115 protein-coding genes, 1 tRNA gene and 1 riboswitch (2 of these 117 cut by a window edge) are annotated in these 113,822 nt (G+C 68.6%); of the genes, 54 read left to right on the top strand and 62 right to left on the bottom strand.

Annotated elements, in window-relative coordinates; all coding sequences use genetic code 11:
* A protein-coding gene (locus L324_RS33870) for a DUF445 domain-containing protein (RefSeq protein ID WP_037318271.1) crosses the window boundary here: on the bottom strand, window positions 1-528 show its beginning. Its footprint begins 702 nt before the window's first position; the window shows 528 of its 1,230 coding nt (coding positions 1-528); its start codon is at window positions 526-528; the stop codon falls past the left edge of the window.
* 122 nt (window positions 529-650) lie between these two features.
* Here L324_RS33870 and L324_RS33865 point away from each other — a divergent pair, with 122 nt between their 5' ends.
* On the top strand, window positions 651-1,652 hold the full coding sequence (locus L324_RS33865; protein WP_037318923.1) for a coiled-coil domain-containing protein: 1,002 nt from the start codon (window positions 651-653) through the stop codon (window positions 1,650-1,652).
* A 4-nt stretch (window positions 1,653-1,656) separates the two neighbouring features.
* Here L324_RS33865 and L324_RS33860 read toward each other — a convergent pair whose 3' ends face one another.
* The 4 genes from L324_RS33860 to L324_RS33845 form a co-directional block, all read right to left on the bottom strand.
* Complete coding sequence (locus L324_RS33860) at window positions 1,657-3,096, bottom strand: FGGY-family carbohydrate kinase (RefSeq protein ID WP_037318270.1); 1,440 nt, start codon at window positions 3,094-3,096, stop codon at window positions 1,657-1,659.
* Entirely contained in the window at window positions 3,093-4,427 is a 1,335-nt protein-coding gene (locus L324_RS33855) for an MFS transporter (RefSeq protein WP_037318921.1), read from the bottom strand. The genes L324_RS33860 and L324_RS33855 overlap by 4 nt, the downstream gene beginning before the upstream one ends.
* Before the next feature lie 212 nt (window positions 4,428-4,639).
* Entirely contained in the window at window positions 4,640-5,434 is a 795-nt protein-coding gene (locus L324_RS33850; RefSeq protein WP_037318269.1) for a DeoR/GlpR family DNA-binding transcription regulator, read from the bottom strand.
* Complete coding sequence (locus L324_RS33845; protein WP_037318268.1) at window positions 5,431-6,057, bottom strand: histidine phosphatase family protein; 627 nt, start codon at window positions 6,055-6,057, stop codon at window positions 5,431-5,433. The genes L324_RS33850 and L324_RS33845 overlap by 4 nt, the downstream gene beginning before the upstream one ends.
* Window positions 6,058-6,134: 77 nt before the next feature.
* On the opposite strand from L324_RS33845, the gene L324_RS33840 reads away from it, so the two are divergent.
* The 6 genes from L324_RS33840 to L324_RS33815 all read left to right on the top strand — a co-directional run bounded on the left by L324_RS33840 (window position 6,135) and on the right by L324_RS33815 (window position 12,191).
* Window positions 6,135-6,821, top strand: coding sequence for an HAD family hydrolase (locus tag L324_RS33840; RefSeq protein WP_037318267.1), 687 nt, complete (start codon window positions 6,135-6,137; stop codon window positions 6,819-6,821).
* Window positions 6,818-8,503, top strand: a complete 1,686-nt coding sequence (locus L324_RS33835; RefSeq protein ID WP_037318265.1) for a dihydroxyacetone kinase family protein — start codon at window positions 6,818-6,820, stop codon at window positions 8,501-8,503. Before L324_RS33840 ends, L324_RS33835 begins: the two co-directional genes overlap by 4 nt.
* A complete protein-coding gene (locus L324_RS33830) occupies window positions 8,504-8,959 on the top strand; it encodes a ribose-5-phosphate isomerase (RefSeq protein ID WP_037318262.1) in 456 nt (151 codons plus the stop codon).
* Window positions 8,960-9,058: 99 nt separating this feature from the next.
* A complete protein-coding gene (locus L324_RS33825; protein WP_037318260.1) occupies window positions 9,059-10,093 on the top strand; it encodes a 2-hydroxyacid dehydrogenase in 1,035 nt (344 codons plus the stop codon).
* On the top strand, window positions 10,090-11,538 hold the full coding sequence (locus L324_RS33820) for an FGGY-family carbohydrate kinase (protein ID WP_037318257.1): 1,449 nt from the start codon (window positions 10,090-10,092) through the stop codon (window positions 11,536-11,538). The genes L324_RS33825 and L324_RS33820 overlap by 4 nt, the downstream gene beginning before the upstream one ends.
* 2 nt (window positions 11,539-11,540) lie before the next feature.
* On the top strand, window positions 11,541-12,191 hold the full coding sequence (locus L324_RS33815; protein WP_037318919.1) for a class II aldolase/adducin family protein: 651 nt from the start codon (window positions 11,541-11,543) through the stop codon (window positions 12,189-12,191).
* Here L324_RS33815 and L324_RS33810 read toward each other — a convergent pair.
* The 5 genes from L324_RS33810 to L324_RS33790 all read right to left on the bottom strand — a co-directional run bounded on the left by L324_RS33810 (window position 12,188) and on the right by L324_RS33790 (window position 15,984).
* Window positions 12,188-12,880, bottom strand: a complete 693-nt coding sequence (locus tag L324_RS33810; protein ID WP_037318255.1) for an HD domain-containing protein — start codon at window positions 12,878-12,880, stop codon at window positions 12,188-12,190. The two genes, L324_RS33815 and L324_RS33810, sit on opposite strands and share 4 nt — an antisense overlap.
* A 66-nt stretch (window positions 12,881-12,946) precedes the next feature.
* Window positions 12,947-13,585 (bottom strand): hypothetical protein, encoded by a 639-nt coding sequence (locus tag L324_RS33805; protein ID WP_037318253.1) that lies wholly within the window; start codon window positions 13,583-13,585, stop codon window positions 12,947-12,949.
* Window positions 13,586-13,625: 40 nt separating this feature from the next.
* Entirely contained in the window at window positions 13,626-14,672 is a 1,047-nt protein-coding gene (locus L324_RS33800; RefSeq protein WP_081736550.1) for a hypothetical protein, read from the bottom strand.
* Between the two features lie 149 nt (window positions 14,673-14,821).
* Window positions 14,822-15,427: a transglutaminase-like domain-containing protein gene (locus tag L324_RS33795; RefSeq protein ID WP_037318251.1), complete on the bottom strand. Its 606-nt coding sequence runs from the start codon at window positions 15,425-15,427 to the stop codon at window positions 14,822-14,824.
* Window positions 15,424-15,984: a TetR/AcrR family transcriptional regulator gene (locus L324_RS33790; RefSeq protein ID WP_037318249.1), complete on the bottom strand. Its 561-nt coding sequence runs from the start codon at window positions 15,982-15,984 to the stop codon at window positions 15,424-15,426. Before L324_RS33790 ends, L324_RS33795 begins: the two co-directional genes overlap by 4 nt.
* Before the next feature lie 87 nt (window positions 15,985-16,071).
* Here L324_RS33790 and L324_RS33785 point away from each other — a divergent pair, with 87 nt between their 5' ends.
* Window positions 16,072-16,830, top strand: coding sequence for an alpha/beta fold hydrolase (locus tag L324_RS33785; protein ID WP_051174243.1), 759 nt, complete (start codon window positions 16,072-16,074; stop codon window positions 16,828-16,830).
* Between the two features lie 380 nt (window positions 16,831-17,210).
* Here the strand turns inward: L324_RS33785 and L324_RS33775 are convergent, their stop codons facing one another.
* The 10 genes from L324_RS33775 to L324_RS33730 all read right to left on the bottom strand — a co-directional run bounded on the left by L324_RS33775 (window position 17,211) and on the right by L324_RS33730 (window position 25,007).
* Complete coding sequence (locus L324_RS33775) at window positions 17,211-17,567, bottom strand: hypothetical protein (RefSeq protein WP_037318245.1); 357 nt, start codon at window positions 17,565-17,567, stop codon at window positions 17,211-17,213.
* A gap of 13 nt (window positions 17,568-17,580) precedes the next feature.
* Complete coding sequence (locus tag L324_RS33770; RefSeq protein ID WP_037318243.1) at window positions 17,581-19,014, bottom strand: MBOAT family O-acyltransferase; 1,434 nt, start codon at window positions 19,012-19,014, stop codon at window positions 17,581-17,583.
* 86 nt (window positions 19,015-19,100) lie between these two features.
* The gene (gene rlmB, locus L324_RS33765; RefSeq protein WP_037318240.1) at window positions 19,101-20,057 is read right to left on the bottom strand and encodes a 23S rRNA (guanosine(2251)-2'-O)-methyltransferase RlmB; all 957 of its coding nucleotides are present in this window, start codon (window positions 20,055-20,057) and stop codon (window positions 19,101-19,103) included.
* Between the two features lie 35 nt (window positions 20,058-20,092).
* On the bottom strand, window positions 20,093-21,484 hold the full coding sequence (gene cysS, locus L324_RS33760) for a cysteine--tRNA ligase (RefSeq protein ID WP_037318237.1): 1,392 nt from the start codon (window positions 21,482-21,484) through the stop codon (window positions 20,093-20,095).
* 46 nt (window positions 21,485-21,530) lie between these two features.
* Entirely contained in the window at window positions 21,531-22,217 is a 687-nt protein-coding gene (locus L324_RS33755; RefSeq protein ID WP_037318911.1) for an HAD family hydrolase, read from the bottom strand.
* A gap of 115 nt (window positions 22,218-22,332) precedes the next feature.
* Window positions 22,333-22,728 carry a PPOX class F420-dependent oxidoreductase gene (locus L324_RS33750; RefSeq protein WP_037318235.1) on the bottom strand — a complete coding sequence of 132 codons (396 nt, stop codon included), beginning with the start codon at window positions 22,726-22,728 and terminating at the stop codon, window positions 22,333-22,335.
* Window positions 22,729-22,741: 13 nt separating this feature from the next.
* Complete coding sequence (locus L324_RS33745) at window positions 22,742-23,137, bottom strand: PPOX class F420-dependent oxidoreductase (RefSeq protein ID WP_037318233.1); 396 nt, start codon at window positions 23,135-23,137, stop codon at window positions 22,742-22,744.
* Between the two features lie 28 nt (window positions 23,138-23,165).
* Entirely contained in the window at window positions 23,166-23,636 is a 471-nt protein-coding gene (gene ispF / locus L324_RS33740) for a 2-C-methyl-D-erythritol 2,4-cyclodiphosphate synthase (RefSeq protein ID WP_037318231.1), read from the bottom strand.
* A gap of 169 nt (window positions 23,637-23,805) precedes the next feature.
* Window positions 23,806-24,456, bottom strand: coding sequence for an IspD/TarI family cytidylyltransferase (locus tag L324_RS33735; RefSeq protein ID WP_235783722.1), 651 nt, complete (start codon window positions 24,454-24,456; stop codon window positions 23,806-23,808).
* Window positions 24,457-24,515: 59 nt separating this feature from the next.
* Window positions 24,516-25,007, bottom strand: a complete 492-nt coding sequence (locus L324_RS33730) for a CarD family transcriptional regulator (RefSeq protein ID WP_005165253.1) — start codon at window positions 25,005-25,007, stop codon at window positions 24,516-24,518.
* A 297-nt stretch (window positions 25,008-25,304) separates the two neighbouring features.
* Here L324_RS33730 and L324_RS33725 point away from each other — a divergent pair, with 297 nt between their 5' ends.
* Window positions 25,305-26,066 carry a copper chaperone PCu(A)C gene (locus L324_RS33725; protein WP_037318907.1) on the top strand — a complete coding sequence of 254 codons (762 nt, stop codon included), beginning with the start codon at window positions 25,305-25,307 and terminating at the stop codon, window positions 26,064-26,066.
* A 138-nt stretch (window positions 26,067-26,204) separates the two neighbouring features.
* A complete protein-coding gene (gene radA / locus L324_RS33720; protein WP_037318229.1) occupies window positions 26,205-27,563 on the top strand; it encodes a DNA repair protein RadA in 1,359 nt (452 codons plus the stop codon).
* Here radA and L324_RS33715 read toward each other — a convergent pair.
* Complete coding sequence (locus tag L324_RS33715) at window positions 27,560-28,717, bottom strand: CU044_5270 family protein (RefSeq protein ID WP_081736549.1); 1,158 nt, start codon at window positions 28,715-28,717, stop codon at window positions 27,560-27,562. The two genes, radA and L324_RS33715, sit on opposite strands and share 4 nt — an antisense overlap.
* Window positions 28,704-29,345 (bottom strand): RNA polymerase sigma factor, encoded by a 642-nt coding sequence (locus L324_RS33710; RefSeq protein ID WP_037318227.1) that lies wholly within the window; start codon window positions 29,343-29,345, stop codon window positions 28,704-28,706. The genes L324_RS33715 and L324_RS33710 overlap by 14 nt, the downstream gene beginning before the upstream one ends.
* Window positions 29,346-29,509: 164 nt before the next feature.
* On the opposite strand from L324_RS33710, the gene L324_RS33705 reads away from it, so the two are divergent.
* The 4 genes from L324_RS33705 (at window position 29,510) to L324_RS33690 (ending at window position 33,070) form a co-directional block, all read left to right on the top strand.
* A complete protein-coding gene (locus L324_RS33705; RefSeq protein ID WP_037318225.1) occupies window positions 29,510-30,175 on the top strand; it encodes a C39 family peptidase in 666 nt (221 codons plus the stop codon).
* A 117-nt stretch (window positions 30,176-30,292) separates the two neighbouring features.
* Window positions 30,293-31,249 (top strand): glycoside hydrolase family 6 protein, encoded by a 957-nt coding sequence (locus L324_RS33700; RefSeq protein WP_037318223.1) that lies wholly within the window; start codon window positions 30,293-30,295, stop codon window positions 31,247-31,249.
* 495 nt (window positions 31,250-31,744) lie between these two features.
* Window positions 31,745-32,797 (top strand): sialidase family protein, encoded by a 1,053-nt coding sequence (locus L324_RS33695; protein ID WP_037318221.1) that lies wholly within the window; start codon window positions 31,745-31,747, stop codon window positions 32,795-32,797.
* Window positions 32,798-33,070 (top strand): MoaD/ThiS family protein, encoded by a 273-nt coding sequence (locus tag L324_RS33690; protein WP_152547074.1) that lies wholly within the window; start codon window positions 32,798-32,800, stop codon window positions 33,068-33,070.
* Between the two features lie 64 nt (window positions 33,071-33,134).
* Here the strand turns inward: L324_RS33690 and otsB are convergent, their stop codons facing one another.
* From otsB to L324_RS33675, 3 genes are all read right to left on the bottom strand, one after another.
* Window positions 33,135-35,663, bottom strand: a complete 2,529-nt coding sequence (gene otsB, locus L324_RS33685) for a trehalose-phosphatase (RefSeq protein ID WP_037318219.1) — start codon at window positions 35,661-35,663, stop codon at window positions 33,135-33,137.
* A 38-nt stretch (window positions 35,664-35,701) separates the two neighbouring features.
* On the bottom strand, window positions 35,702-37,153 hold the full coding sequence (locus tag L324_RS33680) for an alpha,alpha-trehalose-phosphate synthase (UDP-forming) (RefSeq protein WP_037318217.1): 1,452 nt from the start codon (window positions 37,151-37,153) through the stop codon (window positions 35,702-35,704).
* A gap of 81 nt (window positions 37,154-37,234) precedes the next feature.
* A complete protein-coding gene (locus L324_RS33675) occupies window positions 37,235-38,800 on the bottom strand; it encodes a threonine/serine exporter family protein (RefSeq protein ID WP_037318215.1) in 1,566 nt (521 codons plus the stop codon).
* 116 nt (window positions 38,801-38,916) lie between these two features.
* Here L324_RS33675 and L324_RS33670 point away from each other — a divergent pair, with 116 nt between their 5' ends.
* On the top strand, window positions 38,917-40,539 hold the full coding sequence (locus L324_RS33670) for an alkaline phosphatase D family protein (protein ID WP_438938472.1): 1,623 nt from the start codon (window positions 38,917-38,919) through the stop codon (window positions 40,537-40,539).
* Between the two features lie 44 nt (window positions 40,540-40,583).
* Window positions 40,584-40,656: transfer RNA gene (locus L324_RS33665), tRNA-Thr, on the top strand.
* A 121-nt stretch (window positions 40,657-40,777) separates the two neighbouring features.
* Here the strand turns inward: L324_RS33665 and L324_RS33660 are convergent.
* Both L324_RS33660 and L324_RS33655 read right to left on the bottom strand, forming a co-directional pair.
* Entirely contained in the window at window positions 40,778-42,028 is a 1,251-nt protein-coding gene (locus L324_RS33660; protein ID WP_037318213.1) for a hypothetical protein, read from the bottom strand.
* Entirely contained in the window at window positions 42,025-42,609 is a 585-nt protein-coding gene (locus tag L324_RS33655) for an RNA polymerase sigma factor (RefSeq protein WP_037318211.1), read from the bottom strand. The genes L324_RS33660 and L324_RS33655 overlap by 4 nt, the downstream gene beginning before the upstream one ends.
* Before the next feature lie 70 nt (window positions 42,610-42,679).
* Here L324_RS33655 and L324_RS33650 point away from each other — a divergent pair, with 70 nt between their 5' ends.
* Both L324_RS33650 and L324_RS33645 read left to right on the top strand, forming a co-directional pair.
* Window positions 42,680-44,131: a hypothetical protein gene (locus L324_RS33650; protein ID WP_051174241.1), complete on the top strand. Its 1,452-nt coding sequence runs from the start codon at window positions 42,680-42,682 to the stop codon at window positions 44,129-44,131.
* A gap of 183 nt (window positions 44,132-44,314) precedes the next feature.
* Entirely contained in the window at window positions 44,315-44,656 is a 342-nt protein-coding gene (locus L324_RS33645) for a hypothetical protein (protein WP_037318209.1), read from the top strand.
* Here the strand turns inward: L324_RS33645 and L324_RS41870 are convergent.
* The 8 genes from L324_RS41870 to L324_RS33615 form a co-directional block, all read right to left on the bottom strand.
* Window positions 44,634-44,759: a DUF2795 domain-containing protein gene (locus L324_RS41870; protein WP_081736548.1), complete on the bottom strand. Its 126-nt coding sequence runs from the start codon at window positions 44,757-44,759 to the stop codon at window positions 44,634-44,636. The genes L324_RS33645 and L324_RS41870 overlap by 23 nt on opposite strands.
* Window positions 44,756-45,268: a signal peptidase I gene (lepB, locus tag L324_RS33640; RefSeq protein WP_051174239.1), complete on the bottom strand. Its 513-nt coding sequence runs from the start codon at window positions 45,266-45,268 to the stop codon at window positions 44,756-44,758. The genes L324_RS41870 and lepB overlap by 4 nt, the downstream gene beginning before the upstream one ends.
* Window positions 45,265-47,097: an ABC transporter ATP-binding protein gene (locus L324_RS33635; RefSeq protein WP_037318207.1), complete on the bottom strand. Its 1,833-nt coding sequence runs from the start codon at window positions 47,095-47,097 to the stop codon at window positions 45,265-45,267. The genes lepB and L324_RS33635 overlap by 4 nt, the downstream gene beginning before the upstream one ends.
* Window positions 47,094-47,633, bottom strand: a complete 540-nt coding sequence (locus tag L324_RS33630) for a thioredoxin domain-containing protein (protein ID WP_037318205.1) — start codon at window positions 47,631-47,633, stop codon at window positions 47,094-47,096. The genes L324_RS33635 and L324_RS33630 overlap by 4 nt, the downstream gene beginning before the upstream one ends.
* Window positions 47,630-48,187 (bottom strand): MauE/DoxX family redox-associated membrane protein, encoded by a 558-nt coding sequence (locus L324_RS33625; RefSeq protein WP_051174264.1) that lies wholly within the window; start codon window positions 48,185-48,187, stop codon window positions 47,630-47,632. The genes L324_RS33630 and L324_RS33625 overlap by 4 nt, the downstream gene beginning before the upstream one ends.
* A 56-nt stretch (window positions 48,188-48,243) precedes the next feature.
* Window positions 48,244-48,438, bottom strand: coding sequence for a hypothetical protein (locus tag L324_RS33620; protein WP_037318203.1), 195 nt, complete (start codon window positions 48,436-48,438; stop codon window positions 48,244-48,246).
* 13 nt (window positions 48,439-48,451) lie between these two features.
* Window positions 48,452-48,628, bottom strand: coding sequence for a hypothetical protein (locus tag L324_RS42920; protein WP_161780902.1), 177 nt, complete (start codon window positions 48,626-48,628; stop codon window positions 48,452-48,454).
* 234 nt (window positions 48,629-48,862) lie between these two features.
* Window positions 48,863-49,231 carry a hypothetical protein gene (locus L324_RS33615; protein WP_037318201.1) on the bottom strand — a complete coding sequence of 123 codons (369 nt, stop codon included), beginning with the start codon at window positions 49,229-49,231 and terminating at the stop codon, window positions 48,863-48,865.
* Between the two features lie 145 nt (window positions 49,232-49,376).
* Between L324_RS33615 and L324_RS33610 the strand changes: the two genes are divergently transcribed.
* The 3 genes from L324_RS33610 to L324_RS33600 all read left to right on the top strand — a co-directional run bounded on the left by L324_RS33610 (window position 49,377) and on the right by L324_RS33600 (window position 53,286).
* Window positions 49,377-50,168, top strand: a complete 792-nt coding sequence (locus L324_RS33610) for an ArsR/SmtB family transcription factor (protein WP_037318199.1) — start codon at window positions 49,377-49,379, stop codon at window positions 50,166-50,168.
* A gap of 41 nt (window positions 50,169-50,209) precedes the next feature.
* Window positions 50,210-50,980, top strand: a complete 771-nt coding sequence (locus L324_RS33605; RefSeq protein WP_051174237.1) for a DUF3800 domain-containing protein — start codon at window positions 50,210-50,212, stop codon at window positions 50,978-50,980.
* Window positions 50,981-51,084: 104 nt separating this feature from the next.
* Window positions 51,085-53,286: a terpene synthase family protein gene (locus tag L324_RS33600; RefSeq protein WP_051174235.1), complete on the top strand. Its 2,202-nt coding sequence runs from the start codon at window positions 51,085-51,087 to the stop codon at window positions 53,284-53,286.
* Here L324_RS33600 and L324_RS33595 read toward each other — a convergent pair.
* The gene (locus L324_RS33595; protein ID WP_037318197.1) at window positions 53,273-54,460 is read right to left on the bottom strand and encodes a beta-1,3-glucanase family protein; all 1,188 of its coding nucleotides are present in this window, start codon (window positions 54,458-54,460) and stop codon (window positions 53,273-53,275) included. The genes L324_RS33600 and L324_RS33595 overlap by 14 nt on opposite strands.
* Before the next feature lie 330 nt (window positions 54,461-54,790).
* On the opposite strand from L324_RS33595, the gene L324_RS33590 reads away from it, so the two are divergent.
* Both L324_RS33590 and L324_RS33585 read left to right on the top strand, forming a co-directional pair.
* The gene (locus L324_RS33590; protein ID WP_235783720.1) at window positions 54,791-55,393 is read left to right on the top strand and encodes a sigma-70 family RNA polymerase sigma factor; all 603 of its coding nucleotides are present in this window, start codon (window positions 54,791-54,793) and stop codon (window positions 55,391-55,393) included.
* Between the two features lie 270 nt (window positions 55,394-55,663).
* A complete protein-coding gene (locus L324_RS33585) occupies window positions 55,664-56,578 on the top strand; it encodes a LysR family transcriptional regulator (RefSeq protein WP_037318193.1) in 915 nt (304 codons plus the stop codon).
* On the opposite strand, the gene L324_RS33580 is transcribed toward L324_RS33585, so the two are convergent.
* Window positions 56,560-57,555 (bottom strand): small ribosomal subunit Rsm22 family protein, encoded by a 996-nt coding sequence (locus L324_RS33580; RefSeq protein WP_037318191.1) that lies wholly within the window; start codon window positions 57,553-57,555, stop codon window positions 56,560-56,562. The two genes, L324_RS33585 and L324_RS33580, sit on opposite strands and share 19 nt — an antisense overlap.
* Before the next feature lie 206 nt (window positions 57,556-57,761).
* On the opposite strand from L324_RS33580, the gene L324_RS33575 reads away from it, so the two are divergent.
* Window positions 57,762-58,178, top strand: coding sequence for a YciI family protein (locus L324_RS33575; RefSeq protein ID WP_037318189.1), 417 nt, complete (start codon window positions 57,762-57,764; stop codon window positions 58,176-58,178).
* Between the two features lie 30 nt (window positions 58,179-58,208).
* A complete protein-coding gene (locus tag L324_RS33570) occupies window positions 58,209-59,492 on the top strand; it encodes an RNA polymerase sigma factor (RefSeq protein ID WP_037318187.1) in 1,284 nt (427 codons plus the stop codon).
* A 55-nt stretch (window positions 59,493-59,547) separates the two neighbouring features.
* On the opposite strand, the gene L324_RS33565 is transcribed toward L324_RS33570, so the two are convergent.
* The 6 genes from L324_RS33565 to L324_RS33540 all read right to left on the bottom strand — a co-directional run bounded on the left by L324_RS33565 (window position 59,548) and on the right by L324_RS33540 (window position 64,984).
* The gene (locus tag L324_RS33565) at window positions 59,548-59,943 is read right to left on the bottom strand and encodes a sigma factor-like helix-turn-helix DNA-binding protein (RefSeq protein WP_037318184.1); all 396 of its coding nucleotides are present in this window, start codon (window positions 59,941-59,943) and stop codon (window positions 59,548-59,550) included.
* Window positions 59,944-60,079: 136 nt separating this feature from the next.
* Complete coding sequence (locus L324_RS33560; protein WP_037318182.1) at window positions 60,080-60,952, bottom strand: nuclease; 873 nt, start codon at window positions 60,950-60,952, stop codon at window positions 60,080-60,082.
* Window positions 60,953-61,085: 133 nt separating this feature from the next.
* On the bottom strand, window positions 61,086-62,774 hold the full coding sequence (locus tag L324_RS33555) for an L-lactate permease (RefSeq protein ID WP_037318180.1): 1,689 nt from the start codon (window positions 62,772-62,774) through the stop codon (window positions 61,086-61,088).
* A 1-nt stretch (window position 62,775) separates the two neighbouring features.
* Window positions 62,776-63,558, bottom strand: coding sequence for an IclR family transcriptional regulator (locus L324_RS33550; RefSeq protein ID WP_037318178.1), 783 nt, complete (start codon window positions 63,556-63,558; stop codon window positions 62,776-62,778).
* A gap of 411 nt (window positions 63,559-63,969) precedes the next feature.
* Complete coding sequence (locus L324_RS33545; RefSeq protein ID WP_037318176.1) at window positions 63,970-64,377, bottom strand: CoA-binding protein; 408 nt, start codon at window positions 64,375-64,377, stop codon at window positions 63,970-63,972.
* Window positions 64,378-64,411: 34 nt separating this feature from the next.
* Window positions 64,412-64,984, bottom strand: coding sequence for a hypothetical protein (locus L324_RS33540; protein WP_037318174.1), 573 nt, complete (start codon window positions 64,982-64,984; stop codon window positions 64,412-64,414).
* 130 nt (window positions 64,985-65,114) lie between these two features.
* Between L324_RS33540 and L324_RS33535 the strand changes: the two genes are divergently transcribed.
* Window positions 65,115-65,912, top strand: coding sequence for a 2-keto-4-pentenoate hydratase (locus L324_RS33535; protein WP_037318172.1), 798 nt, complete (start codon window positions 65,115-65,117; stop codon window positions 65,910-65,912).
* On the top strand, window positions 65,909-66,670 hold the full coding sequence (locus tag L324_RS33530; protein ID WP_037318169.1) for a 2-keto-4-pentenoate hydratase: 762 nt from the start codon (window positions 65,909-65,911) through the stop codon (window positions 66,668-66,670). Before L324_RS33535 ends, L324_RS33530 begins: the two co-directional genes overlap by 4 nt.
* On the opposite strand, the gene L324_RS33525 is transcribed toward L324_RS33530, so the two are convergent.
* Window positions 66,651-67,535 carry an alpha/beta fold hydrolase gene (locus tag L324_RS33525; protein WP_037318167.1) on the bottom strand — a complete coding sequence of 295 codons (885 nt, stop codon included), beginning with the start codon at window positions 67,533-67,535 and terminating at the stop codon, window positions 66,651-66,653. The genes L324_RS33530 and L324_RS33525 overlap by 20 nt on opposite strands.
* A 135-nt stretch (window positions 67,536-67,670) precedes the next feature.
* Here L324_RS33525 and L324_RS33520 point away from each other — a divergent pair, with 135 nt between their 5' ends.
* From L324_RS33520 to L324_RS33505, 4 genes are read left to right on the top strand one after another with little or no spacing between them, the layout of a single operon-like run.
* Window positions 67,671-68,108 carry a hypothetical protein gene (locus L324_RS33520; RefSeq protein WP_152547073.1) on the top strand — a complete coding sequence of 146 codons (438 nt, stop codon included), beginning with the start codon at window positions 67,671-67,673 and terminating at the stop codon, window positions 68,106-68,108.
* A 32-nt stretch (window positions 68,109-68,140) separates the two neighbouring features.
* Complete coding sequence (gene boxC, locus L324_RS33515) at window positions 68,141-69,733, top strand: 2,3-epoxybenzoyl-CoA dihydrolase (protein ID WP_037318165.1); 1,593 nt, start codon at window positions 68,141-68,143, stop codon at window positions 69,731-69,733.
* Entirely contained in the window at window positions 69,734-71,155 is a 1,422-nt protein-coding gene (gene boxB / locus L324_RS33510; protein ID WP_037318163.1) for a benzoyl-CoA 2,3-epoxidase subunit BoxB, read from the top strand.
* A gap of 19 nt (window positions 71,156-71,174) precedes the next feature.
* Window positions 71,175-72,773 (top strand): benzoate-CoA ligase family protein, encoded by a 1,599-nt coding sequence (locus L324_RS33505; RefSeq protein WP_037318161.1) that lies wholly within the window; start codon window positions 71,175-71,177, stop codon window positions 72,771-72,773.
* 53 nt (window positions 72,774-72,826) lie between these two features.
* Here the strand turns inward: L324_RS33505 and L324_RS33500 are convergent, their stop codons facing one another.
* Both L324_RS33500 and L324_RS33495 read right to left on the bottom strand, forming a co-directional pair.
* Window positions 72,827-73,261: a VOC family protein gene (locus L324_RS33500; protein ID WP_235783719.1), complete on the bottom strand. Its 435-nt coding sequence runs from the start codon at window positions 73,259-73,261 to the stop codon at window positions 72,827-72,829.
* Window positions 73,262-73,302: 41 nt separating this feature from the next.
* Window positions 73,303-73,752, bottom strand: a complete 450-nt coding sequence (locus L324_RS33495) for a MarR family winged helix-turn-helix transcriptional regulator (RefSeq protein ID WP_037318157.1) — start codon at window positions 73,750-73,752, stop codon at window positions 73,303-73,305.
* Between the two features lie 99 nt (window positions 73,753-73,851).
* On the opposite strand from L324_RS33495, the gene L324_RS33490 reads away from it, so the two are divergent.
* From L324_RS33490 to L324_RS33475, 4 genes are read left to right on the top strand one after another with little or no spacing between them, the layout of a single operon-like run.
* Window positions 73,852-74,817 carry a ring-cleaving dioxygenase gene (locus L324_RS33490; RefSeq protein ID WP_037318155.1) on the top strand — a complete coding sequence of 322 codons (966 nt, stop codon included), beginning with the start codon at window positions 73,852-73,854 and terminating at the stop codon, window positions 74,815-74,817.
* Entirely contained in the window at window positions 74,814-75,419 is a 606-nt protein-coding gene (locus tag L324_RS33485) for an alpha/beta hydrolase (protein WP_037318153.1), read from the top strand. Before L324_RS33490 ends, L324_RS33485 begins: the two co-directional genes overlap by 4 nt.
* 36 nt (window positions 75,420-75,455) lie before the next feature.
* The gene (locus tag L324_RS33480) at window positions 75,456-76,604 is read left to right on the top strand and encodes a dipeptidase (RefSeq protein WP_037318151.1); all 1,149 of its coding nucleotides are present in this window, start codon (window positions 75,456-75,458) and stop codon (window positions 76,602-76,604) included.
* A 38-nt stretch (window positions 76,605-76,642) separates the two neighbouring features.
* A complete protein-coding gene (locus L324_RS33475) occupies window positions 76,643-77,008 on the top strand; it encodes a LapA family protein (protein ID WP_037318149.1) in 366 nt (121 codons plus the stop codon).
* Window positions 77,009-77,102: 94 nt separating this feature from the next.
* On the opposite strand, the gene L324_RS33470 is transcribed toward L324_RS33475, so the two are convergent.
* Window positions 77,103-77,945, bottom strand: a complete 843-nt coding sequence (locus L324_RS33470; RefSeq protein WP_152547086.1) for a maleylpyruvate isomerase family mycothiol-dependent enzyme — start codon at window positions 77,943-77,945, stop codon at window positions 77,103-77,105.
* Window positions 77,946-78,025: 80 nt separating this feature from the next.
* Here L324_RS33470 and L324_RS33465 point away from each other — a divergent pair, with 80 nt between their 5' ends.
* The 8 genes from L324_RS33465 to L324_RS33430 all read left to right on the top strand — a co-directional run bounded on the left by L324_RS33465 (window position 78,026) and on the right by L324_RS33430 (window position 89,748).
* Complete coding sequence (locus L324_RS33465; protein ID WP_037318147.1) at window positions 78,026-78,808, top strand: Abi-alpha family protein; 783 nt, start codon at window positions 78,026-78,028, stop codon at window positions 78,806-78,808.
* Between the two features lie 7 nt (window positions 78,809-78,815).
* Entirely contained in the window at window positions 78,816-80,060 is a 1,245-nt protein-coding gene (locus L324_RS33460) for a hypothetical protein (protein ID WP_037318145.1), read from the top strand.
* A gap of 190 nt (window positions 80,061-80,250) precedes the next feature.
* Window positions 80,251-83,223, top strand: a complete 2,973-nt coding sequence (locus tag L324_RS33455) for a patatin-like protein (RefSeq protein ID WP_037318143.1) — start codon at window positions 80,251-80,253, stop codon at window positions 83,221-83,223.
* A gap of 223 nt (window positions 83,224-83,446) precedes the next feature.
* Window positions 83,447-83,938 carry a diaminobutyrate acetyltransferase gene (ectA, locus tag L324_RS33450; RefSeq protein WP_037318141.1) on the top strand — a complete coding sequence of 164 codons (492 nt, stop codon included), beginning with the start codon at window positions 83,447-83,449 and terminating at the stop codon, window positions 83,936-83,938.
* A 38-nt stretch (window positions 83,939-83,976) separates the two neighbouring features.
* On the top strand, window positions 83,977-85,227 hold the full coding sequence (gene ectB / locus L324_RS33445) for a diaminobutyrate--2-oxoglutarate transaminase (RefSeq protein WP_037318139.1): 1,251 nt from the start codon (window positions 83,977-83,979) through the stop codon (window positions 85,225-85,227).
* A 34-nt stretch (window positions 85,228-85,261) separates the two neighbouring features.
* Entirely contained in the window at window positions 85,262-85,651 is a 390-nt protein-coding gene (locus L324_RS33440; RefSeq protein WP_007033454.1) for an ectoine synthase, read from the top strand.
* A 23-nt stretch (window positions 85,652-85,674) separates the two neighbouring features.
* Window positions 85,675-86,574 carry an ectoine hydroxylase gene (gene thpD, locus L324_RS33435; RefSeq protein WP_037318138.1) on the top strand — a complete coding sequence of 300 codons (900 nt, stop codon included), beginning with the start codon at window positions 85,675-85,677 and terminating at the stop codon, window positions 86,572-86,574.
* Window positions 86,575-86,952: 378 nt separating this feature from the next.
* Window positions 86,953-89,748, top strand: a complete 2,796-nt coding sequence (locus L324_RS33430) for an AfsR/SARP family transcriptional regulator (protein WP_037318136.1) — start codon at window positions 86,953-86,955, stop codon at window positions 89,746-89,748.
* A gap of 306 nt (window positions 89,749-90,054) precedes the next feature.
* On the opposite strand, the gene L324_RS33425 is transcribed toward L324_RS33430, so the two are convergent.
* From L324_RS33425 to L324_RS33400, 6 genes are all read right to left on the bottom strand, one after another.
* On the bottom strand, window positions 90,055-90,705 hold the full coding sequence (locus tag L324_RS33425) for a hypothetical protein (protein WP_037318134.1): 651 nt from the start codon (window positions 90,703-90,705) through the stop codon (window positions 90,055-90,057).
* Between the two features lie 161 nt (window positions 90,706-90,866).
* Window positions 90,867-91,751: a hypothetical protein gene (locus tag L324_RS33420; protein WP_037318132.1), complete on the bottom strand. Its 885-nt coding sequence runs from the start codon at window positions 91,749-91,751 to the stop codon at window positions 90,867-90,869.
* Complete coding sequence (locus L324_RS33415; protein ID WP_037318130.1) at window positions 91,748-92,224, bottom strand: DUF6932 family protein; 477 nt, start codon at window positions 92,222-92,224, stop codon at window positions 91,748-91,750. Before L324_RS33415 ends, L324_RS33420 begins: the two co-directional genes overlap by 4 nt.
* 92 nt (window positions 92,225-92,316) lie before the next feature.
* Window positions 92,317-92,766 carry a hypothetical protein gene (locus L324_RS33410; RefSeq protein WP_037318128.1) on the bottom strand — a complete coding sequence of 150 codons (450 nt, stop codon included), beginning with the start codon at window positions 92,764-92,766 and terminating at the stop codon, window positions 92,317-92,319.
* A gap of 7 nt (window positions 92,767-92,773) precedes the next feature.
* Window positions 92,774-93,496: an OmpA family protein gene (locus tag L324_RS33405; RefSeq protein ID WP_235783718.1), complete on the bottom strand. Its 723-nt coding sequence runs from the start codon at window positions 93,494-93,496 to the stop codon at window positions 92,774-92,776.
* 153 nt (window positions 93,497-93,649) lie between these two features.
* Window positions 93,650-94,498 carry an SGNH/GDSL hydrolase family protein gene (locus L324_RS33400; protein ID WP_037318124.1) on the bottom strand — a complete coding sequence of 283 codons (849 nt, stop codon included), beginning with the start codon at window positions 94,496-94,498 and terminating at the stop codon, window positions 93,650-93,652.
* 273 nt (window positions 94,499-94,771) lie between these two features.
* Between L324_RS33400 and L324_RS33395 the strand changes: the two genes are divergently transcribed.
* Entirely contained in the window at window positions 94,772-95,491 is a 720-nt protein-coding gene (locus L324_RS33395) for a DUF3159 domain-containing protein (protein ID WP_081736547.1), read from the top strand.
* 107 nt (window positions 95,492-95,598) lie between these two features.
* On the opposite strand, the gene L324_RS33390 is transcribed toward L324_RS33395, so the two are convergent.
* A complete protein-coding gene (locus L324_RS33390; protein WP_037318122.1) occupies window positions 95,599-96,555 on the bottom strand; it encodes an N-acetylglucosamine kinase in 957 nt (318 codons plus the stop codon).
* Window positions 96,552-97,595, bottom strand: a complete 1,044-nt coding sequence (locus tag L324_RS33385) for an SIS domain-containing protein (RefSeq protein ID WP_037318120.1) — start codon at window positions 97,593-97,595, stop codon at window positions 96,552-96,554. Before L324_RS33385 ends, L324_RS33390 begins: the two co-directional genes overlap by 4 nt.
* Window positions 97,596-97,735: 140 nt before the next feature.
* Here L324_RS33385 and L324_RS33380 point away from each other — a divergent pair, with 140 nt between their 5' ends.
* Together L324_RS33380 and L324_RS33375 are read left to right on the top strand one after the other, a co-directional pair.
* Window positions 97,736-98,491 carry a GntR family transcriptional regulator gene (locus tag L324_RS33380; protein WP_037318118.1) on the top strand — a complete coding sequence of 252 codons (756 nt, stop codon included), beginning with the start codon at window positions 97,736-97,738 and terminating at the stop codon, window positions 98,489-98,491.
* Between the two features lie 276 nt (window positions 98,492-98,767).
* On the top strand, window positions 98,768-100,279 hold the full coding sequence (locus L324_RS33375) for an MFS transporter (RefSeq protein ID WP_037318116.1): 1,512 nt from the start codon (window positions 98,768-98,770) through the stop codon (window positions 100,277-100,279).
* Between the two features lie 46 nt (window positions 100,280-100,325).
* Here L324_RS33375 and L324_RS33370 read toward each other — a convergent pair whose 3' ends face one another.
* A complete protein-coding gene (locus L324_RS33370; RefSeq protein ID WP_037318114.1) occupies window positions 100,326-101,264 on the bottom strand; it encodes a threonine ammonia-lyase in 939 nt (312 codons plus the stop codon).
* A 149-nt stretch (window positions 101,265-101,413) separates the two neighbouring features.
* Here L324_RS33370 and L324_RS33365 point away from each other — a divergent pair, with 149 nt between their 5' ends.
* Window positions 101,414-102,136 (top strand): hypothetical protein, encoded by a 723-nt coding sequence (locus tag L324_RS33365; RefSeq protein ID WP_037318872.1) that lies wholly within the window; start codon window positions 101,414-101,416, stop codon window positions 102,134-102,136.
* Window positions 102,137-102,217: 81 nt separating this feature from the next.
* Here L324_RS33365 and thiE read toward each other — a convergent pair whose 3' ends face one another.
* Complete coding sequence (gene thiE, locus L324_RS33360; RefSeq protein WP_037318113.1) at window positions 102,218-102,877, bottom strand: thiamine phosphate synthase; 660 nt, start codon at window positions 102,875-102,877, stop codon at window positions 102,218-102,220.
* Between the two features lie 30 nt (window positions 102,878-102,907).
* Window positions 102,908-103,015, top strand: a riboswitch (TPP riboswitch).
* Here thiE and thiO point away from each other — a divergent pair.
* The 4 genes from thiO to L324_RS33340 all read left to right on the top strand — a co-directional run bounded on the left by thiO (window position 103,010) and on the right by L324_RS33340 (window position 105,587).
* A complete protein-coding gene (thiO, locus tag L324_RS33355; protein WP_037318112.1) occupies window positions 103,010-104,083 on the top strand; it encodes a glycine oxidase ThiO in 1,074 nt (357 codons plus the stop codon). Its footprint overlaps the riboswitch before it by 6 nt.
* The gene (gene thiS / locus L324_RS33350; RefSeq protein WP_007033436.1) at window positions 104,083-104,283 is read left to right on the top strand and encodes a sulfur carrier protein ThiS; all 201 of its coding nucleotides are present in this window, start codon (window positions 104,083-104,085) and stop codon (window positions 104,281-104,283) included. The genes thiO and thiS overlap by 1 nt, the downstream gene beginning before the upstream one ends.
* 1 nt (window position 104,284) lies before the next feature.
* A complete protein-coding gene (locus L324_RS33345; protein ID WP_037318111.1) occupies window positions 104,285-105,043 on the top strand; it encodes a thiazole synthase in 759 nt (252 codons plus the stop codon).
* 109 nt (window positions 105,044-105,152) lie between these two features.
* Window positions 105,153-105,587 carry a MarR family winged helix-turn-helix transcriptional regulator gene (locus L324_RS33340; protein ID WP_037318110.1) on the top strand — a complete coding sequence of 145 codons (435 nt, stop codon included), beginning with the start codon at window positions 105,153-105,155 and terminating at the stop codon, window positions 105,585-105,587.
* On the opposite strand, the gene L324_RS33335 is transcribed toward L324_RS33340, so the two are convergent.
* The 4 genes from L324_RS33335 to thiC all read right to left on the bottom strand — a co-directional run bounded on the left by L324_RS33335 (window position 105,584) and on the right by thiC (window position 110,055).
* Window positions 105,584-106,384 (bottom strand): ion transporter, encoded by an 801-nt coding sequence (locus L324_RS33335; RefSeq protein ID WP_037318109.1) that lies wholly within the window; start codon window positions 106,382-106,384, stop codon window positions 105,584-105,586. The two genes, L324_RS33340 and L324_RS33335, sit on opposite strands and share 4 nt — an antisense overlap.
* 26 nt (window positions 106,385-106,410) lie before the next feature.
* Window positions 106,411-107,250 carry a bifunctional hydroxymethylpyrimidine kinase/phosphomethylpyrimidine kinase gene (gene thiD, locus L324_RS33330; RefSeq protein WP_037318108.1) on the bottom strand — a complete coding sequence of 280 codons (840 nt, stop codon included), beginning with the start codon at window positions 107,248-107,250 and terminating at the stop codon, window positions 106,411-106,413.
* A gap of 343 nt (window positions 107,251-107,593) precedes the next feature.
* Entirely contained in the window at window positions 107,594-108,415 is an 822-nt protein-coding gene (gene thiD, locus L324_RS33325; protein ID WP_037318107.1) for a bifunctional hydroxymethylpyrimidine kinase/phosphomethylpyrimidine kinase, read from the bottom strand.
* A complete protein-coding gene (gene thiC / locus L324_RS33320) occupies window positions 108,412-110,055 on the bottom strand; it encodes a phosphomethylpyrimidine synthase ThiC (protein WP_051174231.1) in 1,644 nt (547 codons plus the stop codon). The genes thiD (L324_RS33325) and thiC overlap by 4 nt, the downstream gene beginning before the upstream one ends.
* A gap of 371 nt (window positions 110,056-110,426) precedes the next feature.
* Here thiC and L324_RS33315 point away from each other — a divergent pair, with 371 nt between their 5' ends.
* Window positions 110,427-112,601: a glycoside hydrolase family 15 protein gene (locus tag L324_RS33315; RefSeq protein ID WP_037318106.1), complete on the top strand. Its 2,175-nt coding sequence runs from the start codon at window positions 110,427-110,429 to the stop codon at window positions 112,599-112,601.
* Window positions 112,602-112,766: 165 nt separating this feature from the next.
* Here L324_RS33315 and L324_RS33310 read toward each other — a convergent pair whose 3' ends face one another.
* The gene (locus L324_RS33310) at window positions 112,767-113,339 is read right to left on the bottom strand and encodes a peptide deformylase (RefSeq protein WP_037318105.1); all 573 of its coding nucleotides are present in this window, start codon (window positions 113,337-113,339) and stop codon (window positions 112,767-112,769) included.
* 158 nt (window positions 113,340-113,497) lie between these two features.
* Between L324_RS33310 and L324_RS33305 the strand changes: the two genes are divergently transcribed.
* Both L324_RS33305 and L324_RS33300 read left to right on the top strand, forming a co-directional pair.
* Entirely contained in the window at window positions 113,498-113,809 is a 312-nt protein-coding gene (locus L324_RS33305; protein ID WP_005160574.1) for a DUF3263 domain-containing protein, read from the top strand.
* Window positions 113,806-113,822 carry the start of a LytR C-terminal domain-containing protein gene (locus L324_RS33300; protein ID WP_152547072.1) on the top strand. It continues 631 nt past the right edge of the window, so the window shows 17 of its 648 coding nt (coding positions 1-17); the start codon lies at window positions 113,806-113,808; its stop codon lies off the right edge, out of view. Before L324_RS33305 ends, L324_RS33300 begins: the two co-directional genes overlap by 4 nt.

Here is a 113,822-nt window from a genome sequence, read left to right as displayed (position 1 = left end):
GCAGGTCAGCGATTTGTCCCGGACCATCGCGTTGATCAGCATCTCGTTGACGTCGAGGACCTCGTCGATGTTCGTCGACACCTCGCGCATCAGCCGTGCGACGACCCTCGGCGCCTGTGCCCTGACCTGGTCGACCAGCATCCGCTGCGCCCGCGTCGGCAGGAGTTCCCACAGCCGGGGCTGGTACTGCTCCATGACCTCTCGGGTGACGTCCTCGACGGCCTTGAGCAGCGGCTCTTCGAGTTCTTTGACCACTTCGTCGGGATCGAGCCGGGAGAAGATCTCCTGCGGGTCGACGAGGTTCTTGGTCAGCAGGTCGACCGCGGTGGTCGCCATCCGGCGTGAGTTGGCCGGGATGACCCCCTGCCAGCCGAGGAAGGGTTTGATCCCGACGAACTCCAGCGGCCGGAACATCATCTCGATGGCCACGCGTTTCGTGATGTAGCCGATGAGGGCGGCGATGAACGGCATCGTGGCGTAGACGTGCCAGTGCGCCTGGATGTCGTCGAGGATCGCCGAAATGTCCACCCGGGCCTCCCTGCTTACGACCTGTCAACAATGCAGGATGCCATGTGATCGACCGGTCGCGTGCCGAGTGCAGCCGTTTGGCGGTACTACTCGACTGGCCCCTGCTCATTAAGGTGGCCGCCATGGTCGCTCCTGAGAAGTCGGCGCCTCAGGCGCCCTCAGCGAAATCGCCCCAATTCGCGGGCTCCGTCCGCGGTTACGACAAGCGTCAGGTCGACGAGCGGCTCGCCGAACTGTCGTCCGAACTCAAGCAGCTCTCGCGCAATCGCGACGAGGCCGTGGCGACCGCCGCTGAACTCACCAAGGCGCTCGGCCACGCTCAAAAGGAACTGGACGAGACCAAGGCCGCACTCGTCCGGATGAGCTCGAGCCCTTCCGGCGCCGGTGCGATGGCCGAACGCGTCCGCATGATGATGCAGCTGGCCGAGGAGGAGATCGCCGACCTCAAGGCCGCCGCGGAAGCCGACGCCACGTCGACGCGTGCCGAGGCGGACAGGTACGCCCACGAGACGCAGCGCGCCAGCGACAAAGCGGCGAAGGACGCGCAGGCCGAGCGGGAGAAACTGCTCGCGGACGCCAAGGCCGAGATCGAGCGGCTGAACGCCGAGGCGGCGCAGAAGCGCAAGGAACTGGACATGGAAAGCGTCCGGACCCGAGCCGCCGCCGACAAGAAGGCCGAAGAGGCTTCGGCGGCTCGCCGCGCGGAGGCGGAGAAGGCGTCCGCCGACAAGATCGCGGAAGCCGACCGGGTGTCGGCGGAGAAGCGCGCCGAAGCCGAGCGGATCTCTGCGGAGAAGATCGCCAAGTCGGAGAAGTCCTCGGCCGAGGACATCGCGGCGAAGCAGGAGCAGGTCGCGGAGGCCCTCACCGACGCGAAGACTCAGCAGGCCGAGGCCCAGCAGGCCCGGAAGCTCGCGCTGGAACTCCGGTCTAAGGTCGCCGAACGGCTTTCCGCCACGGATGTCGCCGTCCAAGAAGCCATCCGGCTGCTGGCACCCGCTCCCGACGCGGAGACTGCCAAAGCTGAGACATCCAAAACGGAGGCATCCAAAACGGAGACCCCCAAAGCCGAGGCCGCGCAGAAGCCCGCTCCGACCAAGTCCAACGGCCCACGTCCTTCCTGAGTTCTCAATGGCGGACGACGGCGAACAGCTCGTCGTCGATCCAGCCCCGGGTGTGCAGCTCGGTGCAGAACTGTTGGTATGACTCGGCAAGCGCGCCGCTCTCGCGTTCGTCGGGCTCGACGAGTGTTCCCTCGCCGAGCCCTTCGGACGCCTCGGTGAGCCCGCCCGGCAGCACCCCGGCCGCGGCGAGCAACGCGGCGCCGTACCCCGTTTCGGCCTGTGGGGAGACCCGCAGGCCGAGACCGGTGACGGTCGCCCTGATCCGGGTCCACAAAGGACTTTTGCTGCCGCCGCCCGCCGCCAGCAGCGGCTCGGTGATCGTCACTCCGAGCCGCCGCAGGTGGTCCAGCGCCAGCCGCTCGAGGAAGGCCACCCCCTCCAGCTTGGCCCGGTGCAGCTCCACCTCGTCCGCTTCGCCGGACACGAAGCCTTCGGCGTCACCGCTGGTGAACGGGAACCGTTCGCCCTTGCGCCGCAACGGGTACGCGACCACCTTCGCCGGCCCGAACGCGGCCGCCGCGGCGTCGAGTTCGGAGAGCCTGTCCTGCCCGGCCACGGCCTCGCCGCCGGTGTTCGACGCGCCACCGGGCAGCCACCAGCCGTCGGGATGACGGTGGCTGTACATCGCGCCTGTCGGATCCGGCACCAGTTCTTCGGTGACTCCCTTGAGCACGTACGTCGTGCCGAGGATCCCGACGAACCTTCCGGGGGTGACCGCCCCGGCCGCGAGCTGGCCGGCGCATCCGTCGGTCATCCCGGCCACGACCTGGCAGCCCGCCGGGAGCCCGGCGACGGGACGGGCCATCGTGCCGAGCACGGTGGCCGGAGCGACGACCGGCGGGAGCAGGTTCTCCGGCACCCGCAATGCCTCGAAGACCTCGTGCGGCCACTCGCGGGCGAGTGGGTCGTAGCCGCTTTTCAAGGCATGGGACCAGTCGCTCGCCACCGGTCCGCCGGTGAGTTTCGCGGCGATCAGATCGGGTGTGTGCCGGATCGCGGCGACGCCGGGGACGAAAGCGGACAGCCAGGCGATCCGGCCGAGCGCGGCCGTGGCCGACACCCCGAAGCCGAGCCGCCGCCAGCGATCCGCGCCGAGTTCGGTGGCCTCGCGGTTGAGGGCCGCGCCGCGCCTGTCGTCGTACATCAGCGCGGGCGTGACCGGCGCACCCGAGGCGTCGACCCCGACGATCGTCCCCGACGTCGCGGCGACGGCCACCGCGGCGACCTCGCCGCCCCTGCCCGGTAGCTCGCCGGTGACCTTCGCCAGCACCGTCTCCACCGCCGGCCACCAGGACCGGGCGTCTTGCTCGCTGTGCCCGCGGGCGTCGCGGACCGGGGCGGGCAGGGGCTCGGCCGCCGAGGCGAGGACGCTGCCGCCGCGCACCGCGAGGGCACGGACCCCCGCGGTGGCGACGTCGATGCCGATCGTGACGGGTTCGTTCACGTGCTGGCGACCTTCTCTCCGACTTCCTGCAGGCTCTTGTCCTCTTCGATCGCCTTCGCAGTCTCTTCGGGCAGCTTCAGATACCGCACCATGACCGCCGCGACCAGGTACAGCGCGGCGAAGACGATCACCACCCCGGCCGCGCCCAGCGGCCCGAGGAACACGCTGACGATCGCCGGCCCGACGAACGCCGCCGCGCCCGCGCCCAGGTTCAGCAGCGCCATCGCCCCGCCCTTGTTCTCCGGGGCGAGGGAGGGGAGCAGTGCCGAGATCGGCACGAACCCGGCGAGCGTGGCGCCGTACAGCGCGCCGACGAGCAGTGCGAGCCAGTAGTACTCGGCGCCCATCGCGACCGGGACGAAGTACAGCAGCAGGATCGAGATCGCGCAGCCGATCGCGCCGAACCAGAAGATCGTGGTCCGCCAGCCGATCCGGTCGCTCAGCACGCCGAAGATCAGGTTGAAGAAGATGTTCGTGCCGTAGATGACCGAGACCAGGAGGAGCCAGCGGCTCTCCCCGAACCCGATGCCCTCGATGAAGATCGTCGGGAAGAACACCAGCATGCCGAACTCGGGCGCGGTGTTGATGACGCGGACGAGCATCCCGACGCCGACGCGGGGCTTCTTCCACGCGATCGACACGCTGGAAACCAGGCTCTGCACCGGTTTCACGTCCGGTGGCGCGAGCCGGGTGTACCCCGTCCGCTGCCGGACGCCGAAGATCGCCAGCAGACCGCCGAGGGCGAGCAGCGCCACCGACACCCACAGCGTGCCGTACTGGCCCAGTACCGGGTTGGTGAAGCTCGCGACCAGCGCGCCCAGTGTCGGCAGCCCGCCGGTGAAGGCGAAATAGAACCAGCCCACGGCCGCGCCTAGCCGCGCGACCGGTGCCACCGCGGTGATCCAGACCAGGAAACCGAAGGCGAACATCGGATAGCCGAACCCGCGGAGACCGTAGAACACCAGCATCAGCGGGTAGTTCTCACCGGATACCGCGACCGCGAGGAACAGCACGTCGAACACCAGCCAGATGGCCAGGCCGATCATCATCACGCGACGCGGTCCCCAGAGATCCGAGAGCGCACCGGACAGCCACGACGCCAGCATCACGGCTACGCCGTACACGGTGATCACGTACGAGGCCTTGATCTCGGTGCCCGCGCCGTTGTCCGCCATGAACGGCGCGATGAAGCCCGACTCGACCCCGTCGCCGATCATGAACAGAAGCAGCCCGGCATAGCCGAGGAACAAGGGGGCGGGCAGCCCCCAGCGGTTCAGTACGCGGGCGAACCCGCTCCCGGATCGCGATAACGGCGATGTTACCTGGTTCATGCACGCCTCCATGACGTCGTGTTCAGCGTATCATGGATCGTGTTAACTTAACTTTCAAGATGTTACATCGGTGGATTTCCGTGTTAGCCTCGCGCGCCGGGGCGGGGAGCTGAAGGGCGCTTTCCCCGCATGCGATGTGGGGAAGGCGTCCTTCGCTGCGTGAGATGTGGGGAAAGCGCCCATCGGCCCGGCTATTGCGGCGGGGGCGGGGCTCAGACTTCCGCGACGTCCACTTCCACCTGGCTCCGCATCTCCTCGGCCAGGTGCTCTTCGACGCCGTCGTCGACGATCAGCACGTCGAAGTCGCTCAACGGCGCCAGCCGGTGCAGTGCCGCGCGTTCGGTCTTGCTGTGGTCCATCAGCAGCACCTTCGTCCGGGCGCTCGCGAGCATCGCGCGCTTGAGCATCACGATCTCCGGCTCCTGGTGGAAGGTCATCCGCGTGTTCATCGCCGACGTCGAAACGAAGGTCGCGTCGACGTTGATCCGTTCGATCGCCTCCAGGCTCTGCATGCCGAGGAACGAGTCGTGGGTCGCCGAGTAGTCCCCGCCGATGCAGATGAGCCGCAGGTCTGGCACGCCCTTCAGGAGTTCGATGGCGCCGAGGTAGTTCGTCGCGACGGTCAGCGGGGTGACGCGGTGCAGCATCTTCGCCAGCGCGAGCGCGCTCGTGGAGTCGTCGAGCAGGATCGACATCCCCGGTTCGACGCGGGCGAGCGCGTGCGCGGCGATCGCCGCCTTCTCCTCCGAATGCACGTTCATCCGGTAGTCGGCGTTGCTTTCGAAGACCGTCGACGGCATGGCCGACACGCCGCCCCGGTACTTCCGCAGCAGGCCGCGCCGGACCAGTTCGTCGACATCACGGTGCACGGTCATGGTGCTGACGCCGGTGAGTTCCACCAGGTCGGAGATGGTGGCGGAGCCGGTCTTGAAGACGTGTTCGGTGATCTGCTGCTGGCGCGTGTTACGGGAGTGTGCGCTCGCACCGGCCGTCTTCTCATCGCTCATGGCGTCCAGTATCGCGTGCGCGCCGGCTGGTTGAGGCGCAGCAGGCCGGTGCGCGTGCCGTCGATCGCGATCTCGGTGACGGCCGCGTTGTCCAGTCGCGGGAACACCGTGCGATAGGTCTCGAGCGGGATGCCGAGCAGCTCGCACAGGGTCAGCCTGATCAGGGTGTTGTGCGCGACGACCAGCACCGTCTCGCCCGGCACCTCGGCGGCGATCCCGCGCAGTGCCTTCGCGCCGCGGGCGGCCGCGTCCCCCGGCGGCTCCGAGCCCGGGAAGGCGCCGGTCACGGGATCGGCGAGAAACCTCGCGACCGCATCGGGATCCGTCGCCGCCAGCTCGTCCCTGGTGCGTCCTTCCATCAGTCCGAAGTGGACTTCGCGCAGCTCGTCGATCACGCGCAAGGGCAGGCCCAATGCCTCGGCCGACGGTTCCGCGGTGCGGCGTGCGCGGCTCTGCGGCGAGCAGAACACCGAGGACGGCCCCGCCGCCACGGCGAATCCGGCGAGCTCTTCCGCCTGCCTGAGCCCCTCCTCGGTCAGCGCGACGTCACTGCTGCCCGCGTACCGGTTCTCGGCATGCCATTCGGTCTGGCCGTGCCGGACCAATAACAACCGTGCGACCACGTGTTCCCTCCTCAGGGCTTGTCAATATCACATCGTCGATGTTAACTTAACAGCATCGATGTGAAAGGAGATGCCGGATGGCACTCGCCGCGGTGGTGTTCGACCTGGACGGTGTCCTCGTCGACAGTGAACACCTCTGGGAAGAGAACTGGGTGGCGTACGCCGCCCGGCACCGGACCGAATGGACCGCCGAGGACACCGCGTCCGTGCAAGGGATGAGCGCGCCCGAATGGGCGGCCTATCTGGCGAAGCGATCCGGGACACCGGAAAGCGCGGCCGAGGTCGAGCGTGCCGTGGTGGACGGCATGATCGCCGCGATCGAGGCGGGGGAGGCCCCACTGCTGCCGGGGGCCGGTGAGATGGTCCGCGAGGTGAGCGCGAAGGTGTCGGTCGCGCTGGCGTCGTCGGCCGCCCGCCGGGTGATCGACGCGGTGCTCGACAAGCACGGGCTCACGGGCGAGTTCGCCGCGACCGTGTCCAGTGCCGAGGTCGCCAGGGGCAAACCCAGTCCGGACGTCTACCTCGAAGCCGCCGCCAGGCTCGGCCGGTCCGGGGAGGAATGCCTCGGTGTCGAAGACTCCAGCAACGGCATCCGCGCCGCCGCCGCGGCCGGGCTCACCGTGATCGCGCTGCCGAATCCGGTGTACCCGCCTAAGCCGGACGCGCTCGAACTGGCCGCCGAAGTCGCGGAGGACAACGACGACGTGCGGCGCAAGCTGCTCGCGTACCTGTCCGGTGAATTCGCGGAGGCGAGCGGGCGATGACGGTCCTGGGTGCCGCGGAGACGTTCAAACGCGATTGGCTTGACGGGTTCGTCACCGCTTACGGGCGTTCGGTGCGCAAGGTCCCCGGCGCCTATGGCGTACTGCGCCGAGAGGAATCCGCACGCAAGGTCGCGGTGGTGATCGGCGGCGGCTGCGGGCACTATCCCGCGTTCGCCGGACTCGTCGGGCCCGGGCTCGCCGACGGCGCGGTGGTGGGCGACGTCTTCACCAGCCCGAGCGCCGAGCAGGTCTACCGCACGGCTCGTGCCGCGGAGAGCGGAGCGGGTGTGCTCTTCGGTTACGGCAACTACCAGGGCGACGTGCTGCACTTCGGCCTCGCCGCGCGGCGGCTGGCGGCGGAGGGGGTGGAGAGCCGCACGATCCTGGTCACCGACGATATCGCCAGTGGCCCCGCCGACGCGCCGGAACGCCGTCGTGGTGTCGCGGGTGACTTCCTGGTCTTCAAGATCGCGGGTGCCGCCGCCGAACGCGGCGACGACCTGGCCACCGTGCACGCGGTGGCGGAGAAGGCGAACGCGCGCACCCGGACGTTCGGGGCGGCGTTCGGCGGGTGCACGCTGCCAGGGGCGTCCGGGCCGCTGTTCACCGTCGGCGAGAGCGAGATGGAACTGGGGCTCGGCATCCACGGTGAGCCCGGTGTGCGCACGGTCGGCAGGCTGAGCGCGCGGGACCTGGCCGACGAACTGGTCGATGGTCTCCTGCCGGAGCTGCCCGAGGGTGACGGGCGGGTGGTGGTCCTGCTGAACGGGCTGGGCCGCACCAAGTACGAAGAGATGTTCGCGACCTACACCCGGGTGCACGAGAGGCTCGCCGCCGCGGGACTCGACCCGGTGCACACCGAGGTCGGCGAATTCGTCACGTCGCTCGACATGGCCGGTGTCTCGCTGTCGATCCTGGTGCTCGACGACGAACTCGCCGAGCTTTACGCGGCTCCATGCGACACCCCGGGCTACCGGAGCACCGGTGCCGTGCTGGCACAGGTGCCTTTGGAGTCCACAGTGGACTCGCTGCTGACCGAGACCGCGCCGGGCCGGGGCATCGTGGATCGCGCGTTGACGGCGGCCCTCCACGACATCGAGGCCAACGAAGCCGAATTGGGCAGGCTGGACGCGGTCGCGGCGGACGGCGACCACGGTCTGGGCATGACCAGGGGCATGCGGGCCGCGGTGGCTGCCGCGCGGCGCGACGAAGACTCCTTGTCCACCGCGCTCCTGGCCGCCGGGACGGCGTTCGCCGACGCGGCGGGCGGAGCCTCCGGTGCGCTGTACGGAGTCCTGCTCGCCGAGACAGGCGCGGGACTGCGTGGCCTGGCGGGCGAAGAGGTCACCGCGGAGGCGCTCGCGAACGCCGTGGACGGCGCCGTGGCGGCGTTCGTCGAACTGGGCAAGGCCGAACCCGGTGAGAAGACCATGCTCGACGCCATCGAGCCGTTCCGGCTGGCGTTGCGCGAACAGGCGGAGGCGGGCGCCGACGTGCCGCAGGCCTGGCAAAAGGCGGCCCAGGTCGCGGTGAGCGCGGCCGAGGCCACGGCGGACCTGCTGCCTGCCAAGGGACGGGCGGCGCGGTTGGCGCGGCGGAGCAAGGGACACCCGGATCCGGGGGCGACCTCGTTCGCGCTGCTCGTCACCGCCGTCGGCCAAGCTCTGGGAAAGGACGACTGAATGCGGATCGTGGTGGCGGCGGACAACGCCGGGGTGGTCCTCAAGGATCAGCTGCGTGACCTGCTCCTCGCCGATGACCGGGTGGACGAGGTCACCGACCTCGGCGTGGCCGACGGCTCGGACGACAAGGCGTACCCGTTGCTCGGGCTCGCGGCGGCGGAGGCCATCGCGCGGGGTGAGGCGGATCGCGGGGTACTGGTCTGCGGGACCGGGATCGGCATGGCCATCTCGGCGAACAAGGTGCCGGGGGTCCGGGCCACGGTCGCGCACGACTCGTACTCGGCGGAGCGTTCGGTCAAATCGAACGACTGCCAGGTGATCACCTTCGGCGCGCGGGCGATCGGGCCGGAACTGGCGAAGAAGATCGTCGCCGAATGGGTCGGCTACCGCTTCGACCCGGCGTCGGCCAGCGCGAGCAAGGTCGCGCACATCACCGAATACGAGAAAGCGCACTGATCCCATCGGCGAAAGCCGGGCAGGCGGTCGATTGCGGTAGCGGGTTGACCAACAGACACTGAGAAGCGCCCGACACGGGCACGGAGAGAGGACGCAGAGTTGCGGATACTCGCTGCGGGAGACCATTTCGTCGGTACCGGCCTGCTGGCCGAGGCCGTCCGTGCCGAGATCGGCGCCGGGCACGAGTTCTCGGAGCTGACCCTGCCGTGGCCGGTGGAGCCGTTCGGCCCGGTCGCGAACGTGCACGAGGCCAGCGGCACCGAAGAGCAGGTGATCGAGGCGCTCGCCGGAGCCGAGGTCGCGGTGACCCAGATGGCGCCGTTCACCAAGCAGGTATTCGCGGCCGCGCCGGGACTCAAGCTCGTCTCCGTATGCCGGGGCGGCCCGGTCAACGTCGATCTCGCCGCGGCCACCGAGGCCGGGGTCGCGGTGACGTACGCGCCCGGCCGCAACGCCGGTGCCGCCGCCGAATTCGCGGTGGGGATGATCCTGGCCGCGATGCGCCGGATCGCGACGTCCTCGGCCGAACTGCTGGGCGGGACCTGGCGCGGCGACTACTACGCCTACGACCGGACCGGCCTCGAACTCGACGGGACCACCGTCGGCCTGGTCGGCTACGGCGCGATCGGCGCGCGGGTGGCCAAGGTGCTCCTCGCGTTCGGGGCGAAGGTGCTGGTCGCGGATCCTTTCGCCGATCCGGCCAAGATCGCTGCCGACGGTGCCGAACTGGTCGAACTGGAAGACCTGCTGCGCCGCAGTTTCGTGGTGAGCCTGCACGCCCGGCTCACCGAGGAGACCCGGCATCTGATCGACGCCGCCAAACTCGCGCTGCTGCCGGACGGGGCGGTGCTGGTCAACACCGCGCGCGGCGGACTCCTGGACTACTCGCCGCTCCCGGACGCCCTGCGCTCGGGACGGCTCGGCGCACTGGCGCTGGACGTGTACGACGTCGAGCCGCCACCCGCGGACTGGGCGTTGCGGGACGCGCCGAACGTGATCGCGACCCCGCACCTCGCCGGAGCCAGCAGGCAGACGGCGGAGCGGGCGGCGGATATCGTCGCCGCCGAGGTCGGCCGGTACGTCCGCGGGGAGGCACTCGCGAACCTGGCGAATCCCGAGGTCCGGCGGCCATGATCATCGGCGTCGACATCGGCACGTCACTGACCAAGGCGGTCGTCTTCGACAAGGCCGGGATGTCGGTGGCGAGCGCGTGCACCACCTCCGAGGTGCACCATCTGCCGGGTGGGCTGGTCGAGCAGGACCTCGACCAGGTTCTCGGCACCGTGGCCACGGTGGTGCGCGAGGTCGCCGCCGGGCTCGACGGCCCGGTCACCGCGCTGGCCCTCACCGGCCAGGGCGACGGGCTCTGGCTGCGCGACGAGTCCGGTGCGGCCGTCCGGCCCGCGATCTCCTGGCTCGACGGACGGGCCAACTCCTTGCTGGCCGAATGGCAGGCGGACGGGGTGACCCGGGAGGTGTTCCGCCGCACCGCGTCGGGCATGTTCCCGGGTAGCGCCGCGGCGATCATGTCCTTTTTGGACACTCGTGAACCGGAGTCGCTCGACCGGGCGGCGGTGGCGGGCTACTGCGTGGACGCGGTGGTCCAGCGGCTGACCGGTGAGATCACCGTCGACGCGTCGGACGCTTCGCTGCCTTTCCTCGACCCGGCCACCCGGCGCTACGACGAAGGCGCCATCGCGGCGGTCGGCCTGTCCCACCGCCGGAGCCTGTTCGTGGAACCGGCGGCGCCGAAAACCGTCTTCCGCTTGGACGAGCGCGGGGCCGCGCTGCTCGGGCTCCCGGCCGGGCTGCCGGTCACGGCGGGCCCGTTCGATCTGCCCGCGAGCGCGATCGGCGCCGGGGTACGGCGGCCGGGCGACGGCATCCTCACCGCCGGAACCACCCTCGCCTGCCAGGTACTGACCGATTCGCCGGCCTTCGATCCCGAGGGTGAACCCGCGGGGATGTTCCTCTGCACCCCGGAGGAAGGAGAGTTCCTGCGGGCGATGCCGGCGATGGTCGGCACCGCGGGAATCGACTGGGTGTGCCGGCTGTTCGGGATCGCGGTCGAGGAGATCGGGACGCTGCTCGACGCGAGCAGGCCCGGTGCGGGCGGTGTCCGCGCGTTGCCCTTCCTTTCCGCGTCCGGGGAACGGGCGCCGTTCGTCGACGCGTCGGCGAGGGCGCAGTTCTCCGGGTTGAGCCTGGAGAGCGAACGCGGTGACATCGTCCGTGCGCTGTGCGAGTCGATCGCTTACGCGGCAAGGCATTGCTTCGAGGCGGCCGGCCTCACCGGCACGCTGTACGCCTGCGGTGGCGGGGTCCGTTCGCTCGAATGGACCCGCATCTTCGCCGACGTCCTCGGGCGGCCCATCGTGATCCCCGGCGATCCCGGGGTCGGGGCCAGGGGCGCGGTGATCGTCGCCGCGGACGCCCTCGGCGAACCGGTCGACAGGGAGCTGTGGGCGGAAAGCGCCCGCGTCGTCGAGGTCAGTCCCGAGAACGTAGGTTTCTACGAGCAGGGCTACGCCGATTACCAGGCCTCACTGGCCGCGGCCCGTGGACTGTGGAGGTTGTGACGGTGCTCCTGGCCGAAGAACGTGCGGCGGTCTGCGAATTCGCCCGCCGGATGACCGCGGACGGACTCGTGGTCGGCACGTCCGGCAACGTCTCCGTGCGGCGGGGCGAACTGGTCGCGGTGACCCCGACCGGCGTCGACTACGCCGGGCTGCGGCCCGAAGACGTGCCGGTGGTCGGCCTCGACGGCGAGATCGTCGACGGCGCACTCAAACCGACCAGCGAACTCCCGATGCACCTCACCGTGTACCGGCAGGCCGCGGATCCGGACGGCAAGCCGGTTTCGGCCGTGGTGCACACGCATTCCGTGCACGCCACGGCCGTCTCCACCCTCGTCGCCGAGGTGCCGCCGATCCACTACATGCTGGCCGCGATCGGTCCGACGGCCCGCGTCGCGTCCTACGCCACCTACGGCACCGAAGAACTGGCCAAGGCCATGCTGGAGGCATTGGAAGGCCGCCGAGGCTGCCTGCTGGCCAACCACGGCACGATCACCTTCGGCGACGGCCTCGGTTCCGCGTACAGCCGGGCGCAGCAGCTCGAATGGGTCTGCCAGGTCTGGCTGACGGCGCGGGCGGCGGGAACACCGAATCTGCTCCCGCCCGCCGAAATCGAGCACGTCGTGGCCAAACTCCGCGGCTACGGCCAGCGCTAGGAAGCGGCGGGCTCGACTTCGAGGGCCAGGTCGTCGACGGCGTGCACCGCGTCGAGGAGTTCGACGACCGTCGGATCGTCGACGGCTTCCTTGATGCATTGCCACAACTGAAGATTCGCCAGCGCCCACCGGGAGTAGGTCGCCGCGGCCTTCGGGTTGTAGAAGTAGTAACCGCTGTCGTGGACGTCGCGTTGTTCGCCGACGATCTTGTGCGCCAGTTCGCGCAGGCTCAGCCCGTTCTCCCGCAGATAGCGGTGGGCGAGCACGACGGGCGTCACCGGCAGCGCCTTGAACAGCGTGTCGGCGTCGCTCAGTGCCTGAGCCTCCAGTGAGATGTCCCGGCCACGGGTGGCCATCTCGGCTTCGTCGATGATGTCGTCGATCCACCGCGCCACGGTGTCCTCGACTCCGCACTCCCGGAGGATGCCCATCCGGAGATCTCGTCCGGCGGCCGCGGGGGAGTTCCTGAGCACGATGTAGTTCACGTCGTGGACCAGCGCCGCCACCTCGACGACGGTGCGATCCGCACCGTTGTGCTCGGCGAACCCGGCGGCCTTCGCCCGGACGAAACTCACATGATGCCAGCCGTGGAACTGCAGTTTGTCCGCATAACGCCAGCACAGTTGCCGGACGCGATGCTCGACGTTGTCAATGGTCTGGGAAGGAATCGTGCTTTTTCGCGCGCGCATACACCTCTCCGATCCCGCTTACCGACGGGTGGAGTAATGGTATGCGCCTTCGACGGCGGTGTGTAGTTAGATGCGGGCGGCCAGGTCCCCCAATCGGACCTCAACCGGAACGTGACGATGCCCGATTCCGGTCTTCGGGTCATAGGAGAGGCTGAACTCGCTTACTGGGCGTGATTTCACCAAGAACGTCATAGTCCCTTCGGTGGCTTCAGGAATCCGATGGAACTCGTCCGCGTACATGACGCCTACCGACCCCGCCTGGCACAGAGTGCTACGTCGTAACCGAACCGATGTGATCAATCCGGAAATCGGATCCCGCAGGGTCGAGTAACGCTCGTGGACGTAGTTGCCACGGAGGAGCGTGGTGCAGAAGTGATATCTGTGGTTGTGCACGGAATCGGCGTAGCCCTCGCGCCAGTCCTCCGGTGCCTTGTACTCGTGGAGCCAGATCGAAAAGGGATCCGTCGGGGAGTCGAGCAGGCACCAGGCGAAATGGGTGGTCGTTTCACGCGATCGTCCGAGTACCGCGTCGGCCTCGTCGGGGCTGAGCGATTCCAGATGCCGCCGGAGATCGGTGCGCAGATCCGGTCTCGACGTCCAGTCCCGGAAGATCTCGTCGACGACTTGCCAATGCTGCGCCAGCGGCAGGTCCGTGGTGCGGAGCAGCCCGGCCAGCTGGGTGAGGGGGGACAAGCGAGTGAGCAACTTCAGCTCCTCAATTCTAGTACTCTTCGGCGCCGCGAAGTCAGGGCTTCAGCTCGGCGAGTGTGGTGAACTCCTTCCGGAAGGCGTGGAATTTCCCTTCCAGTTCGAGGAAGTTCTCTTCGGTCAGGGGAGAGCCGGTGATTTTTTCGTACAGAGCGAGGAAATCCGCCCTAGTCGTCGTGGTGGAGATGCGGAAGTGCCGTCCGGACCGGGACTGCGACACGCGCAGGAATTCGGAGCGTTCCTTGTTGTACAGGAAGGAGCCTTCGCTGAACCGCAACGTGCGCGGATACAGCGTGGTGGCGCCGCGGATGTCGCTGTACAAGGTCACCCACACGCTCTCGTCGAACACTTCGAGCCGGTCCAGCGGCGGGTCGGCGACGACGGTGATGTCCACCAGTGAGCACCGGCTGCGGGCCAGGAACAGCCCGACCAGTCCGATACTGATCTCGTCGTCGAGCCGTTTTTGGATGGTCTCGTAGTCCAAACCCGCTTCTTCGCTGCGCAGGAGATAGCGCGCCCTGCCACTGATGGCGCCCTCGTCGCGCGGGTCGGCGATGACCACGCGAAGCTCCCTTTCGGTGCGGGACAACAGCAACCGGGCCGCGGCGTGCCTGCCGGAGAACCCGCGGAAGAAGTAGTGCCGGGTCGCGTCGAGGTCCTCGGTCATGACCCGGTTGAACAACGGATCGGGGTCGGTGGTCGCCTCGAAGACGTGGGTGGGGAAGAATTCCTTGTTGAGCGAACGGTATTCGGCGCTGAGTGCTTCCAGGGCGCGGCGGCTTTCCTCGATCAGCGGGGTCACCATCGCGCGTTGTGACGCGGTGGCGGTGATCAGGGTCTGGCCGAAGCCGACCACCGCGGAGATCAGGGTGCCGGTGCCCAGTGAAGTGAGCAGCGTTCTACCGGCGCCGGGATCCATCATGCTGGAGATCCACAGGCTGAGGCCCGCGACGACGACCAGTACGGTGAGCAGAAGACTTGTCCTGGTCCAGAAGATCTCTTGCAGTGGGGTACGGCGGAGCCGGTCGGCTTCCGCGGGCACGGGGGTCACCTCCTTGATCCGCACTCGAACGGACGAACGCATTGCGTATCTGTTTGAGTGCGGGGAGTTACTCTACGCGCATCGTGACAATGTCGAAATAAGAAATTCGGGGGAAAGGTCCCAACAACGAGTGTGACGCTCGGCGATGCCGCTTTCGCATCGGAGGTTTCGCCGGATCGCGGAAAAACCACTCACGGAGCGTGCGGAAGGATTCCTTCGTACCACGCCGGACCGGGCTTCGCCGCCGACAGTGTTTCGACTACCGCCGAAGACGGAGCGGTGTACACCGTGGGGAAGTCGATCTCGCCCTTGGCGGGGTCCAGATCCCACGCGAGCCGCTCGTCTTCCACGGAACTCTGTCGTATGAAAGGAAATTGGGCGTTCGCGCCGTTCTTGTTGCCCCTCGGGTCGAGCCGTATCCAGCGGTCCAGACCAGCGAGGTACACGGCGTTGAGCCCGTGCAGAACGCCGATCCGCTGATAACAGAACCCGGCGGGGATGCCTTGGCTGCGCAGCAAAGCGGCCAGCAGATGGGCCTTCGCGTAGCAGAGACCGACCCGCTCGCGCAGAACCTCGGACGCCATAAGAGTGACGCGGGAATCGGCGGCGTCCACCGTATGGGCGATGTCGTCGCGCACGAAGTGAAACATCGAACGAATCACGTCGACTTCGGTGCCGCCGGTCGGTGACAGTCCGTCAGCCGTTTCGCGGATCAGCGGATGATCGTGATCGACGACCGTGTCGGCGACGAGATAATCCTCGAGCCGTTCGGATTCGATCTTCAGCGCGCTTTTCACGAGGCTCCGTTCAGTACGGTGTCGACGGCTTCTTCGAGGAATTTCGGATCGGCTTCGCCGCCGCGCAGCAGCAGCCGGAACCAGATCGCCCCGGCGAGCAGATCCATCACGACGACCGGATCGGCACCCGCCCGCAGTTCGCCCCTGGCGGCGGCGCGTTCGAAGATCGGCTGTTCGCGCGCCATGCGGTCGGCGAAGAAACTCCGTGACACCTCACCGAGTTCCGATCGGCGCGGGCCCGCGGTGAGCGTCGCGGTGACGACGGGCGCGGTGTGCTCCGAAGTCAGCAATCGGTGGATCTGCGTCGCCACCGCGAGGAGATCACCCCGGAGGCCGCCGGTGTCCGGGACCTCGAGGGCGAAGAGCCCCGAATCGCGTAGTGCCGCGGCCAGGAGCGCGTCCTTCGACGGCCACCACCGGTAGAGCGTCGTCTTGTTGACGCCGGACCGCGCGGCCACGGCTTCGATCGCCAGCTTGTCGTACCCGTGCTCGGCCAGCAGTTCGAGAGTGGCGGCGAAGATCGCCTCGGCCTTGCGGGGACCGTCCAGAGTGCGCACTCGCGAAGAATACAACGCACCGTTGCGTTGCGAAGACGACACGCGTACTTTGCAACGCAACGGTGCGTTGCATTCAGGAGGTAGTCCATGGTCCCCGTCGTTTTCGTCCACGGAATCCGGCTCAGCGGAGCCGCCTGGACCGAGCAGCTGGAACGCGCGAACCCACCCGCCACGGCGGTCGATCTACCCGGACACGGCGCCCGCCGAGGAGAACGGTTCACCCTCGCCGGCGCCGTGGACGCCGTCGTCGAAGCCATCGACGAGCCCGCTCTGGTCGTCGGGCACTCCCTTGGCGGCTACGTCGCGATCGCCGCGGCGGCACGGCATCCGGATCGCGTGGCGGGCCTCCTCGTCGCGGGTTCGACCTGCGTGCCGGGCAAAACCCTGGAGACGCCGTTCCGCCTCACGCATCGGCTGCTCATGCGGCTGCCGGACCAGGGCGAACGGCTGAGCCGACGGCAGTTCGAAAGCCTGCTCCCGCCGAAGCTCGCCCAAGCCGTGCTCAAGGGCGGCATCGCGACCGAGGTGATCCCGGACGTCGCCAAAGCCTTCGCGGACTTCGACGTTCTCGCGGAACTCGCGGCCTATCCGGGGCCCACGTGGCTCATCAACGGCTCACGCGACCACTTCAGGCGCCACGAGCGCCGGTTCCTCGACGTCTGCGCCGACGGGCGGCTCATCACCGTGCCGAAGGCGGGGCATTACCTGCCGATGGTGCGCGGTCAGGAGTTCTCGCGTCTGGTGCTCGACGCGGCACGCAGCCTGTCGATCTCCACGGTCAGCTCGGAACGCAGCGAGTCGTGCTCAGGGCCCAGCGAGGCCGTCGCCCAGTTCCCCACCGGATAGAGCCAGACCGGCCGCCCGACCACGTCCGCCGGTTCCCAGTCATAGCGCGGCCAGACATGGGCGTGCAGAAAGGGATCCGTATTGCCAAGGATCTCCAGGTTCACGCGACGGAAGCCGGAATCGCGCCGGGCGCACACCTTTTCGACTGCTTCACCGAGCGAATCCATGTCCGCCAAGAACTCCAGCCGTCGCGTCCGCGGCAGATCGGTCAACCGGCCGACGCCGGGAGTGTCGGTCAGCAGGACGCAGTAACCCGGCAGGAACTGCGTATCGCCGATCACCGCGAAGCCCGCGTCCAGCCGGCGCAGCACGGTCGGATTTTCGCCCCGGAGCGCCGAACCGATCCGGTCCCGCTTCCAGCCGTCGGTCATGAGGCCAACCTAGCCGACCGGCAGGAGCGTGCCCTCGGCGTCGCTGAATCGTGTGGCCAGCCGCACCGGCGTCGGATGCGGGGCCAGGACGATCGACGCGAACGGGGTCGACGTCAGCCCGGACGCGTAGTTGGTCTGCAGGTGCACGCTGACATGCACGTTCCGGTCGGCGGGGATCTCGAAGGTGACCGAACCCCACGACACCACGTACTGCCGCCCGTCGATGCTCGTGAAGGGCACGTAATGCCGCACCGCGTTCATGCTGACGGGAGGTACGTCGATGGTCAGCAGGCGGCGCGGGCCGTCGTGGTTGTCGACGTAGGGGATCACGCCCGGCAGCTTGGCCAGATCGGTCGCTTCGGTCATTCTCCGGGCTCCTTCAGAATTGGTAGTAGAGGAACGGGCTGAACGTGCCCGTCGCGATCAGGATGGCCGCGTACACCAGGCCCACGGTCATCACGCCGATCCGCAGCGCCGTGGCGGGGCGGCTCCGCGAGGACTCCAGCAGCGGCCCGGTCACCGGATGCGCGGGCAGGAACACGATCGCCAGCGCGCACAGCAGGATGATCAGCCGCTGGTTCGTCACCGCGCCTTCGACGACGTCGGTGAGCCCGGTGAAGTCCGGCAGCACCATGTGCCCGATCATGTTGAGCGCGTGCGGCAGGTCCTTGGCGCGGAAGAACACCCAGCCGAAGACCACGAGCACGAGTGTCAGCGCCCGGCGGCCGATCCGGGCGGCCTGGGTCTTCGGGGTGACGTCGTAGCCGAAAGCGCGTTCCACGATCAGCAGCGCGCCGTGGTAGATGCCCCAGATCAGGAACGTCCACTGTGCACCGTGCCAGAACCCGGTCAGCACGAACACGATGCACAGGTTCCGGTAGGTGTGCCCGGCACCGGTGCGGTTGCCGCCCAGCGGGATGTAGACGTAGTCGCGGAACCAGCGGGACAGCGACATGTGCCAGCGCCGCCAGAACTCGGTGATGGTCACCGACGAGTACGGCCGCGCGAAGTTCTCCGGGAGGCGGAAGCCGAGCATCCTGCCGAGCCCGATCGCCATGTCGGAGTACCCGGAGAAGTCGAAGAACAGCTGAAGGGTGTAGCCGATCGCGCCCAGCCAGGCGATCGCGAAGGTCATCTGATCCGACGGGGTGTTGAAGCAGGCGTCCACCATCGGACTGAGCGAGTCGGCGATGATCGTCTTCTTGCACAGCCCGAGCGCGAAGCGGGGGAACCCGGCCGCGATGTCGTCGAGGCGGTGCGACCGCTGTTGCGGCAGCTGGTCGGCGATCTCCCGGTACCGCACGATCGGCCCGGCCACCAGCTGCGGGAACATCGCGATGTAGGCGGCGAACGAAACCGGATTGCGCAGGGCGCGGCGTTCACCGCGGTAGATGTCGACCACGTACGAGATGTGGTGGAAGGTGTAGAACGAGATGCCGATCGGGATGACCAGGTCGGCCACCGGGAAGCCGCCGCCGAACCAGTGCGTCACGGCCGCGATCTGCTGGGTCGCGAACCCCGCGTACTTCCAGATCAGCAGCATGCCGACGTTGAGGCCGATGACGCCGAGCAGCAGCCGCTTGCGCCGCGTGTTCTGCAGATCCCAGGCGTTGGGCTCCAGCGCGGGCCCGGCCAGGAAGTTGACCACCATGCAGCCGATCAGCACCAGCGTGTACGGCCCGGCGCCGGTGGCGTAGAAGATCAAGCTGCCGACGGCGACGATGCCGTTGCGCCAGCTGCGCGGGCACACCAGCACGGCGAGGAGTACCGCCGGCATGAAGTACCACAGGAACAGCGGCGAAATGAACGACATCGGTGCGGGGTCCCCCAGGGCGGTTACGCGTTATCCGCTGGTGACCTTAGCCTGAGCGCCCCGCACCTTGTCGACGAACTGCGGGGTCAGACACGTCCCGCGATGCGGCGGCGGCGCGCCACCTCGGCCAGGAGCACGCCGGCCGCGACCGACGCGTTGAGCGACTCGACACCGGCCGCCATCGGGATCGAAACGGTCGCGTCGCAGGTCTCGCGCACCAGCCGGGAAAGGCCGCGGCCCTCCGAGCCGAGCACGATGACCAGCGGGTCCGCCGCGAGGTTCAGTTCGTCGATGTCGACCGAGCCGTCCGCGTCGAGACCGACGACCATCAGGCCGTCGTCCTTCCACGCCTTCAGCTGGCGGGTGAGGTTGGTCGCGACGGCGATCGGCAGCTTGGCGGCGGTGCCGGCACTGGTCCGCCACGCGACCGCGGTCATGCCCGCGCTGCGCCGCTCCGGCAGGAGGACGCCGTGCGCGCCGAACGCGGCGGCCGAGCGGATCACCGCGCCGAGGTTGCGGGGGTCGGTGACACCGTCGAGCGCGACGAACAGCGGCGTGTTGCCGGAGTCCTTCGCCGCCGTCATCAGGTCGCCGGGGTGCGCGTACTCGAACGGCGGCACCTGCAGGCCGAGGCCCTGGTGCATGGCCCGGTTGGTCTTGCGGTCGAGTTCCTCGCGCGGGATCTCCAGGATCGAGATGCCCTTGTCGCCGGCGAGCCGGACGGCCTCGTTGACGCGGTCGTCGATCTCGATGTTCACCGCGACGTACAGCGCGGTGGCCGGCACGTCGGCGCGGAGTGCTTCGACGACCGGGTTGCGGCCGGCGATCAGTTCCGGCTTGTCGGCCTTCTTCTGCCGCGCCTGTTCCTTGCGGTCACGGGCGTTCGACATGCGGTACGCCTTGTGCCCAGGCCGGTCTTCGGCCTTGGGGGTCGGGCCCTTGCCTTCCAGGCCCTTCCGGCGCTGGCCGCCGGAACCGACGACCTGACCCTTCTTCGTGCCGGGCTTGCGAATAGCGCCCTGGCGCCGGGAGTTGCCTGCCATCAGTGAGAATCCTTGAGCTAGAAACCGAGTAAGTGTCAGACTTCCTTGACGGTCCACTGTGGACCGTTCGGAGTGTCTTCCACCACGATGCCCGCCTGCTGGAGGCGGTCACGCGCGGCGTCCGCACGGGCGAAGTCCTTCTCGGCGCGGGCCTGCTGCCGTTCGGCGAGCAGCCCTTCCACGAGTTCGGACAGCGCCTGCCGGGTGGGCGTCTCATTGCCGCCCGCCTCGGACCAGCGCGCGGAGAGCGGGTCGAGGCCGAGCACGTCGGTCATCGCACGCACGGAGGCGGCGATTTCGAGTGCTTTGGAATTGTCGGCCGCGTCGAGGGCGGCGTTACCGTCGCGGACCGTGTTGTGCAGCACTGCGAACGCGTGCGGGGTGGCGAGGTCGTCGTCGAGCGCCGCGGCGAACTCCGCCGGGATCTCGCCGAGGGGGACCGCGCTCGCGATGCCCGCGGTGCGGCGGAGGAACTGCTCGATCCGCCGGTAGCCCTGCGCGGCCTCGGTGAGTGCTCCGTCGGAGTACTCGATCGTCGACCGGTAGTGCGGCTGGACCAGGTAGTACCGCAGCTCGGGCGCCCGGTAGTTCTTGAGCATCTCCGGGATCGAGACCGTGTTACCCAGCGATTTCGACATCTTCTCGCCGGACAGGGTCACCCAGGCGTTGTGCAGCCAGAACCGCGCGAACGGGTCACCGGCCGCGTTGGACTGCGCCCGCTCGTTCTCGTGGTGCGGGAACACCAGGTCGATGCCGCCACCGTGGATGTCGAACTCCGCGCCGAGATAGGACGTCGCCATCGCCGAGCATTCGAGGTGCCAGCCGGGACGGCCGGAACCCCACGGCGTCGGCCACGACGGCTCGCCCGGCTTCGCGGCCTTCCACAGGGTGAAGTCGCGCGGGTCGCGCTTGCCTTCGCCGAGGCTCTCGCCCTGAACGACCTCGTCGAGCTTCTGTCCGGAGAGATCGCCGTAGCCGTCGAACGCCTTGACCGAGAAGTACACGTCGCCACCCGAGGCGTAGGCGTGCCCGCCGTCGATCAGCCGCTGCATCAGCTCGACCATCTGCGTTACATGCCCTGTCGCCCGGGGGGCGATCGAAGGCGGCAGGCAGCCCAGCGACTCGTAGGCCGACTCGAAGGCGCGCTCGTGCGTGGCCGCCCACTCCCACCAGGGTCGATCCGCGTCCGCGGCCTTGGTCAGGATCTTGTCGTCGATGTCGGTGACGTTGCGGACCATCAGCACGTCGAGTCCACTGTGGACGAGCCACCGGCGGAGAACGTCGTAGTTCAGCGCGCCGCGGACGTGGCCGATATGCGGGATGCCCTGCACGGTGGCACCACACACGTACATGGACGCCGTTCCGCTACGGGCGGGGTGGAATTCCCGCACGCTCCGGGTCGCCGTGTCATAGAGGTGTAGTGCCACCCTAAAAGGGTACGGGGTCGGCGTGAGCGGTGTCGCAGTGACCGTATTACAGCACGTTATGAGTACGCATGACGGTGAGCAGGGCGTCCGTCCGCTCGGTCGTCGGCAGCGGCTCTACCAGCGCGAACGCGCAGCCGATCTCGCGTGCGGCGCCGTCGGCCTCCTCGCTGTCGCCGACCATGAGCGTTTCCGCCGGGTCGACGCCGAGCCGCTCGACGGCGTGCCGGAAGATCTCCGGCTCCGGCTTCACCGCTCCGACCTCGAAGGACAGGACGAACTCGTCGACGAAGGCGTCCCAACCGCGGCGGCTGAAGGCCGGCCGGATGTCGAAGGCGATGTTGCTCAGCACCCCGAGCTTCACACCCTTGCCGGAGACACCCTTGAGGACGGCTTCGGTGTCCGGGTACGGCGTCCACTGGCTGGGATCGATCAGTCGCGTGTAGAGCGCGACGGCCTGGTCGGTGTGCGGGACACCGGACTGCTTGAGGACCTCGAGGTACACCTTGCGGTGCAGCACCGGGTCGCGGTCGCGGTGGTTCCAGGCGTGCAGATGCTCCTCGTCGAGATCGACGACCTGGCCGACCGGCGCGGTCATCCGGCGCATCAGTTCGGTCTGGGCCTCGATGTCGAGCCGTTCCCCCTCGTGATCGGTGAGGTCGGCGAGCCAGGTCTCGTCCTGCTCGAGCCGGAAGATCGTGCCGGAGAAGTCGAACAACACAGCGCGAAAGGTCACGAAGCCCACATTAACCACGATCGGGGGACCTTCGCCTCTCGTCGCGTGTGAGATGAAAGGTCCTTTCCTTGCAAAATTTGCCAGGAAAGGACCTTTCTTGGCGCGCGTCTCAGCGTCAGGCGGCGTTGCCGGTGATCTTGGTGGGCGTGATCCGGACCAGTACGCGGACGACCTCCGCGGGCTCGTCGGGGTAGTCCTTGCCGAGGTACTTGTGCGACAGCTCGTTGATCAGCTCGCGCCCGCCCTCGTCGGTCATCTCCACGGTCCCGCGGATCTCGACGTAGTTGTACGGGTTCTCGTGGTCGAAGACCGACACGGACACCCGCGGGTCCCTGGCCATGTTCCGTTCCTTGAGACGGCCGCGCACGGTCGCGAAGATCACCGTGTCGCCGTCCCGCTTCGCCCACAGCACGGAGGTCTGCGCGGAGCCGTCGGCGTTGATGGTGGCGAGGACGGGGAAGTTGTTGCCGTCGAGGAGTTTCTTGGTCGCGTCGTTGAAGGTCACACCCATGGCGAGAGCCTAATCAACGAACGTTCCCGGCGATCCTGTCGACCCGCAGGCGGACGATCACCCGCTCGACCTCCGAACCCTCCGGCGGCGGATCCTGGCCGAGGTACTTGTGGCTCAACGTCTTCGGGAGCTCCTTGCCGGGGTCCGGGGTGATCGTCACCGTGCCGCGCAGTTGCGTGTGCCGGTACGGGTTCTCCGCGTCGGTGATGGACACGCTCGCGCGCGGATCGCGCCGGAGGTTCCGCACCTTCAGCCGGTCTTCGGTGGCGCTGAAGACCAGATCGCCGCCGTCGAGGCCCACCCAGACGACCGAGGTCTGCGGGCCGCCGTCGGCGTCCAGCGTGGCCACGGTCGCGAAGTTCTTGCCGTCCACCAGTTCGCGGACCGGTTCGGGAAGTGTGACTGCCATGACAGGCCGAACCGGCGCCCGGCGCGGCCTATTCCTGCGAGGGCAGGAGCAACGCCGTCGCGAAGGCCGCGATGCCTTCACCGCGTCCGGTCAGGCCGAGCCCGTCGGTCGTCGTCCCGGAGACGCTCACCGGTCCGCCGACGGCCTCGCTCAGCACCTTCTGCGCCTCTTCGCGGCGCTTCCCGACGCGCGGCGCGTTGCCCACGATCTGGACGGTCGCGTTCCCCACGGTCCAGCCGCCCGCCTCGACCAGCCGTCGCGCCTCGGCGAGGAACTCGACGCCGTGCTTGCCCGCCCACTTCGGATCCCCGGTGCCGAACACCGCGCCGAGATCGCCGAGCCCGGCCGCGGACAGGAGCGCGTCGCACAGCGCGTGCGCGGCGACGTCGCCGTCGGAATGTCCGGCGCAGCCGTCGACGCCGGGCCAGAGGAGACCGGCGATCCAGCATTCGCGGCCGGCTTCGATGGGGTGGACGTCGACGCCGTTCCCGATCCTCACAGGGTTTCCTCTTTCTTCGCGTTTTCGCGCGCGACCGCGATCGCGTCGCCAGGGCGCACGTTAGTGACTTTCCTCGGGAACCGGGAGAGGCGCCCTGCCGCCGCGATAGCGGGGCCTCGCGGCCGTACGCGCGCTCTTCGGCCCACTCGGATGCCGCGGCGCGAGTGGATCACAGGGTTTCTTCTCGGTCCCCGGCCACGGCGATCGCTTCGGCCAGTTTCAGTTCGAACGAGTTGGTGACGCGCATCGCATCGGGATGACCGGCGACGGTGTACCCCCCGTCGAGAGACGGTTTGTCGACATAAGAGAGAAAAGTCTCACGAGTGAAGCCGAGGGGCGTCTGCGCCGTGCGCAGATATGCCCGGTCTTCGGTGCCCGTGATCACCTTCGCCGCGTCGGTCACCTTCACGGTGTCCGCCATCGGCAGCACGGGAACCACGAAAGGCGATCCCGCACGCACCGCGTCCGCGACGGCACGGACCGTGTCCGCGGGAGTGAATGCCCGCAAAGCGTCGTGTACGAGGAAGACGGGATTTCCGGCGATCTCTTTTTCGACGGTGTCGAAAACATGCCGGAGTGACGGGCCGGGTACTATCCGGCAACGCGCTGGGAAGCCGGGCAAAGCGGCCTCAAACAAATGAGCACACCGCTCGGGGGCCGCTACGACCACCAGATCGAGATCCGGCATAGCGAGCAGCCCCCGCACGGTGTGCGTGAGTAATGCTTCACCATTGACCGGCGCGAGAGCGAGCTCCGCGTCGGAGGCATGGTGATGAACGGCAGTGACGAACACGATCGTGCTCATATGGTCGGTGCTCATATGTGCGCGATCGTAGAGGTATCCCGCGCAGCCTCACCTGGCGTGGGACACCCGCCGGTTCAGACTGCCGCGGTTTCCAGAACTTCGTCGAGGAGGACTTCAGCCTTGTCCTCGTCGGTGCCCTCCGCGAGCGCCAGCTCGCTGACCAGAATTTGCCGCGCCTTCGCCAGCATGCGCTTCTCACCGGCTGAAAGTCCGCGGTCCTTCTCTCGCCGCCAGAGGTCGCGCACCACTTCGGCCACCTTGTTCACATCGCCGGAGGCGAGTTTCTCGAGGTTGGCCTTGTACCGACGAGACCAGTTAGTGGGCTCTTCGGTGTGCGGAGCACGCAGAACGTCGAAAACCTTGTCCAGTCCCTCTTGCCCGACGACATCACGAACGCCGACGATCTCGGCGTTGTCAGCGGGCACGCGAACCGTAAGATCCCCTTGCGCGACTTTGAGGACGAGGTACTTCTTCTCCTCGCCCTTGATCACGCGGGTCTCGATGGCTTCGATGAGTGCGGCACCGTGGTGCGGGTAGACGACGGTCTCTCCGACCTTGAAAACCATGTGTCCTCTGCCCCTTTCGCTGAATTCATCTTAGCACGTGCCGACGAGGCCCACCTAGCGGCCCGCGATCGTCGTCGCAGGTCAGCGGCCTGACGGTGGCCCGCCCGGGGGTTGACAAACCCAATTCGCCCATGCTCATGCAGGTGAGAAGCGAACGGTTTCCAAATCCTTTGTGGACGGTTGATCTTGGGCAAGTCACCGCATTGGTGGGGTGCCAACACGCACCGGGTTCTCCGGCCGGGAAGCCGCCCGGCTAGTCTTCGCGGTGAAGAGGCCGTGAGATGGAAGGACTCCGACGTGAGGCTGCAGAATCGTCGCGTGTTCGGCGCAGGTGTGCTGGCGCTCGGCGCCGCGCTCGTGCTCGCCGGCTGCGGTGCTGGTCAGATCACCCAGACCGACTCGCAGCAGCCCGCGGTCAACGGGACGTACGCACAGGCGAAGGACCTGGTGCTGCGGAACGCCGCGCTCCAGTTCCCGGAGGAAGGCCAGGCGTACCCCGCCGGCTCCGCCGTGCCGCTGACGCTGACCATCGTGAACCAGGGCAAGCAGGACGACGAACTCGTCTCGGTGACCTCCGACGTCGCCACCGGTGACGCCAAGATCTCCGGGGCCAAGGCCATCGTCTCGAGCCACGCGCTCGTGATCGGCCCGTCCGACGCGGTCGAGTCGACGAAGGAGGTCGCTCCGACCAGCGCCTCCTCCGCGCCGCCGTCTTCGGGCGCGCCGTCTTCTTCGGGTGCCCCGTCTTCTTCGGGTGCCCCGTCTTCTTCGGGTGCTCCGTCGAGCAGCCAGTCCGGCGCCCCGTCGTCGAGTGCCGCCGGGACGGTCACGCCGACCGTCGGCCCGGAGCCGTCCAACGCGCCGGACCAGGTGGGCAAGGCCACGGTCGTGCTGCAGGGTCTGAAGCAGCCGGTGTGGGCGGGCCAGACGATCAAGGTCACGTTCGTCTTCAAGAACTCCGGTTCGATCACCCTGGACCTGCCGATCGCGGCGCCGTCGCACCCGGGCAGCCGGGCGCCGGCGCCCGAGAAGCCCAAGGCCGAGGGCGGCGGGCACTAGTCCTCCAAAGCTGAGCCGAAAGGGCCCTTCGCCGCATCTCACGCGGTGAAGGGCCCTTTCGCTGCGTCAGATGCGGTGAAGGGCCCCTTCAGCCCGTCGGTGCCGGGGTTTGTCGGTGGTGCCCGCTAGCCTCGCGGAGTGGTCAAGAAGGGCAGCACCTACCGCTGCGGTGAATGCGGGTACGAAGCGGCGAAGTGGGTCGGACGCTGCCCCGAATGTCAGGCATGGGGAACCATCGAGGAACGCGGTGACGCCCGCCCCGCGATAGCCAGGGTCGCCGCCGGCGCGCCCAGCGCCCCGGCGCGCCCGATCGGCGAGGTCGACGTCGAGACGGCTCGCGCCAAGCCCACCGGCGTCTCCGAACTGGACAGGGTGCTCGGCGGCGGATTCGTGCCGGGCGCGGTCATCCTGCTCGCGGGCGAGCCCGGGGTCGGCAAGTCGACACTGCTGCTGGAGGTCGCCTACCAGTGGGCGGCCACCGCGGGCCGCGCGCTGTACGTCACCGGTGAGGAGTCGGCGGGCCAGGTGCGGTTGCGCGCCGAGCGCACCGGCAACGTCCACGACGAGATGTTCCTCGCGGCCGAGAGCGATCTCTCCGCGATCCTGGGCCATGTCGACGCCGTCAAACCTGGCGTGCTGATCGTCGACTCGGTCCAGACCATGGCCTCGCCTCAGGTGGAGGGCGCGCCGGGCGGGGTCACCCAGGTCCGCGCGGTCACCTCCGGGCTGGTCGCGCTGGCCAAGGAGCGCGGGCTGCCGATCGTGCTGGTCGGTCACGTGACGAAGGACGGTTCGGTAGCCGGGCCGCGGGTACTGGAGCATCTGGTCGACGTCGTCCTGCAGTTCGAGGGCGACAAGCATTCGACACTGCGGATGCTGCGCGGGATCAAGAACCGCTTCGGCGCCGCCGACGAGATCGGCTGCTTCGAGCTGGTCGAAGAGGGCATCGTGGGCGTGCCCGACCCGTCGGGACTGTTCCTGAGCCACACCGCCGAGCCGGTCGCGGGCACCGCGGTCACGGTGACCATGGAGGGCAAGCGGCCGCTGCTGGGGGAGGTGCAGGCTCTGGTGTCGGCGACCCAGTCACCGCAGCCCCGGCGAGCGGTGAGCGGCCTCGATTCGGCGCGGGTCGCGATGGTGCTGGCCGTGGTCGAGAAGCGGGCGAACATCAAGGTCGGCGACAAGGACGTCTACGTGGCGACGGTCGGCGGCATGAAGATCACCGAGCCGGGGATCGACCTGGCGGTGGTGCTCGCCCTGATCTCGTCGGCGCGGGACACCCCGCTCTCACCCAAACTCGTCGCGATGGGCGAGGTCGGGCTGTCCGGTGAGGTCCGGCGGGTGCCGAGCGTCGGGCGGCGGCTCGCGGAGGCCGCCCGGCTCGGCTTCACCTACGCGCTGGTGCCGCCGGACTCCGGCAAGATCCCGCCGGGGATCCGGGTACTCGAAGTGTCCGACGTCGGCAGCGCGCTCAACGCCGCCAAACACGCCCGCTAGGGCCCGCCCGGCGGACCGCCCGCGTCGGTGATCACGACCGAGATCGTCGTGTCGAACAAGGTCAGCCCCGGCCATTCCTTGTCGCCGCGGGCTCGGACGGCACGGTTGCGGACGACGGCCGCCGTCGCCATGTCGACGATGAAGGTGCGGGTCTGGTCCGGCGACATGACCGAAAAGGACAACGCGGGCCGTCCGTCGGTGACCGTGCTCTCCGTGGCGATGCCCGGTATGCGCGCGAGCGCCTTGCACAGCGCCACCCGCTGGGCGCCGAAGCCCTGGGAAGAGCGGAGGACGGTGAAGGCCATCCGGAACATCTCCTGTGCCGCGTCCGGTCGCTCCGGCGTCCGGTCGTCCCGGCGGGTGCTGTCCCGGACGAGCCGCTCGGCCATCTTCACCGGGTCGGTGGGCAGGTCCGCGAGGAATTCCACGGTGGGGTTCGTCCACCCGCTTTCGGGTCGCAGGCGCGTCTGGGGCGGGACGGGCGGCGGTGGACCGGTCGTTGTCGTCGTCGGGGGCGCCTGCGACGTCGTGGTGGCCGGCGACGGGATCTCGTCCACGCCGATCGAAGACGACGGGCCAGGCAGCGCCTCTCCCAGGCTCTGCGCCGACTGGTAGTCGCCCTTGATCCAGCGGATCTCGCCGGTCGTGGTGACCCGTTTCTTGGCGAGGTTCAAGGTATGCGGCGAAAGCCAGCGCTCGGTGATCTCGTGGGTCTGGTACACCAGCCCGGATTTGGTGACGTGTGTTGTCCAGGTGGACTCCGTGACGAGCCGGTACTGGTTCACGCGAAGGGGGAAGTCGTCGCCGCGGAGGGCGTCGAGGACGTCATCGCCCGGGGCGGTGATCGAGTGGGCCGCGGGGTCCGGGCCGTCGCCGCCGGTGAAGGCGTTCGTCGCCACGATCCCCCCGCCGGACACCAGTGCCGCCGCGGCCGCGGCGGCGATCCATCGCCACGAGCCCGGCCGTTTTTTTGCCGGGGGCACCGCCACCGGGACGAGTTCGTCCTCGACCTCGACCTCGCCTGCGGCGCGCAGGAGTGCGGCCCTGGCGCCGGACAGTTCGTCCTGCCGGACTTCGGGTTCGGCGTGGAGATCGGCCAGCGCCTCGTCGAGCTCGGCCTCGGACCACACCTTCCTGACGCTACCGTCGTCCACTTTCGCGCACCTCTTCTCCACTTGCCTTGTCCTCTGTGGACTCCGATTTCAGCTCCGGCGCGTTGGCGCGCAACCATCTTCGTATCCGGTGCAGCCGGGACCGGACCGTTCCAGGCGGAATTCCCAGCGCCTCGGCGACTTCGCCCGGCTCCAGACCCGCCCAGGAGACCAGCAGCAGGGTGTCACGGTCGGCCACGCTCAGTTCGGCGAGCGCGCCCGCCAGCTGGGCCGCGCGGAGCTGCGCGTCGACCCGCTCGGCGACGCGGCCGTCGTGCCCGGCCGAGACCACCTGATCGGCGGCCGCGAGCCGCGCCGTCGCGTTGAGCGCGCGGGTCTCGGTGCGGACGTGGTGCCGGAGCAGGTTCGTCGCGATGCCGTAGAGCCACGCCCGCGCCGTCCCGGCCTCGGGGCGGTACGTCTCCCGCCGCCGGAGCGCCACCAGGAACGTCTCGGCGACGAGGTCGTGCGCGGTATCGGTGCCGACGCGGCGCGCGAGATAACGCTGCAGCGGGGCCGCGTGGGCGTCGAAGAGCATGCCGAAGACCGGCGCGGGGTCGGGACCGCCGAGATCCGGCCGGTCCGGCCCCCGGGAGCCGGGCTGGCCGAGATCTTTGTTCATCACCTGCACGATCCCTCTTGCCCGATGTCCCCTCGAGCGTTCATCCGACCCTACTTTCGTCGTGGGCCGATCGGTGAAAGCCCAGGTGGAGGTCAAGACAAAAGCCGCGAAGAACGCGAATATCGGTCTATTCGATATTCACCAACGAGTATCGGAACTGGGGAAGGATTACCATGCGTCGACTCAGGACCGCGGTCGTCACCGCGCTTGCGGCGTCCGCACTGATCACCGCCCCGGCGGTGGCCGTCGCTCAAGACGGATATGTCGTACCCGCGCCCGACTTCGTGAAAGCGATGCCCGCGCCCGCCAAGGTCGAGGGTGTCAGGGCGGCCGCGGAGCTCAACATCCAGTACCAGATCCAGCAGACCGGCTACTGGTGCGGCCCGGCCGCCACCCGGATCGCCATCTCCGCCAAGAACGGCAATCCGCCGAGCCAGCAGCAGCTCGCGAACGAGCTGCCGACCACCACCAACGGCACCGACTGGATCGGCCAGGTGACCCGCGTCCTCAACAACCACGTCGCGGGCGGCTGGTACGAGACCAAGGAGATGCCGAACGACCCGCCGACCCAGGCGCAGCGTGACCTCCTGTGGCGCGACATCGTGCTGGACATCAACAACGGCTACGCGATCGTCGCGAACATCGTCGCCCCGGCGAACAACCACCCGCCGGGCTACCCGAACTACACGATCTACCACTACTTCACGGTCATCGGATACAACGCCGACAACATGACCGTGAAGATCGCCGACCCGGCCAACTTCGGCGGTAACCAGATCTACTGGCTCACCTTCAACCAGCTCGCCACCCTGATCCCGCCGAAGGGCTACTCGGCCTGATCCCCGGACGCATTTAGTCCTCTGGTTGCGTAACTTGCACGCGGAATGGTCGCAACCAGAGGACTAAATGGGTGGGGTTGTACGTATTTTGTACGGGAGGGTCCGATCCTGATGGGTATGCGCATCAAGACGCTCGGTCTGCTGGCCGCCTCGCTGCTGGCCCTCATCGCCGCCCCGGCCCAGGCCGCCGACGGCAACCCCCTTGAGAAGACCAACGGCTTCTACACCGACCCGAACTCCAATCCCGCGGTCTGGGTGAAGAACCACCCGGGCGGCACCGCCGACCAGATCAGGGCCGCCATCGCCACCAAGGCGGGCGCACGCTGGTTCGGCAACTGGAGCGGGGACATCAAGTCCGCCGTCGACGGCTACACCTACGCCGCCGACGTGGTCGACAAGCTGCCGATCCTGGTCGCCTACAACATCCCCGGCCGGGACTGCGGTGGGCACTCCGGCGGCGGCGCCGGCAGCCCGGACGCGTACCGGAGCTGGATCTCGAACTTCGCCGCAGGCATCGGTGGCAAGCCCGCGGTCGTCGTCATCGAGCCGGACGCCCTCGCGCAGGTGGACTGTCTGCCGACCGGTGAGCGCCAGACCCGCCTCGACCTGCTCAGGTACGCCGCGGAGCAGTTCGCCTCGAAAGCCCCGAACACCTGGGCGTACATGGACGGCGGCAACTCGACCTGGATCCCCGCCGCCACCATGGCCGACCGGCTCAACGCCGCCGGCGTGAAGTCGATCCGCGGCCTCGCGATCAACGTGTCGAACTACAAGACCACCACCGACTCGGCGAACTACGGCAAGGCCGTCAGCGCGGCGCTGTCGAGCAAGTACGGCTACACCAAGCCGTTCGTGATCGACACCAGCCGCAACGGCAACGGCCCGCTGGGCTCCGAGTGGTGCAACCCGGCCGGGCGCAAGCTCGGGGTGACCTCGCAGACCGGCGGCGGCGCCGAGATGCTGCTCTGGGTCAAGGTCCCCGGCGACTCCGACGGCAAATGCGGCATCGCGCCGAACGTCGAAGCCGGAACGTTCAGCCCCGACCTGGCCCTGCGCCTGATCAACGGGACCTGACACCCCGCAAGCCCGTCGCGCCGGCTGTTCGTCTGTGACTTTCGTTCTCCCGAGAAGGCGAAGGTCGCGACCCCTTGGACAGCAGCCGGCGCGACGCCTCCATTTCCAGGTCCGTGAAGGCCTCCTTGCCTACCTTCAGGGTAGGGAAGGAGGCCTTCACGGACTTCCGACACGTTCGCCCTGGTAGGGGCTGTGGCCGCGGTCGGACGGGTAGTGGAGTGGTCCGCAGCGTGGCGGTGCCTGCCGACTCGGTCAGGGAAGTACGTGAAGCCCCCTTCACTGCGCTATCCCGGCCGACGATGAAGGAATTGGGGCGTTGAGTGTCCCCATTCCTTCATCAACGGGGGGCTCGAGCGTGGAGGATTTGGGACGTTCAACGTCCCAAATCCTCCACACTCGAAACCCACGGGCGTCAGCGAAGGGGGCCTTCACGCGCTTCCGGTAGTACGGTGCGGGGTGACCTGAGTCACAGCATCGACCGAGGAGGACGCCGTCGTGGAGTTCCAGCTGGGGATCGGGACCAGGAAGGGCTTGTTCCTCGCCCGCAGCGAGGACCGTCTGAACTGGGAACTGTCCACCCCGAAGTTCCCGATGGAGGCCGTCCGGGCGCTCGCACTGACGCCGTCCCGGGTCTACGCCGCGGCGGTCAACGAGCATTTCGGCCCGTCGATCGCGACGTCCGGCGACTTCGGGGAGACCTGGTCGGAGCCCGACCACGCCCCGGTGGCCTTCCCCGCCGACACCGGCACCGCGCTCGAAGGCATCTGGCAGCTCGTGGTCTCCGGTGACGTCGTCTACGCGGGCGCGGAGCCCTCCGCGCTGTTCCGCTCCGAGGACGGCGGCGAGACCTTCGAACTCGTGCGCGGGCTGTGGGATCACGAGCACCGTCCACACTGGACTCCCGGCGGCGGTGGCCAGATGATCCACACGATCCTGCCGCATCCCACCGATCCGGGGCGGATCACGGTCGCCATGTCGACCGGCGGGGTCTACCGCACCGAAGACGGCGGCAAGAGCTGGACGGCGTCGAATCGCGGCATCAGCGCGGGTTTCCTGCCGGACGAGGAGCCGGAATTCGGCCAGTGCGTGCACAAGGTCGCCATGTCCCCGTCCCGGCCCGAGCGGTTCTTCCTGCAGAACCACGGCGGTGTCTACCGCAGTGACGACGACGCGAGGACGTGGACGTCGATCGCGGACGGCCTGCCGAACGACTTCGGGTTCGCCATGGTCGTCCATCCCACCGAACCGGACACCGTCTACAACTTCCCTTTGGTGGCCGACGTTCTCCGTTTCCCGCCGGACGGCCGCTGCCGCGTCTACCGCAGCGAGGACGCGGGCGGGACCTGGACCGGACTCGGAAACGGCTTGCCGGACAAGGGTTTCTACGCGGGCGTGCTCCGGGACGGGATGTGCGTCGATCAGGAGGCGGGGATCTACTTCGGCACGCGGTCCGGTGAAGTGTGGGCGAGTCCGGACGAGGGCGACACCTGGCATCCGGTGGCCGCGCATCTCCCCGACGTGCTGTGCGTGCGGGCCCAGGTGGTCTAGGTGGTCCGGGTCCTGTTGCCCGCGATGCTGCGGCCGCTCGCGGGCGGCGAGGGGACTTTCGAGGTCGACGCCCCGACACTCGACGCCGTCCTGGATTCGCTCGGTGTCGAGTTCCCCGCGCTGGAACGCCGTCTGCGGAACGAGACCGGCGCGTTGCGGCGGTACGTGAACTTCTATGTGGACGGTGAGGAATGCCGCCGTCTCGACGGTGCCAAGACCACGCTCGACGGGGCGAAGGAGGTGCAGATCATCCCGTCCGTCGCCGGCGGCTGAGTGTCATAAGGGGTCCCCCTAGGACGATTTTCGTCCTAGGGGGACCCCTTATGACACGTGAGGGTTACCGGGAAAGCAGGTTCGCGCAGCGGATCAGCCCGATGTGCGAGTACGCCTGCGGGTGGTTGCCCAGCGAGCGTTCCGCGATCGGGTCGAACTGCTCCGGCAGCAGGCCGGTCGGACCGGCGGCGTCGACGATCTGCGTGAACAGTTCCTCGGCCTCGGTGCGCCGCCCGGTGAGCAGGTACGCCTCGATGAGCCAGGCCGCGCAGATGTGGAAGCCGCCCTCGCCGCCGGGAAGACCGTCGTCGCGGCGGTAACGGTACACAGTGGACCCACTGCGCAGTTCCGCCTCGATCGCGGTGACCGTCGACTGGAACCGCGGGTCGGCCGGGTCGATCAGCCCGGTCAGCCCGACGAACAGCGACGCGGCGTCGAGGTCGGTGCCGTCGTAGGCGGTGGTGAAGGCCTGGACCTCTTCGTTCCAGCCCTTCTCCAGCACGTCCGCGGCGATCTCGTCACGCAGCGACGGCCACGCGCCCGGGACCTGACGGCCGTAGACCTCGCCCAGTTTGATCGCCCTGTCGATGGTCACCCAGCACATCACCCGCGAGTACACCCGGTGGCGCGGCACGTGCCGCTCCTCCCAGATGCCGTGGTCCGGCTCGTTCCAGCGCCGCGTGACGGCCTCGGCCATCGCGCGCACCATCTGCCAGTCCTCGTCGCGTAGTTCGCCGCGCGCCTCGGCCAGCGTCTGCACGAGTTCGACGACGGGGCCGAAGACGTCCAGTTGCACCTGGTGGTTCGCCAGGTTGCCGACGCGGACGGGCCGCGAACCGGCGTACCCGGGCAGCGACTCGATGACCGCCTCGGCGCCGATCACGCTGCCCGCCAAGGTGTACAGCGGGTGCAGCCGTTCCGGACCGGCCAAAGTGGACAGCACACCGTGCAGCCACCGCAGGTAGCCTTCGGCCTCCTCGATCGAGCCGAGGTGGACCAGTTCGCGCACGGTCATGGCCGCGTCGCGGATCCAGCAGTAGCGGTAGTCCCAGTTGCGGACGCCGCCGATCTCCTCCGGCAGCGACGACGTCGCCGCCGCGAGCACGCCGCCGGTGTCGGTGTTGACCAGGCCGCGCAGGGTGAGCGCGGAGCGGCCGACGAGGTCGGTCTGCACGCTGGGCAGCTTGAGCGTCCGCGCCCAGGTGCTCCAGTAGTCACCAGCCCGGGTCCGGCGCTCCACTTCGGACAGTTCGTGCGGTCCGAGATCGGTGGTGCCGCACCGCAGTTCGAGCACGACCGGGTTCTCCGGGGAGGGCGTCACCAGTGCCGTCGCGGTGTCGTTCATCCCGTCGGAGGTGATCTCCCACTCCACGCCCGGCGAACGCAGCGCGAACGGCTCCGAGGTGCCCTGCACCAGGATCCCGTCGCCCTGGGCGAGCAGGGTCACCGGCACACCGCCGAATTCGGGCCGCGGCGCGAACACGATCTCCGCCGCCGCTTCGCCCGAGATCACCCGGACGAGATCCGTGCGGTGCGCCGGGCTCTCCGGCTCGATGTAGTCGGTGACGAGCAGCCGCGACCAGCGGGTCTCCACCGTCATGGTGTTCGGCAGGTAGCGCTGCCCGAGCGGCAGGCCGTTGCGGTGCGGTTTGATCGAGAAGTGGCCGGCGCCGGGGCCGCCGAGCAGGTCCGCGAAGATCGCGGGCGCGTCGGGGCCGGGGTGGCACAGCCAGGTCAGCCGGGCGTCCGGCGTGACCAGCGCGACCGAACGTTCGTTGGCCAGCATGGAAAGCCGCTCGATCGGCGGGGCCTGCTCGCCGTAGAGCCAGTTCCGGCGTTCTTCGAGCAGGAAGGCGAGCACGAGCGCGACGTCGACGGTGTCCGGAACCCGGTACTGCGCGAGGCTTTCGCCTTCGCCGACCTTCACGCCGAGGTCCGGGCCGGAGATCCGGGCGAACGCCTTCTCGTCGGTGACGTCGTCGCCGAGGAAGATCGCCGCGGTCGCGCCGACCTGGTGGCGCAGGGTGTCCAGCGCGCGGCCCTTGTCCGTCTGGACGACCGCGAGCTCGACGACCTCCTTGCCGTCCGTCGTGGAGACGCCCTCCCACCTCGAAGGTCCATTGTGGACATCGCGCAGGACGCGGCGGCCCGCCTCGTGTTCGGCGCGGCGGACGTGCACCGCGATGCTGGCGGGTTTGACCTCGAGCGAGACGCCCGGTACGTCGAGTACCAGGTTCTCCAGCTCGGCCTCGAGCCGTCTGTGCAGCTCGCGGGCCTTGTCGTCGAGCGCGTGGATGAAGCCGATGTCGAACTCGGATCCGTGGCTGCCGACCAGGTTCACCTCGGCCGGGAGACGGGACAGGGTGGCGAGATCACGCAACGCGCGGCCGGAGATGACGGCGGTGGTCGTCTCGTGCAGGCCGGCCAGCGACCTGAGTGCGCCTACCGATTCGGGCAGCGGCCGGGCTTCGTCCGGGTTGGCCGTGATCGGAGCCAGCGTGCCGTCGTAGTCGCAGGCGACCAGCAGCCGCGGAGTGCGCGCGACCTGGACGATCGCGCGCCGCAGCTCGGCGGGCAGTGCCTCGGCGGTCAACGATTTCTCCTCGGGAACTATGCGGGGATGGGAGTGCTTCAGTCGGCCGGTTCGGCACCGAGCGCCTGGAGGAACGAGCGCGCCCAGCGGTCGACGTCATGCGTGAGGACCTGACGGCGCATGGCGCGCATGCGGCGGCGGCCCTCTGCGGGGTCGAGCGTAATGGCAGTCTCCAAGGCGTTCTTCACCCCGTCCAGGTCATGCGGGTTGACCAGGAGAGCACTGGTCAGCTCCGCCGCCGCGCCGGCGAACTCGGACAGCACGAGCGAGCCGCCGAGGTCGTGGCGGCAGGCGACGTACTCCTTGCAGACGAGGTTCATCCCGTCACGCAGGGGAGTGACCACCATGACGTCGGCCGCCGAGAAGAAGGCGGCCAGCTCCGTGCGGTCCACGGACTGGTGCAGATAATGCACGACCGGGTGACCCACGCGGGCGAATTCGCCGTTGATCCTGCCGACCATCTGCTCGATGTCGCCGCGCATCCGCTGGTAGTGCTCCACCCGTTCGCGGCTCGGCGTGGCCAGCTGGACGAACGTGACGTCCTCCGGGCGCACCCGGCCTTCGTGCAGCAACTCGTGCAGCGCCTGCAGCCGCAGGTCGATGCCCTTCGTGTAGTCGAGCCTGTCGACGCCGAGCAGGACCTTCTTCGGGTTGCCGAGATCGCGCCGCAGCTGGGCGGCGCGTTCGGCGACGCCCTTGGTCTTGGCGAGTTTGTCCAGGCCGATGGCGTCGATGGAGATCGGGAACGCGCCGACCCGCACCGTGCGGTCGCCGACCTGCATCAGGCCGGGGCGGGTGCGGATACCGACCGCGCCGCGGCTGGATTCGAGACCGGCCAGCTGGCGGGCCAGCCAGAGGAAGTTCTGCGCGCCACCCGGCCGGTGGAAACCGACGAGGTCGGCGCCGACCAGGCCGCGGACGATCTCGGTCCGCCACGGCATCTGCATGAACAACTCGACCGGGGGAAACGGGATGTGCAGGAAGAACCCGATCCGGAGATCCGGCCGCAGTTCGCGGAGCATCGCCGGGACCAGCTGCAGCTGGTAGTCCTGGATCCACACGGTCGCGCCCTCGGCGGCGACCCGCGCGCTCGCCTCGGCGAAGCGCCGGTTCACCCGGACGTAGGACTCCCACCAGCTCCGGTCGAACACCGGCCTGGCCACCACATCGTGGTACAGCGGCCAGAGCGTGGCGTTCGAGAAGCCCTCGTAGTAGTCGCGGACGTCGTCCGACGTCAGGGAGACCGGGTGCAGGACCAGGCCGTCGTCGTCGAACTCTTCGACCTCGACGTCGGGCACACCCGGCCAGCCGACCCAGGCGCCCTTGCGGGAGCGCAGGAAAGGTTCGAGCGCAGACACCAGCCCGCCGGGGCTCGCCGTCCAGCGCCTGCTCCCGTCGGCGGTCCGTTCAAGGTCCACCGGGAGCCGGTTCGCCACGACGACGAAGTCCGCGGAATTCGTTCTGCCCGTCTCAGCAATCACTTCGTCCACCAGCCGCTCCCTCGAATCGCGGGTCGCTGCCCTAAGCGGAAACCCTATCGCGCGCCGAGGCGACGGCCGGTCGTCGCGCGATCACTCCAAGCGTCGTTCGGCGGGTTCCATCGGACCCGCCATCCGCGGCCCGGCGAGCTTCCGTTCGAGCCTGCCCAGCCCCGTGCGCACCGGCTGCGCCAGGTATTCACCGAGTACCACGCCCGCTGCCAGGGCAAGCCCGATGGCGACCGCGGTCATCAGCGTGGAGATGTCCCCGCCGGGCTCGACGCCCAATTGGTATAGACCACGATAGGTGGACAGGCCGGGAAGCAGCGGAGTGATGCCGGACACAGCCACCACGAGCGGTGTGACCTTGAGCCGCCTCGCGAGTACGCCACCGCAGAAGCCCACCAGGGTGGCGGCGATGGCGGACGAACTGACGGCCTGGAAGTCGGTGAGCATCAGTGCGCCGTACACCGCGCCGCCGATCGCCCCGGCCGCCGACGCGACGAGCATCGCGCGCAGCGTCGAGTACGAGGCGAGCGCGAAGCAGCCGGCCGCGCCGATGCTGCCGATCACGATGAGCGGGAGTTGTTGCGGCGTCGAGGAGAGGACCTCCGGCAGCGGCGTCCGCGGCAGGCCGAGCAGCAGCGCGATCTTCAGCGCCAGCACCACCCCGGCGATCAGCCCGGCACTCATCAGCGCGGTCTCCATCGTGCGCCCGGCCGCCGTCACGCTGTAGCCGGTGATGGCGTCCTGCACGGCGGAAACGGTGGAGAGCCCGGACAGCAGCACCGTGACGGCCGCGGCGACGACCAGCGTCGGTTTGTCCGTGGTGAGCAGGTCGCTGCTGACTATCGCCATCGCGGACAGCGTCGCGACCAGGCCGCCGACCACCTGCTGGAAGAAGAACGGCAGCGCGAAGCGGTTGAGGAACCGGCCGAGCCGGTCGATGACCGCGCTGATCACCATCGCGACCAGCGCGACGTCGAGGCTGCCGCCGAGGATCAGGGTGATGAACCCGGCGAGCCCGCCCCAGGCGGCCGTGGCCACCCAGCGGGGGTACGGATGCGGCGCGGTCGTGATCCGCTGGAGTTCCTGCTGCGCCTCTTCGGCGCCGATGTTCCCGCGGACGATCTTGCGGACCAGGATCTCCGTCTGGGTGAGCCGCGTGTAGTCGAGACTGCGCGAACGGACCACGCGCAGCGCCGTCACCGGCGCCATGTCGGTGCCGCGGTGGCAGGTCACCGTGATCGACGTGAAGATCACGTCGACCTCGCAGTGCGGGAGGCCGAGCGCGGAGGTCAGCGCGATGATCGTCGCCGTGACGTCGGAGGCGCCGGCGCCGCTCGACATCTGGACCTCGCCGATGCGCAGGGCGAGGTCCAGGACGAAGTTGACCGTCGTGTCGTCGGGCGGCTTCGGGCCCATCGTCTCGGCGCCGTCGACGACGGGCTGTTCCGCCGTCGGGGCTTCGAGGATCTGCCAGGCGCGGCGGCGCAGCAGGTTCGGCCGGTGCGAGCGCGCCTGGTGGTTCGATCGCTCACCGTCACGCTGCCGCGGCGCTTCCAGCAGCCATTCGCCACGTTCGGGTGTTTCGTCCTGGTTCCTGTCGAGTCCGCGTTTGCCGCGCTGGGCCCCCTTGGTGTGCTCGTTGATCTTCATGATCGATCCACCTCCTCACTCTGGTCCGTAGGTCTCGTCAAAGGACTTTCCCGAGGACCATCGGGGCCGGTGGCCCGACCGTTGCAGGTAACCCGAAGTGGCGTCCGCCACGTCCGATGAAGATCGTCGCGGCTTCGTCTGTTTACGGCACACTGCATGCCATGGGGCCTTCCTTGACCAGGCGTTCGATGCTTCGCGCAGCCGGTGTCACCGCGGCCGGAACGGCGGCGACATTAACCCTTTCGGGGGCATCTACCGGGGCGGAGGCCCCGGTTTTCGCCCACGGTGTCGCTTCGGGTGACCCGATGCCCGATTCGGTACTCCTCTGGACCCGGGTCACCCCCTCGGCGGACGCCACCCCGGGGTCCGGCGTGGGACCACCGGTGGACGTCCGGTGGGAGGTGGCCGGGGACGCCGGATTCACCGACGTCGTCGCTCGCGGTCATGTCCGGACCGGCCCGGAACGTGACCACACGGTGAAGGTGACGGCCGGCGGGCTGTGCGCGTCGACCGCGTACTTCTACCGGTTCACCGCGCGGGGCCGGACCTCGCCGATCGGGCGGACGCGCACCGCGCCCGCGCACGACGAGGACGTCGCGCGACTGCGGTTCGGTGTGGTCTCGTGCGCGAACTGGGCTGTCGGTCACTTCGCCCCCTACGGCTACCTGGCCGGCCGTGACGATCTTGACGCCTTCATCCACCTGGGTGACTACCTCTACGAGGGTGCTCCCAATCCCGCGGGTGATCTCCGGCCCTCGCTGCCACCCCACGAGTTGACCACCCTTTCGGATTACCGGCAGCGCCACGCGATGTACAAGACGGACGATCACCTCCGGCGGCTGCACGCCCGCCATCCGATGATCGCCACCTGGGACGACCACGAGGCGGCGGACAACGCCTGGTCCGGCGGGTCGCCGTCGCACGATCCGGCGACCGAGGGCGACTGGCTCGACCGGATGCGGGCGGCGCATCAGGCGTACTTCGAATGGATGCCGGTGCGGCATCGGGGCGACCGGCTGTTCCGGCGGCTGAAGTTCGGGAAGCTGGCCGACCTGACCATGCTGGACCTGCGGACCTACCGGACCCGGCAGCCCGAGCCCGGCTCCGCCGAGGACCCGGAGGGCACGATCCTCGGCGCCGACCAGCGGCAGTGGTTCCTCGAAGGTATTGCGCACGGCACGGCGTCGTGGAACCTGATCGGGAACTCCGTGATGGTCACGCCGCTCAAGATCCCCGCGCTGCCCTCTCGCGAGAAACTCGCGCTCGGCCGACTGCTCGACGGCCAGCCGACCACGGTGAACACCGACCAGTGGGACGGCTACACCGCCGACCGCCGCCGCGTGCTGGACGCCGTCGCGGCGCGGGGGCGGGGCAACACGGTGTTCCTGACCGGCGACGTCCACTCGTCGTGGGCGAACGACGTGCCGCGGGACGGGACGAGCGTCGCGGTCGAGTTCGTCTGCCCGTCGGTCACCTCGGACAACATCGACGAGCAACTCGGCGTCCCGCCGCGGACCGGCTCACTCCAGGTCGAGGCCGCGATCCGCGCGCTGAACCCGCACGTTCGCTTCGTGGAACTCGACTCGCACGGCCCCGGCGTCCTCGAAGTGACGCCGGACGCCGTCCGGATGAACTGGTACTACGTCGCCGACCGCCGCGATCCGGCGACCGCCGTGACGTTCGCGCACGGCTTCCGGACGGTGGCCGGGGAGCCCTGGGTGTGGCCTGCGAACGGCTGAGCGGGCGCCGATATACTGGGCTTGCCCGGGCTGCCCTGGGCACGGCCGCTATAGCTCAGCTGGTAGAGCATCTGTCTTGTAAACAGAAGGTCAGGGGTTCGAGCCCCCTTGGCGGCTCACCTTCGACCAGGGGGTCTCCGTTTCCCGGAGACTCCCTGATCTCGTTCCGTCGCAAGTTGGTCCGCAAGTAGTCGACTGCTTGCGAGGTCGGACCTGGACGGAGCACCTCGAACCCCGGCTACAGAGACCCTTCGAACACGACGGTGCCCTTGGCATCACGCGCTTGAACATGGACCCCTCGCGGGAACGGATCGTTCACCTCTTTCGGAACGAAGACCACGAAGGTCCCGTCGACCACATCGGACGTCGAGGTCGGTCCGGCGCCGAAGTCACAGGTCACCGTCACCGCCGTCGACGGCAGCCGCGTCCCGGCGAACGGCGTCCGGGCGTTGGCCCGGTCACCGCCGTCTTCCACACCGCCCAGGGGCTGCATCGGGATCGTCCGGGGCTGCTCCGGCGGGAGCTCGAATTGGTCTTGGTAGACACGCATCTTCATCCGGCCGGGACGCCGCGGGTCCGGAAGGGTCGTGCACGCCAGACTCCGGTCGCCCAAGCGGCCGAGAACGACCTGATAGCCGTCCTTGTCGAGCAGCGCACCCGGCCTGTAGCCCGCCACGTCGGAGACAGCGTCCGCCGCGCCGGACAGACAGGCGCCCAGCGCACGTCCCGCGGGCGAGGTCCGGTCGGCCGGGGCGATCGGGCGATCGACGGCCGAAAGCAGCGGCGCCGGAGCCGGCGGCAGGCTCGCGGTCGTGGCTCCGACGGGCTCGTAAACGGACAGTTGCGTCTTCGCGGGGTCGGTCCAGGTGAACGAGACGAACTGATGTGTCAGAAGCGAGGCTTCCGCGACGTCCCCGCCGCCGGAATCCTCGGCCTGGAATGAGAGACCCGCCCCCCGCCAGGCCGGATCGAGCACCCCGCCGATCAGGCCGGTCGCGCTCTGCAGGAGCAGTCCGGTGCGGGTTCCCGGCACATACGTGGGGACGGCGTTCGGGTCGGACAAGGTCACGGTGGTCAGCGTCGTCTCGCAGAACATCGGCTTGCCCGCCGCCGTCGCGGCGACGACCGAAACGTCCAGCATGGTGTCCGTGAAGTGGGGAACCCATTCCTCGCGCGGGGCCACCCGGTCCGTCTTGCCCGCGGCCCGCACCGCGGCCCAGCAGCGGTCGAGCGACGACGTCGCCAGCCCGACGTCCAGGTTGAGCCCGCCGGCGGCCGGATCGGGGCCGGGGTCCGTGCCCTGCTGACGAAGTGACTGCGTCACGGCGGCGACACCGGACGCGACGAGCACGACCGCCGCCGCGGCGGCGTACCAGACCCGCGCCGTTCGCCGCGGCTTCGCGATCCCCTCGCGGACGGCCGATCGCATCCGGGCTCGGACGTCGTCCGGCATCGCACTGTGAGGCGGGTATTCGGGTTCGCCGCTCATTTCTCCTCCAGCAACGTACGCAGCCGGGCTCGTCCCCGGGAAAGATGGGCGCGGACGGTGACCTCGGCGATGCCGAGCAACTCCGCGGCGTCAGCGATGCTCACCTCGGCGGCCAGGCAGAGTTCGACGACTTCGCGCTGCGATTTCGGCAGCGACCGGACGGCTTCGGCGACTCGCCCCAGCCTGCGCTGGCCGTCGATCTTCTCGGCCACCGAATCGGCGTGGTCGGATACGGCGGGCTGGGCGGGGATCTTCCCGAGCAGCCGCAGCCGCCGCCGAGCACCGCGGTGCTCGTCGCGGGCGACATTGGCCGCGACCGTGTAGAGCCACGGCAGGGCGCTGTCCCGCACCAGGGTCACCTCGGCCCGTCGCCGCCAGGCGATGAGGAACGTCGTGGACGCCAGGTCCTCGGCGCTGCTCCACGAACCGGTCAGGCGATACGTGTAGTTCCACAGAGCCTCGGCGTGCCGCTCGAACAGCTCACTGAACGCCCCCTCGTCGCCGCGGGCCGCGCGGGCCCACAGTTCCCGGTCACCGGTCTGTTCCACCGGTACCCCCACCCCGATCGCAAGACTGCTCACACCCTGGTTGTGGCCGGCACCGGCCGAACGTTGCGCGCAACTTTCCGGGGCGGAGAAGCCATGTCAAGCCATGATCATGGAACAGGTCCGGACGACGGACAACCAGGCCACGTCCTGGCGGATGCCCCTTTCCGTAGCGGTGCTTTCGGCGGTGGTGTTCCTGCTCGCCCGCCCGCATTTGATCGACGACACGTTCATCACGCTGGCGTACGCGCGCAACGTCGCCTTCCACGGCCACTGGGGCCTGCTCGCCGACGCGACGTCGAACACCGCGACGTCACCGGCGAACGTGCTCATCCTGGCGGCTCTGACCGTCTTCGTCCGCGACGCCGTCTTCGCCGCCGGAGTGCTGTTCGTGCTGTGCCAGGTCCTTCTCGCCCTGGGGTTGCGCAGGCTCGGCGCGGCGGCCGGGTTGCCGCGCCGGTTCCCCGCCCTCACTCTCGCCACGCTGACCGCGAACCCGCTGCTGCTCTCGTCGATCGGGCTCGAGGTCGCCCTCGGCGCGGCGGTCCTGGGCTGGCTCACCGTGTTCGCCGTCGAAAAGAACCCCCTCGCCTTCGGTCTGACAGCCGGCCTGCTCGCCCTGGTCCGGCTGGACCTGATCGTGTTCGCGGTGGTGCTCTTCGTCTTCCTCCGTCCCGGCACGGCACGCGCGCTCCTCGGCGCCGGGCTGATCACGCTGCCGTGGTTCGGCTTCAGCTGGATCGTGCTCGGCGCGGCCGTTCCGGACACCGTTGTGATCAAGACTCTCCAGGGCGCGCAACACGCTTGGGGTGACTGGAACTTCGGCAACGGTCCGCTGTTCTACGCGCGGAGTTCGCCGGTGATGGCCGCGCTGGCGTTCCTGCCCGCGGCCCTCGCCGTCCTCGCCGTGGTGACGTCGGTCGTCCGGCGGCGCAGGATCCCCGCCGGGCTGCGGCCGTTCCTGTTGCTCGCCCTCGGCGGCCTGCTTTACCACCTCGGCTACGTGCTGCTGGCGGTTCCGCCCTACCACTGGTACTACGGCCCCGGCCTCACCGCGGCGACCGTTTTCGTCTGTGCCGTAGCGGTTTCCCACCGGGTCACGACCTGCGGGGTGCTCGCGCTGATCGTCGCCGGTGTGATCGCGTACGCGGCTGCCGGACTTCCCCGCACGTACGCGCCGTTGACGTCGAACTACACGTCGAGCGCGCAGTACGCACGTATCGGAGCGGAACTGGGAACGCTCGCGGGAGGCCGGAGCGTCGGCAGCGCGGGCGAGATCGGCGTCCTCGCCTACAGTTGCGGCTGCCCGGTCGTCGACGTCTTCTCCGACCGTGGCCTGCTGCCGGCCGCGATCGCGGCGCGCGGCGAGGAGAACCGCTGGATCCGCGCGATACTCCGCGTGAACTACGCCTTCTTCGACTTCGACGTCCGGCCACGCCGTCCCGAACTCGTGCTGCGCCGGCTGGCGGCCCCGCCGCCGGACGCGCTCGCGCACTGGACACTCGACGCGCCGACCCTCGGAAAGCAGGAGCTGTACCTGGTGCCGAACGAGGAGTGAAATCTGTTCGGGTGGTTTTTCTCGCAAAAGTGCAGGTACAGCGACGGCATCGGAACGTTTTCGCGAACCCTCCTATTCGCACGCTGGTAAGGCACCTTTTGCCCGAAAGTGTGCACTTCGAGCTTGAAGTCCCGGTGGATGTCAGAGTGAGGTCTCGACATCTTTTGGGAAGGAATAGATCGCATGCGTAAAAACGCCGCATTCTTGGCCGTGGCCACCGTCGTCACCCTGGCTCTCGCCACACCCGCCGCGGCCACCGCGTCCGAAGGTGAATTCACTTACTGGCACTACGGCGACAACGGCGAACTCCAGAGTGTCACGCTGGAAGATCCGCCCAGTGGCGATTGCTTCGATCTTCCGGAACTCACGGATGCCGCCGACGACTACGCCTTCCGGTCGTTCAACCAGACCGACTCGGCCGCCACGGTATTCAAGGGCGACGGTTGCCAAGGCGACTCTTTCGTCCTCGACGTCGGCGCACGTGGATCGGACGGGCTCTTGTTCAGGTCGGTGATCTTCGACTAGCAGACACGTTCCGCTCGGCCGCTCGCACCAGATCCTCACGCTTCGCCGGGTAGTCGACACCGGCAAGGTGCTTCTGGAGTTCGATCGGGTTCGGCTTGCTCACGAGGATCTCCTTTCGCTGGGTGACCAGTCCCGGCTACCCGGCTGAGGGGCGGTCACACCCGAATCGCGGTTCGCGCGAATCGGGCCGTCAGGGCGACGCGCCGAGCCCACCACCACCCCGAGTAGCGCCTCGGCCTTCAGATAGCCGAACTGACGCGAGTCGTAGCTGTCCTCGGGGTTGTCACCGACGACGACGAACCGGCCGGGCGGCACGAGCGGCTCCTGGTATCCCCACAGCACCGGCACTTCGGCGCGCGGGACCCGGTCTCCGGGCCCGGCCAGCACCCGCTTGATCATCCAGGAACGCCGTTCCTCGCGCGGCCTGGCGAACACGACGAGATCGCCCCGTTTGAGCGACCGCGCGGCCACCCGGCGAACCAGCACCCGGTCGCCGGGCCGCAGTGTCGGCAGCATGCTGGTGCCCTTCACGATGACGCGCACGAGCCGGAAGCGCAGCACGGCCAGGGCGACGGCGACCACCGCCGCGAGGACCACCACGACAGTGCTCACGGAAGTGCCACCTCCTCGTGGTATCCCTTGGCCTGCAACGTGTACAGCCGGTGGTACACCCCGCGGGCCGCGATCAGCCCGTGGTGGTCGCCCAGTTCGGTGATCCGCCCGCCGGACAGCACGGCGATCACGTCGGCGTCGCGCACCGCGCCCAGCCGGTGGGAGATCAGCACGCTGGTCCGGTCGGCCCGGTGCGCGCGCAGCCGGGTGTGCACGTCGTGTTCGGCCTCGGCGTCCAGGCCCGCGCTCGGTTCGTCCAGGATGAGCAGATCACGTTGGTCCCGAAGGAAAGCGCGTGCCAGCGCGAGCCGTTGCAGTTGCCCGCCGGAGAGCACCACACCGGTCGACGGGTCGTCCCGGTCGACGTTGTCGGTGAAGATCCGGCTGAGCATCGTCTCGTATCCACGAGGCAGCGCCTCGATGAATTCGTGCGCACCCGCCCGCCGGGCCGCCCCTCGCAGCCGTGGCTCGTCGGCGAGCGCGTCGAGATCACCGACCGCGATGTTCTCCGCCGCGGTCAGGTCGTAGTCCATGTAGTCCTGGAACACCGCGCCGACGCGGGTGCGCAGCTCGTCCGGGTCGAACTCGCGGAGATCGACGCCGTCCCAGTGGATCGAGCCGCGGTCCGGGTCGTAGAGCCGGCACAGCAGCTTGATCACCGTGGACTTGCCGGCGCCGTTGTGCCCGACCAGCGCCAGCGCACGCCCGGCCGGAATGGTCAAGGTGACGCCGCGCAGCACCCACGGGTGGTCTTCGCTGTAGCGGAACCACACGTCGCGCAGCTCGATGCCCCGGCGCAGCGGTGGCACCGGCACCGGTGCCGGTGCCACCGGCAGGTCGCCGGTCACGGCGGTGACGAACACGTAGTGGTCGAACAGAAGCAGCGCCTGGTGCATCCGGGCGGCCTGGTCGACACCGGCCGCGAGCGCGGCCTGGATCCCGGCCACCGCCGCGACGAACACGGCCAGGTCCCCGACGCTCACCACGCCGCGCGAGGCCGCGCCCACGACCCAGAACAACCCGTAGCCGGCGATCCCGGCGGACAGCACCGCGAGCAGCCCCTGCACCCGCAGCTCCCGGCGGTCCAGGGTTCGTTCGGCGCCGTAGATCCCGCGCAGCTCGGTCACCATCCGGGTGCGGAAGAACCGGCCGAGCCCGAACAACCGGACCTCCTTGGCCGCGCGCGGACCGGACAGCAGCTGCGCGTAGAACAGTTCGCGCCGCTGCGCCGGCTCGACCTCCCACATCATCCGGGCCCGCTGTCGCGCCAGCGTGAACTCGGCGACCCCGACCGGAAGCGCGCCGATCAGCACGATCACCGTCACGAACGGCCCGATCAGCAGCAGTGACACGGCGAAGCCGGCCACGGTGATCGCGCCCCGGACCAGTTCCACCGCGCCGGACAGCACCGACGGCGGACTGGCCCGGCCCGCGTCGACGGCCAGCTGCAGCCGGTCGTGGAAATCCGGGTCCTCGAGCCTGCGCAGACCTCGAAGTCGTTCCAGCGCGCCGAAAAGCCGGTCGCGGGCGAGGATCCCGACCGACCGGTCGAGTTCGGCGCGCAGGTACCGCTCCACGTTCGGCAGCACGGCGGCGCACACACCGACCACGATCAGCGCGAGGGCGAGGCTCACGAACGACCGGCCGGAGCCGGCCGCGATCCCGTCCAGGACGATCCTCGTCAGCCACGCCACCACCACCGGCGCGGCACCGGCCAGCACCGCGACCGCGAGCTGACCCGTCGCCGCGGCCGGGTTGGCGGCGAACGCGAGCACGATCGCGGCGCGCAGGTGGCGGATCCCGGACCGAGCCGGATCGACTGCGCTCATGCGGGCTGATGCTGCGGGAGATCCGCCACCGTATGCGAGGCCTGCATCACCGAACCGTCCACGACCACGACGAACGCCGGGTAGCCGCGCGTCTTGAAGGCTTTCTGGACCGGGCCGGTCAGCTCGGGTTCGGTGACGATCCGGCCGAGCCCGCTGAGGGCCGAATGGTACTTCGCGCCACCGGTCTCGCTGGTGATCACGATGAGCGTCCGTTCGGGACCACCGGGAAAGGTCCTCGTGTACTCGACAAAGGGCGCCAGCTCCTGCTCGCACGCCGGGCAGTCGGGGGAGAAGAACGCCACCAGGTTCGCTCCGGCGAGGTCGTCGGACGACATGACCGTACCGTCCACAGTGGACGCAGTGAACGGTGCGACCAGTTCGCCTGGTTCGGCGATGGCCGTCTCCCCGGGCGCGGACTGCAACGCGGTCAGCCGGGCGGTGTGATCGCGCAGTCGCCGGATGACGCCGAGGGTGAGCACGAGGTCGAGCAGGCACAGTATCCCGACGAGCGCGACGGCGACGGACAGGACGGTCATGAGGGAATCCCTTCGTGATGGGGCGGAGGCGGCGGCATACCCAGGAACAGGTCGGCGAGAGCGTCGAAGCTGATCACCAGCAGGGCCACGACGACCCCGGCGACGGCGGCCAGGCCCAGAGCGGCCAGGTCATTCCCGTCGCCGTCGTGACCGGGCAGGACGAACGCGAGGACGGCGAGCACGATCAGCACTGCGTTGCGCACCAGATGGCGCGCGCCCACGGGAGTGGACGAGCCGCCGAAGCACCGGCACGACGCCGTGACACCACGGTGCAGGGCGGTGGCGATGGCCACCGTGAACGCCGTGACCAGTGCGCCGGCCGCCAGCAGCCCGGCGGTCGCCGTGTCCGGCACGGCCAGCCCCACGACGATGACGAACTCGGCGGCGACCACCGCGGCGGCGAGTGGGGTGCCGTGACCGCGTGCGGCGGGTACCAGTTCAATGGTGGCCCGGCGGAATGCCGCGAACGAGGTCCGATTCCGGGATTTGGAGATCGCGGACACCGCGAACACCACGATCAACGCGCAGCGGCAGCCGAATACGACGTAGGACATCATTCTCCCGACGGGGAAGGGGCGGCGGAAGGTGTCCACCGCCCCGGACACGGAAATCAGCCGCCGCAACAACTTTCGGCCATCTGGCAACTGCCGCACACGCCGTTGCAACAACGGCGATACCGTTGGATGCAGTTCAGGCAACCGCCGCAGTTCGGATAAGTGCACGCCGCGGTGGTCGCGGCGTCGGCGACGATCGGGACGAACACCCCCAGAATGCGCTCGCCCAGTCGTTCCATCAGTGTGACCATCGGATCCTCCCGGTCAGCAGTCGAGCAGAAGGTGACAGCCGCACCCCGGACACGAGCGGTACCTGGCCTGGTGGTTCAGGCAGTAACAGAAGATCTGCCCCTGTGCTCCCGCACCACCCGCCTGGGCCTCGACGACCGGAACGACCTTGCCGAGCAGCCGTTCGCCGAGCTTGCTCAATTTCGCGATCATGTGCACTCCCTTCCGGTGGGGAATGCACCACTTCGAATTCCCATGGTTCCTCCTCCGGTCGAGCGTGATCCGGTCATTCCGGATCCGCTGCCGGCCTCACGCAACCACGAGCCGCTAACTTTTCGCTAAGGGCGCATGAGTGTCCACAAGGGACGGTCGTTGACGGCGCTCCCGCTCGCGGGTGCGGCCTTGCCGACCCGGGGCGAAGAACTGGGCGAAGGTTTCGCCGACGCGTCAGGCGTTCACCGCCGCCGTTTCCCGCGCCGGGCGGATCCGGCTCAGCTGCAGGAGGCTGAAGCCGAACAGCAGGACGCCGAGCGGGACGTGCACGGCCGTCACGTGCGCGAGCCCGAGGAACACCTGCACCAGCGTGAGGCCGAGGAACACGGCCGCGGGCAGGATCGGCTTGGGCGAGCCGCCGCCCGGCCGCCACACGAGGATCGCGACGAGCACGTGCAGCACCGCCACGATGAACAGCGTGTAGGACGTGGCGCTGTGCAGGGTGTGGCCGCTCGGCATGGTCAGCAGGAGACCGGCGGTGATCGGGGTGAGGAAGACGGCCAGGGTCTGCACGGCGATCGCGACGCGCAACGGGGTCGGCATGGGGAACTCCTTCGGATGGTCGTGTCGCCACCTGGACGAGGGAGCCGCCGGAAACGTGACAGGGTCACTCACGAGACTTGACATGCAGCCGTGCGGCTGCCTAATGTAAAAGGCAGCCGCGCGGCTGCATATTGGAGAGAGCGACATGGACGAGGTCTTCAAGGCGCTGGCCGACGCCAGTCGTCGCCGGTTGCTCGACGACCTGAACGCCCGCAACGGCCAGACCCTGCGCGAACTGTGCGCGGGGCTGGACATGGCGCGGCAGTCGGTCAGCAAGCATCTGGCCGTGCTGGAGGCGGCCAATCTGGTGACCACGGTGCGGCGTGGCCGCGAGAAGTTGCACTACGTGAACGCGGAACCGATCAACGCGATCGCCGAGCGCTGGATCGACCGGTACCACCAGGGCCGGGTCGACGCGCTCGCCGACCTCAAGAAGGCATTGGAGCAGGAACCCATGAGCACCGACGAATTCGTGTACACCAGCTACATCAAGACGACGCCCGAGCGGCTCTGGCGGGCGCTGACCGACCCGGTCTTCACCAAGCAGTACTGGGGCTGCGAGTTCACTTCGGACTGGAAGACCGGGTCGACCATGGCCTGGGAACAGCTCGGCGTGAAACTGGAGGACCCCGAGCAGGTCATCCTCGAATCCGACCCGTACCGGCGGCTTTCCTACACCTGGCACACCTTCACCCCGGAGTTCGCCAAGTCGGTGGGGCTCGACGACGACGTGTCGGCGAAGCTCGCGGCCGAGTCGCGCTCCAAGGTGACGTTCGATCTGGAGCCGGTCGGTGACACGGTGAAGCTCACCGTCGTGCACGACGGTTTCGATCAGGGCAGCACCGCGCTGGAGATGGTCAAGGGCGGTTGGCCGTCGATCCTGTCGAGCCTCAAGACGCTGCTCGAGACCGGCGAGCCGCTGCCCGAACCCGCGTAAGTGGGTCGACGGCGCCGGGGGCGATCGGGCAGGATCCGGATGTGCCCCTGGAGATCGCCTGCGACGAGTCCGGGTCCGAGGGCGAAAAGCTGATCGGCGGCCAGACCGACGTGTTCGCGCACGCGGGGGTCCGGCTGAGCACCGAAGAGGCCGCGGCCTGCCTGGTCGAGCTGCGCCGCCGGATCCGTTCGCCCGCGCTCGAATACAAGGCCAATCACCTGCTCCGCACGAAACACCGGCGGGTGCTCGAATGGTTCCTCGGCCCGCTGGGGCCGCTCCATGGTCGCGCGCATGTGTACCTCGTGGACAAGAAACTGCTGCTGGCGAACGAACTCCGTGGACTGCTCGGCCGGGATCTCCCGCCGGACGAACGACTTCTGGCCGCGTTCAACGACGTGCTGCGGACCAGGAACCGGCGGGATCCCGCGAGCGGGTCGTTCTTCGCGATGGCCGGCGACAGCGCGGAACTGCGGGCGAAGGTGGCCGAGTTGCGTGACGCCAAGGTCCTCGATCCCCTGGTCCCCGCGATCCTCCGCGCCGTCGGACGCTGGAGCGAGGACGGCGAACAGGTCTTCCTCGTCCACGACGAACAGCCGTCGCTCAGGGGGGAGCGGCTCGCCGAAATCGAGTCGAGTCCGGGGCTGGCCGGGCTGAAGTTCGTGGATTCGCGGACCGATCCCCGGGTGCAGGTGGCCGATTTCCTGGTCGGTGTCGCACGGCGGATCGCCGAGGACGAACTCAACGGAAACGGTGACGCGATCCTGACCGCGCTTCTCGCGCCCTATATCGACCAGAAGTCACTCTGGAACTGATTCACTCGATGGTGCGCGGAATCGCTCGGGTGGCCGTTGCCCGGCGCGGCGGGCGGCTGGAAATGTCGAGACGTATTCGACATCCGCCCGGGAGGCAGTCGCAGATGCAGGCTTTCACCTTGCCCGAGTTCTACGTACCGCATCCGGCACGGATCAATCCGCACCTCGAAGCGGCACGGACGCACAGCATGGCGTGGGCGAGGGAGATGGGCATGCTCGATTCGCCCGCGCCGTCCGGTGACGTCGTGTGGACCGAGCAGGCGCTGGCCAAGATGGATTACGCGCTGCTCTGCGCGCACACTCATCCGGACTGTGACGGGCCGTCCCTCGATCTGGTCACCGACTGGTACGTATGGGTGTTCTTCTTCGATGACGATTTCCTCGCGCAATTCAAGTACACCCGGAACACCGAAGGCGCGAAAGCCTATTTGGACCGACTGGAACTGTTCATGACCGGGCCGGGGGAAACACCACCGGAACCGGAGAACCCGGCCGAAGCCGGACTCAAGGACCTTTGGGCACGCACCATTCCCTCGATGTCGGAGGCGTGGCGACGGCGATTCGTCACCAGTACGCACAACCTGATGGTCGAATCGCTCTGGGAACTGGACAATATCGACCGCGGCCGGATCGCGAACCCCATCGAATACCTCCAGATGCGGCGGCGCGTCGGCGGGGCGCCCTGGTCGGCCAACCTGATCGAATACGCCGTCGGCGCCGAAGTGCCGGACAAGGTCGCGGCGACCAGGCCGATGGAGGTCCTGCGCGACACCTTCGCGGACGCCGTCCACCTGCGCAACGACCTCTTCTCCTACCAACGCGAAGTGCGTGAAGAGGGCGAGAACTCCAACGCCGTCCTCGTCTTCGAGACCTTCCTCGACTGCTCGACGCAGGAGGCCGCCGACCTCACCAACGACCTGCTGACCTCGCGGCTGCAGCAGTTCGAGAACACCGCGCTCGTCGAGGTGCCCGCGCTGCTGGTCGAACACGACGTCCCGCTGCCGGATCAGATCGGGATCGGCCACTACGTCAAGGGCCTGCAGGACTGGCAGTCCGGCGGGCACGAGTGGCACGCGAAATCCAGCCGGTACATGAACGAGGGCCCGGTCTCCGGCGCGAACGGCCCGCTCGGCGGGCCGACGGGGCTCGGCACGGAGTCGCTGCGGTTCTCACCGAACCGGCTCGGGCTGGTCCAACGGACGCGGCAGCAGGCTCCCCCGCCGTTCGCTCCGGTGGGACACCTGCCGCTGCCGGAATTCCGCATGCCGTACCCCGTCCGCACCAGCCCGCATCTCGCCGCCGCCCGCGAGTACGCGCCGGGCTGGGCACGGGAGATGGGGATGTTCGGCCCGGTACCCGGTGTCGCACTCGGGGTCTGGGACGAACGCCGGATGCGCGGTATCGACCTGCCGCACTGCGCCGCGATGATCCACCCGGACTCGGACTTCGAGGAGCTCAAGCTGTCGTCGGACTGGCTGACCTGGGGCACCTACGGCGACGACTACTTCCCGTTGATCTTCGGGATGCGGCGGGACCCTGTCGCGGCGAAGTTCTGCAGCGACCGGCTTTCGCTGTTCATGCCGCTCGACGGCGAGCCGGTGCCCGAACCGGCGAACCCGGTCGAACGCGGGCTCGCCGACCTGTGGAGCCGCACCGCGGGATCACTGAGCCCGTCCGCGCGCGCGGACTTCCGGGCGGACGTCGAGAGGATGACCGAGAGCTGGGTCTGGGAGGTGGCGAACCAGGCGCAGAACCGCGTGCCCGATCCGGTCGACTACGTGGAGATGCGGCGGCGGACGTTCGGTTCGGACCTCACGAAGAGCCTCGCGCGGCTGCGGACCGGCGACGTGATCCCGCCGGAGCTGCACCGGAACCGGGTCCTGTTCGAACTCGACACGGCGGCGGAGGACTACGCGGCGTTCACCAACGACCTGTTCTCGTACCGGAAGGAGATCGAGTACGAAGGCGAAGTCCACAACCTCGTCTACGTCATCGAGCGCTTCCTGGCCGTGGACAGGCTCCAGGCCCGCGACATCACCGCGCGGCTGATGAACGCGCGGATGGAGCAGTTCGAACAGCTCGCGGACGAGGGGCTGCCGCGGATGTGCGACGACCTCGGACTCGACGAGGAGGTCCGCGCGGCACTGACCCGGTACGCGGACAACCTGAAGAACTGGATGTCCGGAATCCTGGAATGGCACCGGAAATGCGTGCGGTACCGGCAGAAGGTGCCGGTACCGGGACTCGTGAGTGGTAATGACGGTTCTAACCGTCATTACCACTCACGAGTCGTCAGAACGCCGTAAGGATGATCCGCGCGGTACGCGGGTCGCCGTCGTGCACCAGCGATTCGAAGTGCCCGACGTCGTCGAAGGCGAAGCCGTACGCCTTGCCGTCGACCATCTGCTCGTGCACGATCCGCGAGTAGTGGTCGGTCACGGACTGCTTGTAGAACTGGCTCGCGTCGTAGGTCGGCTGGGTGTGCAGCGAACCGAGCGTCGACCGGTGCAGCGCCGCGCACAGCGTCCGCGCGATCGGCCCGACCACCTGGTCGTTCGGTGCCTGCAGCCGCCCGTCACAGTTGAAGACGTCGCGTGTGCTCGGCTTGCCGAACGACGCGACCGTCGCCCCCGAGGTGTCCGTGAACCGCATGACGTCGTCCCCGCCGGTGCGGCCGGTGAACTTCTTGCCGGGTTCGGCTTCGAAGGGGACCACGGTCAGCGGGGTCGACTTGTAGGTGTTCCAGGCGTTCGTGACGTAGCCGTCGAGGTAGTTCCCGCTGAACTTGCCGGAGTCGAGCCCCTTGCCCGGGGCGAGGACCCGCAGCCGGTTGTAGGCGAGGTTCGAGAAACCTTGCTGCCCTAGGACGGCGTTGAAGATGTTCTCGCGGCCGTTCGCCTTGAGGCGTCCGGCTTCCTTGCTGACCCCGGCGCCGTTGGTCAGCCCGACGGCGTGCGGGACGCTGAACATGTCCACCTGTGAGCTGTTGATGAACAGACCAGCGTTGTCGTAGGTGAATTCGCTCCAGTCGAACAGGATGTCCCGATTCGGATCGCCGCCCGCCCAGGGCGCGGGCTGGACCAGTCCGTCCGGGGTCAGGAAGAACTTGATCTTCTGCCCGAACGACATGTAGACGCGGCCCGAGAGCATCCGCGGGATCCGCAGCGTGGTCGAACCGCCGTTGCCGGGACCGGCGATCGCGACGTCCGGCGCGGGGCTCGGGGGGTTCGCGCCCGGCGGCCACGGGGTGAAGGCGCCGCCCGCGGTGACATACCCGAGCTTGCCGGTGTTGAGGTTCGTGCCGAGCACGTAGAGGTGGACCGCGTCGGAGCGGTTCGAATTGTTGGTGACGGTCAGCGGCAACGGATCGGGACCGGCGGCGACCGCGCTGGGCGTCGAAAGCGCCGAAACCCCGGTGACGACGGGGAGGACGACCGCCAACGCGGTCAGAACGCGCCGGATCTTCTTACGGATGCGCACAGTGCACTCACTCCTCGGCTGAATCCCGCCGCGGAGCGCGAACGCGCCACGGCGGTGCTTGCGGATGTCGACCGGGGGCGCGTTCCCGGCCTGGGTGTGACCCTGGCGAGGGGTCTCAGCACGGAAAGTTACGTCGCGAGTGACAACATGTCTAGACCAACGGTGGGAACCTGTCCGGTTTCAGGACCCGGCGGACAATCGGTCGCGGACTTTCGTCGATTGAGGTGGCCGGATTCCTCGACTACCGTGGTGCGCGTTCCGTCCTGGACCTCGGCGGCCGGTTTACTCATCCGAGGGGAGCGGGACATGGACGGCGGCGACGATTTTCCGGTGCGAAGAACCAGCGAGGGCGAGCCGTGGATCTCCCCCGCCGGCTGGGACGACCTCGCCAAGGCCGCGGCGGCCGGCGAGCCGCACGGCATGGACGATCTCATGGCCGCCCTCTCGCCATGGGCACGGCAGTACGCCGAAACCCGGCTCGGCGGCCGCGACCTGACCTATCTCGAACCGGCCGACGTCGCGCAGGAGATCTGTCTCGCGGTCTTCGTCGCGCTGCCCGGGTACGCCCGGCGCGGCGGTTCCTTCCTGTTCCTCGTGCGGGCCATCGCGGCGAACAAGGTCGCCGACGTCTTCCGGAAGGCGGCGCGGAGCAAACAGGTGCTGACCGGTGACCTGCCGGAGCATCCGGCCGTCGCCGCGGAGGAACCGGAGCAGCGCGCCCTGCGGACCGATCTCGGCGTCCGGCTCGGCAGGCTGATGCGGACGCTGCCGCTCTCCCACCGGGAAGTACTGGGGATGCGGGTGATCGGCCAGCTGACGTCGAACGAGACCGCGGCGGCGCTGGGCACGACGTCGTCACGCGTGCGCGTGACCAAACACCGGGCGATCAGCAGGCTGCGCGCCTGCGCTCAGCGCCAGGACGCCTTGAGTTGAATGCGGACCAGCAGCCGGAGAAAGGGATTCTCCCGCTTGGCCCGGGTTTCGAGAATGCGAACGCACATGGCCCCTCCAGAGCTCGCCGTCGGCGCCGTCGCCGAGGGCCGGAGCCACGGACGCCGGTTCCACCCTAGGGGCGGACGCGCGAGCCGAAACCGGCTGAACGGACGATTGGTGTCCACCTTTTCCGTTCCGGTGGGTGAATGCCGACCGGAACGATACCGATTAGCCGCTTGTTCGACCTGGATTGATACCTAAAATAGATAGGTGTTCTCTCTGGAGCAGCTGGTGAGTTTCGTCGCGGTGGCCGAGGAACTGCACTACGGCCGTGCGGCGGAGCGGCTTTCGATGACCCAGCCGCCGTTGAGCAGGCGGATCCAGCTGCTGGAGCGTGAACTGGGGGTCGAGCTTTTCGACCGTACGCACCGTACGGTCCGGCTGACACCCGCCGGACGGGTTTTTCTCGCCGAGGCAAGGAAAATACTGCGTTCGTCGCAAGAGGCGACGCTGTACGTCCGCCGGGCGAAGAAGGGCGAGGTCGGCGTCGTCACGCTCGGTTTCACCGCCACTGCCGCGTATTCGTACCTCGAACGCGTCCTCGCCGCGGCGAACGCCGAAGTGCCGGGCATCGATCTGGTGCTGCGGGAAATGGTGACGTCGGCGCAGGTGGCTGAGTTGCTGGCGGGCGGGATCGACCTCGGCATGATCCGGCCACCGGTGACCGGCGGCGACATCGTGACCCTGCCGCTGTGGCGCGAACCGCTGCTGGCGGCGTTGTCTTCGTCGCATCCTTTGGCGCGGCGCAAGAAGAATCCCGGAATCCGCGACTTCGACGGCGAGCCGTTCATCATGTATTCGCCGTCGGAGGGCCGGTACTTCCACGACATGCTGGTGGCGGTGTTCCGCGCGGCGCGGGTACTGCCGGAGTACACGCAATACCCCAGCCAGGTGCATACGGTGCTGGCGCTGGTCAAGGCGGATCTCGGCGTCGCGCTGGTACCCGCCGCGGCCGCCGCGCTGCGTTTCGAGGGCGTCGTACTCCGCCCGGTGGACGGGATCGAGGGCCGTCCGGTGGAACTGGAACTGATGTGGCGGCGCGGCAACGACAATCCGGCGCTGGGGGCGCTGCTCACCGTCATCGGCGCGCTCGCGCGGCGCAGTCGTCAGTCCACTGTGGATTGATCGGCGGGCCAGGCGTCGCCCCATTCCGCGTCGCGTGCCGCGCGGTAGGCCTGGCCGTGCCGTTTGGTGACAATCGTTTCGGTGAGCCCCGTTTCGGCGCACAGGGTCAGGCTGACCATGCCCTTGCGTTTGACCGGATGCCGCAGGATCCGCCCGCCCGCCCGCTCGGGCGCCGTCCGAGAGGCGACGACGTAGGAGAACTTCTCGTCCTCGAAGCCGAGCGTTCCGGCCTTCAGCTGACGGTGCAGTCCGGTGCGCGGGAGGCGGGCGGAGAAATGGCACCAGTCCTTGCCGCGCGGGATCGGGCAGGCGCCTTCGTGCGGGCAGGGCGCGACCAGGGAGAGACCGAGTTCGACGATTTCGTCGCGCGCCTGGACGATCCGTTCGTAGCCGGCGGGGGTGCCGGGTTCGATCAGCACGAGCATCCCGGCCTTGGCCGAGAGCCAGCGGACGACGTCGGTCCGGCGGGCTTCGGGCAGCTCGCCGAGGACATAGGAGAGGGTCACCAGATCGGCCTCCGGCGCGGGCGCGGCCGGGTCGATCAGCCCGCGTTGCCAGGTCGAGCCGCGAACGGCCGGGCCAGCCGCGTGCTCCGCGAGGCGCCGCCCCAGCGCGATCGCTCCGGCGACCTGCTCGACGACCGTGCTCTTCTCCAGCGAAGGCCATACGTCGGCGGCCGCCCAGATCGCGGCACCGGTGCCGCCGCCGACGTCGATCTGCGTGCGCGGAGCGAATCCGGGAGCGCGAAGGGCCGCTTCGGCGAGAACGGCGTGTACGGCCGCGTAGGTGGCCGGCATCCGGTAGCCCGCGTACGCCGCGATGTCGACTTCAGAGGACAGGATCGGGGCCGTCGCCGGGTTGTTCTCGCGGTAGCGCGAGCTGAGCCGCTCGACGGACTGCGTCAGCCTGTTCTGCGGGTACTTGCCCAGCTCCTCGTCGAGGGCGGAGCGGAGATCTGGGGGGAGTGCGACAGCCACCCGAGAATGGTCCCAGTCGCGCGCAGCGCGTCCTTCGAGGGTGGGCGGTGGGGATGAGGCGGCATCTGACATGTGCGGTTGACCTGGGGTTTTCCGGCTGCTCGAATACTCGCGAAAAAAAGTTCGGGGACCGTGTCGAAACCTGGGGTGCCCGATCGACGCGTAGATGTGGCAGGGACGAGCCCCGCCGGGAACGGAGACGCGAGATGCGGTTCATGGTGATCGTCAAGAGCGACGACAAGACCGACGTGTCCGGTGCTCAGCCGAGCGCCGAGGAGTTGCAGGAGATGGGGAAGTTCAACGAGGAGCTGGTCAAGGCCGGTGTCATGCTCGCGGGCGAGGGACTGCTCCCCAGCTCCGAGGGTGTCCGCCTCCAGTACTCCGGCACGTCCGAGGCCAGGGTCGTCGACGGGCCCTTCGCCGAGAGCAAGGAACTCATCGCGGGTTTCTGGATCCTGCAGGTCAAGGACAAGGCCGAGGTCATCGAGTGGATGAAGCGCGCGCCGTTCCGCGAGGGCGAGATCGAGATCCGCCGGATCGCCGAGATGGAGGACTTCTCCAACGCGACCCCGGAGATCGTCGAGCACGAGCAGAACCTGCGGAAGCAGGCCGAAGCGAACTAGTGGTTGCGGTCGTCGCGCCGACGATGTTGATTGGTCGGCGTGACCGCAACAGCAGACCCCCGTGCCGCGATCGACGCGGTATGGCGGATCGAATCGGCCCGCCTCATCGCCGGCCTCGCGCGGATGACGCGCGACGTCGGCCTCGCGGAGGAACTGGCGCAGGACGCGCTGGTCGCCGCGCTCGAACAGTGGCCTGAGTCGGGCGTCCCGAGGAATCCGGGCGCCTGGCTCATGACCACGGCCAAACGCCGGGCGGTCGACACCTTCCGGCGCAACGAGCGGTACGAGCGGAAACTCGGCGAGATCGGCCGCGAGCAGGAGTTCGAGGAGGAGCCCGACTTCACCGCGGGCCTCGACGACCATATCGAGGACGATCTGCTGCGGCTGGTGTTCACCGCCTGTCACCCGGTGCTCTCGACCGAGGCGAGGGTGGCGCTCACGCTGAAGATGATCGGCGGGCTGCAGACGCACGAGATCGCGCGGGCTTTCCTGGCCAAGGAAACCGCCATCGCGCAACGGATCGTCCGGGCGAAGAAGACGCTCGGCGACGCCAAGGTGCCGTTCGAGGTACCCGAGGGGGCTGACAGGGTCGCCCGTCTGGAGTCGGTGCTCGAAGTCATCTACCTGATCTTCAACGAGGGGTATTCGGCGACGGCGGGCGAGGACTGGATGCGGCCGGCGCTGTGCCAGGAGGCGCTGCGTCTCGGCCGGATCCTGGCCGGGCTCATGCCGAAGGAGCCCGAAGTGCACGGGCTCGTGTCGCTGATGGAGATCCAGGCTTCGCGGTCCGCCGCGCGGGTCGGGCCGAACGGTGAGCCCGTGTTGCTGATGGACCAGGACAGGGCGAAATGGGACAGGCTCCTGATCGGCCGCGGCCTCGCCGCGCTGGACCTCGCCGAATCGCTGGCGGACGGCGCTTTCGGCGTCTACGCGGCGCAGGCCGCCATCGCCGCTTGTCACGCGCGGGCGCGGACGGGCGAGGAGACCGACTGGGGGCGTATCGCCGTCCTGTACGAAGGGCTCGGCAAGCTGAACCCGTCGCCGGTGATCGAACTGAACCGGGCGGTGGCGCTGTCGATGGCCTTCGGGCCGGAGGCGGGGCTCGAGGTCGTCGACAAATTGACGTCCGAGCCCGCGCTGAAGTCCTATCACCTGCTGCCGAGCGTGCGAGGCGACTTCCTGGCGAAGCTCGGGCGCCTCGACGAGGCCCGCGCCGAATTCGAACGGGCGGCGGAGATGACCGGGAACGACGCGGAACGCACCCTGCTGCTCAACCGCGCCGCGGACTGCGCGCCCGGCCCCGACCGCGGTTAGTCCTCTGGATGCGGTACTTGCGCGTGCAACTACCGCATCCAGAGGACGAAACGCGTCAGGCGGGGGTGGGGCGAAGGGCGGTCAGGGCGCGATGCTGCCCCAGCCGGACGGCCTGGACGGAGCAGCCGAGCGCCAGTGCGGTGTCGTCGGCGGAAAGCCCGACGAGCGACCGCAGCACCATGATCTCGCGTTGCTGCCCGGGCAGCCCCGAAAGCGGGTTCGGCAGTTCGGCGGCCGTCCGGTGGAAGTCGTCGACCAGGCGGTGCGTCACGTCGTAGGCGAACCGGAGGAGCACGGTCGCTTCGGCCGCCCTGGCGAGGATCTCCAGGCAGCTGTTCTTCGCGACCGCGTCCGCGGTCTCGTAGGTACCCGCCCGCCGTCCGATCCGTGCGCGGCAATAGCGCACGACAAGGACGCGAACGGCGTCGATGAGCTTCGAGGCTGTCTCCATCCGCCCGCCGGCCTCCTCCGACCGCCGCGAACCGTGTACTTGCATCGGCTCCCTCTCCCACCTTTCAGATGAGCACGGTGGAGGGGGAGGGAGGTACGGTCTTTTTGCCCACACCGAAGGGGCGGCGGGCGGATTCTCACGCCTCGATGAAGACGATCCTCTCCGGTTCCACCGTCAGGTTCACGGTCTGTCGCTTCACGCTCACCAAGGTCTCGAATTCCGTGGCGTGGCCGTCCGGCACGGTGAACAGCCGGTCGTTGCGGGTGTCGAGGAAGTCGGAGAACCCGGTCAGCGAGACCCCGCCACTCTCGTCGAGCGCGAGGTAGTCGACGAGCCTGCGGAACAGTTTCGGCAGGATCACCAGTTCGTCGGCGAGTTGCCGCCGGGAGGAGAGCTTGAACCCGGAGTTCGTGACGTCCAGCGGCCACAGCCCGAGCCCGTCCTGGCGCGCTTTGACCGCCGCGCCCGCCAGTGCCTCACGGAGATCGGGGTAAAGCAGTGAATAGAACGTCGGGTAGACGAGACCGTCCGCGACCTGCCGGTAGTTGGCGGAGTTCTTCAGAGTTTTGACGTCGAGATGGACCCGGGAAAGGTCCATCGACCTTCCCGGCCGTTGTCCGGGAAAGGCGAACGCCACCGCTCGTCCGTATTTGTCCGCGAATCGCGTCAGTATGTGACCGGGTACCTTGATCGGGGTCGAGGAAGTGACCTTTCCCCGTTCGTCGCGGGTCACCGTTTTGAACCCGAGTACCTTCAGCAGGTTCGCCGCGGCGGCGTCGGCGAATTCCGAGGGCTGATGCCACATCCCGCCGGTTCCCCTGGCCTGGTAATGCGTTTCGAGCGCGTCGATGGCGTCGAGCCGCAACTGCATCCCGCCCCGCGAATTGAGCCGGACCTTGAGGCCCGCCTTCTTGGTCGCTTGGGGATCTTCGGGATAGAACCGCACCGAATCGCCGTCCGGTGAGGCTCCGACAAGCTGGAACGTACCTTTGATCAGCGTCATGGGCATGTGCACAACGGTAGTTCTCATTCCGGTGAATGAGTCGGGTGTTCATCCATCCAGAGCAGTGCCGGGTAAAGATCAGGTGACCATTGTGGACATTCTCGTGAGTGGTGCCGACGGTTCTGACCGTCATCGCCACTCACGAGGGGATCATGAACCTGAACACGGTCGCCTGCAGCAGCGAGATCACCCCGACCACGGCGGTCAGGACGACCGACCACAGGAACGTCCGCCGCAGCAACGCGCCTTCCTGCCCGGACTGTCCGATCGCGGTGGCGCCGATGGACAGGTTCTGCGGGGAGATCATCTTGCCCATGACGCCGCCGGAGGTGTTCGTCGCGCCGGCGAGGATCGGGTCGACGTGCAGCTGCTGCGCCGAAATCACCTGCATCGGCCCGAAGAGACTGTTCGTCGACGCGTCCGAGCCGGTGAGGAAGACACCCAGCCAGCCGATGTAGGCGGAGAACAACGGGAACAGCACGCCGGTGGTCGCCAGCGCGAGGCCGAGTGTCTGCGTCGCGCCCGAGTAGTTCATCACGAACGCGATCGCCAGGATCATGAAGATCGTCGCCAGCGCCCACCGCATCTGATGCAGTGTCCGGCGGTAGGTGGCCAGCAGTAACCCCGGTTTCGCGCCCATCGCGAAACCCGCCGCGATCGCCGCGATCAAGGCCACCGTTCCCGGCGAGTAAAGGAAGTCGACGGTCAGCGTCGCCGCGTACGGCGTGTCCTTCGGCGTGATCGGCGCGTGCTGGACGACCTCCTTGTGCAGCCCCGGCCAGGCGAACACCCAGTCGGCCTTGTGCAGCAACGCGGTCAGATCCAGCCAACCGGGCAGGTGCTTGAAGATCGTGCCGATCCGGGAAAGGAAGATCGCCGCGATCAGGACGATGTACGGAGCCCACGCGTACAGCGCGCCGCGCCCGGCCTTCGCCGCGCCGAGACTACGTCCCGCCGCGACCGGTTCTTCGCCGTCGAAACGCCAAACCGCCGACGGCTGCCAGAACCGGGTCAGTGTCCACAGCGAGGCCATCGCGGCGAGCGCGGCGACGACGTCGACGAGGCTGGGGCTGATGAAGTTCGAGGTGACGAACTGCATGACGGCGAACGACAGCCCGGCCGTCAGCACCGCGGGCCAGACCTCGATCATCCGTTTCCAGCCCGCGAGGACGACGATCAGGAAACCCGGGACGATCAAGGCCAGCAAGGGAAGCTGACGCCCGACCATCGACGAGAACAGATCCGTCGCCTGGTCCTGTTTCATGCCGAGGATCGGCGCGGTCAGCCTGCCCAGCACGATGAGCGGATTGCCGAGACCGCCGAACGCGACCGGCGCGGTGTTGGCCAGCAGGGCGAGCACGACCGCCTTCACCGGCGGGAAGCCGAGCGCGGCCATCATCGCCGCGGTGATCGCGATCGGCGAGCCGCCACCCGCGATCCCCTCCAGCAGCGCGCCGAACCCGAACGCGATCAGCAGCGCCTGCAGGCGGCGGTCCTCACTGAATCCCGCGAGGACCGCCTTGATGTCGTCGAACCGTCCGGTCGCGACGGTGACGTTGTGGAAGTACACGGCGTGGAACGCGATCCAGGCCACCGACCAGACCCCGAACACCAGCCCCATCGCCGCGGCGTCGAAGGCGAGCCCGGCGGGCATCCGGTACAGCAGTACCGCGACCAGCAGCGCGGTGATCAGCGACAGGGCCGCCGAGAGCCGCGCGGACCGGCGCAGGACGCCCAGGGTCACCAGCAGCACGACGATCGGCAGCGCCGCCAGTGCCGCGGACAGCCACAGCCCGCCCGCCGGCTGGTAGTCCTGGATCCAGCCCACGTCAGCCCCTCTGTGCCCGCACGTATCCCAGGCGGAGCGAAAGCGCGGCGGCCGTACCGGCCACGGTCGCGCCGAGTTCGTCGGTCCGGCGGAGCACCCGGCCCGCCGGGCCCGCGATGCTGATCGCCGCGATCGGCCGTCCGGTGTGGTCGCGGACGGCGGCGGCCACGCAGCCCACGTCCGGCTCGTTCTCGACCTCGTCGACGGCCCAGCCGCGACGGCTCGTCCTGGCCAGGTCGTCGAGCAGCCGGGCCGGATCGATGATCGTCTTGAGCGTGAGACTGTCGAGCTTCATCCGGCGGATGCGTTCGAGACGGTCCTGTTCGGGCAGCGCCGCCAGCCACGCCTTGCCCAGCGAAGTCGCGTGCTGCGGACGGCGGGTGCCGAGACGGCAGGCCAGGGTGACGGCCTTGGCGCTGCGTTCGGTGGCGACGTAGACCATCGTGTCGTTGTCCGGGACGGCGAGATAGGTCGTCTCCCCGCTCCGCTCGGCGAGCGACGCGAGATAGCGCGGCGCGCAGCGATGGAGATCGGTCGCCGCCATCGCGCGGGCGCCGAGTTCGACCAGCCGGGTGCCGAGCCGCACCCGGCCGGTGGCGCGATCGGCTTCGAGGTATTCGAGGTTCTTGAGGGTGCCGACGATGCGGTAGGCGGCGCTCCGGGAGAGACCCAGTTGCCTGGCGATCGCGTTGGTGGAAATCTCCTGGTTCTGGCCGACGTGCTCGAGAACCGCGAGTCCGCGCTCGAGTGTGCCACTGGAATCCAGGCCGCGTGGTGTACCCACTTCGCCCTCCGTTGGACCGGGGTACCGATGGCCGGTACCTGTTTCCGTTAAGCGGATTCGGACGTTAACAGCTCGGTCGTACGTTGGGAAGGTTTCTTAACAAACTGTCGGCCGGACAAGTTTTCCCAGCTCGTGGCCTTCCGGTCAAGATCACCGGTTTGGACCAATCCGTTCGGCCGTTCCGATTCGGGATATGACTTCAGTGGTCATTTTTCTGTTCACGGACATGAAAGAACCCCCTCCGGGAAATTCGGCGGGGGTTCGGCGTGGAGTGCGTTCGGCACGTGAATCGTTGCGCCTGAGGCTGGTGTGTCGGTACAGGGGGTCGTGAGTGGTAAGTCGCGTTCTAACAGCACTTACCACTCACGACGCTTGCTTGGGTCCTTCACGGACCGGCGCTCATCTCCAGTTCTAACGCACAGACAGGTTCGCGACCGCTCGGACGACCGCCGTGCAGCGGTCTTCGACGTAGTCCAGACCGCCTTCTTCGGCGATCCGGCGGGACTCGGCGGAGACGATGCCCTGCTGCAGCCAGAGCGCCTTCGCCCCGATCGCGACGGCCTGTTCGGCGATCGGCGGGGTGTCCTCCGACGGGCGGAAGACGTCGACGAGGTCGACCGGCTCCGGGATCTCGGTGAGCGAGCGGTAGACCTTCTCGCCCAGGAGTTCGCCGGCGGTCGGATGCACGGGGATGATCCGGAAACCGTGTGCCTGCAGCACGGCGGCGACCCCGTGCGAGGCCTTCGCCGGGTCGCGGCTCAGCCCCACGACGGCGATCGTCCTGGCTCCGGCGAGGATCTCGGTGGCGCGATCGGTCATGTCGTTTCCAACCGCGCCGGGCACCCGGGAATTCCTAGAGCTTCCAGAGCCGCAGGCCGCGCACCCGGTACACCGGCCAGACGACGTGCCAGGCGCGGCGCCGCAGGAAGACCGCTGAGCAGGTCAAGACGTTGCGGGCGGACGTCGTCGCGACTTCGTGGCGGTCCGGCCAGTTCTCGCCGTGCCGTCCGGCGGCGATCCGGAAGACGTTGACCAGTCCCCGGCCCTGCATGTCGTACTTCGCGCCGGTGTCCCCGGAATCCGGGGTCAGCGAAGCGATCTCCGGGCCGAACGCGGCCGCGGGCGCCGGTCCCGCGTCGGCGGGGAGATCGCCGACGGTCGCCGAGATAGCCTTGCCGTAGAGGCGGCGGGTGTAGCGGCCGAGCAGGACCCGCTCCCACAGCGGCAGGACGCGATGGTGCTTGAGCAGCGCCGAACATTCCGCGTGCCCGATGGCGAAGACGGCGGTCAGCTCGTCGTAGGCGTTGTGCACCGTGGGCTCGTTGAGGTGTACGCGCACTTCGTACCGGATGCGCGCGGTCAGCTCGTCGAGTTCCTCGCGGCGATCGATCCTGGCCTTCGCCCGTGAGAGCGACCAATCGGACATGGGTGCAGGCTAAGTGATGATCGCGGCCGCACAAGCCACTTTCGGCCTAATCCGTGCGTACCGGCCAGTGGAACGGGCATCTTGTGCGGGCCTGGGTGAGGGGGCAGAGTTCGGCTGTCGGAAGGAGCCCATGGACGTCAGCACGCTGCAGGAGGCCGCGGCCGCGCTGCTCAGCGCGTACGAGACCGGCAAGCCGATCGCGCCCCTGATCGAGACGTATCCCGCCGCGACCTTGGAGGACGCGTACCGCATCCAGCAGCGGCTCGTCCGTCACTGGGCCGAACGCGGCGACGGCGTGCGCGGGCACAAGGTCGGCCTCGCGTCCGCCGCCATGCAGCGGCAGATGGGCGTCGACCAGCCCGACTACGGCCATCTGACCGCTTCCATGTTCCACCTCGAACACCAGCCGATCCCGGTCGGCGGCTTCCTGCAGCCGAAGATCGAACCGGAGATCGCTTTCGTGCTCGGCTCGCGGCTGTGCGGCCCCGGCGTCACGGTGGCGGACGCGCTGCGGGCGGTCGACTTCGTCGTGCCCGCGCTGGAAATCGTCGATTCGCGGATCCAGGACTGGAAGATCAGCATCGTCGACACCATCGCGGACAACGCGTCTTCGGGCGGCGTCGTCCTCGGCAGCAGGCCGACCGCGATCGGTGACGTCGATCTCCGGCTGGCGGGCTGTGTGCTGCACCGGAACGGCGAGATCGCGGCGACCGGGGCGGGTGGCGCGGTGCTCGGTTCGCCGGTGAACGCGCTGGTGTGGCTCGCGAACACGGTCGGGCCGCTCGGCGTCGCGCTCGAACCCGGACACGTCGTGCTGCCGGGCTCGATGACGCGCGCGATCCCGGTGAGCCCGGGCGACACCGTCGTCGCGACGATGGCGGGGCTCGGCAGTGTCACCGCGAAGTTCTCCGGGGAGGAGCGGCCGTGAGCCTTGGTGTGCGGGAGGCGGCGAAAGCGCTGCTGTCCGGGGAAGAACGTGAGCCGCTGACGGACTCGTGGCCCGCCTTGGACGTCGATACCGCTTACGCGATCCAGGACGAAGCGCTGCGGCTCCGGCGGGAGCGCGGCGAGACGGTCGTCGGCATCAAACTGGGCCTGACATCGCGGGCGAAGCAGCGGCGGATGGGCATCGACTCGCCGTTGCTCGCGTGGCTGACCGACGCGATGGTGCTGCCCGCCGGGGTCCCGGTGCCGTCGCTGATCCATCCGCGCGCGGAGCCGGAACTCGTTTTCGTGCTGGGGAAACGGCTCGCGGGCCCCGGCGTGACCGCGGCGACCGCGATGGCCGCGGTCCACCGGGTCCACGGCGGCGTCGAAATCATCGACAGCCGCTACCGCGACTACCGTTTCACCCTCCCGGATGCCGTGGCGGACAACGGTTCTTCGGCGTACTTCACGCTGGGACCGGTCGGCGTCGCGCCGTCCGACCTCGACCTTTCGCTGGAAGCGGCGCTCTTGGAGGTCGACGGCGCCATCGTCGACACCGCCACCGGCGCCGCGGTGCAGGGCCATCCGGCGGAGGCGCTGGCGCTGGCGGCCAACGTCCTCGGCGCCCGCGGGCTCGCGCTGGAGCCGGGGTGGATCGTGCTCACCGGCGGCATGACGGACGCGGTCGAGCTGCGCCCGGGTTCACGGGTGGCGGCGCATTTCTCGCATCTGGGCTCGATCACGCTCGCCGGGTCGTGAGCTCGGCGCGGTCCGCCGTCCTGAGCAGGCCGCGCACCAGCCGTGGCCAGATCGCGCGCGGAAGGTCGTGTCCCATCCCGGGGACGATGTCCACTTCGGACTCCCGCAGTGCCCTGGCCGTCGCCCGGCCACCGGAAACGTGCACGAGCGGATCCTTCGAGCCGTGCACGACGAGGGCGGGCACCGAGAGTTTCCGTAAGGCGCGGAAGCGATCCCGGCTCGACAAGATCGCCGCCAGCTGGCGCGCGGTGCCGCCGGGGTTGACGCCGCGGTCGAAGGAACGCTCCGCGCGCTCCCGCATCCGCGACTCGTCGAAGGGATACCCCGGCGAGCCGATCACCCGGAACGTGCGCACCAGGTAGTCGACGTACTGCTCGCGACCACGCGGAGGAGCCGAAAGCAGCATCGCCATCGCCTTGGCGCTCGGTCTGCCGACGAACCGGTTCCCGGTGGTCGACATGATCGACGTCAGTGAGCGCACCCGCGACGGATGCTCGACGGCCAGGGTCTGCGCGACCATGCCGCCCATCGACGCGCCCACGACGTGAGCGCTCGCGATGCCGAGTTCGTCCAGCAGCGCGACGGCGTCGTCCGCCATGTCCTTCAGCGAGTACGGCGCCACGCGCAGGGTGTAGGCCAGCGGGAGGTTGACGCGGCCCGACAGCCGGCTGGACCGCCCGGAATCCCGGTTGTCGTAGCGGATGACGAAGAACCCCTCGGCCGCGAGGTTCTCGCAGAGTTCGTCGTCCCACCAGATCATCTGGGAGGCCAGGCCCATGATCATCAGCAGCGGCCTGCCGTCCCGCGGACCGAACGTCTCGTAACACAGTTCGATGCCGTTCACCTCGGCGATCGTCTCCGGCATCGGCCCTCCCGTCGTGGTGTCCCGGCGCCCAGTGTGACCATTCGCCGCGATACGCGCGAGCCTTCCCCTTCAGCTTCCCATCGCCGTCCGCTACGCTCTCGCTAGAGCGATCTATCAAATCGCAAGGGGGCGAACATGGACGTTCTTCAAGGCCGAGGGCTCACCGCGCTCCGGCTGATCCTGGGCTTCACGGTGCTGTCCACCACGCTGCACTACGCGCACAACGTCATCAGGGCGGCGGACTATCCGCAGGTCGAAGGGATCCCGGTCGGCGTCGCGGCCGCCCTGGTCGCGTTCGCGTACTTCCTCTTCACCGCGTTCGGCCTCGCCGGCTACCGCGACTACCTGCGCGGACGTCACTGGCGGGCGCTGGCGTTCCTGATGGTCTTCTCGCTGTCGGGCCTGGCGAGCCTCGGGCACTTCCTGGTCGGGGTGCCGCAGATCCCGGCGTTCTGGTTCGCCACGATCTTCACCGACACGGCGTCCGCGCTGCTGTTGTGGGGCTTCGCGACCTGGGCCGCGACGAAGCTCAACCGGGTGACCGCGGCTGACCAACTTTCTACACAACATTGACGTTCAACATCAAGATGTAGACAATCGATGGGGTGACGCGGACCACACCGGTGACGTTCGAACGTCATCCCAGCGGCTACCGGCACTGGAAACTGGCCATCGACGGCGACGTCGCGTGGCTCGAACTCGATGTCGACGCCGACGGGGGTCTCGTACCGGGTTACGAGCTCAAACTCAACTCGTACGACCTCGGCGTCGACATCGAGTTGTACGACGCGACGCAGCGTCTGCGGTTCGAACATCCCGAAGTCCGCGTGGTCGTCGTGACCAGCGCGAAGGACAACGTCTTCTGCGCCGGCGCCAACATCCGCATGCTGGCTTCGTCGTCGCACGAGTGGAAGGTCAACTTCTGCAAGTTCACCAATGAGACCCGCAACGCGATGGAGGACGCGTCGGCGAACTCCGGCCAGGTCTACGTCGCCGCGGTCAACGGAACCTGCGCCGGTGGCGGCTACGAGATCGCGCTCGCCTGCGAAAAGATCCTCCTGGTCGACGACAACTCCTCGACCGTCGCGCTGCCGGAGGTCCCGCTCCTCGGCGTCCTGCCCGGTACCGGCGGCCTCACCAGGCTGGTCGACAAACGCGGGGTGCGGCGCGACCTCGCGGACGTCTTCGCCACCCGCCCGGACGGCATGAAGGGCCGCGCCGCCGTCGACTGGCGGCTCGTCGACGAACTCGTGCCGCGAAAGGGCTTCCGTGAGGCCGTGCTGGCCAAGGCGAAGGAACTCGCGCGGACGAGCGAGCGGCTCGACGGCGAGGGCGTCGAGCTGACACGCCTCGCGCATCGCTATGTCGGCATTTCGCTGAGCGCGACCGAAGCGACGATCACCGTCAAGGGGCCAGGAGGCGACGACGGCTGGCTGTTGGACGTCACCCGCGAACTGGACGACGCGATCCTTCGTCTGCGCACCAATGAACCCGGGCTCGGCACCTGGGTGCTCCGCACCGAAGGCGATCCGGCGAAGGTCCTGGAGCACGAACGTGCCGTATTCGACGCGAAAGATGTGCTGAGCAACGAAATCGTCCACTACTGGAAGCGGACGCTCAAACGGCTCGACGTCACCAGCCGCAGCCTCATCGCGCTCATCGAACCTGGTAGCTGCTTCGCGGGGCTCCTGCTGGAACTCGCGCTCGCCGCGGACCGGCAGTACATCTTGGACGGTCCGCCGATCGACGACGAAGACAGTGAAGAACGTGCGTCGATCGTGTTGTCCGAAGCCAACTTCGGCAGGCTGCCGATGGGGAACGGCCTGTCCCGGCTCGAATCCCGGTTCTTCGGCGACCCCGATCACGTCCTGAGGCTCGCGGAAGTGCGCGGCAACCCGCTGAGTCCGGCGGAGGCGAACGATCTCGGCCTGGTGACCGACGCCCCGGACGACCTCGACTGGGCGGACGAGATCCGGATCGCGCTGGAAGGACGGGCTTCGTTGAGCCCCGACGCGCTCACCGGAATGGAGGCGAACCACCGGTTCGTCGGACCGGAGACGCTGGAAAGCAAGATCTTCGGCCGCCTCGCCGCCTGGCAGAACTGGATCTTCACCCGTCCGAACGCATCCGGTCCCGAGGGCGCGCTGCGTCGCTACGGTACTGGTCAGAAGGCCGTCTTCGACAGGAAGCGGGTCTGAATGCCCACCAAGATCGATTACGACGCCAAGATCCCCAACAACGTCGATCTCTCCGGGGACCGGCGGCTGCAGCGGGCGCTGGAGGGCTGGCAGCCGAAGTTCCTGGACTGGTGGGGCGAAATGGGCCCCACATTGCGGACCCAGGGTGTCTACCTGCGCACCGCGGTCAGCGTCGGCCGGGACGGCTGGGCGCATTTCGACCACGTCAACGTGCCGGACTACCGGTGGGGGATCTTCCTCGCGGAGCGGGATCCGGACCGCGTCATCACCTTCGGCGAGCACCAGGGCGAACCGGCCTGGCAGCAGGTGCCCGGCGAGTACCGTGCCGATCTGCAGCGGCTCATCGTCATCCAGGGCGACACGGAACCCGCGTCGGTCGAGCAGCAGAAACTGCTGGGGCTGACCGCGCCGAGCCTTTACGACCTGCGGAACCTCTTCCAGGTCAACGTCGAAGAAGGCCGTCATCTGTGGGCGATGGTGTATCTGCTGCACGCCTACTTCGGCCGGGAAGGCCGCGAAGAAGCGGAGGCCTTACTGCTCCGGAATTCCGGAAGTCCGGACGCCCCGCGCATCCTCGGTGCCTTCAACGAAGAGACCGCGGATTGGCTGGCCTTCTACATGTTCACCTATTTCACCGATCGAGATGGCAAATATCAGCTCGGCACGCTCAAGGAAAGCGGCTTCGACCCGCTTTCCCGCACTTGTGAATTCATGCTCAAGGAAGAGGCGCACCACATGTTCGTCGGCACCACCGGGGTCGACCGCGTGGTCACCCGCAGTGCCGAACTCATCCGCGAGCACGACACCTTCGACATCGCCGGGCACGGCGGGATCCCGCTCGACCTCATCCAGCGCTACCTGAACTTCCACTACACGGTCTCGCTCGACCTGTTCGGCGGCGAGACGTCGACCAACGCGGCGAACTACTACACCGCCGGGCTGAAAGGGCGCTGGCAGGAGGCCCGCCGCAAGGACGACCACCGGCTCACCGACGACGCCGGATCGCTGTCCCGGCCGCGCGCCGACGGCACCTGGGAGACCGAAGAACACCCGGCCATCCTGCTGCTGAACCTCGACCTGCGGGACGAGTACCGCGCCGACTGCCAGACCGGGGTCAACCGCTGGAACAAGATCCTCGACGAGGCCGGTATCGACTTCCGATTCGTCCTCCCGCACCCTGGATTCAATCGCGAAGTCGGCATAAACTCCGGCCACCATGTGACGCCCGACGGCACCGTAGTCGACGAGCCGACGTGGTTGGCCGGCAAACGCAAGTGGCTGCCCACTCCCGAAGACCTGACCTTCGTCCGATCGCTGATGCACCCGGTGTACGAGCGAGGAAAGATCGCGAGCTGGGTGGCGCCGCCACGCCAGGGCATCAATGGGAAACCGTTCGACTACGAATACGTTTACCTGAGCTGAGCCGATAGAAGGTGCGCCCGTGACCGCTGCAGCTACCGGGTTCAACGCGGCGAGCTACCTGCTCGACCGGCATCTGGCGGAAGGGCGCGGGGCGAAGGAGGCGGTCGTTTCCCCGAGGCGGAGCCTCACCTACGCCGGACTTTCGACCGAAGCCCGCCGGGTCGCGGCCGGATTGCGCGCGATCGGCGTCCGCCCGGAGGAGCGGGTCCTGTTCTGCATGGTCGACGACGTCGAACTGCTCACCGGGATCCTGGGCGCGATGCTGGCCGGGGTGGTCGCGGTGCCGGTGTCCACCATGGTCACCGGGCTGGATCTCGGCAAGATGCTGGCCGACTCGCGGGCCAGGGTCCTGTGCGTCTCCGGCGAGTTCGCCGCGCAGGCGACGATCGCGCTGGGGCTGGCGCCCGAGGTCACCGACGTCGTGCTGGACCGCGCGAAGGCGGCCGAACTGCCGCCCGGCGTCCGCGTGCACGACTGGAGCGATCTGTCCACAGTGGATGACGGTGGCTTCGAACCCGCGCCGACCTGGGAGGACTCGCCCGCGCTCTGGCTGTACACGTCGGGGACGACGGGTAAGCCGAAGGGCGCGATGCACCGGCACGCCGGGATCCGCGCGGTTTGTGAGACGTACGCGCGCGGTGTGCTCGACATCGGGCCGAACGACCGGTTCCTTTCCGTCCCGAAGCTGTTCTTCGCCTACGGCTTGGGGAATTCGGCGTTCTTCCCGCTCGCGGCCGGTGGGACGGCACTGCTCGAACCGGCCCGTCCGACCCCGGGACTGATCGCGGCGAGGGCGCGCGCGGAGCGGCCCACGCTGTTCTTCGCCGTCCCGACGTTCTACGCGGCACTGCTCGCCAGCGACATCCCGGACGACACGTTCACCTCGGTACGCCTGGCCGTTTCGGCCGGTGAGCCGCTGCCCGCCGTGCTGTACGAACGGTTCCGCGACCGGTTCGGCGTCGAAATCCTCGACGGGATCGGCTCGACGGAGGCGTTGCACGTCTTCCTGTCCAACCGGCCGCACCAGGTCCGGCCGGGAAGTACGGGGGTGCCGGTGCCGGGCTACGAGATCGCCCTGCGCGACGAGCACGGCGCGCCGGTGCCGGACGGGCAGCCCGGCGAACTGTTCGTCGCCGGCCCGTCGATCGCCACCGGATACTGGGCGCGGTACGAGACGACGAAGCGGGTCTTCCAGGGCGAATGGCTGCGGACGGGCGACAGTTTCGTGCGCAACGCCGACGGGACGTACACCTGTCTCGGGCGCTTCAACGACATGCTGAAACCCGGCGGGATCTGGGTGTCGCCCGCCGAGGTCGAGGACAGGCTGCTGCAGCATCCGGCGGTCGCCGAGGTGGCGGTCGTGGCCGCGTTCGACGCCGACGGCATCGAGAAGCCGGTCGCGTGCGTGGTCGGCGTGCCCGGCCACCGGCTGGACGCGGACGAGCTGATCGAGTTCTGCCGCGGTGGGCTGGCGTCGTTCAAACGCCCGAGGGGCATCGTCGAACTGGGCGAACTGCCGAAGACGGCGACCGGGAAGATCCGGCGCAACGTCATCCGGGAGCTGGTGCGGGACATGTACCAGGTCCGGACCCCCGCCCCACCGCATCTAGTCCTCTGAACGCGCGTCGCCTTTAGCGGGCTAAACGCGACCAGAGGACGAAACGCGGGGTGTCAGCCGAGGACCTCGTGCAGGCAGAGGACGTTCCCCTCGCTGTCGTTGAACCAGGCCGCGCGTTCCTTGCCGAGGTCGGCGATATGGCCGACGGTCTTGATGCCGTCCGCCTCGAAGTCCTGGAACCGCACCCCGCGGTCCTCCAGCGTCCGCACCTCGGCGGCCAGGTCGCCGACCTCGAAACTCAGCGCGGTGTTCTCGCTCTGCGATCCGTCGGGCATCGGGCGCAGGCCGATGGCGCCCGCGCCCGCCTCGAAGTAGACGGTTCCGTCCTCGCCGGTGGACGTTCGGCGCAGGCCAAGGGAATCCGAATAGAAGCGGCCGGCGCGTTCGGCGTCGGTCACCGGGAGCATCGTCGTGATGGTCGATTCGGTGAGCATGCCCAAAGCGTGCGCCTCGCCGAAGCCGCAGGCCAGGGCAGGTTTTTCAGGCACCGTTGAACGCGCGTCGCCTTTAGCGGGCTAAACGCGATCAGTCAGGTGCCGTTGACGGTGCGGAGGGTGCGCATGGCCTCGGCCAGCGCGTGCGCGTCGTCCCCGAGTGGGGCGAGGACGATCCGCCGCAGGATGTCCGCGCAGGCCTCCCGTGCCTGCTGAGCGACGTCGAGGCCGTGCTCGGTGAGCGCGGCGAAGGTGACCCTCCGGTCGTCCGGGCTGGGTACCCGGCGGATCAGGTCGGCGGCGACCAGCCTGTCCGCGACCTTGGTGAACCCGCCGCTGGACAGGGCCGCCTCGACGGCCAGCCGCGTCATCGGCATCCGGTGCTCCGGCGAGCGCACTAGCCGCAGGAGGATGTCGAACGACGCCGGCGCCAGGCCGAACCGCTCGGCGATCTCGCCCATCAGCCGGTTCTGCGTGGCCAGGTAGCCCTCGATCACCAGGCCCCACCAGGTGACCACTTCGTCGTCGTCCGGATCCGCTGTCACGGCCGCGAGCCTACACCGGTAACTCTTCCGGGAATATATCTTGCGCGCGAGAGGTTATCGGGTTAGCTTGCTTTCACCGGCTCCCAGAGGAGGGGCACCATGTCGATCAAGACTTCCGGCCTGCACCACGTCACCGCCATCGGTGGCGACCCTCAGCGCAACGCGGACTTCTACACCCGGGCGCTGGGCCTGCGGCTGGTGAAGACCACCGTGAACTTCGACGACCCCGGGACCTACCACCTCTACTACGGCGACCAGTCCGGCAAGCCCGGCTCGCTGATGACGTTCTTCCCGTGGAAGGACGCGCCGAAGGGCCGTCACGGCACCGGCCAGGCGACCACGACGTCGTTCTCCGTGCCGGAAGCCTCGCTCGGCTGGTGGAAGCGGCATCTCGCCGAGAGCCGTGTCGAGACGAGTCAGATCCGCAACTCCGACGGCGAAGAGACGCTCACCTTCCTCGATCCGGACGGCCTGAAGCTCGCGCTCGTCGCGCATCCGCAGGATGACCCGCGCGATCCGTGGGACACGAAACTCGTCCCCGCCGAACACGCCATCCGCGGCCTGCACTCCGTCACGCTTTCGGTGTCCAAAGAGGACGCGACGGCCGGCATGCTCACCGACGGTCTCGGTCTGGCCTTCGAGCACCAGGAGAGCAATCGTCTGCGGTTCTCGGCCGGTGAAGGCGGCCCCGGCGCGCTCGTCGACGTCCTCGTGACGCCGGACGCCCCGCGCGGGCTGGTGGCGGCGGGCACCGTGCACCACGTCGCGTGGCGCGCCCCGGACGAAAAGACCCAGGCCGCCTGGCGTGACGAGCTGATCGACGACGGCGTGAACGTTACGTCCATTTTGGACCGTCAGTACTTCCGCTCGATCTACTTCCGTGAGCCGGGCGGCACCCTGCTCGAAGTCGCGACCGACGAACCCGGATTCGCGATCGACGAACCGCTGCTGGAACTCGGCCGCGCGCTGAAACTGCCGCCGTGGCTGGAGCCCAAGCGTGAGGACATCGAGGCCATGCTGCCGAAGCTGGACCTCCCGAGCGAGAACAACCCGGAAATCCAATGACCGGCTTGGACCACAAGTACGTCGAAGGATCACCGGACGCGCCGGTGCTGCTGCTCCTGCACGGCACCGGCGGCGGTCCGGACGATCTGGTGCCGATCGCGCGACGGCTGAGCCCCGGGTCGGCGCTGCTCGCGCCGGCCGGGCCGGTGTCGGAAAACGGTGCGGCACGGTGGTTCCGCCGGTTGGCGGAAGGCGTTTTCGATCACGAGGACGTCGTCTTCCGCGCGAACCAGCTCGCCGATTTCGTGGTCGGCGCGAGCGCGGACCACGAACTCGTGGGCAGGAGGCTGGTCGCCATCGGGTTTTCCAACGGCGCCAACATCGCCGCCGCGGTGACCTTGCTCCGACCGGACGCCGTCCGTGAGGCCGTGTTGTTCGCGGCGATGGCGCCCGTTCCTTCGCCGCCACAACATGATCTGTCCGGCACGCGGGTATTCCTGTCGAACGGCGAACGCGATCCGATGGCGCCGCTCGCGTCGGCGGACACGCTCGTCCGGGACCTGCGCGAGCGCTCCGCGGACGTCGTCGCACACCGCCATCCCGGTGGACATCAGGTGACGGACAACGGTTTGGTCGCGGCCGCGGGATGGCTCAACCCGTGACGGTGAGAGCAAAGTAGACGGACGTACCATCGTCCGATGACTAACGGCGACCTGGTCCGCGCCCAGGCCCTGCTCGAAAGGGTGCTCCTCGCGGACGGGCACAACGATCTGCCATGGGAGCTGCGGGTCACGACCGGACCGGATCCGGTCGAGGCCGTGGCGGGCACGGATCTCACGGTCCGGCAACCACATCTGCACACCGACTTCCCGAAGCTCGCCGAAGGCAGGCTCGGGATGCAGTTCTGGTCCGTCTACGTGCCTTGTCAGTACGAAGGACACAGCGCGGTCACGGCGGTCCTCGAACAGATCGAGATCGTGCACCAGATGGTCGAGCGTTACCCCGATCGCCTGGCGCTCGTCGACACGGCCGACGAAGCCGAAGCCGCGTTCCGCGACGGCAAGATCGCCTCGCTCCTGGGCGCCGAGGGCGGCCACAGCATCGCCGAATCCCTTGGCGTGCTGAGGATCCTGCGCCGCCTCGGCGTCCGCTACATGACGCTGACGCACAACTACAACACCACCTGGGCCGATTCCGGCACGGACGAGCCCGAGCACGACGGCCTCACCGACTTCGGTCGCGACGTCGTCCGTGAGATGAACAAGATCGGCATGCTGGTCGACCTCTCGCACGTCGCGCCGAGCACGATGCGCGACGCGCTGGAGGTCAGTTCCGCGCCGGTGATCTTCAGCCACTCCTCGTGCCGCGCGGTCAACGACCACCCGCGCAACATCCCCGACGACGTCCTGGAAACCCTGGCCGCCAAGGACGGTGTCGCGATGGTGACCTTCGTGCCGGGCTTCATCTCGCCGAAGGTCGCCGAGTGGGACGACCAGCTGCGCCAGGACATGGAAGCCGCCGGACAGGACTACCGGAACCTCGACCAGCGCACGAAGTTCACCGCGGAACGCGGCGGACCGGAGAAGCCGAAGGCGAGCATCGACGACGTCGTCGCGCATGTCGAGCACGCGCGTGAGGTGGCCGGTGTCGACCACATCGGGCTCGGCGGTGACTACGACGGAGTCGCGACACTGCCGGAGGGCCTCGAAGACGTTTCGAAGTACCCGGTGCTGTTCGCCGCGCTGCTGGAACGCGGCTGGAGCGAAGAGGACTGCGCGAAACTGGCCGGGAAGAACACCTTGCGCGTACTGCGCGCGGCGGACGAGGTCACCCGTTCGGACGCTTGAGGGCGCGATCAACGCCACTTCGGCGGACACTGTCCTGCATGACGCAGCCGCACGAGGGTGCCGCCGAGGTTCCGGTCGAGCCCGTCACGCCGCCCGAAACCGCTGGCGGCGCACGCCACAGCGGTAAGTTCGACGCCGTCCCGAAGCTCAAGCGCACGCGGGTGAGCGGCACCTGGATCGCCGTCATCGTGGCGTTGGTCGTGCTGGTGTTCCTGCTCGTGTTCATCCTGCAGAACCAGGACACGGCCACCGTGCACTTCCTCGGCATGTCCGGCAGCATGCCGCTGGCCGTCGCGATGCTGTTCTCCGTGATCGCGGGCGGCGCGGTGGTCGCGCTCGTCGGCGGCGCCCGGATCCTGCAGCTGCGCAAACAGGCCAAGAAGTCCCGTCACCTGCAGCGCTGACCTGAGCTGGGCTGAACTGAGCTGAAGGACGCTTTCGTCGCATGCGATGCGACGAAAGCGTCCTTCACCGCGTCTTATGCGGTGAAGGGCCCTTTCAGCTCACGATGATCGACGTCATCCCGAGCAAGAGGCCGCAAACGTTTTCGTCACCTTTGACGGTGACCCGGTCCAGGTCCGCGGGGTTCCGGGTGCACAGCCGCCAGAAGGTGTCCGCGTCCGTCGTCACCGAGGCCAGCGGCGAGCGTGACGTCGGCGCGACGCGGTCGATCTCCCAGCCCGCGGCGGTCCGCTGAGCCGTCCACTTCCCGCCGCCCTGGCCGGTGACGGTGTAGACGACCTGCCTGCCCGGTCGCGCGTCGACGTCGCGCAGGGTGTGCGGCAGTGCCCGCATGAAGGTGTCGACCACCGGCCCGCGGAACTCCCGCTCGTCGAGCGTCCGCGCGCCCACGGCCTCGCGGATCTGCTGCTGGTGCACCCAGAACTCGGTGTACTCGCGGGCGACGTCGAGCCAGACCGGCGCCGGTTCGTCCCCGGCCCAGCTCACCGGCTCGCCGACGGCGTCGAGGTCGGCGCGGCCCCACATCTCGGCGATCTGCGAGGTGCTGTCCACGAGCATCGCGAAGAGCACTTCGGGGGACAGCCGACGGCACGCGACGACCCATTCGTCGTTGATCCGGTCGATGAAGTCGCCGAGCCGCTCGCCCGCGCGGGGCGCCGTCATCCGGTAGTCGTCACGGTCGCGCGAGAGCCTGCCGAGTTTGCCGCCGAGGATGTGGGCGGCGAGGTCGTGCACCGTCCAGCCCGCGCACACCGTCGGCGCGGCCCACTGCTCCGCGTCGAGTCCGGTCAGCACGTCGAGCAGGGCCTGCTCCTCCCGCGCGAACAGCGGGAGGACGTCGAGCGGCGGACCCCAGCGCGTGAAGCTCATGGTGACCATCCAAACACTCTCGTCGATCACAATTTCGGCCATTCGGCCTACTCGCAGGTAGCATCAGCGCGAACGCGAGGGGAGTGCCCGTGAGCAACGATCGACCCACCGGTGACGACCTGGCCGCTTTCGCCAAACGCGCGGGGCGGCTGGCGGGCTGGGCCGCCCGTACCGGGATGGAGTACACACGCAAGCTTCCCGGCGTCGACCTCGCCGAGCAGGTGATCAAACAGGGTGAGCGGCAGCTGCTTTCGGAGCTGCGCCGCCGTCTCGACGAGGTCGACGACCCGTACCACGCCGCGCTCACCGCCGCGTCCGCGATGAACCGGCCCGACGCCGACGGCTCGCGCCCGGTCGAAGCGACCATCACCCTCGTGCACACGCGCACCCAGCTCGAACCACTCCGCGCGGCGATGGCCGAACTGCTCAACCATTCGATCGGCTTCGGCCGCGAACGGGCCCGCGAGTACCTCTACGCGATCATCCTGCGGCAGTTGACGCCGGACGAGGCCCGCATCCTTTCCGCGCTTTCCGACGGCTCGCCGTTCCCCGCCGTCGACGTCGCCGAGCGGACCAACCTCGGCGGAGCCGGGCGGTTCGTGCTGCGCAACGCCTCCACCGTCGGCAAGGCCGCCGGGGTGTCGCTGCCCGACCAGGTGCCCGGTTACCTCACCCGGCTGATCGGGCTGGGCCTGGTCGAGCTGGACGAAGAGGTGCCCTCGCTGGAGACGCAGTACGAGATCCTGCTGACCGACGAGACCGTCCGAGAGGCGGAGAAGTCGGTCAAGCGGGCGAAGTTCGTCAAGCGCACGGTCCACATTTCCCGGCTCGGCGCCCAGTTCTGGCAGGCCTGCGACCCGAGCGCCGGCTGAACCCGGCATGGGCGCGTTCTTCGAGCGGATCCTCGCCGATTTCGCCCAGCACTGGCCGATCTACGTCTCCATCCCGGTCGTCGCCGCGCTGATCGGCTACACCACCAAACTCGTCGCGATCCGGATGATGTTCCAGCCGGTCGAGTTCATCGGGATCAAACCGTTCCTCGGCTGGCAGGGCATCGTGCCCAAACGCGCGGCGCGGATGGCGAGCATCGCCTGCGACACGATGACCGAGCAGCTGATCAAACCGGCGGAGGTCGTCGCCAGGCTCGATCCGCAGCGCATCGCCAAGGAGATCGAAAAACCGCTGCAGGCCGCCGTCGAGGACATCGTGCGCGACGTCGCCGCGCACTACCAGCCGGGGCTGTGGGAATCGCTGCCCGTGCGGGTGCAGCGGCTGGTGATCCAGCGCGTCCAGGCCGAGTCGCCGAAGATGGTCGCCGCCGTGCTGGAGCTGATCAAGTCCGATGTGGACAGTGTGTTCGACCTCAAGGGCATGGTGGTCACCGCACTGGTCAAGGACAAACGGCTGCTGAACCGGATCTTCCAGGAGGCGGGCGACAAGGAGTTCAAGTTCATCGCCCGCTCCGGCATCGTCTTCGGCGGGCTGATCGGCGTGATCCAGATGATCGCGTGGGTGCTGTTCAAGTTCCCGCTCATCATGCCGCTGTTCGGTCTCTTCACCGGCTGGTTCACCGACTGGCTCGCGCTGCGGATGATCTTCTACCCGCTCGAAGAGCGCCGGTACTTCGGCGTGCGCTGGCAGGGCCTGTTCCTGAAGCGGCGCGGCGAGGTCGCGGAGGCGTACGGCGCGCTGATCGCGAAGGAGATCATCACCCCGCACAACGTGATCGAGGCGGTGCTGCACGGGCCGCTGTCGGACCGGGTCCTCGGCCTGATCCAGCGTCAGCTCGACGCGCAGCTCGGCCGCCGCGTCGGCGTCGGGAAACCGCTGGTGGTGTTCGCCGTCGGCAGCAGGCGGTATCAGGACATGAAGCTGAACATCGCCGAGAAGATCATGGACAAGCTGCCGGAGACCATGCGGTACATCGAGGACTACGCGAACGACGCGATGGACATCCGGAACGTGCTGGTGACCAAGATGAAGGAGCTGTCGCCGCGCGAGTTCGAAGGGCTGCTGCGGCCGGCGTTCCAGCAGGACGAATGGATCCTGATCGCGACCGGCGCCGTCCTCGGTTTCGCCGTCGGTGAGGCCCAGGTGCTCCTCCTGGAACACTTCGCCGCCTGACCCCGCGCCCGCACCCCACAAGCATTTCGTCCTCTGGATGCGGTAGTTCGGGATACGAACTACCGCATCCAGAGGACGAAATGCGGGTCGTTGCCCTTATGGGCGAACGAAGTCCGGCACCATCGGCGGTACACCGGCTCGCCCATCCGGTCTAGAGTGCCCTCTGCACAAAGCCTTGGGGAGGGCGCATATGGCCGACGCGGGGAGTCCGTGGCCGCAGGAGATCCGGCTGGCGATGACCATGGTGGGCGGGGCGAGCCTCGCGGTCTGGATGGGCGGGGTCGCCACCGAGACCTCGCATCTGCTGCAGGCGTCGAGAACACCGGAATCGACGAGTCCGTACCGGACGCTGCTCGATCTGCTCAACGCCACCGTCTCGCTCGACGTGCTCACCGGCACGAGCGCGGGCGGGATCAACGCGGCGTGCCTCGGGCTGGCCGAGGCGTTCCGGTCGAGTCCGCAGGTCCTGCGTGACACCTGGATCAGCACGGGCTCGCTCGACAACCTGATCCGTGACCCCGCCGAGAAGGAACCGAGGTCGCTGCTCAACGGCGACCGCGTGCTCCTGGGGGACCTCAAGGAGGCGCTGCACCGGATCACCGACAAGGCGACGGTGAAACCCGAGTGTCCCGACATCACCGTGCTGCTCACCGGCACGATGATCGACGGCGAGACGACCAGGTTCGACGACGCCCTGGGAAATCTCGTGCGGGACACCGAACATCGCCTGCTGTTCCGATTCGATGGTCCTTTGTGGACAAAAGACGTGGTGGGCCCGCTCGCGCTCGCGGCCAGGTCCACCGCGTCGTTCCCCGGCGCGTTCGAACTTTCCCGGATGCCGATCGGCGAGAAGACCGGGCCACTGCACCCGGACATGCGCGCCTACACCGACGTCACGAGGTCGCATTGGCTGACCGACGGCGGGGTGCTGCTGAACAAGCCGTTGCGCCCGGCGCTGCGTGAGATCTTCGAACGGCAGTCGCATTCGGACGTCCGGCGGTTGCTGCTCTACGTGGTACCGACGGCGGAACGCGAAGCCGAGCGGCTCGAGGTCGACCCGGACCGGCCGCCGCTGCTGGGCAGCGCGATGAGCAAAGTCGTCGGCACCGTGCTGAGCCAGACGATCAGCGCCGAACTCGAGGACCTGACCCGGCACAACGACGCCGTCGTCCGGACCAGGGGAACCCGGGTCTCCCTTGCCGCGATGGGGGTTCGCGGCGGCCCCGACACGCTCGTCGACCAGCGGCTGATGAACGACTACCGCGATCGCCGGGTGCAGGAGGACGCCGCCGTGCTGGTCCGCGAGGCGACCCGCAGGTTGTCACTGTCCGATGTGGAGGATCCGGACCGCCAGTGGGCGTCGGGGACGGCGGCGCAGCTGCGCGCGGCCGCGGCGTCGGGATTGCGCGACGGCCTGCCCACCGAGCCGCCGAAGGACACTTGCGAGCTGGAAGACCTGGTCGCCTTCCGCACCACCGCGCTGGACGATTCGGTGGCCACCGGGATCCAGCTGGTGAACGCGGGTTTCCGCCTCGATCCGACGCCGGATCAGGCGGTGCAGCTCAACCGCTGCCGGGTGCTGCTGCACGAGGCACGCCACAAGGCCGCGCGGGGCAAACGGCTCGCGAGCTGGGTCGCCGAACAGAACCCGCCGCCCGCCGACGTCACGCTGGCCGCCTGGATCGAGGGCCTCGCCAAGGAATGGGCGGCACTCGGGCGTCCGGACACGCTGAAGGAGGCGTGGCCGCTGGTGGTCGCGGCGCTCCGGCAGGCGACGCCGATCCTGTTGCCGCTGGCCAAGGCGAAACCGGACACCGAAGCCGCCGACACGGTCAGCACGCTGGTCGCCTGGACCGGGCTCACCGCCGACGGCGAAAGCGCCACGGATCCGATCGTCACCTCGCGGCTGGTGCGGCTGCACATCGCGACCCGCGGGCTGCTCGCGCAGGCGCCGTCGGTCGATCAGCGGGTCGACCTCGTCCAGGTGAGCGCGGATTCGCGGACGCTGCTGGACATGAGACGGCGCCGCTCCTGGGACAAGCTCACCGGGATGCAGGCCGACTACTTCGGCGCGTTCTACAAGGCGTCGTGGCGCGCCAACGACTGGATGTGGGGCCGGGTCGACGGCGCGGGCTGGCTGATCCAGTGCCTGCTCGATCCGAAACGCCTGCGGCTGCTGCGTGACGTCGTCGGCCCGGAGGCCTTCCGCGGGCAGGTCCGGGACGCGTTCCGGAAGATCGGCTGGCGGCAGCCGGATACCGGAGACGGGCTGTCCCAGGAGGAAGCGGAATCCCTGCGCGGGCAACTGGCCGCCGAACTGGCCTTCCTCGGCCTCGACGGCGAACTCGGTGACGTGGCAGGGAAGGCCGCCCTGCCGATCAGCATGCCGGTGACCGCGATGGTGCTCGCCAGGGCCCGGCAGCTGGAAATCGCGCGCGAGGAACTGCCCTGCGTCGGACTCCACTGTGGACACGACGTGAAAACGGCCAAGGGGAACGGGAAACCCTCGGAACGGTTCAGGAAACTCGTCGAGAACGCGCCGGAAACCGACGAGCAGACGCAGCATGCGTTCCAGGCGTGCCAGGTCTCCGGCGAGCGGTTCGAACACGAACGCGGGACCATGCTGCTGACGAAGACGCTGGTCAAGGCGGGTGCCGCCGGGATCAACGCGGCGGCGGGGGCGACGCGGGTGCCGAAATCGGTACAGCCCGCCGCCACCTTCGCGCGGGCCGCGGGCCGCAGCGCGTGGTGGATCACACGCGGCGCGGCCACCCTGCCGTCCCCGTGGAACGTGCTGGCCGCACTCATCACCGTGCTGGCCGGGTTCGTCCTCGGTGGACAGGGCGGCCCGGTCCTGCAATGGGTCGGCGTCCCGGTGGCCGCGGGCGCCATCGTGTTCCTGGTGGTCAGCCTGATGACCCTGCGCAGGACGTGGCGCATGGTGCTGACGGTGCTGGGGGTGCTGGCGGGAGCCGCGTTGCTGTTCGCCGCGTTCCTGCCCCCGGTCCGCGACCCGCTGTTCGGCTGGCTCGGCGACGTCGTCGCGGGCTGGCGGCGCGGCGAGGCGCCGGTCTGGTGGCTGGTCGTCTGCCTGCTGGTGCTGCTGCCCGCCGTTTGGACGCCACTCGGTTCGATCGCCGGGCGCAGACGGCGTCGTGAATAGCGGAATCGGGCGCCGAATCGCGCGCTGACCCTGCGACGGGATGGTGACGGTTGGTATCGTCACGTGCAGTGAGACCGCATCGAAGCGGCCTTACCCACAAGTGCTGCGCTTCAAACGTTACCGTTACCTTTGTCACGTGTGTTTCGGGGTTGTTGCAGGTAGCCGCGCTGTCGTCAGCGCGCTGATCTGACCTCGCCCGAATCCTCCGGTACGTTTCTTGGACATGTCCGGAAAGCACTTGATCGAATCTCCGACCAAGGCGGATGGTGCCGCGCTCTGGAGAATCGCCCGCGATTCGAAGAAGCTCGATCTCAACTCGTCCTACGCCTATTTGCTGTGGTGCCGGGATTTCGCCGACACCTCGGTGGTGGCCAAAGTCGACGGTACCCCCGTCGGCTTCGTACTCGGATATCGGAAGCAGGACACCGGGTTCGTCTGGCAGGTGGCCGTCGACGCGTCCCAGCGGGGAAAAGGGCTGGCCGGGGCGTTGCTCGACGAGCTGTTCGACCGGCTGGTCGCCCAGGGCGTCCGGTACCTCGAGACCACGATCACTCCGGACAACGAGGCTTCGATCCGGTTGTTCGCCTCGTTCGCCAAGCGGTGGGACACCGACTTGGAACGCCGGGATCTGTTCTCCGCGACGGATTTCCCGGCCGAGGACGGAACGCATGAGCAAGAGGATCTGTACCGAATCGGTCCGCTCAGCAGTCGATAGAACGTAAAACCGGGGATCCCAGGGAGAAAGAAAACGTCATGAGCATTTTCGAGGAACTCGAATCCGAAGTACGCAGTTACAGCCGTGGCTGGCCCGTGGTGTTCGACAGGGCGCAGGGAAGCTACCTGTACGACGAAGACGGCAAGGCCTACCTCGACTTCTTCGCCGGGGCCGGCGCGTTGAACTACGGGCACAACAATCCGGCGCTCAAGCGGGCCCTGATCGACTACATCGCGCGCGACGGCGTCACGCACGCGCTCGACATGTTCACCGTGGCCAAGCGGGACTTCCTCCAGACGTTCAAGGAGAAGATCCTCGCGCCGCGCGATCTGGACTACAAGGTCGTCTTCCCCGGCCCCGGTGGCGCGAACGCGGTCGAGGCCGCGCTGAAGCTCGCGCGCAAGGTGACCGGCAAGGAAGCCGTCATCAACTTCACCAACGCCTTCCACGGGATGACGCTGGGCGCCCTGTCGGTGACCGGTAACTCGATGAAGCGCGGTGGCGCGGGCGTCCCGCTGGTGCACGCCACCCCGATGCCGTACGACAACTACTTCGACGGCTCCATCCCGGACTTCCTCTACTTCGAGAAGCTGCTCGGCGACTCCGGCAGCGGCCTGAACGAGCCCGCCGCCGTGATCGTCGAAGGCGTGCAGGGCGAGGGCGGCATCAACGCCGCGCGCATCGAGTGGCTCAAGGCCCTCGACGACCTGTGCAAGAAGCACGGCATCCTGCTGATCCTCGACGACGTCCAGATGGGCTGTGGTCGCACCGGGCCGTTCTTCAGCTTCGAGGACGCCGGCATCAAACCCGACATCGTCTGCCTGTCGAAGTCCATCGGCGGCTACGGCATCCCGATGGCGCTGACGCTGATCCGCCCCGACCTCGACGTCTGGGAGCCCGGTGAGCACAACGGCACCTTCCGCGGCATCAGCCCGGCGTTCGTCACCGCGACCGAGGCGCTGCGCGTCTACTGGAACGACGACGAGCTGGAGAAGTCGACCAAGGCCAAGGGCGAGCGCATCGCCGCCGCGTTCCAGGGCATCGTCGAGGCGTACCCGGACGCGAACCTGCTCGCGAAGGGCCGCGGTCTGGCCCGGGGTCTCGAGTTCGCCAACGGCGACCTCGCGGGCAAGGTCTGCGCCGCCGCGTTCGAGCGCGGGCTGCTGATGGAGACCTCCGGCCCCGACGGCGAGGTCATGAAGCTGCTGCCGCCGCTGACCTTGACCGACGACGAACTCACGAAGGGCCTGTCGATCATCGACGAGGCCATCGCCACCGTCCTGAACTGACTGTCCGTACCAGGAAGAAAGAAGGAGTTTTCCTTTGCTTGTCAGAACACTCGACGAGGTCACCGACACCGACGCCGACATCAAGACCCCGAACTGGCGCAGCAAGCGCATCGTGCTGGCCAAGGAGGGCGTCGGTTTCTCGGTGCACGAGACCACGCTCTACGCCGGGACGGTCAACGACTTCTGGTACGCGAACCACATCGAGGCGGTCTTCATCACCTCCGGTGAAGGCGAGCTCGAGAACACCGCGACAGGCGAGGTGTTCCAGCTGAAACCGGGCACCCTGTACCTGCTGAACGACCACGACAAGCACCAGGTCCGGCCGAAGACCGAGATCAAGTGCGTCTGCGTGTTCAACCCGCCCATCACCGGCCGTGAGGTCCACGACGAAAACGGCGTGTACCCGCTCGTCACCGAACCCTGAGATCGCTCGAGGAGGCGACTGCATTGACGCTGACCGATACCCGAGTCGACGACAGCTACCCGACCCGCATCACGGGTAAGCCCGAACATCTGCCCCGCACCCACCCCACCGTCTGGGGTACCGAAGCCGACGGCCCGATCGACGCGGCGACCCTCGCCAACCACGACGCCCGCGGCTACACCGTCGTCGACCAGCTGTTGTCGCCTGGCGAGGTCCAGACGTACTGGCAGGAACTCGTCCGCCTGTCGTCGGGGGACCATCGCGACGACGAGCGCGTCATCACCGAGGCCAAGACCGGTGAGGTCCGCTCCATCTTCGATGTCCACGAGACCAGCGAGCTGATCGCGGAACTCGTCCGCGACCCCCGTGTGCTCGACCGGGCCCGGCAGATCCTCGGCTCCGAGGTCTACATCCACCAGAGCCGCGTGAACTACATGCCCGGCTTCAAGGGCACCGGGTTCTACTGGCATTCGGACTTCGAGACCTGGCACGCCGAGGACGGCATGCCCGCGCCCCGGGCGGTCAGCTGCTCGATCGCGCTCACCGACAACTACCCGTTCAACGGCGGGCTGATGGTGATGCCGGGATCGCAGCGGACCTTCGTCCAATGCGCCGGGGAAACCCCCGAAGACAACTACAAGAGTTCACTGAAAGAGCAGCGCGTCGGCGTTCCCAGTGAGGATGACATCACCAAACTCGCCGCGGAATACGGAATCGACCAATTCACCGGGCAGGCCGGTTCGGCGCTCTGGTTCGATTCGAATGTGATGCACGGTTCGTCGAACAACATCACGCCGTACCCGCGCTCGAACATCTTCGTCGTTTTCAACAGCGTCGAGAACGCCCTGCGGGAACCGTTCGCCGCGATCGAACCGCGTCCGGCGTTCATCGCGGGCCGCGACTCGACCCCGCTGACGCGCTGACGGAACCGCAGGTAGCGAAGGCCATGACGGGGCGCTTGTAGCTCTTGGTGTGCGCCCTGTTACGTTGTCGCCACGTGAGGGGGCCAGTGGGCTCGCTCACGTAGGTGTTGTCGACGGCCGTACGGGTTCTTCGCTCGGGGTGAGCCCACCCGGACGGACGTGGACGCCGATGTCCGGTGTGGGTCGCGCCCCCAGGCGGCCCAAATCGGACATCCCCCGGCTCCGTGCCCCATCAGATCGGGACTGATGGGCACGGAGCCTTTTTGGTCTCGTGAGTGGTAAAGACGGTTCTAACCGTCTTTACCACTCACGAGATTTCTCTTCGCGAGGTAGGTTGGCTACTCCGGTAAGGGGAGAGATCGGGGGAGGGGGCTTGTCATGGGCGAAAGCGGCTCCCCCGCTCGGTTCCAGCTCCTCGGTCCCGTGCGGCTCCTCGACGGCGAGCGGCCGGTCCCCGTCGGCGGTCCCGGTGTCCGCGGTCTGCTCGCCCTACTGGCGCTGAAGGTCAACAAGGTCGTCGCGCTCGACGAGATCATCGACGCGCTGTGGGGCCACGACCCGCCCGCCACCGCCCGCACGATCGTCCACGGCAACGTCTCCCACCTGCGGCGCGTACTCCGCGACATCCAGGGCGACCATCCGCTCGGTGCCCAGATCCTCACCGCGCCGCCTGGCTACCAGCTCACCGTCGACCCCGGCCGGATCGACGTCCACCGCGCCCGGTCGCTGCTGGAGCGGGCCTCCGCCGAGGATCCGGAGAAGGCGTCCGAACTGCTCGCCGAGGCCCTCGCGCTCTGGCAGGGCCCCGCGCTCGCCGGCGTGCCGGGTTCGGTCCGCGCGCCCGAACTGGAGGATCTGCGCCTCGCCGTCCACGGCGCCCGGGTCGACGCGGATCTCGAACTCGGCAGGCACGCGGAACTGATCGTCGAACTCAGCCCGCTGGTCCGGGCCGGTCCGCTGGCCGAACGCACGGCCGGGCAGCTGATGCGCGCGCTGTACCACGCCGGTCGTCGCGGTGACGCGCTCGAGCTGTACCGCACGGTCTCGCGGGCGACCCTGCGCACTCTCGGCGTCGAGCCCGGCGCGGAGCTGCGCTGGCTGCACGAGCGGGTGCTCAACGACGACCTGCCGGACAAGGTCGTCACGGAGCCGAAACCCGAGCAGTCCGTGACGCCGGTGCAGCAGCTGCCGCCCGCCGTGCCGAACCTCGCCGGACGCGAAGCCGATCTCGACTGGCTCGACGAACTGGCCGACCGCGCCGAAGCCGGCGAGACGGCCGTCGGCGTGGTCAGCGGGACCGCCGGGATCGGCAAGAGCAGCCTGGTGGTGTGGTGGGCGCATCGCGCCGCCCGCCGCTTCCCCGACGGCATCCTCTTCGCCTCACTGCGCGGTTTCGACCCGCACCACCCGCCGCTGGAACCCGCCGAACTGCTCACCCAGTTCCTGCTCGGTCTCGGTGTCCCGGCCGAGGGCATCCCCGACCAGGTCCACGAACGCGTCGCGCTCTACCGCTCGATGATCGCCGGGCGCCGCATGCTGGTGATCATCGACAACGCCCGTACCGCCGAGCAGGTGCGGCCACTGCTGCCGCCGGGTTCGCGGTCGATGGCCCTGGTGACCAGCCGCTCCCGGCTCGACGGGCTCGCCGTGTCCAACGCCGCCAAACTGCGCGTCCTCGGCACGCTCGCGCCCGGTGACGCCGTCCGGCTGATCGAGGAGCTGGCCGGGCCTGCCGGATTCGACCTCAACCACGCGCTCGCCCGGCTCTGCGGCTATCTCCCGCTCGCGCTGCGGATCGCGGGCGCCCGGCTCGCCGCCAGCGCGCAGTGGTCCGCGCAGGATCTGGTCGACGAACTCGGCAACGAACGGACCAGGCTCGCCGCGCTCGACGTCGAGGGCCCGGAAGACGGGATCCGCGCGGCGTTCGACGTGTCGTTCCGCGGGCTGCCCGCCGAAGTCGCGGACACCTTCCTGCGGCTCGGCGTGGTCCAGTGCGTCTCGGCCGGTTCGCATCTCACGGCCGCCATCGGCGGGATCACCGTGGCCGAGGCGCGGCGGCATCTGCGGGTGCTCGCCGCGCACAACCTGCTCGCCGAGACCGGTCGCGACGCCTTCGTCTCGCACGACCTCGTCCGGCTCTATCTCCGCGAGCTGGCGGAGAACGAACTCGACGAGGCCGACCGTGACGACGTGCTGACGCGTTCCGTGCGGTACTACCAGGCCGTCGCCGACCGGGCCCGGCGGAAGATGCTCCGGATCGTCGACCCGCTCGATTTCACCGGCCTGCTCGCCGACGCGCGGATGCCGCCGCTGAACTCCTTCGACGAAGCACAGGACTGGTTCGCCGCGGAATGGGGGAACCTGCTGGAGGTTCTCGAAGCCGCCCGCGCGGCCGGCCGCCATGGCGATGTGTGGCGGCTGGCCAGGGTCGCGCACACCTATCGCGCGGTCTATCCGCTGCTGGACGAGTGGACGCGGCTGGTCGAGATCGGCCTGGAGGCCGCCGAGCGGTCCGGTGACGTCCTCGGCCGCTGCTGGATGCTGATCTCGCGGTGCGCCATCGCGCTCACCTTCGAACTGCCTCAGGGCTGCCTCGCCGACGCCGAACGCGCGCTGGAACTCGCCAGGGCGATCGGTGACAACCGGTTGATGGTCTCGGCGAACATCCACCTCGGCTCCGCGCTGACCCTGCTGGGACGGCACGACGACGCCATCGCGACGTTGCGGCAGGCGGTCGAGGAGACCGACCGGACCGGCGACCTCGAACTGCGCGGGCAGGCGCTCAACAACTGCGCGGAGGCCGAAAAGCGGGCCGGGCGGTTCATCGAGGCGATCGGGCACCAGGTCGCCTCGCTGGAGATCGACCGGACCCTCGGCGATGAAAGTTACGTCGTCGTCTCGCTGAACAACCTGGCCGAACTGAGCATGCGGATCGGCGAACTCGCCGCCGCCGAGCGGTACGTGTGGGAGGCCGTCGATCTGACGATCAGCAGGCGGTTCGTCCTCCAGGAGGGCGTACTGCGGCTGACGCTGGGCAGGGTGCTGCGGGCCGGGTCGGATGTGGACGGTGCCCGCGAGCAGTTCGCGCTCGCGCTGAAAATCCTCTCCGACGCCAATCCCAAGCTAGCCGGGCTGGTCCGGGGAGAACTCACGGACCTCGGCGAAGGTCCGTGAGTGATCCTTAGCGGATTCTTAGTGGCCTCGGCCCTCTCGCGCGTAGGGTCCGGTTCGGCGCCGATCGAGCCCTAGGGGAGGGGCAGCGGTACGGATCGGTGCCCGGGCGGACCCCCGGCGGGGTCCGCCCGAAGAGCCGCCAGGAGCGGCTCGTGGCGGTCCGGCCGGTGGAGGTGGGGGCGATACCGGCCGGCCGCCAGGCGGCTTCCTCCGCGTTTCGTCCTCTGGATGCGGTACTTGCGCGTGCAACTACCGCATCCAGAGGACGAAACGCGAGGGCTGGGCGGGCGTCGGGCCGGGCGGGTGTCAGCCGGTGTTCGCGGTGCAGAGCGCGATCGTCTGGCCCTTGTTCTCCGCGACCTTCCGGCCGTTGACCAGGATCGAGCAGGCGATCTGGTTGCTGACCGACGAGTTCCGGGTGTCCGCGGTGACGGTGAGCAGATAGTCGCCCGAATTGAAGGACGCCGTGCCGCGCCATTCGTCGGTGCTGGCGGGCGTCGTCTCGGTCCGCTGGTCGTTGAGCGAGCCGTACCGGACGGTCGCGCCGCCGGACGCGCTGACGACGAACTCGACCCGGTTCTTGTCGCCGGAGACCGCCGGGATGTGCAGTCCCGACTCGCCGGTAGCGAAGAAGTTGGTGTAGACCAGTAACCCGCCCGCGGCCAGCAGACCGGCGATGGAAAGCGCGAGGCCCGCCACCCCCATTCCCTTCTTGTCCGCTTCACCCTTCTTGATTTTGACCAAACCGATCACGGAAAGGGTTATCCCGATTACGGCGAGCGGCCAGGCGGCGATCCCGGCGAGGGGGACGAAGGCGACACCGAGCGCCGCCAGTCCGACCAGGAAACCGGCGATGACCAGGCCGTTCTTGGGCTTCCGGTGCCGGGTTCCCTGGGTGGCGAACCCCGGGCCGTAGCGGGTGGCCGGCGGGTGCGGGAGTGGTGGATCGGTCGGCATACATGCCCTTTCGGAGGCTTCCGTCCGAAGACGTTAACCCATCGTTCGGGGCAATGGCCGAAATTGTTACCTGCCGGAAAAAGTCATCATTCAACGATGATCATGCGGTTATCGATATTTTCTGACGAGAATTGTGGCATCGCCGAATATCGGAAACCCGATCACTGATCGAACAGGCTGACTTCCGGGGTGATCTCGAGCAGTTCGTGCACCGGGCGGCCGCGGCGGCCGTCGATGGTCGTGGTGCGCACGACGCGCAGTCGCGCGGTCACCGGCCGGTCCAGGTTCTCCTTGATCTCGTCGAGCAGATCCGGCGCGACCGCGCCCTGGATCGTGCCGCCCGATTCGCGTTCGAGATAGAAGATCCGGCGCCGGGTACGGACGCCGTCCAGCCTGCCGCTGACCGTCTCGTAGCCGACGGCCTCCCGCGACTCGCGCAGGCTCCCGGAGAGGATCCTGGCCTGTTCGGTGGTCATGCTGCGGGTCAGTTCGTCGCCCGCGGTCGGGGTCAGCGCCATGCCGATCCCGGCGTGTTTGCTGACCGCGTTGACGATGTCGCTGACCGCGTTGCGGACGGTGTCGCGCTGCAGCAGCACCGCGTCCAGCGCGCCGTCGTCGGAACCGTTGGCGGGCAGGAAGTCGCACAGTTCCTTGACCGCGCGTTCGGACAGCGACTCGATCCCGTCGTGGATGAGCGCGTCGTCGAGCGCCGGTTCGGGGAAGCCGAAGAAGATCGCGTTGCCCGCCTGGCCGCGCTGGATCAGCGGCGCCTTCTCGCGGTCCGCGGGCTGGACGATGGTCACCTCGCCCGACGGGTTACGGATGATGTGCCCGATCTTCGCCGTCGCGTCCTGCAGCGCGCGGCTGATGTCGGAGAAGGTGTACGCGTCGAGATGCGACTCGCCGATCACGGACACGCGGAGCAGCGGGGAACGGGACGTCCGCTCGAACTTCGCGTACGCGGCCATCGCCGACGCGCGGGCGAGGTCGTCGAGCCAGGTGCCGCCGGGGATCTCGTCGGCGATACGCCGGAATTCGTTCCTCACCAGATCACTTCCGGAATACCCCTGCCATCCGCTGCCCATACTTCCTCCCAGATCTCCTCGTCGCCGGGGCGGCAGAGGAAGCCGTCGAGCATGCCGCCGACGGGCTGGACCTGGTCGAGGTACATGGCGGGCTGGCCGACGATGACCCCCTGCAGCGTCAGCAGGCCGTACAGCGCCGAGCGGCCAGCCCCGTCGAGCCGTTTGAGCGCGCCCCATTCGTCCGGGACCAGCACCACGTCGAGACTCCGCGGTGCGTGCGCGGTCCTGGCGGTCAGATCGCCGCCGATCCACGCGCGGCCGGTCGGCATGATCCGCCGGGCGACACCCAGGTAGCTGTTCAGCGCGCTGAACAGGATTTCGCGGTCGTTCTGATGCGGTGCGTCGAACACCAGCCGCTCGTAGACGTCGGCGAGATCGGCGGGATGGCGGCCCGGAGGCAGCAGGTTGTGCGGCGTCCAATAGGGGAGCGCCAAATCGGAGCCTCCTTCGTGTGCCGGGGCTCCCGATCGACGAAACTTACCCGGCTTCACGCTCACAGTGCGTAGCCGAATTTACCAGGCGGGTGTCAGCCGCCCTGCCCCGGCCGGTGCTCCGACGCGCGGCCGCCGGGTGGCCAGTCTTCGTCACTCGGCCAGACCGGCTCGGGTTCGCGGCCGTGGTCGCCGTTCCGGACGGCCGGTTCCGGCTCGTCCGCGTGGTAGACCCGCGCCGGCCGGACCGGTTCCGGGGTCAGCTGACCCTCGCGGTGACCTTCCGGCTCCTGGTCGTACGGCTCGTCGTCGTCGTGGACCCGCGCGGGCGGGAGGAACTGCGTCTGCTCGGCCGCCAGCGGCAAGGGCTCGGGCTCGGGTCGGGGTTCGGCGTAGACCGGGACGGCGCGTTCCGGCTCGCGGACCTCCGGCTCGTGGGCCGCCTGCTCGCGCCGGTCGCCGCGCATCATCAGCCAGGTGACGCCGCAGCCGAGGGCGAAGGAGATGAGCAGCCAGAGCCAGATCTGCCCGAAGAGCCAGAGCATTCAGCCATCACCTCTGTTCGGCCGTGATGTCGACGCGGCGGCCCTCGCCACTCGCGCCGTCGGAGGTCTTGCGTTGGGTGGAGTACGCCTGGTCGCGTTTGACCCCGTTGCGTTCCAGCAGCCGTTCCACCGTTTTCGCGCGGTTCAGCGACAGCTTCTTGTCCGAACCGGACGCCACCTGCCCGGTGATCCGGAACCTCAGGTCGGCGGGCGCGTCCGTGAGCAGCTTCGCGATCTCCAGCGCACCGCGTTCGCCGTCCGCGGTCAGTTCGGTGGTGTCGGGTTCGAAGGTGATCGGCGTGGCCGTCAGCAGACGGTCGATCTCGGCCTGGAAACCGGCCTTGTCGGTCGGCTTGGCCGACGTCGGGCTCGGGCTGGGCGGCGTGCTCGGCGGAGCGGGCGGCGGGTTCGACGGCTCGCCGCTGGTCGTCACCGGACCGGCGGGCGGGGCGGTGTCGCCGGAGATCTCGACCGTGCGGACGCCGTCGATCCGCTGGATGGCGTCGATCGCCTGTGCGGCCTTGTCCGGCGGGAAACCGCTGAGGTTCGCGTCGCGGCCGGAGAAGCTCACCTGGCCGCCGGAGACACCGACGTCGGCGAGGGCGTCCTTCGCGCGCGCTGTCAGCTCGGCCTCGATGTCGTCCGAGGCCGACCAGACGGAAATCGCCGTCAAGGCGAGCGTGACCAGCAGCGCTGTAGGCAGCAAGCGGCTCCAGCGTGTACCGGGCATGAAGGGACTGTAAGCCGCGTCCGGCCGGTTAGCGAACCGAGTGACACCGATCGCCCCTATCGGGCTCAGCGCCAGGAGAGCTGAAGGGCGCTTTCCCCGCATGCGATGCGGGGAAAGCGCCCTTCACTGCGTGAGATGCGGGGAAAGGGCCCTTCAGCTCGCGTGGTGGTGAATCTCCCGCGCCGCGCGCAGCGGGTCGGCCGGGAGGGCGACGGCCGCCGGGTCGATCTGCTCCAGCGGGAGCAGCGGAGCGAGCGCGGGACGCTTCGGGGACAGGCCGTCGCCCATCGACTCGCCCTTGAGCTGACGCCGGATCCACGGCAGCAGATGCGCCTTCGTCCATTCGAGGTCGGAGCGGCGCGAGGTGATCCAGGTACTCGGCTCCTCGGACGCCGGCCACGGCTCGCGCCAGTCGTCGGCGACCGGGACGCCGATGACCTCGGCCGCGCGCAGCGCGATCCGCCGGTGGGCCTCGGGGGTGAAGTGCAGCCTGTCGTCGCTCCAGGCGCGACGGTCGTGCAGCGGGTCCATCGCCCACATGTCGACCATCTTCGCGCCGTGGCGGGCGGCGATCGCCCACAGATGCGCGTTGTAGATGCCGACCTTGCCGCGCAGGACGTGCATCACCGACAGGTACTTGGTGTCCGGCCCGTTGAACATGAGCACCGGGATCCCGGCCTCGCGCAGCTTGGCGACCCCCGCCTCCAGCCGCGCGGCGACGGCGTCCACGTCCGCGCCGGGCACGATGATGTCGTTGCCGCCCGCGCACAGGGTGACCAGGTCGGGTTTCACCTCGAGGGCGATCGGGAGCTGCTCTTCGAGGATCTCGTCGAGCATCTTCCCGCGGAGGGCCAGGTTCGCGTACTGGAAGTCGGGCCTGCCTTCGGCCAGGATCTCCGCGAGCCTGTCCGCCCAGCCACGGAAGGTGCCGTCGGGCAGGTCATCGTTGAGTCCTTCGGTGAAGCTGTCACCGATCGCCACGTAGCTGTCGAATCCGTACACGTTTGGTCCCCTTCCGTCCGTGTGCCCCCGGTTGGTACTTGTACACCACAACTAACAGCTGAGAGCGCCCCTGCAATCCCATCTGACCGAAACCCATGGTTCAGCCCGTTGACACAGTCTCTTATTTTGTCGGACGTCCATGCATCTCCATTACTGGGATGTACACTCCTGGGCTGCCGAGATTCACCTCAAGTGGGCGTAAAACGGACAGGTAATGTGGCGAACATCTCCCCACCTGGGTGTTCGGCCTCCGCGATCCGGCAGGCTGTAAGGGTGACCTCACGACCCCCGCGCGAGTCGCTCGCCCAGATCCTCGGCGGGCGGCGTGGCGCCCTCGACGCGAGCATCCCGCCGGCGGCCTTCGTCGTCGGCTGGCTGATCGCCGGCCAGTCGATCGCCTGGGGCGCCGGGGCGGCCATCGGCGTCGCCGTCCTGCTCGGTGCCTACCGGGTCGTGCGTGGTGACAAGGCGCGCGCGGTCGTGGTGAGTCTCGCCGCGGTGATCGCCGCCGCGCTGATCGCCCTGCACACCGGCCGCGCCGAAGATTTCTTCCTCATCCAGCTGCTGTCCAATGTGGCCAGCGCGCTGCTGTGGGCGGCCAGCATCGTGATCCGGTGGCCGCTGCTCGGTGTCGTGGTCGGGCTCGTCATCGGGCAGAAGACCCGCTGGCGCCGTGATCCCGCGCTGCTGCGCGCGTATTCGCGGGCGAGCTGGGTGTGGGTCTTCCTGCAGTACGCGCTGCGAGTGACCGTGTACGGCTCGTTGTGGTGGAGCGGGCAGGTGGTCGCGCTCGGCATCGCGCGGACGGTGCTGTCCTGGCCGCTGGTCGCGGTGACGGTCGCGGTGAGCGGCTGGGTGCTGTACCGCACGCTGCCGCCGGAACATCCCGGTCTGCGGGTCGTGGAAGACGAGGCCGTGGAAAGCGGCGGCGACGCGGACGCGGCGGGCAAGAACCCCTCCGGATCCGGGGCGGACGGCCTGCCCAGGACATAAGGCGGCCCCCGGCGAGGGGGGAGGGTCCGGGGGCCGGGTCCTACGGTACCCGGAGTACGGGCCCGGAGTCGATGTTTTGGTCTTTTAGGCCTCGCTTTTGGTGTTTTTCACGGGCGGACCGGCCGCGCGGCCCCTTCCCCGAACGCGTCGACGGCGGCGAGCCACGCGGCCCCGAGTACGCCATCGGTGCTGGTCAGCACTTCGATCCCGGTCAGCCCGGCACGGACTTTCGCCCCCACGGGCCCCGCCGCGGACAGCACACTCCCCACGAGGACGACCGGCGTGTTCTCGCCCGGGTCACGCGCCGCCATGACGTTGGTCACCAGAAGCCGGGCCGCCTCGGTGGTGATCCGGCCCGCCGCCGCGTCGCCCTCGCGGTCGGCCTCGCTGACGAACGGGGCGAACCTGGCGAGCCGGATGGGCGCCTCGGAGTTGGCGCTCGTGATGAGCGCGCGCCGCACCGCCGTCCTGGCTCCGGGATCGTCGGCGTCCACTGCGGACGGTCCGAGCGCCTCGGCCAGCACGGCGTTCGCGAGCGGGCCGAGCCGCTCGCCCCGGCCCAGAGCATCCAAAGTGGAGCGAACGGCTTCACGGCCGAGCCAGAAGGCCGAACCTTCGTCACCGAGCAACCAGCCGTAGCCGCCGACGGTGGAGACCATTCGCCTGCCCCGGATCCGCCCGGCGATCGATCCGGTGCCCGCCACGAGTACCGAGCCGTCCGGCGCGGACGTGGCCGACGCGTAGGCGACCTCGGCGTCGGGGACCGTCCGCACTGGACCGATTCCCAGTTCCCGCCAAGTGGCCGCGAAGACCTCCGCGATCGACGGATCGCTCAGCTTGCTGACCCCGGCCATGCCGACGACACACGCCGCCGTCGCGGCCGGGTCCAGTCCGCCGAGCGCGCCGGTGATCGCGGTCGCGATCCGGGCCGCGGCCTCCCGCGGCGGATGGGAGTTGGGATTCGCCCCGCCCGCCCCTCCGGTACCGAGGACGGCGCCGGAGGCGTCGACGGCGATCGCTCGCGTCGACGTGCCTCCGGCGTCCACTCCGATGGCATGCGTCACCGGGTCTTGGTCACCTTCAGCAGCCCGCGGGGGCTGTCGGGGTCACCGCCGCGGGCCAGCGAAAGGCCGAGCGCGATCCGCTGGATGGGCAGGATCTCCAGGATCGGGGCGACCTCTTCGGCCGAAGGGGCGACACCGATCCGCAGCGCCGCGGGGACGTCGGCCGAAGCGGACCCGACCGCGAGCACGTCCGCGCCGCGTTTGCCGACGGCTTCGAGGACCTCCTGCATCGCGCCCACACCGTGCCCCTGGCTCGTCACCGCGAGCACCGCGGTCTCGCCGTCGACCGCGGCGACCGGGCCGTGCAACAGATCCGCGCCGCTGTACGCGCGTGCCGCGAGATAGCTGGTTTCCGCCAGCTTCAAGGAACCTTCCAGCGCCGTGGCGTAGGAGTAGCCGCGGCCGGTGGTGAGCACCCGATCGACGAAGCGGTAGCGGTCCACCGCGCGCTGCACGCCTTCCTCGGCGCCGTCGAGCGTCTGCTGCGCGAGTTCGCCCAGTTTCTCCGCGTCCTCGCCCTTGCCGCCGCGGACCGCGTCGATCAGCAGGTAAAGGGAAAGCAAGGTGGCCGAGTACGTCTTCGTGGCGGCCACCGCTTTTTCCAGTCCCGCGCCGATGTCGACACCGAGTTCGGCGGCGGCGCGGAGCGGGGATTCCGGGGTGTTGGTGACCGAGACGGTGAGCGCTCCCTGGCGACGCGCGGTTTCGGTGACCTCGATGAGATCCGGGGATCCCCCGCTTTGGCTTACTGTGATGAAGAGAACGTCCCGCAGATCGGGACGGGCGCCGTACAGAGTCGCGGTCGAGGGCGAGACGAGACCGCAGGGGAGACCGAGGAGTACTTCGATCAGGTACTTCGCATACAGGGCGGCGTGGTCACTGGAGCCGCGCGCGGCGAGCAGTGCGAACCTGGGCGGGCGCTTGGAGATGGCTTCGGCCACCTCGGCGATTTCGGCCTGTCGCTCCACGATTCCTGCCAGAATGGCGGGTTGCTGGGAGATCTCCGCGGCCATGTGCTCGCCGGGGCGCTGTTCGGTCATCTCGTTCCCTTCGACCGGGACGTGTTTCGTCCCCCGAGTAGGTCTAGACCAATGCTAGCCCGAATGGACGTTTGTGGTGAAGGGTACGTTTCTCAGCGGGGCAGGTGCGCGTTTGAGTGGGAAGGCTTAGGGAGTCGGTCATGCTGGAGACAACCACCGCGGGTGAGGCGGGCACTACGGCAGGGATGCGCGGGCAGCGCGAACCCAAGTACTGGGCGCTGAAACAGCACCTGCTCGATCTGCTCGACGCGTTGCCGCCGGGTTCCCCGATTCCGACGGAACGGGCACTGGCGGGGGAGTTCACCGTTTCCCGCACCACGGTCCGGCAGGCGCTCGCCGACCTGACCGCCGAGGGCAGGCTCCACCGCGTGCAGGGCAAGGGCACCTTCGCGGCCGAGCCGAAACTCGCACAGCGCCTGCAGTTGTCGTCCTACACCGAGGACATGCGCAAGCAGGGCCTCAAGCCGTCGTCGAAGCTGCTGGAGATCGACGAACTGCCGGTCGAAGCCGATCTGGCGAAACTGCTCGGAATCCGCGTCGGCGCGAAGATCCTTCGCCTTCGCCGTCTCCGACTGGCGGATTCGCAGCCGATGGCACTGGAGACCACGCATCTCCCGCTCGGCCGGTTCCGCGGTTTGCGCAAACACGTTTCCGCAGGTGGCTCGCTGTACGCCGTGCTGAGGGAGCACTACGGCGTGGAGCTGGAAAGGGCCGAGGAAACGATCGAGACAGCGCTTGCCGGACCGCACGAGGCGGAGATGCTCGGCGCCGACGTCGGGATGCCGATGTTGCTCCTTTCGAGGCATTCCTACGCCACCGACGGAAAACCGGTCGAGTTCGCGCGGGCGATCTACCGCGGTGATCGTTACAAGTTCGTCACGACGCTGCTTCCTTGAGGCGCGCTGACGGAAACATTTCGCAGGGCGCTGTACCGAAGTGAACTCGCGGTGATCTTGTAGGGCGCCCTACAAAATGTTTCCGTGGCCTTCGGCCGAAAGAGGGCGCGCCTGTGCGGACTCCCCGCCGGCGCTGGCGCGCCTCCGGGGAGTCGGGTCCGCCGGTCACCGGCCTCGGTCACTTCGTGGGTGTGTGTTCGGTCGTGAATTCTCTGACGTGTCAGGTAAATCGGGGTTCTGGTGGCTTTGGGTGGGGTGGCGTGATTCAGTCGTCGTATGAGTGATGGGGTGGCGGGGATTCGGTGGGGGACGCCGGTGGCGCGGGGGGTGCTCGCCACGACCATCGTGGGCTCGGGCATGGCGATGCTCGACGGGACGATCATCAACGTCGCGTTGCCGAGAATCGGCGAAGAACTCAAAGCGTCCGTCGCGGGCCTTCAGTGGATCCTCGACGGCTACCTGCTCGCGCTCGCCGCGCTGATCCTCGTCGCCGGTTCGCTCGGCGACCGCTACGGGCGCCGCCGGATGTTCATCGTCGGCGTCGTCTGGTTCGGGATCGCGTCCGGACTGTGCGCCGCCGCGACGACCACCGAGATGCTCGTCGCGACGCGGATCCTCCAGGGGATCGGGGGAGCTTTGCTCACGCCCGGCTCGCTCGCGATCCTCCAAGCCTCCTTCGCCCACGACGACCGCGCTCGCGCCATCGGGGCGTGGTCCGGGCTCGGCGGGATCGCGGCGGCGGTCGGCCCGCTGCTCGGCGGCGTGCTGGTGCAGGTCTGGTCGTGGCGGCTGGCGTTCCTGATCAACCTGCCGCTGGCCGCCGTCTGCGTCCTGCTCGCCCGGCGCTACGTGCCCGAGTCCCGCGACGAGGAGGCGACCGGGCATCCGGACTTCACCGCGGCCGCCGTCGGCGCGATCGGACTGGCCGGGCTGACCGGCGCGCTGGTCGAAGCACCCGGACGCGGCCTCGGCGACGTCGTCGTCCTGGTCGCCATCGTGCTCGGCGTCGCGGGGCTGACGGCGTTCCTGGTGATCCAGCACCGGTCGGCCGACCCGCTGGTACCGCCGAAGCTGTTCCGCGACCGGACGTTCAGCCTCGCCAACGCCCTGACCTTCGTCGTCTACGCGGCCCTCGGCGGCGTGATGATGTTGATGGTCATGCAGCTGCAGGTGTCTCTGGGCTATTCACCGACCGCGGCCGGGCTCGCCGGGCTGCCGATCACCGTCATCATGCTGCTGTTCTCCGGCCGGTCGGGCGCGCTGGCGCAGCGGATCGGACCGCGCGCGCAACTGGTGATCGGCCCGATCCTGGTCGGTGTCGGCATGCTCATGCTGATGCGCGTCGGACCGGGGTCGACGTATCTGGGCTCGGTCCTGCCCGCCGTCGTCGTGTTCGGCGCGGGGCTGGCGACGGTCGTCGCGCCGGTGACCGCGACGGTGCTGGCCGCCGCGCCGGACCGGTACGCGGGCGTGGCCTCGGGGGTCAACAACGCCATCGCGCGGTCCGGCGGCCTGCTCGCGATCGCCGTGCTCCCCGCCGTCGCCGGGCTGTCCGGCGCCGCCTACACCGATCCGGTGGCGCTGACCGCGGGCTGGCGGACGGCGTTGCTGGTGTGCGCGGCGCTGGCGATCGGGGGCGGGCTGATCGCGCTCGGCATCCACAACGGCGTCCTCGGGGCGCCTTCGGACGAAGCGGCCGACGACGAGTCCCCGCATCCCGGCGAGTGCCTCCACTGCGGTGTCGACTCGCCGCCGACGCACGTCCGGCCCGCCGGCCACGCACCCTAGCCGCGGCCTCGTGAGTGGTAATGACGGTTAGAACCGTCATTACCACTCACGAGAGGATCTCGGCCAGCGTCGCCGGGTCCAGGTTGCCGCCCGAAACGACCGAAACGGTCTTGCCCTCGGGCAGCGCGTCGCGGTGGAACAGGTAGGCGGCGGTCGCGGTGGCGCCGCTCGGCTCGGCGACCAGGCGGGCGCGGTGCGCCAGCGTCCGGACGGTCTGCCGGATCTCCTCCTCCGAAACGGTGACGACGTCGTCGAGCACCGCCTGGAGGTGGGTGAAGGTCAGCTCCGACGGCTGGGCGCGCAGGCCGTCGGCGATGGTCCTCGCCCGCAGGTCCATCGGCCATTCGATCCGCCTGCCCGCGCGCAGGCCCTCGGCGGTGTCGGCGGCGAGTTCCGGTTCGACGCCGATGACCTTCGTCCCGGGCAGCAGTGCCTTGATCGCCGTGCCGACGCCCGAGGCCAGCCCGCCGCCGCTGAGCGGGACGAGCACGACGTCGGCGTCCGGCAGGTCCTCGGCGATTTCCAGGCCGACGGTGCCCTGCCCGGCGATGACGTCACGGTGGTCGAACGGCGGGATCATGGTGAGTCCCCGTTCTTCGGCGACGGCGAGCGCGGAGGACTCCTGCGCGTCGATCGGGACCTCGATGACTTCGGCGCCGAGCGCCTTGGTGGCTTCGATCTTGGCGCGGGGCGCGACGTCCGGAATGAGGATCACCGCGTGGATTCCGAACCGCTTCGCCGAGTAGGCGACCGCTTGCGCGTGGTTGCCACTGGAAAACGCGACGACGCCGCGAGCGCGCTGATCCTCGTTCAGCGCGGCGATCGCATTGTACGCGCCGCGAACCTTGAAAGCGCCGATCTCCTGCAGGCTTTCCGGTTTGAGCCACAGTGGCGCCCACGGCTGCGCCAGCAACGGTGTGCGCACCGCGACGCCCTTGATCCGGCTCGCCGCGTCGCGGATTTCCTCGATTGAGACCAGTTCCATTGCCTGATTATGTCAAGGAATTGTGAACTGTAGATAGTCCTTTTTGGACAGACGGCGTGGCGCTCCTCACGTGCGGACAACGAAGGGAGCATCCCATGCGCCTTATTCGTTAGGACCGGGTGAAGGCCGACTAGTTGCAGAACGGGATCATGACCAAGGAGACCTCCGAGAAGGACACCGAAAAGACCGAAAAGCAGGGGCGGATCGTCCAGGTGCTGGCGGCCGCGATGGCCGCGATCACCGCCGCGCTGCTGGGTTCCACACTCGGCGTCGCGGGAACGGTGGCCGGCGCGGGACTGGCGAGTGTCATCACGACGCTCGGCGGCGAGTTGTACCTGCGTTCACTGCAGCGGACGCGTGACGCCGCGCTGAAGGCGCGGATGGTGCTGACCGTGCCGGGACGGCGCCGGGTGCTCGACCCCGGAGAACAGGAGACCGTCCGGCTGACGCCGTCCGAGGACGAGGAAGAGTCGTCCGGGCGGAAGTTCAAACCGCGCTGGGCGGTGATCGCCGGGGTCAGCGTCGTCGCGTTCGTGGTGGCGCTCGTCGCGATCACCGGTTTCGAGGGCGCGACGGGGAAGAGCTTCGGGGGCGGCACCGGGACGACCATAGGGAAGATCATCGGCGGCGACCAAGCCCAGGAGCAGCCGCGGGAGAAGCACGACACTCCGCCGGCGACGTCGCCTTCGGAGACCCGGGACAACCAGTCCGAGACGCCTCCGACGACCACGCCGACCACCCCGGCGACGCCCACGACACCGCCGTCGACCACTCCGTCGACGCCGCCCTCGACGACGCCGTCGACCACTCAGGCGCCGCCGACGTCCGCTGCGCCCCCTTCGGCCCCCGCCTCGCGCGTCCCGGCCCCCTGACGCGTCGCGTTTAGCCCGCTAAACGCGCTAGGCCCGCGCCACCCGCGTCGCGTTTAGCCCGCTAAACGCGACGCGGGCGGGTCAGGGGAGGGCGGAGCGAAGGGTGCGAGCGGCCGCTTCGGGGTCTTCGGCCTCGGTGATCGCCCGGACGACGACGATGCGCGAAGCCCCCACGTCCAGCACCTCGGGCAGGCGTTCGGCGTCGATCCCGCCGATCGCGAACCACGGCCGCGCCGTCCCCATGGCCGCCGTCTCGCGCACCAGGTCCAGCCCGGGAGCGGCCCGGCCCGGCTTCGTCGGCGTCGGCCAGCACGGGCCGGTGCAGAAGTAGTCCACGCCCGGCTCCTCGGCCGCGGCCTTGGCCTGCTCGGGCGAATGGGTGGAGCGGCCGATCACGACGTCGTCGCCGAGCACGCGGCGCGCCAGCGACACCGGGATGTCGTCCTGGCCCAGGTGCAGCACGTGCGCGCCGACGGCGAGCGCGACGTCCGCACGGTCGTTCACCGCGAGCAGCTTGCCGTGCTTCTCGCACGCTTCCGCGAGCACCTCCAGCGCCGCGATCTCCTGTTTCGCCTCGATCGGGACGCCACCGGTCTTGTCCCTCAGCTGGATGATGTCGACGCCACCGGCCAGCGCCGCGTCGGCGAATTCGGCCAGATCGCCCCGGCCGGACCGGGCGTCGGTGCAGAGATACAGGCGGGCATCCGCGAGACGGGCGCGGATCTGCGACAGGGTGGGCATGGCGGCGACGGTACCCGCGCGCTACGGTGGGGTGGTCCGCACGGGAGCCCGAGGACGGGCTGAGAGGGAGCCGAAACCGCTCCGACCGTGGAACCTGATCCGGGTCATGCCGGCGCAGGGAGCGTGATTCACATGGCAGGACTTTCGGTTGTCGGCGGCGGGGTCATCGGCCTGTCGGTCGCTTGGCGCGCCGCCGCGCGCGGTCACCGCGTCACCGTGCACGACCCCGATCCGGGGCGCGGCGCGTCGTGGCTCGCGGGCGGCATGCTGGCCCCGGTCACCGAGGCATGGCCCGGCGAGGAGGACGTCCTCACCCTCGGCGAGGCGTCGCTGCGGCGGTGGCCGGATTTCGCCCGTGACCTGGCCGGAGAGGGCATCGATCCGGGGCTTTCGCCGCACGGCACGTTGGTCGTCGCACTGGACAGCGCTGACGCGGGCAATCTCGAAATGCTCGCCGCGTACCTCACCGAACTCGGCCGCGAGGTCGGGCGGCTGACCGGCCGCGAGGCCCGCCGGGTCGAGCCGGGACTCGCCGCGTCCGTCCGAAGTGGACTGCTGGTACCCGGAGATCTGGCCGTGGACAACCGAAAGCTGCTGCGCGCGCTCGAACACGCGTGCGGCAGGCACGGTGTCGAGTTCCGCCGAGAGACGGTGACGGATCTCGAAGCCCTCGAAGGCGACGTCGTCCTCGCCGCCGGCGCCTGGACCGGCCGCCTCCATCCCGCGCTGGCCGACGCCGTCCGCCCGCTGAAGGGCGAGATCCTCCGCCTGCGACCGCGCCGCGGCTGCCTGCCGCCCCCGGTCAGGACCGTCCGCGCGATGGTCGAGGGCCGCCCGATCTACCTCGTCCCGCGTGACGACGGTGGCCTCGTGCTCGGCGCGACCCAGTACGAGGCCGGGTTCGACGAGACCGTCACCGCCCGCGGAGTCCGTGAGCTGCTCGAAGGCGCGGAGCGCGTCTTCCCGGGCATCGCCGAGTACGAACTCGTCGAGACCGCCGCCGGGCTCCGCGCGGCGAGTGTCGACACGATGCCTTTCATCGGTGAGCTAGGCGAAGGCGTCTTCGCCGCGACGGGGCACCATCGCAACGGCCTCCTGATGGCCCCGGTCACCGCGGACGCCGCGGTCGCCTGGCTGGACGGACGACCGTTGCCGGACGAGGTCGCGGCGGCCACGCCGTCGCGGCGAAGCGAGGAGCGGGTGTGATGGAGATCCAGGTCAACGGCCAGTGGCGCGAGTTCCCCGACGGGACCACCGTCGAGGGCGTGCTCGAGGCGCTGGGGACCGCGACCCAGGGAGTCGCCGTCGCCGTGGACGGCGTGGTCGTCCGGCGCGGCGAATGGCCGGAAGCGGTGGTGCGCAAGGGCGCCAGCGTCGACATCCTCACCGCTGTGCAAGGAGGCTGACATGGACGGAGACCACCTCGTCATCGGCGAGCACAAGCTCTCGTCGCGGCTGATCATCGGCACCGGCGGCGCGGCGAACCTCGCCGTGGTGGAACGCGCGCTGGTGGCGTCCGGTACGGAACTGACCACCGTGGCGATGCGCAAGGCCGACGCCGAAGGCGGCTCCGGCGTGCTCGAACTGCTCCGGCGGCTCGGCATCCGGCTGCTGCCCAACACCGCCGGCTGCCGGACGGCCGCCGAAGCCGTCCTCACTGCCCAGCTGGCGCGCGAGGCGCTCGACACCGACCTCATCAAGCTGGAGGTCCACGCCGACGACCGCACGCTGCTGCCGGACCCGTTCGAGACCCTCGAAGCGGCGGAACGGCTCGTGGCCGACGGCTTCACCGTGCTCGCCTACACCAACGACGACCCGGTGCTGGCGCTGCGGCTTGAGGAGGCGGGCTGCGCGGCCGTGATGCCGCTCGGTGCCCCGATCGGCACCGGCCTCGGCATCCGGAACCCGCACAACATCGAGCTGATCGTGTCGCGCGCGGGAGTCCCGGTGATCCTCGACGCCGGGATCGGCACGGCGTCCGACGCGACACTGGCGATGGAGCTCGGCTGCGACGCCGTCCTGCTCTCCACCGCCGTGACCAGGGCCGCGGATCCGGAACGGATGGCTTCGGCGATGCGCGCCGCCGTCACCGCCGGGCGGCTGGCCGCCGGTGCGGGCCGGATCCCGCGGCGGTTCTGGGCGCACGCCTCGAGCCCACCTCGATAACCCTTTTGTACGGTTCACGGCCTTGACGGCGAGCAGGCGCGGGAAGCCCGTATGGTTGACGGCACTTTCCGGAGGCGCACTCGCCGCCGTGTACCCAGAGGAGCCAGTGGTGACCACGTCAGCGGTCCAGGACGTTTCGGGCAGGTTGTTCCTGGCGGTGGGCCGGTTGTCCCGGTCACTGCGCCAGGCGGGAGTGCCCGGACCCGGCCACGGCGCGATCTCGGCGCTCGCCACGCTGGTGAACTACGGCCAGCTCCGCCTGGGGGATCTCGCGGCGAAGGAAGGCGTCGCCGCGGCCACCATGTCGCGGATCGTCGCTTCGCTGGTCGAAGCGGGCTACGTCAGCCGTGAGTCGGACCCGATCGACAGGCGTGCCTGGCTCGCGGAGGCCACCGAAGAGGGCGAGAGGCTGGTTTCCGGCGTCCGCTCGACGCGCGTGAACGAACTGGGCAAACGCCTGGAGCGGCTGACCCCGGAACATCAGGCGGCGTTGGCGGCGGCTCTTCCGGCGCTTGAAGCGCTCATCGCCGACGAAGACCGTTAGGCGTTCTGGCGTAGCTCGGCGACTTCGGTGCGAAGAGCCCGAAGCTCGTCGAGGATCTCCTTGTTCGCCAGGGCCTGAGTCTCAGCCTGCTTCGCCTCCTCCTCGCGGATGTCCTGGCGAAGTTCGTCTTCCATCCCGCTGACCACGACGGCGATGAAGAGGTTCAGCACCGCGAAGCTGGACACGAGGATGTAGACCACGAAGAACACCCAGGCCATGGGCGCTTCCTTCATGATCTCCTTGGCGATGTCCGGCCATGCCTCGCCGGTCATCACCTGGAACAGCGTGAACAGCGACGTGCCGAGGTCGCCGAAGTTCTCCGGTGAGATCGCGCCGAACAGCTTCGTCGCCATCACGCCCGCGACGAAGATGATCAAGGCGAGGAGCGCGGCGATCGAAGCCATGCCGGGGATCGACGCGAGCAGGCCGGTGACGACCTTCCGCATCGACGGCACGACCGAGATCAGCCGCAGCACCCGCAGGACCCGCAACGCCCGCAGCACCGCGAACGGGCCGGTCGTGGGGACCACCGCGATGCCGACGACGAGCAAGTCGAAGATGTTCCACGGGTCGCGGAAGAACTTCCCGCGGTAGGCGTAGAACTTCGCGCTCAGTTCCAGGACGAAGATCCCGAGCGCGATGTAGTCGACCGTATGCAGGAGCCGCCCGTACTCGGCCACCATCCTGGGCGAGGTCTCCAGGCCGAGGGTGACGGCGTTGAAGACGATCACCGCGATGATGAAGTTCTGGAAGCGGCGGTCTTCGACGACCTTGGCCACCGTTTCACGTCCCGTCACGGCGCAGATCGTAACCGGACGTGTGCTCAGTGCTCCGGCGCAAGCCGCCAGAACGCCGAAACCGGACCGACCTTCGCACCCATGGGGTAGGCGTTTTCGACCGCGTGTGAGACGAACCACTTGCCGTAGCGAGCGGCCTCCACGACGGACATCCCCTTCGCGAGACCGGCGGTCAGCGCCGAGGCCATGGTGTCCCCGGCGCCGTGCGTGTGCTGGGTGGCGAACCGCTCGCCGGGCAGTTCGACGAACGTGGAGCCGTCGAAGAGGACGTCGACGCATTCCGGGTCGGCGACCAGGTGGCCGCTCTTCACGAGCACGTACTGCGGGCCGAGCCGGTGCAGGACGACGGCCGCCTGGTGCATCTGCTCGCGGGTGGTCACGGTCATCCCGGTCAGCAGGCGGACCTCGTCGAGGTTCGGCGTGAGGACGGTCGCGCGCGGCAGGAGTTCGTCCCGCAGCGCCACCAGCCCGGCGTCGTCGAACAGCGGATGCCCGTGCATCGACGCCGCGACCGGGTCGACCACGAACGGCACCTTCCGGTCGCGGCCGATCTCGGCCTTGTCGCACGCGGCGGCGACGGCGTGGATGATCTCGGCCGAGGCGAGCATCCCGGTCTTGGCCGCGTTGACGCCCATGTCGGCCGCGACGGCCTCGATCTGCCCGGCGACGATATGCGGCGGGATATCCGTGCGGTCGTGGACGCCCAGGGTGTTCTGGACGGTCACCGCGGTGACCGCGACCAGGCCGTGCACGCCGCAGGTGAGGAAGGTGCGCAGGTCGGCCTGCAGGCCGGCGGCGCCACCGGAGTCGGAGCCTGCGATGGTCAGCGCCGACGGTGGGCTCGACGGACCCGGGTTTTCGGTCATGGGGTCATTTTCACATTGGGTCTCGTGAGTGGTAATGACGGTTCTAACCGTCATTACCACTCACGAGGCCACCTGGACCCGTGCGGCCACCGCTACTACGGGTGAGCCGTCACGCATCCCTCGGTCAGGACACCGCCATTGGACTTGACGAACCGCGCGCACCACAGGTCACCGGTGTACGTCACCGTTCCCGGCTGGGTTCGGTAAACGGAGTCGTTGAACCTGTGATGGACGTTCTCCGTCGAGCCCCAGCCACGCGGCCCCCAGAGCTGCCAGTAGCCGTAAGTGGTGATGCCAATGCGGTCGACATCCTAAAGGGACACGAGGCACGCAGGTGCGCGAGTCAGGCGTCGCCGAGCCGCCAGAACGGCGAAACCGGCCCCACCCCGGCGCCCAGCGGGTACGACTCCGCCACGCACCGCTCGATGAACCGTTTCCCCTCGGCGACGGCGGTCGGCACATCCGCCCCCTTCGCCAGCGAAGAAGTGATCGCCGACGCCATGGTGTCCCCGCCGCCGTGCGTGTTGCGGGTATCGAACCGCGGCCCGCTCAGCTCGACCCAGGATTCGCCGTCGGAAAGGAGGTCCACGCAGTCCTGCGCCTCGTCGAGATGCCCGCCCTTGACCAGCACCCACTCGGAACCGAACTCCAGCAACGCTTCCGCCGCCTCCCGCTGGCTCGACGGCCCGGTCACGCGCACCCCGGTCAGCAGTCGTACCTCGTCGAGGTTCGGCGTGATCAGCGTGGCACGCGGGAAAAGCTCGGTGCGGATCGCCTCCAGCGCCTCCTCGCGCAGCAACGCGTGCCCGGTCATCGACGCGGCCACCGGGTCGACGACGAACGGCGTCGCGGTGTTCCGTCCGATGTGGACCTCGTCGAGCGTCTTCGCGACGGCGTTGATGATCTCGGCTGTCGCGAGCATCCCGGTCTTCGCCGCGTCGACGCCCATGTCCGTGGCGACGGCCTTGATCTGGCCGGTGACGACGTCGACCGGGACCTCGCTGAAACCCTGTACGCCCAGCGAGTTCTGCACGGTGACCGCGGTGAGCGCGACCAGTCCGTGCACGCCGTTGGCGAAGAACGTGCGCAGATCGGCCTGGATGCCCGCACCACCGCCGGAATCCGATCCGGCGATGGTGAGGGCGGTCCGGGGAGAGGACGTCACTGATTGACCACCGGCAGGTAGACCTTGTTGCCCTGCTCGGCGAACTCGGCCGACTTCTCCGACATACCGGCTTCGATCGCCTCCACAGTGGACAGTCCGTGTTCCTCGGCGTACTTGCGGACGTCCTGGGTGATGCGCATCGAGCAGAACTTCGGCCCGCACATCGAGCAGAAGTGCGCCGTCTTCGCCGGTTCCGCGGGCAGTGTCTCGTCGTGGAACGAGCGCGCGGTGTCCGGGTCCAGCGACAGGTTGAACTGGTCGTTCCAGCGGAATTCGAAGCGGGCCTTGGAAAGTTCGTCGTCCCACTCCTGGGCGTACTGGTGCCCCTTGGCCAGGTCGGCGGCGTGCGCGGCGATCTTGTAGGTGATGACGCCGGTCTTGACGTCGTCACGGTTCGGCAGGCCGAGGTGCTCCTTCGGCGTGACGTAGCAGAGCATCGCCGTGCCGTACCAGCCGATCTGCGCCGCGCCGATGGCCGAGGTGATGTGGTCGTACGCCGGCGCGATGTCGGTGGTGAGCGGGCCGAGGGTGTAGAACGGCGCCTCGCCGGTCAGCTTCTCCTCGAGTTCGACGTTCTCCTTGATCTTGTGCATCGGCACGTGGCCGGGGCCCTCGATCATCACCTGGACGTCGTGCTCGCGGGCGATGTGTGTGAGCTCGCCCAGCGTCTCCAGCTCGGCGAACTGCGCGCGGTCGTTCGCGTCGGCGATCGAGCCGGGGCGCAGGCCGTCACCGAGGGAGAAGGTGACGTCGTATTCGCGCAGGATCTCGCACAGTTCGGCGAAGTTGGTGTACAGGAAGGATTCCTTGTGATGCGCGAGGCACCACGCCGCCATGATCGAGCCGCCGCGCGAGACGATGCCGGTGACCCGGCGCGCGGTCAGCGGGATGTAGCGCAGCAGGACACCCGCGTGCACGGTGACGTAGTCGACACCCTGCTCACACTGCTCGATGATGGTGTCGCGGTAGACCTCCCACGACAGCTTTTCCGGTTCGCCGTCGACCTTTTCCAGCGCCTGGTAGATCGGCACGGTGCCGACCGGGACCGGCGAGTTGCGGATGATCCACTCGCGGGTCTCGTGGATCCGCTTGCCGGTGGAGAGGTCCATGATCGTGTCGGCGCCCCAGCGGGTGGCCCACACCATCTTGTCGACCTCTTCCTCCACAGAGGACCAGACGGCCGAGTTCCCCATGTTGGCGTTGATCTTCACCAGGAAGTTCTTGCCGATGATCATCGGCTCGCTCTCCGGGTGCCTGCGGTTGGCCGGGATCACCGCGCGGCCGCGGGCGACCTCGTCCCGCACGAATTCCGGCGAGCAGCGCTCGCGTGCCGCGATGTACTCCATCTCGCGGGTGATGACGCCCTGTTTCGCCCAGCCGAGCTGGGTGTTGTGCTCGCGTCCGTCGGACCAGCCCGCCCGCAGCCGGTGCAGTCCACTGTGGACGTCGATCTCCGCGTCCGTGTCGGTGTACGGACCCGAGGTGTCGTAAACATCGAAATGTTCGCCGTTCGAGAGGTCGATCCGCCTGGCGGGGACCCGGAGACCGGACTCCGTCTGGTGGTAGACCTTGCGGGAACCGGTGATCGGCCCGGTGGTCACGGTCGGCGTGATGTTCCGGGCATTCTCAAGCGTCGTCAACGACGTTCACTCCCTACGCCGGCATTACCCGGTCAGGTTCATGCGGTCGGCGGCGCCGGGTCTTCCAGAAAAAAGACTCCAGCCGCCCTCTCAGCCCGCCATGGCGCGAGCTCCCGCGGTTGTTTGGTTGTGCCCCGACCATGCCACGCCGGGCCTCGGACAATCAACCCTCCCCGGCGACGGTCACTGGAGAAGCCGCATGTAGAGGACTGGTTGCGGTACATGCGCATGCATCTACCGCAACCAGTCCTCTGCATGCGTGATCGACAAGTCGACAGCGTTATCGGTTCACCGGTTTGGAGCATGTGCTCGCACGGGATTCACGACAGAATCCCGGAGGTTCTGCACCGTTACAGAAGTCTGGGGTTGATATGCGAAAACTCATGCTCCCGGCGCTGGCAGGCGTGCTGATCGCCGGGCTGGTCCCGGCGGTGGCGGCGGCACAGGGCGGTGAGGCGCCCGGCGCGCCCGGTGCCCATCCGAGCTGGCTCCCGGCGAACAAGACCGGCTTCGGCACCGCCCGCGATCGGGCGAGCAACGTCTGGTTCACCCTGCAGGGTGGCCGGATGTCGGAGGTCTACTACCCGGACCTGTCCACGCCGAGCGTCCGCGCGCTCGACCTCGTCGTCACCGACGGGAAGAGCTTCGCCACCGTCGATTCGTCGGCCAAGGCGCAGCAGGTGCGGCGTACCGGCGCCGACGGCCTGACGTATGAGCAGACCATCACCGACGACCAGCGCCGCTGGAAGCTCCGCAAGACCTACGTCACCGACCCGGCGCGCGCGAGCGTGCTGATCGACGTCGACTTCGTCTCGCTGACCGGCCGTCCGTACCAGGTGTACGCGGTCGCGGACCCCGATCTCACCAACGAGGGATCCGACGACTCCGCGCGTACCGACGGGGTGAACGCGGTCGCGTCCGACGCGAAGACGGCGGCCGCGCTGACCGCGGAACCGGCGTTCTCACGCGCTTCCGTGGGCTACGCGGGTTCCTCCGACGGCATCACCCAGCTGACGAAGTCCTTCACGCTCAAGGATTACGCCGCCGCGGCCAAGGGCAACGTGCTGCTCACCGGGCAGACGTCCGCCGACGGTGTCCGTTCGCGGCGTTTCACCCTTTCGCTCGGTATGGGCGCGAAGGGCGAAGACGCTCTCGGTACCGCGAAAGCCTCACAGCGGCGCGGATTCGCCGATGCCGCCCGTGCGTACGACGCCGGCTGGAAGCAGTACCTCCGCCGGGTGAAGGACGTGCCGTCGTCGCTGAAGACGAAACAGGAACGCGATCTCTACAAGGCGTCCGTGCTCATGCTCGCGGCGAGCGAGGACAAGCTCCACCAGGGGGCGTTCATCGCGTCGCCGAGCATGCCGTGGCGGTTCGGCAACAATGACCCGGAGTGGTCGCCGTCGGGCACGTATCACCTGGTCTGGCCGCGCGACCTCTACCAGATCGCGACCGGCCTGCTCGCCGCCGGCGACCGGGACGCCGCGAACCGCTCGGTCGACTACCTGTTCGGCACGCAGCAGCTGCCGGACGGCCATCTGCCGCAGAACAGCCACGTCGACGGTACGCCGTACTGGACGTCCATCCAGCTCGACGAGACCGCGCTGCCGATCGTGCTCGCCCAGCAACTCGGCCGCACCGACGCGAAGACGTGGCGAGGTGTGCGCAAGGCGGCGGAATTCCTGTTGTCCTACAAGGCGGACAACGGGCACGCGTCGCCGTACAGCCAGCAGGAGCGCTGGGAAGAGCAGGACGGTTACTCGCCTTCGACGATCGCCGCGGTGATCGCCGGACTGGTCTGCGCGGCCGACCTCGCCAAGGCCAACGGCGCCGCCGCCGACGCGAAGCGCTACCTCGACACCGCCGACGCGTTCAAGGCGAAGCTCGCCCGGTGGACGGTGACCACGAACGGTCCGCTGTCGAAGGATCCGTACTTCGTCCGGCTGACCAAGGACGGCAACGCGGACAACGGCACGAAGTACAACCTGGGCAATTCCAGTGTGACCATGGACCAGCGTGCCGTGACCGACGCCGGTTTCCTCGAACTGGTGAGGCTGGGCATCTACCGGGCCGACGACCCGGTGATCCGGAACAGCATCAAGGTCACCGACGCCGACATCGCGTACACCACGCCGACGGGTCAGTTCTGGCACCGCTACACGAAGGACGGCTACGGCGAGAAGGCCGACGGTTCGCCGTGGGACTACACGTTCCCGGCCGAAAGCCGAACCACGTTCGGGCGACTGTGGCCGTTGCTCGCGGGTGAACGCGGCGAATACGACCTCGCGGCGGGTGATCGGGGTACGGCTGCGAAGCGCCTTCGCGACCTCGGTCGTGTCAGCAGTTCGGGGGACACCATGCCGGAACAGGTGTGGGACGAGAACGCGCCTTCGGGGCAGACGGGCTTCCCCGCCGGTACTCCGACGGCTTCCGCGACGCCGCTGGCCTGGACGCACGCCCAGTACCTCCGGCTCGCATGGGCGGTGCAGGCCGGGAAGGTGATCGAGCAGCCGCGCGTCGTGCGCTGCCACTTCCTGGGCTGCTGACCCCCGCCGGTCTCACCCGGGGCTGAAGGGCCCCTTCCTCTCATCTCACGCAGCGAAGGGCGCTTTCCCCGCATCGCATGCGGGGAAAGCGCCCTTCAGCCCCGGGTGACGACCGCGCAATTAGTCGACTAATTGCGAAGTCAGGCGCCCCGGGTGAGGCGTCGGTCAGTCGTCGGCCGGTTCGGAGCCCGCCTCGGGAAGCCACGAGTTGCCCGGCACACCCCACTTGTTCGACTTGAGCATCTTCTTCGCCGCCCGCGCGTGGCGACCGACCAGCCGGTCGAGGTAGATGAAGCCGTCCAGGTGATCGGTCTCGTGCTGCAGGCAGCGCGCGAAGTAGCCGGTGCCCTCCACCTCGATCGGATTACCGTCGCCGTCGAAGCCGGTCACCTTCGCCCACGACGCGCGGCCGGTCGGGTACGACTCGCCGGGGGCGGAGAGACACCCCTCCCAGTCGTCGTCCGGATCCGGCATCGTCTCCGGGATCTCCGACGTCTCGAGCTTCGGGTTCACCACGACGCCCTTGTGGCGCGTGCCCTCGTCGTCGGGGCAGTCGTAGACGAACACCCGCAGGTCGAGGCCGATCTGGTTGGCCGCGAGGCCGACCCCTTCGGCGGCGTACATGGTCTCGAACATGTCGTCGATGAGGGTGCGCAGCTTGTCGTCGAACTCGGTGATCTCCCGAGTCGGGTTGTGCAGCACGGGCTCGCCGGCGATCACGATGGGATGGACGGTCACCCGCGCAGTTTAGTCGGACCCTTCTGGTACACCCTTACCCATGACGCGCCGACGCCGATACCGAGGCCGGGCGCTGGATCCGTGGTCTAATGGCGCCGCGGAATGACAAGCCTGTGGTTTCACGCCCGCCGAGCACTGACCTGATTGCGAGGAGTCGGATGGACGCCGCGGAGTCGATGGCCGAGCCCGACCAGCCGTCCCCGTCGGAGACCGTGAACGGCCTCAGCGAGCGCGAGCTCGACATGCTCGCTTTCGAACGTCAGTGGTGGAAGTACGCCGGCGCGAAGGAACAGGCCATCCGCGAACGCTTCTCGATGTCGTCGACTCGCTACTACCAATTGCTGAACCGGCTGCTCGAGAAGACCGAAGCCATGCAGGCCGATCCGATGCTGGTGAAGCGCCTGCGAAAGACGCGAGCGGCCCGGCAGCGCAACCGCGCGGCCCGGCGACTGGGGATCGATCTCTCATGAGTCTGTTTTCGGG

The organism is Amycolatopsis orientalis DSM 40040 = KCTC 9412, assembly GCF_000478275.1.
In the GTDB taxonomy this organism is placed as follows: Bacteria; Actinomycetota; Actinomycetes; order Mycobacteriales; family Pseudonocardiaceae; genus Amycolatopsis; species Amycolatopsis orientalis.
The sequence above is the reverse complement of the archived record's forward strand: the minus strand, read 5'-3'. Positions and strand labels throughout refer to the sequence as shown.

Bases quoted from the DNA above. Each gene is read 5' to 3' on its own strand.
- L324_RS33865 (WP_037318923.1), top strand. From the start codon at position 651: ATGGTCGCTCCTGAGAAGTCGGCGCCTCAGGCGCCCTCAGCGAAATCG.
- L324_RS33855 (WP_037318921.1), bottom strand. From the start codon at position 4,427: ATGAACCAGGTAACATCGCCGTTATCGCGATCCGGGAGCGGGTTCGCC.
- L324_RS33850 (WP_037318269.1), bottom strand. From the start codon at position 5,434: ATGAGCGATGAGAAGACGGCCGGTGCGAGCGCACACTCCCGTAACACG.
- L324_RS33840 (WP_037318267.1), top strand. From the start codon at position 6,135: ATGGCACTCGCCGCGGTGGTGTTCGACCTGGACGGTGTCCTCGTCGAC.
- L324_RS33835 (WP_037318265.1), top strand. From the start codon at position 6,818: ATGACGGTCCTGGGTGCCGCGGAGACGTTCAAACGCGATTGGCTTGAC.
- L324_RS33830 (WP_037318262.1), top strand. From the start codon at position 8,504: ATGCGGATCGTGGTGGCGGCGGACAACGCCGGGGTGGTCCTCAAGGAT.
- L324_RS33820 (WP_037318257.1), top strand. From the start codon at position 10,090: ATGATCATCGGCGTCGACATCGGCACGTCACTGACCAAGGCGGTCGTC.
- L324_RS33810 (WP_037318255.1), bottom strand. From the start codon at position 12,880: ATGCGCGCGCGAAAAAGCACGATTCCTTCCCAGACCATTGACAACGTC.
- L324_RS33800 (WP_081736550.1), bottom strand. From the start codon at position 14,672: ATGCGTTCGTCCGTTCGAGTGCGGATCAAGGAGGTGACCCCCGTGCCC.
- L324_RS33785 (WP_051174243.1), top strand. From the start codon at position 16,072: ATGGTCCCCGTCGTTTTCGTCCACGGAATCCGGCTCAGCGGAGCCGCC.
- L324_RS33775 (WP_037318245.1), bottom strand. From the start codon at position 17,567: ATGACCGAAGCGACCGATCTGGCCAAGCTGCCGGGCGTGATCCCCTAC.
- L324_RS33770 (WP_037318243.1), bottom strand. From the start codon at position 19,014: ATGTCGTTCATTTCGCCGCTGTTCCTGTGGTACTTCATGCCGGCGGTA.
- rlmB (WP_037318240.1), bottom strand. From the start codon at position 20,057: ATGGCAGGCAACTCCCGGCGCCAGGGCGCTATTCGCAAGCCCGGCACG.
- L324_RS33750 (WP_037318235.1), bottom strand. From the start codon at position 22,728: ATGGGTGTGACCTTCAACGACGCGACCAAGAAACTCCTCGACGGCAAC.
- L324_RS33745 (WP_037318233.1), bottom strand. From the start codon at position 23,137: ATGGCAGTCACACTTCCCGAACCGGTCCGCGAACTGGTGGACGGCAAG.
- L324_RS33735 (WP_235783722.1), bottom strand. From the start codon at position 24,456: ATGAGCACCGACCATATGAGCACGATCGTGTTCGTCACTGCCGTTCAT.
- L324_RS33730 (WP_005165253.1), bottom strand. From the start codon at position 25,007: ATGGTTTTCAAGGTCGGAGAGACCGTCGTCTACCCGCACCACGGTGCC.
- L324_RS33705 (WP_037318225.1), top strand. From the start codon at position 29,510: ATGCGTCGACTCAGGACCGCGGTCGTCACCGCGCTTGCGGCGTCCGCA.
- L324_RS33700 (WP_037318223.1), top strand. From the start codon at position 30,293: ATGCGCATCAAGACGCTCGGTCTGCTGGCCGCCTCGCTGCTGGCCCTC.
- L324_RS33675 (WP_037318215.1), bottom strand. From the start codon at position 38,800: ATGAAGATCAACGAGCACACCAAGGGGGCCCAGCGCGGCAAACGCGGA.
- L324_RS33670 (WP_438938472.1), top strand. From the start codon at position 38,917: ATGAAGATCGTCGCGGCTTCGTCTGTTTACGGCACACTGCATGCCATG.
- L324_RS33660 (WP_037318213.1), bottom strand. From the start codon at position 42,028: ATGAGCGGCGAACCCGAATACCCGCCTCACAGTGCGATGCCGGACGAC.
- L324_RS33650 (WP_051174241.1), top strand. From the start codon at position 42,680: ATGATCATGGAACAGGTCCGGACGACGGACAACCAGGCCACGTCCTGG.
- L324_RS33645 (WP_037318209.1), top strand. From the start codon at position 44,315: ATGCGTAAAAACGCCGCATTCTTGGCCGTGGCCACCGTCGTCACCCTG.
- L324_RS33635 (WP_037318207.1), bottom strand. From the start codon at position 47,097: ATGAGCGCAGTCGATCCGGCTCGGTCCGGGATCCGCCACCTGCGCGCC.
- L324_RS33630 (WP_037318205.1), bottom strand. From the start codon at position 47,633: ATGACCGTCCTGTCCGTCGCCGTCGCGCTCGTCGGGATACTGTGCCTG.
- L324_RS33625 (WP_051174264.1), bottom strand. From the start codon at position 48,187: ATGTCCTACGTCGTATTCGGCTGCCGCTGCGCGTTGATCGTGGTGTTC.
- L324_RS33620 (WP_037318203.1), bottom strand. From the start codon at position 48,438: ATGGTCACACTGATGGAACGACTGGGCGAGCGCATTCTGGGGGTGTTC.
- L324_RS42920 (WP_161780902.1), bottom strand. From the start codon at position 48,628: ATGATCGCGAAATTGAGCAAGCTCGGCGAACGGCTGCTCGGCAAGGTC.
- L324_RS33615 (WP_037318201.1), bottom strand. From the start codon at position 49,231: ATGCCGACCCCGTTGCGCGTCGCGATCGCCGTGCAGACCCTGGCCGTC.
- L324_RS33610 (WP_037318199.1), top strand. From the start codon at position 49,377: ATGGACGAGGTCTTCAAGGCGCTGGCCGACGCCAGTCGTCGCCGGTTG.
- L324_RS33600 (WP_051174235.1), top strand. From the start codon at position 51,085: ATGCAGGCTTTCACCTTGCCCGAGTTCTACGTACCGCATCCGGCACGG.
- L324_RS33575 (WP_037318189.1), top strand. From the start codon at position 57,762: ATGCGGTTCATGGTGATCGTCAAGAGCGACGACAAGACCGACGTGTCC.
- L324_RS33565 (WP_037318184.1), bottom strand. From the start codon at position 59,943: ATGGAGACAGCCTCGAAGCTCATCGACGCCGTTCGCGTCCTTGTCGTG.
- L324_RS33560 (WP_037318182.1), bottom strand. From the start codon at position 60,952: ATGCCCATGACGCTGATCAAAGGTACGTTCCAGCTTGTCGGAGCCTCA.
- L324_RS33545 (WP_037318176.1), bottom strand. From the start codon at position 64,377: ATGACCGATCGCGCCACCGAGATCCTCGCCGGAGCCAGGACGATCGCC.
- L324_RS33540 (WP_037318174.1), bottom strand. From the start codon at position 64,984: ATGTCCGATTGGTCGCTCTCACGGGCGAAGGCCAGGATCGATCGCCGC.
- L324_RS33535 (WP_037318172.1), top strand. From the start codon at position 65,115: ATGGACGTCAGCACGCTGCAGGAGGCCGCGGCCGCGCTGCTCAGCGCG.
- L324_RS33525 (WP_037318167.1), bottom strand. From the start codon at position 67,535: ATGCCGGAGACGATCGCCGAGGTGAACGGCATCGAACTGTGTTACGAG.
- L324_RS33520 (WP_152547073.1), top strand. From the start codon at position 67,671: ATGGACGTTCTTCAAGGCCGAGGGCTCACCGCGCTCCGGCTGATCCTG.
- boxB (WP_037318163.1), top strand. From the start codon at position 69,734: ATGCCCACCAAGATCGATTACGACGCCAAGATCCCCAACAACGTCGAT.
- L324_RS33490 (WP_037318155.1), top strand. From the start codon at position 73,852: ATGTCGATCAAGACTTCCGGCCTGCACCACGTCACCGCCATCGGTGGC.
- L324_RS33485 (WP_037318153.1), top strand. From the start codon at position 74,814: ATGACCGGCTTGGACCACAAGTACGTCGAAGGATCACCGGACGCGCCG.
- L324_RS33480 (WP_037318151.1), top strand. From the start codon at position 75,456: ATGACTAACGGCGACCTGGTCCGCGCCCAGGCCCTGCTCGAAAGGGTG.
- L324_RS33475 (WP_037318149.1), top strand. From the start codon at position 76,643: ATGACGCAGCCGCACGAGGGTGCCGCCGAGGTTCCGGTCGAGCCCGTC.
- L324_RS33470 (WP_152547086.1), bottom strand. From the start codon at position 77,945: ATGGTCACCATGAGCTTCACGCGCTGGGGTCCGCCGCTCGACGTCCTC.
- L324_RS33460 (WP_037318145.1), top strand. From the start codon at position 78,816: ATGGGCGCGTTCTTCGAGCGGATCCTCGCCGATTTCGCCCAGCACTGG.
- L324_RS33455 (WP_037318143.1), top strand. From the start codon at position 80,251: ATGGCCGACGCGGGGAGTCCGTGGCCGCAGGAGATCCGGCTGGCGATG.
- ectA (WP_037318141.1), top strand. From the start codon at position 83,447: ATGTCCGGAAAGCACTTGATCGAATCTCCGACCAAGGCGGATGGTGCC.
- ectB (WP_037318139.1), top strand. From the start codon at position 83,977: ATGAGCATTTTCGAGGAACTCGAATCCGAAGTACGCAGTTACAGCCGT.
- L324_RS33430 (WP_037318136.1), top strand. From the start codon at position 86,953: ATGGGCGAAAGCGGCTCCCCCGCTCGGTTCCAGCTCCTCGGTCCCGTG.
- L324_RS33425 (WP_037318134.1), bottom strand. From the start codon at position 90,705: ATGCCGACCGATCCACCACTCCCGCACCCGCCGGCCACCCGCTACGGC.
- L324_RS33410 (WP_037318128.1), bottom strand. From the start codon at position 92,766: ATGCTCTGGCTCTTCGGGCAGATCTGGCTCTGGCTGCTCATCTCCTTC.
- L324_RS33405 (WP_235783718.1), bottom strand. From the start codon at position 93,496: ATGCCCGGTACACGCTGGAGCCGCTTGCTGCCTACAGCGCTGCTGGTC.
- L324_RS33385 (WP_037318120.1), bottom strand. From the start codon at position 97,595: ATGACCGAACAGCGCCCCGGCGAGCACATGGCCGCGGAGATCTCCCAG.
- L324_RS33380 (WP_037318118.1), top strand. From the start codon at position 97,736: ATGCTGGAGACAACCACCGCGGGTGAGGCGGGCACTACGGCAGGGATG.
- L324_RS33375 (WP_037318116.1), top strand. From the start codon at position 98,768: ATGAGTGATGGGGTGGCGGGGATTCGGTGGGGGACGCCGGTGGCGCGG.
- L324_RS33370 (WP_037318114.1), bottom strand. From the start codon at position 101,264: ATGGAACTGGTCTCAATCGAGGAAATCCGCGACGCGGCGAGCCGGATC.
- L324_RS33365 (WP_037318872.1), top strand. From the start codon at position 101,414: ATGACCAAGGAGACCTCCGAGAAGGACACCGAAAAGACCGAAAAGCAG.
- thiE (WP_037318113.1), bottom strand. From the start codon at position 102,877: ATGCCCACCCTGTCGCAGATCCGCGCCCGTCTCGCGGATGCCCGCCTG.
- thiO (WP_037318112.1), top strand. From the start codon at position 103,010: ATGGCAGGACTTTCGGTTGTCGGCGGCGGGGTCATCGGCCTGTCGGTC.
- thiS (WP_007033436.1), top strand. From the start codon at position 104,083: ATGGAGATCCAGGTCAACGGCCAGTGGCGCGAGTTCCCCGACGGGACC.
- L324_RS33345 (WP_037318111.1), top strand. From the start codon at position 104,285: ATGGACGGAGACCACCTCGTCATCGGCGAGCACAAGCTCTCGTCGCGG.
- thiD (WP_037318108.1), bottom strand. From the start codon at position 107,250: ATGACCGAAAACCCGGGTCCGTCGAGCCCACCGTCGGCGCTGACCATC.
- L324_RS33315 (WP_037318106.1), top strand. From the start codon at position 110,427: ATGCGAAAACTCATGCTCCCGGCGCTGGCAGGCGTGCTGATCGCCGGG.
- L324_RS33305 (WP_005160574.1), top strand. From the start codon at position 113,498: ATGGACGCCGCGGAGTCGATGGCCGAGCCCGACCAGCCGTCCCCGTCG.